The 115,343-nt window shown below is 39.8% G+C and carries 101 protein-coding genes, 2 tRNA genes, 3 rRNA genes and 1 pseudogene (1 of these 107 running past the window's edge); 45 read left to right on the top strand and 62 right to left on the bottom strand.

What is annotated here, in order from left to right:
* Positions 1 to 493, bottom strand: partial view of a YqiA/YcfP family alpha/beta fold hydrolase gene (locus tag H2677_RS00530; RefSeq protein ID WP_004951198.1) — the 5' portion only. Its footprint begins 95 nt before the window's first position; only the first 493 of its 588 coding nucleotides appear in the window; the start codon lies at positions 491 to 493; its stop codon lies off the left edge, out of view.
* 264 nt (positions 494 to 757) lie between these two features.
* Here H2677_RS00530 and H2677_RS00525 point away from each other — a divergent pair, with 264 nt between their 5' ends.
* On the top strand, positions 758 to 2,104 hold the full coding sequence (locus H2677_RS00525) for a PGAP1-like alpha/beta domain-containing protein (protein ID WP_004910011.1): 1,347 nt from the start codon (positions 758 to 760) through the stop codon (positions 2,102 to 2,104).
* A 137-nt stretch (positions 2,105 to 2,241) separates the two neighbouring features.
* Here H2677_RS00525 and H2677_RS00520 read toward each other — a convergent pair.
* The 8 genes and pseudogenes from H2677_RS00520 to gshA all read right to left on the bottom strand — a co-directional run bounded on the left by H2677_RS00520 (position 2,242) and on the right by gshA (position 12,607).
* Positions 2,242 to 2,980: pseudogene (locus H2677_RS00520) on the bottom strand (lysozyme inhibitor LprI family protein).
* A 48-nt stretch (positions 2,981 to 3,028) separates the two neighbouring features.
* Entirely contained in the window at positions 3,029 to 3,181 is a 153-nt protein-coding gene (locus H2677_RS16180) for a lysozyme family protein (RefSeq protein WP_407929289.1), read from the bottom strand.
* Between the two features lie 143 nt (positions 3,182 to 3,324).
* A complete protein-coding gene (locus H2677_RS00515; protein WP_212638934.1) occupies positions 3,325 to 3,771 on the bottom strand; it encodes a hypothetical protein in 447 nt (148 codons plus the stop codon).
* Positions 3,772 to 3,988: 217 nt separating this feature from the next.
* Complete coding sequence (locus H2677_RS00510; RefSeq protein ID WP_212638933.1) at positions 3,989 to 4,717, bottom strand: RND transporter; 729 nt, start codon at positions 4,715 to 4,717, stop codon at positions 3,989 to 3,991.
* An 8-nt stretch (positions 4,718 to 4,725) separates the two neighbouring features.
* Complete coding sequence (locus H2677_RS00505; protein WP_212638932.1) at positions 4,726 to 7,014, bottom strand: peptidoglycan DD-metalloendopeptidase family protein; 2,289 nt, start codon at positions 7,012 to 7,014, stop codon at positions 4,726 to 4,728.
* Between the two features lie 20 nt (positions 7,015 to 7,034).
* A complete protein-coding gene (locus H2677_RS00500) occupies positions 7,035 to 10,346 on the bottom strand; it encodes a type VI secretion system Vgr family protein (protein WP_212638931.1) in 3,312 nt (1,103 codons plus the stop codon).
* Positions 10,347 to 10,501: 155 nt separating this feature from the next.
* The gene (locus H2677_RS00495; RefSeq protein WP_004910048.1) at positions 10,502 to 11,008 is read right to left on the bottom strand and encodes a disulfide bond formation protein B; all 507 of its coding nucleotides are present in this window, start codon (positions 11,006 to 11,008) and stop codon (positions 10,502 to 10,504) included.
* Positions 11,009 to 11,029: 21 nt separating this feature from the next.
* Positions 11,030 to 12,607 (bottom strand): glutamate--cysteine ligase, encoded by a 1,578-nt coding sequence (gene gshA, locus H2677_RS00490; protein ID WP_212638930.1) that lies wholly within the window; start codon positions 12,605 to 12,607, stop codon positions 11,030 to 11,032.
* Between the two features lie 194 nt (positions 12,608 to 12,801).
* Between gshA and H2677_RS00485 the strand changes: the two genes are divergently transcribed.
* From H2677_RS00485 to H2677_RS00475, 3 genes are read left to right on the top strand one after another with little or no spacing between them, the layout of a single operon-like run.
* Positions 12,802 to 13,341, top strand: a complete 540-nt coding sequence (locus H2677_RS00485) for a DUF924 family protein (protein WP_130575877.1) — start codon at positions 12,802 to 12,804, stop codon at positions 13,339 to 13,341.
* A gap of 34 nt (positions 13,342 to 13,375) precedes the next feature.
* A complete protein-coding gene (locus H2677_RS00480) occupies positions 13,376 to 13,933 on the top strand; it encodes a CC0125/CC1285 family lipoprotein (RefSeq protein WP_212638929.1) in 558 nt (185 codons plus the stop codon).
* A 15-nt stretch (positions 13,934 to 13,948) separates the two neighbouring features.
* On the top strand, positions 13,949 to 15,256 hold the full coding sequence (locus H2677_RS00475) for a DUF445 domain-containing protein (RefSeq protein WP_212638928.1): 1,308 nt from the start codon (positions 13,949 to 13,951) through the stop codon (positions 15,254 to 15,256).
* Between the two features lie 128 nt (positions 15,257 to 15,384).
* Here H2677_RS00475 and H2677_RS00470 read toward each other — a convergent pair whose 3' ends face one another.
* Complete coding sequence (locus H2677_RS00470) at positions 15,385 to 15,825, bottom strand: hypothetical protein (protein ID WP_004910063.1); 441 nt, start codon at positions 15,823 to 15,825, stop codon at positions 15,385 to 15,387.
* A gap of 319 nt (positions 15,826 to 16,144) precedes the next feature.
* On the opposite strand from H2677_RS00470, the gene H2677_RS00465 reads away from it, so the two are divergent.
* Together H2677_RS00465 and H2677_RS00460 are read left to right on the top strand one after the other, a co-directional pair.
* Positions 16,145 to 17,299, top strand: a complete 1,155-nt coding sequence (locus H2677_RS00465) for a pyridoxal phosphate-dependent aminotransferase (RefSeq protein WP_199955439.1) — start codon at positions 16,145 to 16,147, stop codon at positions 17,297 to 17,299.
* A 97-nt stretch (positions 17,300 to 17,396) separates the two neighbouring features.
* Positions 17,397 to 18,764 (top strand): MATE family efflux transporter, encoded by a 1,368-nt coding sequence (locus H2677_RS00460; RefSeq protein WP_039047202.1) that lies wholly within the window; start codon positions 17,397 to 17,399, stop codon positions 18,762 to 18,764.
* A 53-nt stretch (positions 18,765 to 18,817) separates the two neighbouring features.
* Here H2677_RS00460 and H2677_RS00455 read toward each other — a convergent pair whose 3' ends face one another.
* On the bottom strand, positions 18,818 to 19,645 hold the full coding sequence (locus H2677_RS00455) for an SDR family NAD(P)-dependent oxidoreductase (protein ID WP_004951173.1): 828 nt from the start codon (positions 19,643 to 19,645) through the stop codon (positions 18,818 to 18,820).
* Between the two features lie 463 nt (positions 19,646 to 20,108).
* Between H2677_RS00455 and H2677_RS00450 the strand changes: the two genes are divergently transcribed.
* The 4 genes from H2677_RS00450 (at position 20,109) to H2677_RS00435 (ending at position 23,701) form a co-directional block, all read left to right on the top strand.
* Positions 20,109 to 20,786: a TetR/AcrR family transcriptional regulator gene (locus tag H2677_RS00450; protein ID WP_004910075.1), complete on the top strand. Its 678-nt coding sequence runs from the start codon at positions 20,109 to 20,111 to the stop codon at positions 20,784 to 20,786.
* A gap of 250 nt (positions 20,787 to 21,036) precedes the next feature.
* Entirely contained in the window at positions 21,037 to 21,747 is a 711-nt protein-coding gene (phoB, locus tag H2677_RS00445) for a phosphate regulon transcriptional regulator PhoB (RefSeq protein ID WP_004679100.1), read from the top strand.
* An 8-nt stretch (positions 21,748 to 21,755) separates the two neighbouring features.
* Positions 21,756 to 23,114, top strand: a complete 1,359-nt coding sequence (gene phoR, locus H2677_RS00440; RefSeq protein WP_004910079.1) for a phosphate regulon sensor histidine kinase PhoR — start codon at positions 21,756 to 21,758, stop codon at positions 23,112 to 23,114.
* A 122-nt stretch (positions 23,115 to 23,236) separates the two neighbouring features.
* Complete coding sequence (locus H2677_RS00435) at positions 23,237 to 23,701, top strand: DUF2147 domain-containing protein (protein WP_199955436.1); 465 nt, start codon at positions 23,237 to 23,239, stop codon at positions 23,699 to 23,701.
* Between the two features lie 100 nt (positions 23,702 to 23,801).
* Here the strand turns inward: H2677_RS00435 and H2677_RS00430 are convergent, their stop codons facing one another.
* Positions 23,802 to 24,254, bottom strand: coding sequence for a PACE efflux transporter (locus H2677_RS00430; protein WP_004965047.1), 453 nt, complete (start codon positions 24,252 to 24,254; stop codon positions 23,802 to 23,804).
* 95 nt (positions 24,255 to 24,349) lie between these two features.
* Between H2677_RS00430 and H2677_RS00425 the strand changes: the two genes are divergently transcribed.
* The 3 genes from H2677_RS00425 to H2677_RS00415 all read left to right on the top strand — a co-directional run bounded on the left by H2677_RS00425 (position 24,350) and on the right by H2677_RS00415 (position 27,293).
* Positions 24,350 to 25,237 (top strand): LysR family transcriptional regulator, encoded by an 888-nt coding sequence (locus tag H2677_RS00425; RefSeq protein WP_099947859.1) that lies wholly within the window; start codon positions 24,350 to 24,352, stop codon positions 25,235 to 25,237.
* 449 nt (positions 25,238 to 25,686) lie between these two features.
* Positions 25,687 to 26,097, top strand: a complete 411-nt coding sequence (locus tag H2677_RS00420) for a hypothetical protein (RefSeq protein WP_099947858.1) — start codon at positions 25,687 to 25,689, stop codon at positions 26,095 to 26,097.
* 254 nt (positions 26,098 to 26,351) lie between these two features.
* Positions 26,352 to 27,293, top strand: coding sequence for an ankyrin repeat domain-containing protein (locus H2677_RS00415; RefSeq protein WP_168154638.1), 942 nt, complete (start codon positions 26,352 to 26,354; stop codon positions 27,291 to 27,293).
* Between the two features lie 87 nt (positions 27,294 to 27,380).
* Here the strand turns inward: H2677_RS00415 and asd are convergent, their stop codons facing one another.
* From asd to pncB, 3 genes are all read right to left on the bottom strand, one after another.
* Positions 27,381 to 28,232 (bottom strand): archaetidylserine decarboxylase, encoded by an 852-nt coding sequence (asd, locus tag H2677_RS00410; RefSeq protein ID WP_168154639.1) that lies wholly within the window; start codon positions 28,230 to 28,232, stop codon positions 27,381 to 27,383.
* Positions 28,229 to 29,077, bottom strand: coding sequence for a sulfurtransferase (locus tag H2677_RS00405; RefSeq protein WP_005403448.1), 849 nt, complete (start codon positions 29,075 to 29,077; stop codon positions 28,229 to 28,231). Before H2677_RS00405 ends, asd begins: the two co-directional genes overlap by 4 nt.
* A gap of 400 nt (positions 29,078 to 29,477) precedes the next feature.
* Positions 29,478 to 30,680: a nicotinate phosphoribosyltransferase gene (gene pncB / locus H2677_RS00400; protein ID WP_004910097.1), complete on the bottom strand. Its 1,203-nt coding sequence runs from the start codon at positions 30,678 to 30,680 to the stop codon at positions 29,478 to 29,480.
* 149 nt (positions 30,681 to 30,829) lie between these two features.
* Between pncB and dtd the strand changes: the two genes are divergently transcribed.
* Positions 30,830 to 31,270 carry a D-aminoacyl-tRNA deacylase gene (dtd, locus tag H2677_RS00395; RefSeq protein ID WP_212638927.1) on the top strand — a complete coding sequence of 147 codons (441 nt, stop codon included), beginning with the start codon at positions 30,830 to 30,832 and terminating at the stop codon, positions 31,268 to 31,270.
* Between the two features lie 47 nt (positions 31,271 to 31,317).
* On the opposite strand, the gene H2677_RS00390 is transcribed toward dtd, so the two are convergent.
* The 3 genes from H2677_RS00390 to serB all read right to left on the bottom strand — a co-directional run bounded on the left by H2677_RS00390 (position 31,318) and on the right by serB (position 33,911).
* The gene (locus H2677_RS00390) at positions 31,318 to 31,797 is read right to left on the bottom strand and encodes an SCP-2 sterol transfer family protein (protein ID WP_212638926.1); all 480 of its coding nucleotides are present in this window, start codon (positions 31,795 to 31,797) and stop codon (positions 31,318 to 31,320) included.
* 150 nt (positions 31,798 to 31,947) lie between these two features.
* Entirely contained in the window at positions 31,948 to 32,283 is a 336-nt protein-coding gene (gene aciT / locus H2677_RS00385) for a ciprofloxacin tolerance protein AciT (RefSeq protein WP_212638925.1), read from the bottom strand.
* Positions 32,284 to 32,690: 407 nt separating this feature from the next.
* On the bottom strand, positions 32,691 to 33,911 hold the full coding sequence (serB, locus tag H2677_RS00380) for a phosphoserine phosphatase SerB (RefSeq protein ID WP_212638924.1): 1,221 nt from the start codon (positions 33,909 to 33,911) through the stop codon (positions 32,691 to 32,693).
* Positions 33,912 to 33,972: 61 nt separating this feature from the next.
* On the opposite strand from serB, the gene H2677_RS00375 reads away from it, so the two are divergent.
* The 8 genes from H2677_RS00375 (at position 33,973) to glmS (ending at position 42,374) form a co-directional block, all read left to right on the top strand.
* The gene (locus H2677_RS00375; protein WP_212638923.1) at positions 33,973 to 35,277 is read left to right on the top strand and encodes a hypothetical protein; all 1,305 of its coding nucleotides are present in this window, start codon (positions 33,973 to 33,975) and stop codon (positions 35,275 to 35,277) included.
* 370 nt (positions 35,278 to 35,647) lie between these two features.
* Positions 35,648 to 36,769 (top strand): bifunctional 3,4-dihydroxy-2-butanone-4-phosphate synthase/GTP cyclohydrolase II, encoded by a 1,122-nt coding sequence (gene ribBA / locus H2677_RS00370; protein ID WP_004951142.1) that lies wholly within the window; start codon positions 35,648 to 35,650, stop codon positions 36,767 to 36,769.
* An 11-nt stretch (positions 36,770 to 36,780) separates the two neighbouring features.
* Entirely contained in the window at positions 36,781 to 37,251 is a 471-nt protein-coding gene (gene ribH, locus H2677_RS00365) for a 6,7-dimethyl-8-ribityllumazine synthase (protein ID WP_004637206.1), read from the top strand.
* 3 nt (positions 37,252 to 37,254) lie between these two features.
* Positions 37,255 to 37,704: a transcription antitermination factor NusB gene (gene nusB, locus H2677_RS00360; RefSeq protein WP_004679125.1), complete on the top strand. Its 450-nt coding sequence runs from the start codon at positions 37,255 to 37,257 to the stop codon at positions 37,702 to 37,704.
* A gap of 15 nt (positions 37,705 to 37,719) precedes the next feature.
* Positions 37,720 to 38,637, top strand: a complete 918-nt coding sequence (gene thiL / locus H2677_RS00355) for a thiamine-phosphate kinase (protein WP_212638922.1) — start codon at positions 37,720 to 37,722, stop codon at positions 38,635 to 38,637.
* Positions 38,615 to 39,136: a phosphatidylglycerophosphatase A family protein gene (locus H2677_RS00350; protein ID WP_004910111.1), complete on the top strand. Its 522-nt coding sequence runs from the start codon at positions 38,615 to 38,617 to the stop codon at positions 39,134 to 39,136. The genes thiL and H2677_RS00350 overlap by 23 nt, the downstream gene beginning before the upstream one ends.
* A 22-nt stretch (positions 39,137 to 39,158) precedes the next feature.
* Complete coding sequence (gene glmU / locus H2677_RS00345; RefSeq protein WP_212638921.1) at positions 39,159 to 40,523, top strand: bifunctional UDP-N-acetylglucosamine diphosphorylase/glucosamine-1-phosphate N-acetyltransferase GlmU; 1,365 nt, start codon at positions 39,159 to 39,161, stop codon at positions 40,521 to 40,523.
* Positions 40,524 to 40,535: 12 nt separating this feature from the next.
* Positions 40,536 to 42,374, top strand: coding sequence for a glutamine--fructose-6-phosphate transaminase (isomerizing) (glmS, locus tag H2677_RS00340; protein ID WP_212638920.1), 1,839 nt, complete (start codon positions 40,536 to 40,538; stop codon positions 42,372 to 42,374).
* A 60-nt stretch (positions 42,375 to 42,434) separates the two neighbouring features.
* Here the strand turns inward: glmS and H2677_RS00335 are convergent, their stop codons facing one another.
* The 3 genes from H2677_RS00335 to pncA all read right to left on the bottom strand — a co-directional run bounded on the left by H2677_RS00335 (position 42,435) and on the right by pncA (position 44,462).
* Positions 42,435 to 43,073 carry a YitT family protein gene (locus H2677_RS00335; protein ID WP_004910249.1) on the bottom strand — a complete coding sequence of 213 codons (639 nt, stop codon included), beginning with the start codon at positions 43,071 to 43,073 and terminating at the stop codon, positions 42,435 to 42,437.
* A gap of 213 nt (positions 43,074 to 43,286) precedes the next feature.
* Positions 43,287 to 43,751 (bottom strand): Lrp/AsnC family transcriptional regulator, encoded by a 465-nt coding sequence (locus H2677_RS00330; protein ID WP_042892121.1) that lies wholly within the window; start codon positions 43,749 to 43,751, stop codon positions 43,287 to 43,289.
* Between the two features lie 78 nt (positions 43,752 to 43,829).
* A complete protein-coding gene (pncA, locus tag H2677_RS00325; RefSeq protein WP_212638919.1) occupies positions 43,830 to 44,462 on the bottom strand; it encodes a bifunctional nicotinamidase/pyrazinamidase in 633 nt (210 codons plus the stop codon).
* A 289-nt stretch (positions 44,463 to 44,751) separates the two neighbouring features.
* Between pncA and dapA the strand changes: the two genes are divergently transcribed.
* The 3 genes from dapA to purC are packed head-to-tail and all read left to right on the top strand — an operon-like array spanning position 44,752 to position 47,019.
* A complete protein-coding gene (gene dapA, locus H2677_RS00320) occupies positions 44,752 to 45,645 on the top strand; it encodes a 4-hydroxy-tetrahydrodipicolinate synthase (RefSeq protein ID WP_004951127.1) in 894 nt (297 codons plus the stop codon).
* 15 nt (positions 45,646 to 45,660) lie between these two features.
* A complete protein-coding gene (locus H2677_RS00315; RefSeq protein ID WP_130576323.1) occupies positions 45,661 to 46,263 on the top strand; it encodes a lipoprotein-34 precursor (NlpB) in 603 nt (200 codons plus the stop codon).
* Between the two features lie 36 nt (positions 46,264 to 46,299).
* On the top strand, positions 46,300 to 47,019 hold the full coding sequence (purC, locus tag H2677_RS00310; protein WP_005403468.1) for a phosphoribosylaminoimidazolesuccinocarboxamide synthase: 720 nt from the start codon (positions 46,300 to 46,302) through the stop codon (positions 47,017 to 47,019).
* Between the two features lie 70 nt (positions 47,020 to 47,089).
* On the opposite strand, the gene H2677_RS00305 is transcribed toward purC, so the two are convergent.
* The 6 genes from H2677_RS00305 to H2677_RS00280 form a co-directional block, all read right to left on the bottom strand.
* Entirely contained in the window at positions 47,090 to 48,820 is a 1,731-nt protein-coding gene (locus tag H2677_RS00305; protein ID WP_212638918.1) for an amidohydrolase, read from the bottom strand.
* Positions 48,821 to 48,996: 176 nt separating this feature from the next.
* Positions 48,997 to 49,881 carry an aromatic amino acid DMT transporter YddG gene (gene yddG, locus H2677_RS00300; RefSeq protein WP_212638917.1) on the bottom strand — a complete coding sequence of 295 codons (885 nt, stop codon included), beginning with the start codon at positions 49,879 to 49,881 and terminating at the stop codon, positions 48,997 to 48,999.
* A gap of 100 nt (positions 49,882 to 49,981) precedes the next feature.
* Entirely contained in the window at positions 49,982 to 51,256 is a 1,275-nt protein-coding gene (locus H2677_RS00295; RefSeq protein ID WP_017397391.1) for a replication-associated recombination protein A, read from the bottom strand.
* Positions 51,257 to 51,339: 83 nt separating this feature from the next.
* Positions 51,340 to 52,527 carry a class C beta-lactamase gene (gene ampC, locus H2677_RS00290; protein ID WP_212639559.1) on the bottom strand — a complete coding sequence of 396 codons (1,188 nt, stop codon included), beginning with the start codon at positions 52,525 to 52,527 and terminating at the stop codon, positions 51,340 to 51,342.
* A 25-nt stretch (positions 52,528 to 52,552) separates the two neighbouring features.
* Positions 52,553 to 53,710 (bottom strand): PQQ-dependent sugar dehydrogenase, encoded by a 1,158-nt coding sequence (locus H2677_RS00285; RefSeq protein ID WP_212638916.1) that lies wholly within the window; start codon positions 53,708 to 53,710, stop codon positions 52,553 to 52,555.
* Between the two features lie 110 nt (positions 53,711 to 53,820).
* Positions 53,821 to 54,273 (bottom strand): YcgN family cysteine cluster protein, encoded by a 453-nt coding sequence (locus H2677_RS00280; RefSeq protein ID WP_099947846.1) that lies wholly within the window; start codon positions 54,271 to 54,273, stop codon positions 53,821 to 53,823.
* A gap of 184 nt (positions 54,274 to 54,457) precedes the next feature.
* Here H2677_RS00280 and H2677_RS00275 point away from each other — a divergent pair, with 184 nt between their 5' ends.
* From H2677_RS00275 to ahr, 7 genes are all read left to right on the top strand, one after another.
* The gene (locus H2677_RS00275) at positions 54,458 to 54,616 is read left to right on the top strand and encodes a DUF1328 family protein (protein ID WP_004910276.1); all 159 of its coding nucleotides are present in this window, start codon (positions 54,458 to 54,460) and stop codon (positions 54,614 to 54,616) included.
* A 161-nt stretch (positions 54,617 to 54,777) separates the two neighbouring features.
* On the top strand, positions 54,778 to 55,515 hold the full coding sequence (locus H2677_RS00270) for a dienelactone hydrolase family protein (RefSeq protein ID WP_075695988.1): 738 nt from the start codon (positions 54,778 to 54,780) through the stop codon (positions 55,513 to 55,515).
* 221 nt (positions 55,516 to 55,736) lie between these two features.
* The gene (gene mutY / locus H2677_RS00265) at positions 55,737 to 56,774 is read left to right on the top strand and encodes an A/G-specific adenine glycosylase (protein WP_212638915.1); all 1,038 of its coding nucleotides are present in this window, start codon (positions 55,737 to 55,739) and stop codon (positions 56,772 to 56,774) included.
* Between the two features lie 15 nt (positions 56,775 to 56,789).
* Positions 56,790 to 57,350 (top strand): M23 family metallopeptidase, encoded by a 561-nt coding sequence (locus tag H2677_RS00260; RefSeq protein ID WP_371863837.1) that lies wholly within the window; start codon positions 56,790 to 56,792, stop codon positions 57,348 to 57,350.
* Between the two features lie 9 nt (positions 57,351 to 57,359).
* The gene (locus tag H2677_RS00255) at positions 57,360 to 57,605 is read left to right on the top strand and encodes a hypothetical protein (RefSeq protein WP_004910282.1); all 246 of its coding nucleotides are present in this window, start codon (positions 57,360 to 57,362) and stop codon (positions 57,603 to 57,605) included.
* Between the two features lie 35 nt (positions 57,606 to 57,640).
* Complete coding sequence (locus H2677_RS00250) at positions 57,641 to 58,195, top strand: DNA-3-methyladenine glycosylase I (RefSeq protein WP_004951102.1); 555 nt, start codon at positions 57,641 to 57,643, stop codon at positions 58,193 to 58,195.
* 29 nt (positions 58,196 to 58,224) lie between these two features.
* Positions 58,225 to 59,250 carry an NADPH-dependent aldehyde reductase Ahr gene (gene ahr / locus H2677_RS00245; RefSeq protein ID WP_151690545.1) on the top strand — a complete coding sequence of 342 codons (1,026 nt, stop codon included), beginning with the start codon at positions 58,225 to 58,227 and terminating at the stop codon, positions 59,248 to 59,250.
* Here ahr and H2677_RS00240 read toward each other — a convergent pair.
* Positions 59,247 to 60,674 carry an aminotransferase-like domain-containing protein gene (locus H2677_RS00240; protein WP_212638914.1) on the bottom strand — a complete coding sequence of 476 codons (1,428 nt, stop codon included), beginning with the start codon at positions 60,672 to 60,674 and terminating at the stop codon, positions 59,247 to 59,249. The genes ahr and H2677_RS00240 overlap by 4 nt on opposite strands.
* Positions 60,675 to 60,764: 90 nt before the next feature.
* On the opposite strand from H2677_RS00240, the gene H2677_RS00235 reads away from it, so the two are divergent.
* A complete protein-coding gene (locus H2677_RS00235; RefSeq protein ID WP_212638913.1) occupies positions 60,765 to 61,175 on the top strand; it encodes a hypothetical protein in 411 nt (136 codons plus the stop codon).
* Here H2677_RS00235 and H2677_RS00230 read toward each other — a convergent pair.
* Positions 61,123 to 62,025, bottom strand: coding sequence for a LysR family transcriptional regulator (locus H2677_RS00230; RefSeq protein WP_212638912.1), 903 nt, complete (start codon positions 62,023 to 62,025; stop codon positions 61,123 to 61,125). The two genes, H2677_RS00235 and H2677_RS00230, sit on opposite strands and share 53 nt — an antisense overlap.
* A 133-nt stretch (positions 62,026 to 62,158) precedes the next feature.
* Between H2677_RS00230 and dkgB the strand changes: the two genes are divergently transcribed.
* Both dkgB and H2677_RS00220 read left to right on the top strand, forming a co-directional pair.
* Complete coding sequence (gene dkgB / locus H2677_RS00225) at positions 62,159 to 62,965, top strand: 2,5-didehydrogluconate reductase DkgB (RefSeq protein ID WP_004951091.1); 807 nt, start codon at positions 62,159 to 62,161, stop codon at positions 62,963 to 62,965.
* Between the two features lie 2 nt (positions 62,966 to 62,967).
* Positions 62,968 to 64,149 (top strand): MFS transporter, encoded by a 1,182-nt coding sequence (locus tag H2677_RS00220; protein WP_151690547.1) that lies wholly within the window; start codon positions 62,968 to 62,970, stop codon positions 64,147 to 64,149.
* Between the two features lie 41 nt (positions 64,150 to 64,190).
* Here the strand turns inward: H2677_RS00220 and H2677_RS00215 are convergent, their stop codons facing one another.
* The 6 genes from H2677_RS00215 to H2677_RS00190 form a co-directional block, all read right to left on the bottom strand.
* Positions 64,191 to 64,838, bottom strand: coding sequence for an START domain-containing protein (locus tag H2677_RS00215; RefSeq protein WP_004951085.1), 648 nt, complete (start codon positions 64,836 to 64,838; stop codon positions 64,191 to 64,193).
* A gap of 100 nt (positions 64,839 to 64,938) precedes the next feature.
* Positions 64,939 to 65,760 carry a 4-hydroxy-tetrahydrodipicolinate reductase gene (gene dapB, locus H2677_RS00210; RefSeq protein ID WP_112986325.1) on the bottom strand — a complete coding sequence of 274 codons (822 nt, stop codon included), beginning with the start codon at positions 65,758 to 65,760 and terminating at the stop codon, positions 64,939 to 64,941.
* Positions 65,761 to 66,010: 250 nt separating this feature from the next.
* Entirely contained in the window at positions 66,011 to 67,123 is a 1,113-nt protein-coding gene (dnaJ, locus tag H2677_RS00205; RefSeq protein WP_004951083.1) for a molecular chaperone DnaJ, read from the bottom strand.
* Positions 67,124 to 67,264: 141 nt separating this feature from the next.
* Positions 67,265 to 67,642 carry a hypothetical protein gene (locus H2677_RS00200; RefSeq protein WP_004910303.1) on the bottom strand — a complete coding sequence of 126 codons (378 nt, stop codon included), beginning with the start codon at positions 67,640 to 67,642 and terminating at the stop codon, positions 67,265 to 67,267.
* Between the two features lie 132 nt (positions 67,643 to 67,774).
* Positions 67,775 to 70,903, bottom strand: a complete 3,129-nt coding sequence (locus tag H2677_RS00195; protein ID WP_212638911.1) for an efflux RND transporter permease subunit — start codon at positions 70,901 to 70,903, stop codon at positions 67,775 to 67,777.
* 2 nt (positions 70,904 to 70,905) lie between these two features.
* The gene (locus H2677_RS00190; RefSeq protein ID WP_212638910.1) at positions 70,906 to 72,006 is read right to left on the bottom strand and encodes an efflux RND transporter periplasmic adaptor subunit; all 1,101 of its coding nucleotides are present in this window, start codon (positions 72,004 to 72,006) and stop codon (positions 70,906 to 70,908) included.
* Positions 72,007 to 72,159: 153 nt separating this feature from the next.
* On the opposite strand from H2677_RS00190, the gene H2677_RS00185 reads away from it, so the two are divergent.
* The 3 genes from H2677_RS00185 to H2677_RS00175 all read left to right on the top strand — a co-directional run bounded on the left by H2677_RS00185 (position 72,160) and on the right by H2677_RS00175 (position 77,139).
* On the top strand, positions 72,160 to 72,783 hold the full coding sequence (locus H2677_RS00185; RefSeq protein ID WP_004910315.1) for a TetR/AcrR family transcriptional regulator: 624 nt from the start codon (positions 72,160 to 72,162) through the stop codon (positions 72,781 to 72,783).
* Between the two features lie 84 nt (positions 72,784 to 72,867).
* Entirely contained in the window at positions 72,868 to 75,549 is a 2,682-nt protein-coding gene (gene ppc / locus H2677_RS00180; protein WP_212638909.1) for a phosphoenolpyruvate carboxylase, read from the top strand.
* A gap of 300 nt (positions 75,550 to 75,849) precedes the next feature.
* Positions 75,850 to 77,139, top strand: a complete 1,290-nt coding sequence (locus H2677_RS00175) for a solute carrier family 23 protein (protein WP_004910321.1) — start codon at positions 75,850 to 75,852, stop codon at positions 77,137 to 77,139.
* A 54-nt stretch (positions 77,140 to 77,193) separates the two neighbouring features.
* On the opposite strand, the gene H2677_RS00170 is transcribed toward H2677_RS00175, so the two are convergent.
* Positions 77,194 to 77,949, bottom strand: a complete 756-nt coding sequence (locus tag H2677_RS00170; RefSeq protein ID WP_212638908.1) for an SDR family oxidoreductase — start codon at positions 77,947 to 77,949, stop codon at positions 77,194 to 77,196.
* A 122-nt stretch (positions 77,950 to 78,071) separates the two neighbouring features.
* On the opposite strand from H2677_RS00170, the gene H2677_RS00165 reads away from it, so the two are divergent.
* Complete coding sequence (locus H2677_RS00165) at positions 78,072 to 78,968, top strand: LysR family transcriptional regulator (RefSeq protein WP_212638907.1); 897 nt, start codon at positions 78,072 to 78,074, stop codon at positions 78,966 to 78,968.
* 41 nt (positions 78,969 to 79,009) lie between these two features.
* Here H2677_RS00165 and H2677_RS00160 read toward each other — a convergent pair whose 3' ends face one another.
* From H2677_RS00160 to ilvD, 3 genes are all read right to left on the bottom strand, one after another.
* Complete coding sequence (locus H2677_RS00160; RefSeq protein ID WP_004965172.1) at positions 79,010 to 79,417, bottom strand: DUF4259 domain-containing protein; 408 nt, start codon at positions 79,415 to 79,417, stop codon at positions 79,010 to 79,012.
* A 42-nt stretch (positions 79,418 to 79,459) separates the two neighbouring features.
* Positions 79,460 to 80,746, bottom strand: coding sequence for a hypothetical protein (locus H2677_RS00155; protein ID WP_129261245.1), 1,287 nt, complete (start codon positions 80,744 to 80,746; stop codon positions 79,460 to 79,462).
* 161 nt (positions 80,747 to 80,907) lie between these two features.
* Positions 80,908 to 82,737: a dihydroxy-acid dehydratase gene (ilvD, locus tag H2677_RS00150; RefSeq protein WP_004951068.1), complete on the bottom strand. Its 1,830-nt coding sequence runs from the start codon at positions 82,735 to 82,737 to the stop codon at positions 80,908 to 80,910.
* Between the two features lie 211 nt (positions 82,738 to 82,948).
* On the opposite strand from ilvD, the gene fmt reads away from it, so the two are divergent.
* The gene (gene fmt, locus H2677_RS00145) at positions 82,949 to 83,911 is read left to right on the top strand and encodes a methionyl-tRNA formyltransferase (RefSeq protein WP_212638906.1); all 963 of its coding nucleotides are present in this window, start codon (positions 82,949 to 82,951) and stop codon (positions 83,909 to 83,911) included.
* Positions 83,908 to 85,215 (top strand): 16S rRNA (cytosine(967)-C(5))-methyltransferase RsmB, encoded by a 1,308-nt coding sequence (gene rsmB, locus H2677_RS00140; RefSeq protein WP_130576320.1) that lies wholly within the window; start codon positions 83,908 to 83,910, stop codon positions 85,213 to 85,215. The genes fmt and rsmB overlap by 4 nt, the downstream gene beginning before the upstream one ends.
* A gap of 43 nt (positions 85,216 to 85,258) precedes the next feature.
* On the opposite strand, the gene H2677_RS00135 is transcribed toward rsmB, so the two are convergent.
* The 3 genes from H2677_RS00135 to H2677_RS00125 all read right to left on the bottom strand — a co-directional run bounded on the left by H2677_RS00135 (position 85,259) and on the right by H2677_RS00125 (position 88,707).
* On the bottom strand, positions 85,259 to 85,402 hold the full coding sequence (locus tag H2677_RS00135; protein WP_004910340.1) for a methionine/alanine import family NSS transporter small subunit: 144 nt from the start codon (positions 85,400 to 85,402) through the stop codon (positions 85,259 to 85,261).
* 12 nt (positions 85,403 to 85,414) lie between these two features.
* Positions 85,415 to 86,893, bottom strand: a complete 1,479-nt coding sequence (locus H2677_RS00130) for a sodium-dependent transporter (protein WP_004910343.1) — start codon at positions 86,891 to 86,893, stop codon at positions 85,415 to 85,417.
* 371 nt (positions 86,894 to 87,264) lie between these two features.
* A complete protein-coding gene (locus tag H2677_RS00125) occupies positions 87,265 to 88,707 on the bottom strand; it encodes an aldehyde dehydrogenase family protein (RefSeq protein WP_212638905.1) in 1,443 nt (480 codons plus the stop codon).
* 131 nt (positions 88,708 to 88,838) lie between these two features.
* Between H2677_RS00125 and H2677_RS00120 the strand changes: the two genes are divergently transcribed.
* The gene (locus H2677_RS00120) at positions 88,839 to 89,534 is read left to right on the top strand and encodes a TIGR04219 family outer membrane beta-barrel protein (protein ID WP_039908699.1); all 696 of its coding nucleotides are present in this window, start codon (positions 88,839 to 88,841) and stop codon (positions 89,532 to 89,534) included.
* A gap of 286 nt (positions 89,535 to 89,820) precedes the next feature.
* Here the strand turns inward: H2677_RS00120 and H2677_RS00115 are convergent, their stop codons facing one another.
* The 9 genes from H2677_RS00115 to tyrS all read right to left on the bottom strand — a co-directional run bounded on the left by H2677_RS00115 (position 89,821) and on the right by tyrS (position 98,083).
* Positions 89,821 to 90,132, bottom strand: a complete 312-nt coding sequence (locus H2677_RS00115) for an ankyrin repeat domain-containing protein (RefSeq protein ID WP_005403491.1) — start codon at positions 90,130 to 90,132, stop codon at positions 89,821 to 89,823.
* A gap of 18 nt (positions 90,133 to 90,150) precedes the next feature.
* Positions 90,151 to 90,546: a tetratricopeptide repeat protein gene (locus H2677_RS15980; protein WP_228301659.1), complete on the bottom strand. Its 396-nt coding sequence runs from the start codon at positions 90,544 to 90,546 to the stop codon at positions 90,151 to 90,153.
* Entirely contained in the window at positions 90,506 to 90,841 is a 336-nt protein-coding gene (locus H2677_RS15975) for a tetratricopeptide repeat protein (protein ID WP_228301658.1), read from the bottom strand. Before H2677_RS15975 ends, H2677_RS15980 begins: the two co-directional genes overlap by 41 nt.
* Before the next feature lie 115 nt (positions 90,842 to 90,956).
* Positions 90,957 to 91,071, bottom strand: a 5S ribosomal RNA gene (rrf, locus tag H2677_RS00105).
* 175 nt (positions 91,072 to 91,246) lie between these two features.
* Positions 91,247 to 94,140 (bottom strand): 23S ribosomal RNA (locus H2677_RS00100).
* A 381-nt stretch (positions 94,141 to 94,521) separates the two neighbouring features.
* A tRNA-Ala gene (locus H2677_RS00095) sits at positions 94,522 to 94,597 on the bottom strand.
* A gap of 70 nt (positions 94,598 to 94,667) precedes the next feature.
* A tRNA-Ile gene (locus H2677_RS00090) sits at positions 94,668 to 94,744 on the bottom strand.
* 59 nt (positions 94,745 to 94,803) lie between these two features.
* A 16S ribosomal RNA gene (locus H2677_RS00085) occupies positions 94,804 to 96,342 on the bottom strand.
* The 16S, 23S and 5S rRNA genes sit together here with 2 tRNA genes alongside, the layout of an rRNA operon.
* A gap of 508 nt (positions 96,343 to 96,850) precedes the next feature.
* On the bottom strand, positions 96,851 to 98,083 hold the full coding sequence (gene tyrS / locus H2677_RS00080) for a tyrosine--tRNA ligase (protein WP_212638904.1): 1,233 nt from the start codon (positions 98,081 to 98,083) through the stop codon (positions 96,851 to 96,853).
* Between the two features lie 61 nt (positions 98,084 to 98,144).
* Between tyrS and H2677_RS00075 the strand changes: the two genes are divergently transcribed.
* Positions 98,145 to 99,278 (top strand): anhydro-N-acetylmuramic acid kinase, encoded by a 1,134-nt coding sequence (locus H2677_RS00075; RefSeq protein ID WP_212638903.1) that lies wholly within the window; start codon positions 98,145 to 98,147, stop codon positions 99,276 to 99,278.
* Positions 99,279 to 99,328: 50 nt separating this feature from the next.
* Here the strand turns inward: H2677_RS00075 and erpA are convergent, their stop codons facing one another.
* The 6 genes from erpA to H2677_RS00045 all read right to left on the bottom strand — a co-directional run bounded on the left by erpA (position 99,329) and on the right by H2677_RS00045 (position 105,575).
* On the bottom strand, positions 99,329 to 99,664 hold the full coding sequence (gene erpA / locus H2677_RS00070; protein WP_004914604.1) for an iron-sulfur cluster insertion protein ErpA: 336 nt from the start codon (positions 99,662 to 99,664) through the stop codon (positions 99,329 to 99,331).
* A 123-nt stretch (positions 99,665 to 99,787) separates the two neighbouring features.
* On the bottom strand, positions 99,788 to 100,792 hold the full coding sequence (locus tag H2677_RS00065) for a putative solute-binding protein (RefSeq protein ID WP_004914600.1): 1,005 nt from the start codon (positions 100,790 to 100,792) through the stop codon (positions 99,788 to 99,790).
* Between the two features lie 277 nt (positions 100,793 to 101,069).
* Complete coding sequence (locus tag H2677_RS00060; protein ID WP_004950025.1) at positions 101,070 to 102,077, bottom strand: putative solute-binding protein; 1,008 nt, start codon at positions 102,075 to 102,077, stop codon at positions 101,070 to 101,072.
* A gap of 215 nt (positions 102,078 to 102,292) precedes the next feature.
* On the bottom strand, positions 102,293 to 103,294 hold the full coding sequence (locus H2677_RS00055) for a putative solute-binding protein (protein WP_005404003.1): 1,002 nt from the start codon (positions 103,292 to 103,294) through the stop codon (positions 102,293 to 102,295).
* A gap of 222 nt (positions 103,295 to 103,516) precedes the next feature.
* A complete protein-coding gene (locus tag H2677_RS00050; protein ID WP_004950022.1) occupies positions 103,517 to 104,524 on the bottom strand; it encodes a putative solute-binding protein in 1,008 nt (335 codons plus the stop codon).
* 46 nt (positions 104,525 to 104,570) lie between these two features.
* Entirely contained in the window at positions 104,571 to 105,575 is a 1,005-nt protein-coding gene (locus H2677_RS00045; RefSeq protein WP_168154965.1) for a putative solute-binding protein, read from the bottom strand.
* Between the two features lie 211 nt (positions 105,576 to 105,786).
* On the opposite strand from H2677_RS00045, the gene H2677_RS00040 reads away from it, so the two are divergent.
* Together H2677_RS00040 and H2677_RS00035 are read left to right on the top strand one after the other, a co-directional pair.
* Positions 105,787 to 107,715 (top strand): ATP-binding cassette domain-containing protein, encoded by a 1,929-nt coding sequence (locus H2677_RS00040; protein ID WP_212638902.1) that lies wholly within the window; start codon positions 105,787 to 105,789, stop codon positions 107,713 to 107,715.
* 310 nt (positions 107,716 to 108,025) lie between these two features.
* The gene (locus H2677_RS00035; protein ID WP_004950015.1) at positions 108,026 to 108,583 is read left to right on the top strand and encodes a VTT domain-containing protein; all 558 of its coding nucleotides are present in this window, start codon (positions 108,026 to 108,028) and stop codon (positions 108,581 to 108,583) included.
* Between the two features lie 87 nt (positions 108,584 to 108,670).
* Here the strand turns inward: H2677_RS00035 and cybC are convergent, their stop codons facing one another.
* The 5 genes from cybC to dnaA form a co-directional block, all read right to left on the bottom strand.
* On the bottom strand, positions 108,671 to 109,060 hold the full coding sequence (cybC, locus tag H2677_RS00030; protein WP_004914578.1) for a cytochrome b562: 390 nt from the start codon (positions 109,058 to 109,060) through the stop codon (positions 108,671 to 108,673).
* Between the two features lie 21 nt (positions 109,061 to 109,081).
* Positions 109,082 to 111,550: a DNA topoisomerase (ATP-hydrolyzing) subunit B gene (gene gyrB / locus H2677_RS00025; protein WP_004950013.1), complete on the bottom strand. Its 2,469-nt coding sequence runs from the start codon at positions 111,548 to 111,550 to the stop codon at positions 109,082 to 109,084.
* Between the two features lie 49 nt (positions 111,551 to 111,599).
* Positions 111,600 to 112,682: a DNA replication/repair protein RecF gene (gene recF, locus H2677_RS00020; protein ID WP_004914572.1), complete on the bottom strand. Its 1,083-nt coding sequence runs from the start codon at positions 112,680 to 112,682 to the stop codon at positions 111,600 to 111,602.
* A gap of 27 nt (positions 112,683 to 112,709) precedes the next feature.
* Positions 112,710 to 113,858, bottom strand: a complete 1,149-nt coding sequence (gene dnaN / locus H2677_RS00015; RefSeq protein WP_004914569.1) for a DNA polymerase III subunit beta — start codon at positions 113,856 to 113,858, stop codon at positions 112,710 to 112,712.
* A 90-nt stretch (positions 113,859 to 113,948) separates the two neighbouring features.
* Positions 113,949 to 115,343 (bottom strand): chromosomal replication initiator protein DnaA, encoded by a 1,395-nt coding sequence (gene dnaA / locus H2677_RS00005; RefSeq protein ID WP_004914566.1) that lies wholly within the window; start codon positions 115,341 to 115,343, stop codon positions 113,949 to 113,951.

Here is a 115,343-nt window from a genome sequence, read left to right as displayed (position 1 = left end):
CAGATGGATGTAGGGCACTATAATAGCGTTGTGCCTGACGATAATCCAAGACTTCATCATCTTGTTGCAACAGCACGAGAATTTTATCAGCCTGTTCTGGTTTCGTATCAGCAATTGATTGTAATTGCTGCAATTGATCGTGATCAAGCGTCCATGATTCAGTGACTTTGAGTGGGATTTGCTCAATACCAAACAATTCTTGAAAGAGTTGCCATGGTTGCATAGCAGGATTGATCAGTACAGCAGGACAATCATATTTGGCGACAAAATATGTCGCATAGAATCCACCCAAACTGCTACCGACCAAGACAACTTGATCGAGTGGTAAACTTTCGATTAAATTAGAAACGTATTTTAAGACCACTTCAGGTGGTTGATTCAAATCGGGCAAATGCACGTGAATATGATCGTGATTTGCACAATATTGATACAGCTCTTGCCCTTTTTTTGACAGTGGGCTGCTTCTAAAACCATGTAAATAGATAATTTGCATATGCACCAAATTAGACAAGCGCTTGACTTATTGTGAAATAAATCACATTATTTTGCGTAATGATTAAACATATAACAATATAAATTACATTTAAGCTCGATATTGTCTGACACAAAAAACGATACTGAATTCCATTCATCAGTATTCTAAAAAAATTAGTTCTGAAAGACATAAGATGTAAGAGTTTGTTGTAGTTTATCTAAACAATGTTAAGTTAATAACTTCAAACCTTCGGTATATATATCAAGGATAGGGAAAAATAATATGCCAAGTTTAACACCTCTGCATGAAACCTACTGCAAATGGGACAGTACGCCCCCAAGTCAGGCAGATGTTTTGGAAGGTTTGGCACAATTAGTGAGCACAAGTTTGAGTGGTGTTCATGAACTGGTGCAATTAATTCAAACTGAAGTGTTAAGGACTACGCTCGGTTTAAGTGCACAAAAAGCCAAAAAATTACAGAAACATCCACAATTACAGAAATTCTATCAATTTTCATATGATGCTATTCAAAAATATGGGAGTAGCTTTCTTGCTCCTAGTCTGCGTCATATCGTTGAAAAATTTCCAGTTCTACACGATAAACCATTAACGCCAAGCCTTCATTTTGTTGTAGGGGCATTGAATGGGATTTTTGGGGATTTCTTCCTAAAACAACATAACCCAATGGCATTACCGATGGTGTTATATGATCACTATGGATCATTACAGCAAGGTGAACTTACTGGGCGTATCGTAATACTCACACATGGTTTATGTATGAACCATTTGAGTTGGTCAAATCATCGTTATGGCGGAATCGGTGAGCGTTTACTTGCTCAGCGCGACAATAACACGATGCTGTATTTAAATTACAATACAGGTCGTCGAATCTCAGCAAATGGTCGAAGTTTTGCCAACGTATTAGAAGATTTGATCCAGAGAAACCCTCGTATTACCAGTATCGATTTGATCGGACATAGTATGGGTGGACTGGTTTCACGTAGTGCGCTTTTCTATGGCAAACAAAATCTACATCAATGGGTACATATGGTAGAAAATCTCGTATGTATCGGTTCCCCACATCACGGTGCCGTACTGGAACGATTTGGTTTTGTCTTACAAGACAAATTAGGGGCATTCCCTTTTATCAGCCTGATTGGTCAATTAGTAAATGTACGCAGTAATGGGATACTCGATCTACGTTATGGTAGTGTTCGTGATGATGACTGGGAACATAATGATGCGCGTATCGGCTTCGCGGACGACAATCGTAAACCTGCACCATTACCATCTCATATCAACACATTCCTGATTGCTGGAACATTAGAATTTGAGAAAGTTAAAAATAAAGCACTTAAAGTGATAGGTGATTATCTCGTCAGTGTTAAAAGTGCTCTTGGTGAACATCCGAACCCTCGTTTTCAGCTTAAATTACCAGATACACATAAAGCTGTTTTCTATGGTTTGAATCATTTTGAAATTCAATACCATTCGAGTGTTGCTGAGCAAATCACAAGATGGCTTTATCCAGAAGTTGGGGAAGTCGTTGAAGAAGGTGTTCAAACACATATGATTAATGTACCCAACAATTATACCTTTGATGATTTAGAAGGGATTGTTGAGACATAAAAGTAAAAAAAGCTCAGCTGTATAGCTGAGCTTTTTTTAGATTTTTGAGATTAAATATTCAGATTAATTTTGCTTAACTGTAATTCTAATCATAAAATTCACTGTATCTTAGGTAAAAAAAATCTAAATTTAGAGCATTACTCCTCATAATCGCTGCAATCAATTTTATTGTTTTTCAAATTTTCATCAGTTGTATAGCTAATTTTAAAATTTAAATTCAATAAATCTTCTTTTCTAAAAACCTTAGGAACAATATTCCAAACATTTTTTCCATTAGTGACAAAAACTAAATTAAATTCTGGTACTTTATTATTATTAGTATCAATTTGATACTCTACAGAAAATTCGTCTTTTTTCTTACCAACAATATTATATATACGTGGTTCATTTAATTTTTTATCACAAGCCTGATATATATATCTTGTTTTTCAAAATCTTAATTATACTTTCATCACAATAACAACCACCTACTTCTAACTCTTTTATAATACCATCTTGATACTTAAATGGTTTTATTAAGCTCCGTTCCAAGCTATCAAAATTTAAATATGACTTTCTTAAATCTTTAATTTTTGAATTATTAAAATCACTTAGACATTTATAGTTTTCATAATTTGCTTCTTTTCCATTAAAATCACATTTTAAATTTCTATTTTTCAACCAAGAGCGTTGAGTATCAACAAGATACTTAACTTCGTTTTTATTATCACCAATATAGCTTTTTATATCAAAATATGTACTATTCAGTTCATGCTCACTATTTTTATAAACTGTTTTCTCATCTAATCGTTGTGGCTTATACTCTGCAGCATTTGAGCAAGCACTCAAACCAAAGACTAATAGCACACTAAGAAAGTTAGAATTAATGCCTTGCATCGTACGTTCCTTTAACAAACAATTGATATTCACTATTACGTCTTTTAGTTAAACCGAGATCTGGAATTTTTTCCCATTTACGGTAATTTTATTTATATCTAACATTTCTTTAGGCCCATCTTTATAATTACTTTGATTAATTAACTTACATAGATTTAGGGCTTTACTAGCAATATTACCGATATTGAATGCTAACGACACTAAAGCATCAAACTCATATTGATACAGAGGAACTTTAGTTGCTTTTTAGACTTTATTTCACAAATATTCGAGCTATTGATTTTAATTAATTTATTTTAAATTATATGGTTGTGAAATATTTGTGCAACAAAGACATTTCAACCTTATGGTGCATTAGAGTTGCGTATTTCCAACACTTCATTACAAACTTTTTGATCAGAATAAATAAAAATTCGTTGGCTTCCATTTTCTAATAATACTGCATCTTCATCAGTACCAAAGGCATTTTTGGAGATGTCACATTTATAAGATGTAAGCTTAAAGCTCTGTACAGTTTTACATTTTGGTTCATCTGTAGTTTCATCAAAACCATACCATTCTGTAATATTCTTATCAGAACATGAGATTTTCGGACTATCATTACTCTCAAATTCTCTTTTAGTTACCTTTGACTCACTTATAGCTAATAGAGGTTTTTCTCTATCCTCTATGCGTATTACATTGTGTTCGCTATTTAAACCAACTTGTGATTTGTTCTGATTTTTATCACTACATGCAATTAAAGCACTGGTAAAGACCAAGCATGACAGGGAAATTATTTTGTTATTCATTATTTACCTCAAAAAACCAACAAGTTTAAAAAAATCAATCAATATCTTTCTTTAAAAAAATAAGAATACATTCCACCTCTATCATCATTTTAAATAATATTCTTACTACCCTTTTTCTTTTCATAGATAGCTTACACATAGTTTTGACTTCATATTTATTAAGCAAGTCTTCATTAAAATAGCATAATATAAAAACCAGAATAAGACATTAGCACATTCACTTTATTTTGTGAATCTGCATAAAACCCTCATTACATTCTAGAGTTGAACCTTTTAAATCTTCACATTTAATTTTATTATCTTTTGTCAACTTAAATTTAAAACCATTATTAATTTTATACCCAGGTTTAAATTCTTTAGATAACACACCCCAAATAGCAGGATTGTTTTGTTCATATATCGAATTTATAGTATACATATTTAAAAAATCATTCATAGTAATTTTTTTTATATAATTTTGATCTAAAAGATTATAATCATATTTTCCATTTTTATTGCTAGAAACACTTGTATTATTTAGCCTTACAATAGCAATTTCTTTTGTTTTTTTATTAAAAATATAAAACTTCTTTATAATATAAAAATCGCCTCTTAATACATTTTCCGTGTATTGAGAAAAACCAATAAAATTATTATCTGAAAAATATGGTGAAACAATATATCTATTCAAACCAGATATTTTATTTTTATCCAAAGTATATATATTTCTTCCTTCCTTCAGAAGAATACTATAAGAATGAGTATCTTTATCACTAGAATTCAAAGAGATTTCTTTAGTTTGAATTTCGTAATCTTTATCTATTTTTACAGATTGACCAAGTTCATTAATACTTTTATACTCTTGAGAAATAATACTATTTGAATCATCATATAAAATAATATTTTTTGCCTGAGAAAGGTTTGGTAGTAATAGGGCTAATGTTAAAAATATTTTACTTGAATTCATATTTAATCTCATCGCTTTTCTTTAGTTGGAGGTAATGGGTTGTTAAGCAAAGGGTATGGATCAAAACGACCAACTAATCCTCTACCATCTTGATCCTTTGTTGGTAATGATTTATTACCTTTACCATGGTCTTTCAAATACCAAACTTCAAAATGTAAATGGCTGCCTAATTCAACTGTGGGCATTATATGTGCGTTTCCACTACATCCAGTTTTTCCTAATGGAGTTCCAGCCTCAATCCATGCTTCATCACTCTCAAAACTATTAATTTGGCTCAAATGGGCATAAAAAAACCAAACAAATATTATATTTGGATAATGCTTTCGTATGTAAAGTTTTTGTTTCTCGGGTAAATCATCTACTTTTACTTGCAATGTAATAGTTGCCCCAAAACTACTATCTCCCTTAGCATTAAAATCTCTATTAATGGCATATAAAGTTCCTGAAGCAACAGCCCTTATCTCGTCTCCAACTTTTGCTTCCAAATCAATACCTTGATGTGCTCTTTTCCCACCATTTCGAACCATACCGAAAGTACAAGATTTCGCGACCGCGGCATATTTTCCAGCTGATCTCATTCTGTTTACTTTTAATGGATCAAACCAAACATTTGCACCACCAATCTTTGGTTCTTGTTTTGGTTCTTGTTTTGGTTCTTGTTTTGGTTCTTGTTTTGGTTCTTGTTTTGGTTCTTGTTTTGGTTCTTGTTTTGGTTCTTGTTTAGAGTTTAAAACTTTCTTTTCTATATCCACCATATTAGATTCATGTAATCCATTTGTATTCAACATAAATTCTAAAGTATGAACTTTTGTATCAATCAGATTTTCATACATCCAAATTTTATATGCTTGAATATAGTTATTATTACCTTGCTTTAAATATTTAGCTTGAACTTTTTTACTTACATTAGCTTCAAAGTTAGTCTTAGCAGTATCTTTATCAATACTGTTTCTCATGATCAAATATGCACTTCCAGGAGATTCATGATGACAAAAATATATAAGCTTACTCATTTCTAATGGATTTAGATTATCAACCCCACTAGTAGCTAAACCATTATTCTTTAATCTACGCTTTAATCCCTCTAAATTTTTTTTTGCAGATAAAGCTATCGTATCAATTGATAATCCAGCATCAGTTCTTAGCGAGTTTATCCAGCTGATATCTTTGCTATTCAGCTTAACTATAGGTTGTTGTAATTTTTTCTTTTTCTGTTCTTCAGTACGCTGATCATCAGAAAGTGTATAGCTTCTCCAACGACCGCTTCCAACAAGTACTTTATATCCTTTTTTCTTAATTATATATTGATTAAGTTTACCTATTTTATCTGTCGCTAGTTCCAACCAAGTGGGGGTAAAAAATTGGCCTAGACCAACTCCTGTTCCTTGTGGATTTACTGCATTTGGATCCCACTTATTTTCAATTTTTCCTCCACCCGTTTCGATACAAATAAGAGCTGCTATTGTTGCTGCACTTATGCCATATTTTTTTTCAGCATCAAGAATATCTTTTCTATAAATTTCATTTGCAACAACTAGTCTCAAGTTTCCTTCAATTCCAACCTTAGCAATAGCATGTGTTTTTTCTCCTCCTTCAGTTCTAACCGATTTATCAATTGTTTCAGGTAAATTAACTTGTGGTAGTTTTTGTTTTTGTGAATTCCCACTAACTGAAATATTCTCTCCCGTAGCAATTAAAACTCCTTTTTGATTTTTTAGCTCATTATTATCTTGACTTATTACAGACATTGGAGTCGATTTTTCATTTTTTTCCTTTAATAACTCTTTATTTTTATTTTTTAAATCAATTTTAACATCTTTTACTTTTTGATTCTCAGCACCCTCTTTATAACCATATACACCTGTTGATTTCATCATTCTAGAAGTTAAAACTAATTTCTTTTTTCCTAATGGCAATTTTTTATGATCAGCAATTAAATAAAAACCTTTTAAGTTACTTTTAAAATATACTTTTACTCCCTTTGTGTGATCTTTAATAGTAATCACAGGGGAATTTCCATTTAGTATTTTAACTTCTTTTTTTAAACCATCATATTCCAGATTTAATGTGGCAGTATTAATTGGATTAAATGCTAAATCCAATAATCGAATAGTTAGGAATGTATCAATCTCTTCTTGAGGTGGATATAGGTATATTTTTTGCCCAATACTTATATTATGGATTAATCGTCCAGTTAAGTTATTCCAATCGGCTAAATTCTTTAAAGGAATACCATAATGCTTTGATATACCCCAAAGTGTTTCCCCTTTTGCAACATTATGAACTTTCTTATTCATTTATTTATACCTATTAAAACTTAATCAAGCTGTGAACCATGTTCACCTGGCTCCAGAATCGTATCGTTACTATTCTCTTCATCGACTTCATCATCATAAAAAGAGCTAGACCATTGATCAAAACCTAAATATGTTGAATAATTTTTAGCATCTTCACTTTCTAATAATGGAGTTAAACCATTTTTATCAGTTACCCCTTCCCATAGCATATGTTTTTCTAAGTCATCAAACACTATAACCTTAGCTTCAGGAATTGCTTCTCCAAATATTGAAGTAAATAAAAATTTAATTGCAGATGGCCCAATTTTTGGCAGTTCAGGAACCTCATAAGAAACCTTAGCCCCACTAGCAAACAAATGCTGCCCAGCCTTACTCTCAAACTTACCGCCTGTTGTTGAAAATACGCCATCCGCATTAATTTTGAGTTGTGACCCACCTGCTGTTAATACAATCTCTTTTGGGCTGGTAATTTCGATTTTTTCTTCAGTAGAAATGAGCTTGATGACCTTCTTCGCAATTGCTTCAATCGCATCATCTTGGGCTTGTAATTCTAGCTTTCCTTTTGCTGCGTAGGCTCTAAAACCTTTTTGTGCTGCAAACAAACTAATCTTGTCCTGTGCATGCCCGATAATATTTTTTTGCGCACTCAGGTTAATTGAACCGCTGGCACTCTCAGCTATATCCTGAGAAGCCTGCAAAATAATATTTTCAGGTGTGGTTAACGCAATTCCATTAGGGGATGCCAACAACATTAGCGCTTGTCTGAAAATCTTGCCTTGCTCTTGTTGTTTAGTATCGGAACTGCTTTCTAAGCCTTGTGTATAACCTTCCATGAAACCTTGTAAAGAGTTCAATGCTTTAGATGGCGTTATTTCTAACTTACTGCCTTTACTAAATGTTCCGCAGCTACTCATCAGCTCAAAATCGTTAATGTCGACATTGGCTAAGACTTTTCCAACTTCTTTAATGCCATCAAACGGGTTCTGCTCTATCCGATCTTTAATACTAGCAAGTTTGCCTTTGACAATATCAGCGCCATGCTCTTCTACGTTTTCGATGAATTCTTTTAAATTCTCAATCGCATCTTTGCTATCGCTGAAAAATGCATTAAATTCTTCTACTGCAGTTTTAGCATCACCACCTAAAGCACCAATATCTTCAATAAATCCACCGCAATCCTTTAAGGCATGGATTGGATCAAGACTCACTCCTTCCTTAAACAGATTTAATGTATTCTCAAGTGCTTGTCCTTTTGTTTTTAGTTCTAAAGACTGGATAAATTTGGGTAAGCGATTAATCACGTTCAAAGCATCAGTTTGTTGCTTGGCTGCAACTTCACTGAGCATTTTCATGCTTTCATAACCTTGTGACAGCAAAGATTGTGCTTGAGCAGCTTCTAGATGATCTGCAATCGCCTGTTCTTGAGCATAAGTACTAATCAACATGCCTTTACCAGCACGTACAGCCCCCCAAGCATCAGTTCTCAGTTCGAAACCTTCACCGCGACCACTGCTGGTTTCCTGAATTTTAGGATGACTTAAATTACCTAAGTTCAGTTGAGTTGCTGCATGGCTACTTTGCAACTGTGTACTGATTTGTCCTTTTGTATCATCGAAACGTAACTGATTAAAACCACTACCATTGACTTCTTGACTACGGATACCACTGAGTTTTTTAGTATCTGGAAGCTGCCCTTTGACATCAAATTTGGTTGGAGAACGTTGCGCTTCATGGATTCGTCCTGTCACAAAGGGACGATCAATATTGCCATCAAAAAAATCAATAACGACAACTTCACCGATACGAGGTAAGAAGCGAGCTCCATACCCCTCTCCCGCCCAAGGTGTTAACACATCGATCCATGCTGAATCGGTATCATTGTTATTACTGCCCGCACCGCCATCATGTCCATGATCATCACTACGGGTAAACAGAAAGCGAACCTTAATACGCCCCCATTCATCTACATATATAGTTTCCCCTTCTGGTCCAACAACTTTAGCGCGTTGTGGATAGGCGATTGGGCGATGCTGTAGAGGATCATATTCTGGTGTAATTTTGATTTGACGGCGAATTAATGTCAGTTCATTTGCCTGCCGCTCAGCCTCTTCATCTTCCAGTGCATGCCAACGACTTTGTTTTAATAATTGGCGTACCTGTTGCTGTAAATCTTTCGGTAAATTATTTTGGTTGTAGAACGTTTTAGCAATAATCAAGAACTCTTGATCTACGACGTCATGCTGATTAATTTCTGGATGATCAATAAGGTTGAACCAATATCCTACTTGGCTGTCACGCACAGAACTATAAGCTTTAAAAAACTTGGCCTGAAAAGCATACATATCATTTAATATTTGATTTTGCTTTTCTAATTGGCTGTTACCTGAAGCTGTAGCTTGATCTTCACCTTTTAAATCCTGCATCCATGCTGGACTTACATGCCATGCTTGTTCAAGACCTAAACTGACTGAGTCAAAACTTGTGGAATGACTATGTGTGGTGATGACTGAACCAGCGCCTTCGTCTTGTGCTAAAGCATCAGGCTGCCAACGTTGCAAATGAACAGCAGTGGGTTGCAAACTTCGCACCGCGACAAAACCTGTAATACTGTCTTGGTATTCGGTTGCACTACTTCGATGATAGCGAATACTGCGTCGAGCTAAGGCTTGATATTGACTATTATCATCAATCAATCGTAACTTTTGTGATTGAATCGGTATGGAAAAATGCGGAACAAAAAGCTCTGCTTCATCAATGAGCCAACTAATCCCTTCACTACGCCATAGGCGTGTAAGAAAATCATAATCAGATTCATTATGCTGCATCACAAATGGACGCACATCATAACTTTGCTTTAGTCCATTCAGATCAAGACTCAAACTTGCAGCAAATAATGGGCTTTTTTCTTGCCATTCTTTGAATAAAACTTCTGTAACTTCAACGATTGTTTTATTCATAAAAACACGACTATTACGGCGTTTATGCCATAAGTTTGTCGCATCATTCAGAGTCAGTTTATATAGAGTTAAGGCACCATCACTTTGTCCATAGCACGCTTCAGTTACTATGCCAGTCATACGGAACAACTGTCCTGAATCTGTGACTTGATCCACAGCCAGTTGAACACCGATAAATTGTTTTAATGCAATATGAGCATTGGTAGAGAGGCAAATTAATTCCGCATGTAAGCCATCATTCAGTTGATGCTTTCCCTCGATACGCTGTAAAAAAACTTGGTTATTTAATTCTTCATTAGAAAATTGTACGTGTATTGCACGTTTTTGTGCATTTAGCCCTATTTTTTCTAATACATTAGATATATTAAAAAGCATTTTTTTATAATCATAGGATAAAGAAACGGCTGCACTTTATAAAAAACAGACCTATCTGTCTATAATTATGTTTTATTTTTAGCAAATCTTTACATTTCGCTTATCAATAAAAAAAGAGCCTATAAATTTCGGCTCTTTTTATTCAGAATGGTAGTTTAAGCTTTAGTAGAATCATATTTTCTAAACAACTGCCACAAACAAATCAGCAGAATAAAACTAAAATATACCAAAGACCAAACAGGTAACGACTGACCTAAAAAAGTCCAATCGATCAAGGCGCATTCACCAGAACCTGTTAGCACTTGCTGTAAAACCGTTTTCATCGGCAAAGCTTCTACCAAATAATCCAAACCAGGGCCACAACTTGGCACTTGATCAGGTGGTAGATTCTGCAACCAAACATGTCGTGCAGCAACACCCGCAGACCAACCAATTGATAAGGTCGCTAATAATGCATAAAAACGCTTGAATCCATTCGAAATCGGATTATGAATAAACGCAATCAATGCGATAAATCCCATACCGATCAAACCAATACGTTGGAAAACACAAAGTGGACATGGCTCTAATCCTTGTACGTGTTCTAAATACAAGGCAAATGAGATACCAATAATACTGGTCAGAACAAGTAAAGCACTGACCAAACGGTAATTCCAACGCATGGGAAATCCTCTAAAAAATTTTTAACGGTATTTTGCAAGATATTGGCTAAAACTCATGTCGTTATCTTGTTCAAGTTCAGCCTGTTTTTGCAACGAAGTTTGTGCTAGCTCATCAAAATACTGTTTTCTTTCTTGGTTTAATACATGCTGATCATAATATTGCACATGTTGCTGGGCCATAACGCTACCAAAACTCCATGTACCACCATACTTCAAGGTATCTTCAATGACATGTGCTGAAAGCGTATTTTCAACATGTGCTAAGCGTTGTTGCATCACAACAATTGCGTCTTGATACAACTGTGTTTGATTCGCTTGATCGAGTAAAGTCGCACATTGCTGAATAGTTGCCAAATGCTGCTGTGCCCAAGCTTGAAAATTCATTGTGTTCTCATCAAGCTCAATCTTTACATCAGCTGCACGACCTCGATTCACAACCTCTGTTTGATTGCGATCAATCTGTTCTTGTTCATCTGCAAACAACTCTGGACTATCACTCAGTAAACAATATAAAGCTAGACTTTCAAGAAAACCTGCAGCGATCTCATCAATACCGATTGAACTATACGGATTCACGTCAACAGCACGAAGTTCGACATAACCAACACCACGATTTTTCAACGCTTGTGATGGCGTTTCACCGGCCTGAGGAACTTGTTTTGGACGGACCAAACTATAGTATTCATTTTCGATCTGAAGCACATGATCATTAATTTGGATAGGTTCACCAGACTCATCGTCTAAGCCCAACGCACTAAACTCTGGATAAGGTGTATGAACTGCTTTCTGCAATCCATCCAAATAGTCATGCAGATCGTTATAATGAATGCCTAATTCTTTCTGTGCTGAGTTTTGGTATCCCAAACGCCCCATACGTAAAGCCGTAGCCTCTGGTAAATACAAAGTGCCTTTAACCAAAGGTTGTAAATGATGTTCACGACCTGTCAGGAAACAACGACAAACGGATGGACTCGCTCCTAATAAATACATCACCAAAGGAGTTAAACGAATAAAATTACGAATTAAGCCAAAATAACGATGGCTACGATAATCTTGAGCACTGAGTTGTTTTAATTCTTGATCGCTCTCTTGCTGTTGTAACTCAGCAAACAATTGATCAGGGAAAGATAAATTATAATGCACCCCTGAAATCGTCTGCATACGGCGACCATAACGCACACCTAAACCACGGCGATAAAGCGTTTTAAAACGACCAATATTCGAGGTTCCGTACTGTGCTAATTGGATATTCTCTTCATTATCATCCAACATACATGGCATCGACAGTGGCCATAAGCGCTCACCTTCTTCTAGGTGTTGATGCACCACGGTGTGAATATCTCGCAACTCATCTAATGCCGCTGTAATAGTAGATTGAGGAGTGGTAATAAACTCCATCAATGCTTCTGAATAATCCGTTGTAATATGAGGGTGCGTGAGTGCAGACCCTAAAGCTTTTGGATGATTTTTTTGTGATAAAAATCCATTGCTTTGCATTCTTAAACTTTCACGTTCTATGCCGCGTAACATCCCCTTCAATAGCGAAGCATCTACCCATGTTGGAATCACAGAGGAAGAAAATGTGTTGGGTTGATTCATAATTTATATGCTCGCTTATTCAAGATCGGCCAACAAGATAAGTGTTAGCGACTTCGTTATTCTGCCAATTATAACGACAATTGTGATCTAGTCATCTGATTTAATTTGGCAATTTTTATCACAATCTTGTTACATAAGACACGCTGAATTTGTGATTTTATTAAAATAATCGATCTTTCATTTGGCACTTCTTCATGCAAGCACAAGACATTCTCGACTTTTGGTTTGATCCGAATCATCGTTCACTTTGGTTCGCGAAAAGTGATGCTTTTGACGATAAAATTCGCGAGCAATTTCAAATAATTCACCAGCAAGCAATCCAAGCAGAACTTTGGTCTTGGCGCAAAATACCAGAAGGTCGTTTGGCTGAAATCATTGTACTCGATCAATTCTCTCGTAATATCTACCGTGACCAAGCACAAGCATTTGCTTATGACAGTTTGGCATTGGCACTGGCACAGGAAGCGATTAGCTTACAACTTGATGCGCAATTGAGTCCTGAACAACGTTCTTTCTTATATATGCCATTTATGCACAGTGAATCTAAATTGATGCATGAATATGCGCTCAAACTTTTTCAACGCTTGGGTAATGAAATCAATCTGAGTTTTGAAAAGAAACATAAGATCATTATTGATCGTTTTGGCCGCTATCCACATCGAAATGAAATTTTAGGTAGAACATCAACGGCAGAAGAGTTGGAATTTTTAACCCAACCCAACAGTAGCTTTTAAGTCAGTTTTACAGACATTGAAATAGGAATTGCATATGAAAACTGTATTGAAATGCACCCCTCTCCTTGTCGCATTGGCATTTACAGGGTGCGCGACCATTCCACAACAACCCAAAACCTTTGACCAACTTGGTCAATTCACCGCTTATCCATTAAATAGCAAAACGTATCGTATTGGTTTTCAAGCAGGTCCAAATCTAAGTTATGGTACAGCTGAAGAAATTACCTTATTAAAAGCTGCTCAAACAACACTCAAAAATGGATACCGTTATTTTACGGTTGTGGATGACCCAAGTAATGCACGGAATAAAGCACCGCGTCAGGCTGTGATTTATCCATCGCCTAGCTATTATCCTTATGGCTACTATCGTCGCCATCCAGGCTTTTGGCCCGATCCATTCTATGATATGCCACAAGTGGTCAATATTGATCCAATCCAAGTGTCGTATACTATCGAGTGTTTCAAGACTCAAGATCAATCTCCAAATGCTTTTGACGCGCAAATGATTTTGCAATCATTAGGATCAAAGTACGGATTGAGTCCATCAGGAGATGTGTTACAGCCCGCTGTGCCCACTCAAAACAAAAAGTGAATAAAGGATGACTAAATGAATTCAGTCGAAGAAATCCACGTACCTAGCCTCCAGAGAAGTAAATACTTCGCCACGATGGCACTGATTATTGCGGTAGTGTCATGGATTGGCTTAATGGTCGCGGCGCATTTTTTTCCTGAATACAAATGGATCATCCATATATTTATGCTTGGTGCAGAAGCAGGTGTGGTTGGTGGTTTAGCAGACTGGTATGCGGTTACAGTATTATTTCGTAATCCTTTCGGCAAAATGCCTTTACCGAAATTACTCCGTGACCACACGGAAATTATTCCACGTAATAAAGCCCGTATTGCCGAATCGATGGGTCGCTTCGTCCAAGAAAACTTTTTATCACCGCAAATCGTAGAACGTAGTCTCAAAAATGCAGACATGAGTTTGGCAATTGGTGAATGGTTAGCGAGTCCTAAAAATAATACGCAAGTGGTGCAGATGATTCAGCACACAGTGCCTAGAATTTTTGAATTTGTCAGCCAAGATCAAATTGCTCACTTTGTACAGAACAATAGTGTGCAATGGGTTCGTAGCACCAAAATCAACAAACTTGCCAGTGAAATGTTACGTGCTGTTTTAGATAATGATTTCCACCAAGATGTATTGCAACGTGGGCTTGATCTAGCACATGAATGGATGGTGTCTCATCCTGAAGAAGCACGAGACCTATCTCGTAAATTATTCCAAGAATTAGGCGTATGGAAACTAGCAAAAGGTGCGAGCTGGATTGGGATTGATGTACAACAACGGACGATTGATTCACTGATCGAAAAAGTTGAATCGATGTTAGCTAACCCTGATCACCCATGGCGCCAAGATATTGAAGCCACAACACATACACTAATGTTACAACTTGCTGATAACGATAGCGAAGCCAGTCTACGTCTAAATAGTGGCAAGGATGCTTTGCTCGATAGTCCTCAGGTGCTCAATTTTATTAGTGGTGCCATCGCGATCCTGTGTGATGCAATTAAAACGGATTTAATGCAAGAAGATTCAGGTATCGCGACGAATTTAAGAACTGCGATTCAACAGCTTGGTATAAGCTTGATTCAAAATGAAAAAGTTCGTGAAGTTTTGAATGAAAAAATGGTCGGCTTAGCAACCAACTTCAGTGAGCAATATAGCGATAAAATTATTCGTTATATCAGTGAGCGCATCCATGAGTGGGATTCTCGAGAAATGATCGCCAAAATCGAAAGCGAAGTGGGCGGCGATTTACATATGATCCGTGTGAATGGTGTGATTGTCGGCGCATTTATTGGTTTAGCGCTTGGTGTCATTCGTGCAATTGTTGAAAACGTTTTATAAACGATAGAGCCATATACGGTAGAGTCTTTCGACTTTGCCGTCTTTTGCCCTAAGCACCCTGTGATTAGGGCTCATCCATCTTCCCAACAAAAACACATAAAGAGAAGGGTCTCTTTTCCTGTCATTCATCAGCAAACCAACTGCTTACTTTCTTGATAATAGCGTGCCAAAGCTTCGGTATCTTGTTTTAAAAAGGCAGTTAAGTACGCTTTTACTTGAACCAATGACAGATGGCTAAAATGAATTCGCTCTTTTGCCTGAAACTGCACTAAACCAAAGATTTGTTTTTTAGCAACGACCACCGGAATATCTGTTTTTACCGTGAAGCTCAACTCTTGAGATGAGGCATAGGGATTTAAAACGATTTCGATGGTGTGTTCTGTATTACCATCTGTAATGGTAAAAGTCGGGCTTGCACCGTCGAGCTGCAACCAACGATTGAGTTGTTGTTTCCAACCCATTCTGTCAAATCGAGTTAATACCCCAATGGTATTTAATGCTCCACATTGTTCTACATCATTTAAATCAAGATGATGCGGATAGCGTATTTTTAGATCGAAATTGTCCATTGCTTAATGTCCTATTTCACAATTATTCGTATTTATTTTAATCTCTCGATATAAATTATATCGCTTAAATAATTAAATTAAAACACCATATGTAATTGAAAAATAATAATTTATTAGACAAATTTAACTAAAAAATGACCAATTCTGTCACTATTGTTTTTATTAAGACACTATTCCACTATTTCTCTTGATATTTAGCACATTATTGAAGCAAGGAAGCGACGCAAATCTCTATTCGCACCAGTTGCGACGATTTGGATATCTCATCCTTTTACCGATACAATCAACTCAAAACAAAACGTAAATTAGGTTAATCACCATGCTGCAACTTCAGTCAAAACTTCCAAGTCAAGGTGTGACCATTTTTAGTGTAATGACTGAACTCGCTCACAGGCTCAATGCCTTGAACCTATCACAAGGTTTTCCTGATTTTCCTGCCCCACACGCTCTGTTAGAAGCACTTAGCCAAGCAACATTAAATGGCTATAACCAATACCCAGCAGGAGATGGTGTATTGGCTCTGCGCGAACAGTTAGCACAACAATTTCTGCAACGTGATCAATTAAATTGCGACCCCATCACCGAAGTTACCATTACACCTGGTGCAACCATTGCCATTTTCTGTGCAATCCAAGCCTGTATCCACGCAGGTGATGAAGTTATTATTTTTGATCCAAGCTATGACAGTTATGCACCTGCGGTACAACTCGCAGGTGGTAAGTCGATTCATATTCATTTGGAAGCACCTTCATTTCAGGTAGATTGGCAAAGGGTTCAAGACAGCATCACTGCCAAAACTCGCATGATTATTGTCAATACACCACATAATCCTACAGGAGCAATTTGGTCAGAGCAGGACTGGCAACAACTGATTCAACTTATTGAAGATAAAAATATTGTTGTATTGTCTGATGAAGTTTATGAACATCTGGTCTTTGATGGGCAAAAACATTTTAGTGCTCTAAGTTTTCCCGAACTGCGTGAACGTAGTTATGTCATTGGTTCTTTCGGAAAGACCTATCATGTCACGGGTTGGAAAACAGGATATTGTGTTGCTGCACCAGAATTAATGCGTCTATTTCGACAGATTTATCAGTACGCAAATTTTTGTGGTACTACACCATGCCAAATCGCACTGGCTAATTATATGCAGCAGCATCCTGAGCATATTCAAGAACTTCCTCATTTCTACCAAGCAAAACGTGATCGTTTTAATGCTCAAATCCGAGACTCACGTTTTAAATTTCTACCATCTCAGGGAACCTATTTCCAAAACCTCGACTATAGTGAGATTCGACCTGATCTGAATGATGTGGAGATGTGCCAATTCCTTGCAGAGCAACACAAAATTGTCGCTATCCCAATTTCTGTCTTTTATCAGCAAGCCCCTGAATCGCTCAGACTCATTCGATTTTGTTTTGCTAAAACAGATATAACCTTGCAACGTGCGGGAGAAATCCTCGTACAGTGTTGATCAACAAAACATAAACCGAACTCAACCCAAGCTCGTGCTGCATATGTTATTTTGAAGAGATGATTTGCGTTTCCAATAGACGCGTAAAGGAGTTTAAATGACGCCACGCCAAACGTTGGTGATGCAACCCAATCTCTGGAAAACCTTTTTTGTTTTTCTTGTCCCGCTAATCGCCACAAATATTTTGCAGAATCTTTCGGGTACGATTAATACGATTTTTGTCGGTCAGATGATGGGCGTGGATGCAATTGCAGCCGTTTCTGTGTTTTTCCCTATCCTGTTTTTCCTCTTGGCGTTTGTGATTGGAATTTCAGCAGGCACTACCGTATTAGTTGGGCAAGCATGGGGAGCACAAAATCTTGAAAAGGTGCGCTGTGTTATCGGCTCAACATTATTTATTACCCTGATCGGTGGCACCTTGATTGCCATTTTAGGGCTGGTATTTGCTGAGCAGATTTTAAATGTGTTGGGCACCGATCCTAAAGTCATGCATCTATCATTACCCTACGTTCAATGGATGCTAGTGGGTAGTCCGTTATTATTTGTTTATATTATTTATACCTCGATTTTACGGGGTGTTGGCGATAGCGTGACACCGCTAATTGCCTTGAGTTTAACCAGTTTAATTGGCTTGGTGGTTACACCTGTTTTATTAAAAGGCTATTTTGGTTTTCCTGAATTAGGCATTATCGCACCTGCAGTTGCCACCATCATGGGTTATGCGGCTGTACTCATTTTTCTAGCTTTCTACTTAAATTATAAAAATCATCCTCTTAAAATTGATCGACAACTGATTCGAAGTATTCGTCACGATCCAAATTTAAGTAAATTAATTTTAAAACTGGGTATTCCGACAGGCGTACAAATGGTCACGACGTCTTTGGCTGGCTTAGTGATTATTGGCTTAGTTAATCGTTATGGCGCACACGCAACTGCCGCATATGGCGCAGTCAATCAAGTTCTGAATTACATTCAATTTCCAGCTATGTCGATCTCCATAGCAGCATCAATCTTTGCAGCGCAAGCAATTGGGGCTGGAAAGTCCGACTTATTGGCTAAAGTGACACGGACTGCCTTAGGCATGAATATCTTGTTTACAGGAACACTCATCACTTTGGCTTATCTATTTTCTAAGTATTTAATGGCGCTTTTTATCACCGATCACAGTGTGGTGGTATTAGGGCAACAGCTATTATTTATTGTGCTATGGTCAATTTTGTTTTTTGGTGCAAGTGCTATCTTTGCTTCAATCATGCGTGCCAGTGGTACAGTCAATGTCCCAATGATGATCAATATTTTGACCATCCTTCTGATCGAAGTGCCTTGTGCTTATTGGTTTAGTTCTATGTGGGGCTTAAATGGTATTTGGACGGCTTACGCGCTCGCCTTTGTATGTCTATGTATTTTTCAAGCAAGTTATTATCAATTTGTCTGGAAAAAACGTGATATTAAACGACTCATCTAATAAATAAAAAAGCCATTCAAATCTGAATGGCTTTTTGATCAAGCATATAAAGCTTAAAGCATCTTAGTTGCAAAAGCTGCAATACGTTGATAGCCCGTAGGGAATAGACGTTGGAAAGAATCTACAATTCGAGCATCTGTTCCAATCAACAAACGGCGTTTATCTTTTAATACCGCATTTAAAATTTGACGTGCAGCTTCTTCTGGTGGTGTACGCAAGAATTTATCAAACTGCTTGATTGATTTGCCTGGATCCATACCTAGGCTCTTTAAGCTGTCGTTCATCTTTGCAGCTTTGGCAATATTGGTACGAATACCACCTGGGTGTACGCAAAGTGAACTTACACCACTCTTTTCAATATCAAGTTCTTGGCGTAATGACTCTGTGAAACCGCGTACCGCAAATTTTGTTGCGTTATAAGCAGATTGAGTTGGTTGTGATGTTAAACCAAAAATACTTGAGATATTGATGATGTGACCATCTTTAGTTTGTTTGATGAATGGAAGGAATTCTTTAGTTCCATAGACCACACCCCAGAAGTTAATTCCGACGATCCACTCTAAATCTTCGTAGCTTGCACCTTCAACGGTAGAACCCAATGCAACTCCTGCATTGTTAAAGATCATATTGACACAACCATGATCTTGAACTGTTTCTTGTGCCCATTGTTTTACCGCTTCGCGATCAGAAACATCAAGCACTTTGGTTGTAACTGTAATTGGATTATCTTTCACAAGCTCAACAGTTTGTGCCAAGCCTTTTTCATTGATATCGCTCAATGACAAGTGACATCCTTGTTTAGCCAATAAAACTGCCAGTTGTTGTCCAATCCCAGAACCTGCACCTGTGATCGCTGCGACTTTATTTTTAAAATTTTTCATTGCCTATCCTTTGTATTGCGAATGAATTGCACACATTTGAGTAGATCATGTGCAGTTTGAGTTATAACCAATATAATTTTGACAATACATATTGTCAATATAGTACAATATCACTTTAAGACAAATGGCAAGAATCAACATATTGCTTGTCATATTAGGTCTATTTACATTTCATGACCTAAGATCTTGGAACGAGACAAAGCATATTGTGTGGAATTTAGTTATGCTAGAGCCGCATAAAGAATCGACAATTGGTAAAAAATGTTATTGTCGAGAGTGTTAGGGCTAAGATGTTTCCACAAACTTCGTTATAAAATTTAACAAGGGGAATAATTTTGTCTACCTTTTGCAAGTTGTGGTATGGATGGTCATCTTCATGATTTTTGATCTGAAATGACAGTAATTCAATGCAAACTCGTCCGAGCCACACGATTTAAAGATTTTTTAGGGAACGGTTTTTCTAATGACGACTCAAGATCAGGCGACACGTAAAAAAAAGAATGTTGACGCGAAAGAACGCCAATTTAAAGGGCTGTCTTTGAGTGAGCGTAAAGAAGCGCGCCGAGAGAAACTGATTGAGGCGGGTATCGCCACTTACGGGACACAAGGTTTTTTCTCTGTCACTGTGAAAGATGTCTGTAATGAGGCAAAACTTACTGAACGCTATTTCTATGAATCTTTTAAGAAAAGTGAAGAATTATTCCAAACCGTTTTCTTAAAAATGATTGGAAAAATGCAAACTTGCTTGACCCAAGCGGTCATCATGGCTGCCCCTGAACCTAAAAACATGGTGACTGCGGGTTTATCTGCATTGCTCACTGCAATTAAAGATGATCCGCGTATGGCACGTATCATCTATATTGATGCCATGCTCGTTCAAGACTTACATAATCAAGCCACTATTCAAGAAACATTGACGCAATTTGACCGTATTATTCAGGCTTTCGTCATGATCACGATGCCGAATGCCCCTCAAGGCAATGATGAAGTGTCGTTAATGGCTACAGGGCTGAATGGATACGTGACTCATATTATTATTCGTTGGGTCTCTGAAGGCTTCAAACAACCACTTGATGAAGTTCTTGCAGCCTGCTGTGCCGTGTTTTTATCCTTTATCGAAACCACATCACAAAAAAATTAAAATCCTTTTACAGTTTTGTTACAAAGCATATACTTAAATGATGATCCGATTAAACGAATGAATTCATTTGATTTATTAATCAGCAACCTGTCATCATTTGGTCATTGCTCTGCCCCACAATTGTCACAATTTATTGCTAAATTCGACTTTATTAACTCTTTTGCAATGATATTGTCATAATTAATCTTTGTAATAAGCCTGTCATAACAACAAAACGGTTCACCGTTACAGATATTAAGGGTATTGCGCTGTGAAAGATGACTATATTTTAATTGTCGATGATGAACTACCGATCCGCGAAATGATCCATACATCTTTGGATATGGCAGGCTTCCAATGTTTGCAAGCGGAAGATGCTAAACAAGCGCATCAGATTATTGTTGACCAGCGTCCTGCTCTTATTTTGCTGGATTGGATGCTACCGGGTGGTGTGAGTGGTGTCGATTTGTGCCGTCGCCTAAAACGCGATGAAAACTTAGCAGAAATTCCTGTGATCATGTTGACTGCACGCGGTGAAGAAGACCATAAAGTTCAAGGTCTTGATGCTGGTGCTGATGACTACATGACCAAACCATTTTCGACGCGTGAACTGGTTTCACGTATTAAAGCCGTGTTACGTCGTGCCAATGCGCTAAGCGGTGAAAAAGTTATTGATGCCAATGGCTTAATGCTTGATCCTGTCAGCCAGCGTGTGAGTTTTGGAAACAGTATCCTCGAGATGGGGCCGACTGAATATCGTTTGCTTGCTTTCTTTATGACTCACCCTGAACGTGCATATACACGTGCTCAATTACTTGACCAAGTTTGGGGCGGCAATGTATATATCGAAGACCGTACTATTGATGTACATATTCGTCGTTTGCGCAAAGTGTTAGAACCCTTTGGTGTTGATCGTTTTGTTCAAACGGTACGTGGCACTGGTTATCGTTTTTCTACACGAGCTGACTTAGCAGCAGGTTAAAACCCTTTATGTATGAACCTTATCCCGTCCCTGAACTGGCACGTGAGCACCAACAATTTCGTTACAGCAGTTTGTGGACGTTTGCAAAACAAGATTTAAGACTATTGATGTTTTTCTTATTGATTGCAAGCTTAATTGGATTTGGGGTTGGATACTTTTGGAGCTGTATCTTTGTTGCCTTTGTTGTTTTCTTCCTTTTGCAGCTCCGCTCGCTTTATCTAGTCAATGATTGGATTTCAAATCGTCCCTACGATATGCCACCTAATTTAAATGGCATTTGGGGCGCACTATTATTTAATGTCTACCGCGCACAACGCCAAGAACGAATCGTACAAGCTGAGATGGTGGGATTAATAGATCGTGCTCAGTCATCATTAGTTGCATTAGCTGAAGCGGTGGTTTTAATCGATGATCAGCATCAGATTGAATGGTGGAATCCTGCTGCTGAAAAGTTATTGGGAATTAATCCTTTAGATCGTGGTCGCAATTTACTCTCTATTTTGCGTCAACCCAATTTCATTGAATATTTCAAAAATAGTGATCAAGCGCCAGATGGAATTCGTCTTCAAGCACAGATGGACGAAGAGCGTTATGTACAAGTTAAAATCACACGTTTTGGTGGGGAAAGCCGTCTCTTGGTTGCACATGACATTACTCGTATGCATAACCTTGAACAGATGCGTAAAGATTTCGTGGATAATATTTCCCACGAGCTACGCACGCCACTGACGGTATTGAGCGGATACCTTGAAACCTTTACCGATCAAGATGATATTACCCCACGTTGGAAACGTGCATTTACCCAGATGCAGTCGCAAACCAAGCGTATGAATGCTTTGGTCAATGATTTATTACTATTATCCAATTTAGAGAATAATAAAAAAGTCGCTAAAAATCAGATTATTGATATGGCAAATCTGATGAATCAATTATTTGATGATGCACGTGCCTACAATCTCGACTATGGTCATACACTCAACTTAGATATTGATAGCCACTGTGATCTGATTGGTTCAGACATGGAAATTGCTAGTGCTTTCAGCAACTTAATTACCAATGCCATTAAATACACACCCAAAGGTGGAATTATTACCATTGGTTGGCACGAAGATGGTGATCATGCCTATTTTTCTGTTCAAGACAATGGTATTGGGATCAACCCTAAACACCTCCCTCGTCTCACGGAGCGTTTTTATCGGGTTGATAGCGCTCGCAGTCGTCAAACTGGCGGCACAGGTCTAGGTCTAGCGATCGTTAAGCATGTGCTGATGCAGCATGGTGCGCATCTCGAAATCACCTCTAAAGAAAATGAAGGCTCTACATTTACAGCCGTGTTCCCGAAAGAACGCCTTTACCATATGATCTAAAATAATTACAGGGAACTGCCAAGTTCCCTGATTTATGATGTTTTTCTATACTTTTAAATAATATAATAAGTTGTTGTTTCATTTCGCTATTTCTACACTTCATCTCGATGTAAAAACGACTTATGATTATTTCTTTAATTCGCAGCTTTGCGTTACTCCTCGGACTCAGTACTGCTTTTCATATTCAAGCAAGCCCTTTTGATCCTTTAATTGGTACATGGAAAGTTGTCGATGAACGCACTGGTTCTTATGTGTCAGATATTGTGATTCGACGCAATTCTAAAACAGAACAATACAGTGCTGTCATCGTCAAAATGTATCCCTCCGCTAAAGAGGTCGCTCCGACTACTTGCACAAAATGTACAGGTGCGTTGAAAGATCAACCTATCGTCGGTATGGAAGTATTAACTAAGCTCAAAAAACTCAATCAAGATGAGGAATTTGGTCAAGGTGTCTGGATCAACCCTTATGATGGTCATAAATACAGTATTCAAGGACGTTTAAGCAAAACTGGTAAAATGCTAAATATCAGTGCCAAACATCCAAATAATAATAGCTTTCGTGCTATGACATGGATTCGCTTATAAAAATATACATCGCTTAATATCATAGATAAAAACATGGGGGCTTTTATAAGTCCCCATTTTTATATGCAATCATGATTGCGTGAATTGGCTTTGATTTAAATTAAAGCTTAGTCGTTGAAGGCAATGGTTTAGTTTCAAGCAAGTGACTGGGTAAACCAAATAAATGATCAAAAAAGTAGTTATAAACAAAGGTATAGCATGGAATGATGATCATCAAACTAAAATCTAATAAGAAAGCTTTAACTAAACTGATTTGCATCCACCAAGCAATCAATGGAATCAAAATAGTGACTAAGACCACTTGAAAACCGATAGCATGGGCGATACGTCTAAAAATGGTTCGTGTCTTAGAATGCTGTCGTTTTTCCCACCATTCAAAGGCATAGTTGTAAAAGAAATTTACGCTGACAGCGATCACCGCAATTAATAATGACAAAGGTCCAGTGTGGCTGATCGTTGAGCCTGAAAGTACAGCCAAAATCATCGCACAAATCAAAAAACTGAGCACTTCATAGAAAAATACATAGGTCACTCTTCTTTTCATTCCTTGCATGACAGCACCTCAAAATCAACAAAAGGTGGATTTTACGTGCTCTTTCTGATAAAAAAAGTTAATCGTGATCAGTTTTTCTGACAAGCAAGGCAGAGATAAATATGAATAGTGAACAGCTGGAATTAATTCTTGAAGTGATTGATCGAGGCAATTTCTCTGCTGCAGCACGTGCTTTAAATCGAGTTCCTTCGGCTGTGAGTATGGCCATTGCGAATTTAGAAGCAGAATTGAATTTAAAATTATTTGAACGTAGCAAAAATTATTTAGAGCCTACCGAGATTGCCCTATCTATTGAACCGCATGCACGATTAATTGTGACCAAATTGCGTCAACTTGAAATGCATCTCACCGAGCTTTCTATGGGATTGGAAACAAATCTTAAAATTGGCGTTGCGGCTGATATTAATCAAAAAATTGTATTGGCAGGCATCGAAGATTTAACGCATCGCTATCCGCTGTTAAATATCGAAATGCACTGCGCAGCACAGCAAGAACTCAAAGCACGCCTTAGAAATAATGAAATCGATCTGTATGTTGCTTATAGTTCATCTACGATTGATACCAATGAACGCTTCCGCTTATTGAGTGTTGAAAAATTTGTTGCTGCGATTTCCCCTAAAGAAGCACAACAGCTTCGGGCACAACATAAAAATGAACTGACGATGTTATCTGAGCTTCGACAAATTATTGTGGCAAGTAAAAATTATCCTCTCCCCGACCCTCGTATTTTGGTCTCAGATGCCTACTGGCATACGGATAATTTATCGATGGCAATTGGGATGGTGGAGCAAGGACTCGGCTGGGGTAATTTTCCGTTGTCTATCGTCCATGAGCATTTTGCTAAACAAAGTTTGGTTCGTTTGGAGTTTAGTGATACCACCAACGGACTAGATATGCCAATCCATGCGATTTGGCCTAGTTATAAACCTCTCACTAAAATACTTCAATTGCTGATAGAACTTTGGGCAAAACAACAGCTTTAAAGAAAAAGAAAAAAGCCCGACATCCTGTCGGGCTTTTTCGTATTCCTTTCACTAGATACAACTCCTGTCATATCTCACATCCTGATGCTCAAACTTATTATTATTGTTTTATGTTTTGGAACTTCCTGTTCCTGATGAATTCATATTAGGGAATTTAACTTAGGCTGAAAATGGGACATTGACGTTAATCGGTGTAGGAAATGGCTTACAGAATTAGTTTTATACTTGGCAAGAAATATCAAACATGCTTAAAAAGCAGCTAACTCTTGTCTAAGTCGGCTGCTTTTTTAGGAACACGAAAAATACACAAGCATTTGATTTAATATATTTTTCGCATAACAACCATTATATTAAGTGGGTTGAGATTTAAAGAAAGATTCCATCATTATTAATTAAAAATAAAAGATATTGATATAAAATCAATAATCTTTTATTTATATCAACTACATATGCGAACATTTAACATAAAAGACTTAGTTGCCAAACATGCAATAATTTTTAGTTCTTCAGATTCTGAAATATCTATCCATATTTTTATGGAACCATTTATCTACCAAGATGATCTTGTAAGTCCAATAATTCGTTTAGATGATATTGACTTACCATCAACAAAACTTTGCAATTTAGTTAATAAATCTTTGACTTTTACTCAAGGTGATTTAAGTGGTTCTATATATTTAGGTGGGGCGCATCACCCTGTAGATGTAACAGGTTTGAGTTTTTTTCTAAGCAGGCAAAATAAGTTAACTGTTCTAGTTAAAGGTCTTTACGACTTTGAGTATGAGGGGTTAAATGGTGTAGCTAATGAGGCATTTGTATTGAATACATTGCTTAGTAGTTGTGATGTTAATGAAGGCTAGCGAAATAAATGGAAATTTTGAACGTTTTTTAACCCATCTTATCGGCTAAAAGTGACAAAAGTGCTTAAAAAGCAGCCGACATGTTTCTGTGTCGGCTTTTTGTTGTTTTTAGGGTGGTAGAAAATTTTTAAGTTTTTGATTTTAAATAAATAATAAAGATTGATTTCGCATAAGCGCCATTATGTTAAATGGACTCAATATTTTAAAAGTTTTCTTTTATACTAAATGAAAATTTATGATATTTAACTCAATTTATGAATCCAACAATAGATACAATTTTAAGAAAAGTAGATAGCTTAAAGCTTACTCAAGATTTTTTCTTTATGATGAATAAAACTATTCACTTAAGGTATGCGACGGTTTATGAAACAGATAAGAAAGAATTCAAAAATCTAGGAAATGCTGAAGATATATTTCAAGAAATACATAATCTTATGGATAATTATGAATTAGATAATGGTATTTACAGTTATTATTCTATTGATAAAAAAGTAATACTTCATACTGGCTACAATCCTGAATTATTTTGGGATGATGCAATGGAATTGATCTTATATCAAACTTATGATGTGATTCCATCTGAGGAAGACCGTAAAATTCAATTACAGAAAAGCCTTCAAAAAGAAAAAATAAAGCAGACCCTAGTATATGCTTGCCATCTTAATTTAGTAGATCAGATAGATTTTTTACTCTCAAAGAAAATAAGTAAAAGTGAATTAAATAGAAATCTTAAAGGTGTAGGAACACCTTTAGGATTAAGTATTGAAGCGAATAATATTAAATTAGCAAAGAAGCTATTAGAGTTAGGTGCAGACCCAAAGAAAAAATCATTTGTATACACACCACTTGAATTGGCGTTTATATATTCAGATGAAATGGTTTTTTATTTTTTCGATCATTTTAAAGAATATTTTATTAAGACAGTAACACAACAGGGCTTAGCTATTGCTGGACTCAATCAGAATGCTGAAATTTATAAATTACTGATAGATTTAGGTTGTGACCCATTAGGTAAAGATCCAATTTTCCAAATGCCACATGTTTTCGTAGATTATAATAATTTATACGGATTGCAGTTCTTAGCTGAATATGGAATAGATATGAAACATAAAAATAAATACAAGGAAACAGCATTTGAAAGAGCACAGAAACAAGGGAAAACTGAACTAATAAAGTACCTAGAAGCTTTTAATTAGTTTCCCTAAAATTAACATAATACGCCTTATGCGAAATACGTAAAACAAAAAGCCCCTATCGATAGGGGCTTTTTATAATTATATAGATTAAATCGAATGTCCTAAACGCTCACCCATCACCACAGTCGAGTTCGCTTTAAACTGCTCTTCCCATACCATTTTATCTTTTTCAAATAAAACCACCGCAGTAGAACCTAAGTAGAAACGACCTAACTCAGCACCTTTATCTAACTGCATTTGATGATGCTGTAATTCAACTTTACCTGAAGGTTTTACCTTACCTGTCGCAACAGTTTCAATCCCAGCCACAATCATCGCACCAACTAAAACCACCGCCATACGACCAAGTTCTGTATCAAACAAACATACCATACGCTCATTACGCGCAAACAAACCTGGTACATTTTCAGCAGTCGTTTGATTAACTGAGAACAACTCACCTGGAATGTATAAAGTTTCAGTCAATGTACCTGCAAATGGCATATGTACACGGTGATAATCTTTTGGTGATAAATAAACTGTTGCAAACTGACCATCTACAAATGGCTTTGCAAGTTGCGGATCACCAATCAATTTCTCTACAGAAAAACTTTGACCTTTGGCTTGGAAAATATCACCTGCCTCAATCTTACCCAGCTGAGAAATTGCACCATCCGCAGGACAAACAATACTATCTGCACGCTCGTCCACACCGCGTACACCTTCCTTCAATGCACGAGTGAAGAACTCATTAAATGATTTATATTGATTCGGATTAGTCTGCTCAGCAATGCTCATGTCAATGCCGTATTTCGCTTTGAATGCCTGAATCACAGCAGTTTTTACCAAAACATTTTCACTGGCTGCCACTTTGCCGATAACACGGCTCAGTTGATGTTGAGGTACTAAGTTTTGTGCTTTGATAAAAAGTTGTTTTTTTAGTTCTGCTGAAAAACTCAAGATGGTGACTCCCCTGAAATAATAGGACTATCGAGGCGATTGCCCCATTCACTCCACGCACCATCGTAGGCTCTCACTTGCCAATTGAGTAATTTTGCCAAGATATACGCCAAGCCCGAACGGTGATGTGACTGACAATACACCACCACAGGTTGTTGTAAATTAAAGCCTAATTGTTCCAAACGTTGTTGAGTGCGTTCAAGTGGGTGTAATTTTAGATGATTTTCACGGTTTAGGGCAGTACTCCATTCAAAATGCAACGCATTTGGGATGTGACCACCGCGTCGCGCAGCAAGACGTAAACCCGTATATTCATCTATGGTACGGCAGTCCCAAAGTTGAATATTCTTATGATTGACTGCATTGAGGAGTTCATCATATTCAATACGATGCTGTTGTACCGCCTGCTCATCAATAGCAACTAACTCTGCAACAGGTTTGTATGGTTCAACTTCAGACGTGGTTGGTAAACCTGCACCTAACCAGCCGTGAATACCACCATTAATCAAACTGGTACGTGTGAAACCTAAGCAGTGTAAATTCCAAATCAAACGCCCTGCCCAAGCACCACCCTCGTCGTCATAAACCACTACATGATGTTGCGGTGAAATATTTAATTTCTCAATCAAGGTTTTTAAACCATCGACATCTGGCAATACACCATTCGCTTGTTCATTCTGCGCAACTAAATATTTAGGTTGCAAATGAATGGCATGTGGAATGTGCAGTTGCTCATAAACCGAAGCTCGGCTTAGATCGATCACTCGAATCAACTCATGACCCAAGTATGGTACAAGTTGTTCAGGTTCAATCAATAAACCTAATTTAAAATCTGTGTCAGTCATTGTTATGGTGTCTTGTAATTACAGCATTGCATCAAATTTTAGCATAGCTCACTTTTTATCTTTGTCTGATTTTTCATATTCATTTAGCAGAAAACAAGATATAGGAAAAAACCCAACGATTTTAGATTTAAAGCATAAAATTTGCTGACAATTGCGAAAGTTAAGCCATATAAACCTGTCGAAAAAATTTACTGGTGCAGAGGCGGCATCCATGCCGTCTCTGTGACTGCCTTGCGCTGCTTCCAAAGCGTTGCTTTGAAATTGCTGAGGATGTGCCGTCAGTTCAACAAAAGATTTTTGCTACTTTGGATCTTTCAAAAGTAAAGAGTACCTATTACAGATCTCTCATAACATTTGAGCGATTCCACAGCCGTACCAAATTTTGAGTATGAAAGAATAACTAGGCCTCTTCAATCTCAAACACCTGACGCAAATACGCCAAAAACGTTTCATTATCACTCATGGTCTTGCCTGAGCTATCAGAAATTTTTGCTACCGATTGCCCATTACATTCCACCAGTTTTAAAACAATATTAAGCGGTGTCTGTCCCATGTCATTGGTGAGATTAGTTCCAATACCAAAACTAACCTGAAAGCGATCTTTAAAATATTGATGCAATAACCATGCTTTCTCTAAATTTAAACCATCACTAAAAGTTAACATTTTGGTCTTGGTATCTATTTTTAATTTGCGATAGTGCGCATAGGCTTTATCACCCCATTCATAAGGATCACCACTATCATGGCGCAAACCATCAAATAATTTGGCAAAATACAGATCAAAATCTCGCAGGAAAGCATCCATCCCAACCACATCGGTCAAAGCGATACCCAAATCCCCTCGATACTCTTGTACCCACGCTTCTAAAGCCGCTTTTTGGAAATTACGTAACCGAACATCCAATGCCTGAAAAGCCTGTAAAAACTCATGTGCCATGGTTCCGATCGGGCTAATGCCTAATTCTTTCGCTAACAGCACATTGCTGGTGCCACGAAAAACTTTGGGTGCAGCTGAGTGAAAGGCTTGAACTACATGTTTTTGCCATTCAAAACTGTAACGTCGTCGTGTTCCAAAATCTGAGACCAAGAATGGAGGATCATTTTCTTGCTGTTGCTGAGCATAATCTTGTAGTTGAACTAGCTTCTGCTGTAAACGGCGCTCGCCTTCTACAAAAACGTCATCATTACGGATGCGTTGGAAATACAGCTCATTGACGATAGCTAAAACGAAAATCTCAAACATCATGGCTTGTACCATTGGACCTTCGATTCGAATATCGAGCCGACCTGCCTCATCCATACTGGCTTGGATAAAACGACGTTTAAGTTGAAATAACTCTAAGTAATCAACAAAATCACTTTTAATAAAACGCAAGGAACGTAAATACTGTAACTCATCATCGGTGAAGCGCAGCTCACACAACAAATCAAGTTGATGGTTCAAATCATCCAAAATCTCAACTAGCGGATAAACCGTGTCATCTAAATTGCGGCAACGAAATAAATAAACACTGTGAGTTTGCGGAAACTGATGTAGCACGACTTGCAACATCGTGAATTTATACAAGTCCGTGTCGAGTAAAGATCGAATAATGGCAGGCATAAAGGATGGTTTTAACCAATTTTTATTAGATATCTGTTGTTATACAACCAAACGCTGAAGATTGAATAGTAGACTTTTGCTGCACGACTCATTTTTATCCTTTTGCTCTGCTAAAATTGCGCATCTCCTATCATCCAATTTTTAAAGTTATGCGTGCATTAATTCAGCGAGTTCTTGAAGCAAAAGTGGTTGTGGACGGACAAACCACGGGCGAGATTGAAAAAGGCTTATTGGTTTTTCTAGGCTTAGGGAAAGACGATACTTTAGAAAAGGGTCAGAAACTGATCGATAAGATTCTCAAATATCGAATCTTTGACGATGAAAATGGCAAGATGGGGTGGAATGTGAGTCAGGCCAGTGGCGGTATTTTATTGGTATCTCAATTTACGCTCATGGCACAAACTCAAAAAGGGTTACGACCAGACTTTGGACCTGCGATGCCACCTTCAGATGCCAAAGCACTCTATGAGCAATTGGTTGAATACGCACAACTGCAATTTGAAAATGTACAAACAGGTATTTTTGCTGCGGATATGAAAGTACATTTGGTGAATGATGGACCTGTGACTTTTAACCTTGAGATTGAATAACTTTAAGCAATAAAAAACTCCCATCTAGGGAGTTTTTCTCAGGCTTGTTATTTACCTGTTTTTTCTTTAATAAACGCACGTGCTTGGCGAATTTTTTCTTTTACAGGTTTTGGTACTTTAGGTGGAAGCAATTTCGCTGCTTGGTTGAACCAAACCAATAAGCTAAAGTCACCTTCCATTTTAATGCTACCGTCTTGCATACCTGTCATGAATGCTGTTGGGTCGCCTTTTACTAAAGTTTTTACGCCTTGCTCACTTGAAGCAAATTGCAAAATAAAATCCGCTTTTTCAGGATTGCCCGCAACTGTATCGATCTTACCGTGATTGACAATAATCTGACGTGCCATACCCAAGTCTGTACCAATTTGAATACGAAATTCACGATCATGAACTAACTCAATAAACTTAGGGCTAGTACGTGCCAATTGCTTCATACGCAACGCCAAACCTGCCACCAACAAATCCAGTGGATCTGTACTTACATCAACGATAGGTAACTTAACCACAGGTAGAGAAGAAAGCTTCATGACAATTATGCCCACAGTATAATGATGAAAATTAAGACAACCCGTATCCTAGCACAATTGTGAAGAACTCTGTAAAAGCTTTGTTTCAGAAAGTGAATGTAAAAAAGGCGTGCTGAGCACGCCTTTGATGTGATTAGAATTATTATGTATTTATCGACTAGAACATTGTTGTTGGTCATCCTTATAAACAGGCGTGTGTTCAATATACTGGCGATTTGCCAGTTGTTTTTGTGCTTGTTTGTCTTCACGTAAAAGAATAAATGTCACCGTCACCATCGCAAGGCTGAGCGCTGTCAGATAACTATAAGCGACAGACATTTCGAACATGGTTTGCACACCAAAGCGTACCACTTCGAGCAGTCCCCAACTAATCATACCCGCCAACATAAAACCTAACCAACGACGATAAGGAGAGAAGAAAACAGCAATAATTGCGACAGCGATCAAGCCAAATCCAACCCACATGGTGAAATTCGCTGCTTCCATAGAAACCTCCGTCTTTAAAAGGATGTCTGAATCAACGTTCAGACCTTATATTGTTCTGTAATCTCTAACAGTACTTCGTGTTGCATTAACGTCTTTATGCATTATGGAGCGTTTTTTTTAGAAAAAAAGAGCTTAAAATTAACGATACGACACAAGATGTCGCAACATGCTTTTGTAATTACATTTTTTAAAAATCAAAATTCTGAAATTTCTATATAGCATCAATTACTGAGTGTCATTACAAAAAAATACGCTTAATTTTGACCTCAAAAAAACTTTTTTCTGAATTTTTTAATTGTAGGTTTTCTATACATTTAGACATAAATATGACGAAGTGATGACAGCCAATAAAATCAATAAAGCCACATGATCTGTGGCTTTATTTGATGGCTCAGATCTACATTTATCTATGCTCGATTGAGGTCTTTATCATGCATACCTAAAAGATAAAGCACGCCATCTAAACCCACACTCGAAATTGCCTGATTGGCATTTTGACGAACTAGAGGTTTCGCACGGAATGCCACACCTAGCCCAGCGATTGACAGCATTGGTAAATCATTTGCACCATCACCAACAGCCATCGCCTGCTCTAGTGAGATACCCATTTTATCAGCCAACTGGCGTAACAGCTCTGCCTTACGCGCACCATCAACAATCGCACCTTTCACTTCACCAGTGACAAGCCCATCTTGCACATCCAAAATATTGGCATGCACTTCATCAATGCCAAGTTTAACTTGTAAATACTCTGCAAAATATTGGAAGCCACCTGAAAGAATTGCTGTCTTATAACCCAAGGCTTTCAACGTTGAAATTAAGCGCTCTGCACCTTCTGTCACAGTTAGACGCTCAGCAATTTTAGGCAGAACAGATGCATCTAAGCCTTTTAACAACGCAACACGCGCACGGAAACTTTGTTGGAAATCAAGCTCACCTTGCATTGCACGTTCTGTAATTTCAGCAACTTGCTCACCTACACCCGCTTCTAAAGCAAGCTCATCAATTACTTCTTGCTCAATCAATGTAGAGTCCATATCAAAGCAAACCAAGCGACGATTACGGCGATAAGCATTATCTTCTTGTACGGCAACGTCGATGTTTAATTCACCTGATAAACTCAAACAAGCAGCACGCATTGCTTGTGCATCCAGCATTTGTCCACTTAATCCGAACTGAACGCAAGCGCGTCGTGGGAACTGACTTTGTTCTTCTAGTTCTAAACGTCCTGATAAACGTGTTACCGTTTCTATGTTAAACCCTTGACCCGAAACAATTTGAGTCACAGCTTGCAAATGTGCAGCGGTCAGTTCAGGTGCAAGAGCTGTCACGATATAGCGTGTACGTCCGCCCTCACTCACCCATTGGTCATATTCTGCGTTGCTGATTGGTTTAAATCGCACAGTTAAGCCAATATCATGTGCTAAAATCAGAATCTCTTTCATTGCTAATGCTGTTGCAGTCTCGTTATCTGATGCAACAACGATCCCAAGGGTCAGTTGATTGTGAATAACCGCCTGACCGACATCGAGTATTTGCAAAGAATGTACGGAGAGTACCTGCATTAATCGAGTAAACTGATTCGGTTGATCTGGTCCTAAAAAGGATATAAGAATGATTTCTCGCATGAATTGACTCGTGTTAGAGCGACAACTATTGTAAGAATCATAACATAACCCATGAATCTATTTGCCTTGGAAGTTTAACTTGAATGCGCCTCGCCAAGGGCTATTTGCTAGCCTACTGATCGTTAGTTTTGCCTTGCATACCTTTTTATTGGTGATTGCAACGACTCATCAACTCAATGAAAACCGCGCCAGCCAAGGACAACTGATGACCAGTCAGTTAGTGGCAGATACTCTTTCTGAAATGGAACCCGCCAATACTGTTTCTTTAGCATTGGTTGCTAATCGCTATGCGACCAATCCAAGTGTTGCTTCAATCCGCATTTTGGATGCTAACAAACAAGTGTTAGCAACTAGCGGTATGGCTAAAACTCGTCAAGGCGAAGTATTTGTCCGTGATGCCTTACAGAATGAGAAGAAGGTGGGAACAGTCGAAATAACGCTGATACAACCAAGTATTGGTGAAATTTTGCGCACACAGTGGTTGGCGATTCTATTGTCTCTCTTGATTCATGGATTAATTTGGTTAGGCTACCGTGCTATTGCACGCCCAACGCGAACCGAATATCTTGCTCGTATCAATCAAGAAAATCATCTCAAGCATGAAATTCAACGTTTAACTCAAGCTTTGGCATTAGAAAAACAAAATACCGTTACTTTGGTCGCTCAAGCACAACAACAAGCAAAAGTACAACCCAAAACGCGAGTTGAGAAGGTCAGCACTGAAACACCTCAAGTTGATCAGCATACATTGGCGCTTAACATCCAGTTTTATGATCCAAAACAACTTTTAAATAGTGTTAACCAATCCGTTTCATTGCCTTACTTTAAGCTATGTCAGTTATTTTTGGATAAAAGTATTGATCTATGTGCTAAACATTATCAAATTGATCCATTTAAAATTTGTGTTGAACAAGAGTTTAATGCTGAAGGGGCAACCTTAAGTACTCAGTCAGATCAAACACATGCTTTAGAATGTCTTATGATGATTGGTGCTGTTTTCCAACTGCTCGCAGAAGTACTGTATAAACGTTATCGCGAAGACAAACGCTTTGCCTTGCAAACGCGTGGTTCTGTTGCTAGCCCTGTAGATGCCATGCAGCTCGACGCAATTGAAGCTTCAAAACGCCTAACTCAACATTTACATGCAAAAGAAGCTGCCTTGCATTTGAATCACGAGCAATTGAAAATGATTCAACATAGCTATGAATTAGTTGCAATGCCAAACCCAAGTAACATCATGACACGTCATGCATTTATGATTAATGGTATGAATGAGGAGTGTGCAACTTTAGCTCAAAATCTGCGCACTGAAATTTTAATGGGTAAAAAAGCAAAAGTCTCATCTGAATCATCCAGCCTTTCGTAATACACCTCATAAAATAGCCCCATTTTTTAAGTATAAAATGGGGCTATTATTTGAATAACGATAAAGTTCATTCCATCAAAAAGTGCTTGATTTGCATAAAACATCAACACACTCAAACTATATTCTTAAATCGATTCAACGCAGCTTGAGTTAAAAATTATTGCAAAACAATGAAATTTTTAGAAAAAACAAAATATTATATTCTGAATCAAAACCAAATATTTAGATGAACAAAAGCATTTACTCAGCATGATGTATAAATTCGTCACGTGCGATAAGAAGCACAGGCGAAAAGTTTTAAAATGCGGTAAACTATGCCAAATTTATCGAATACTAATGCCTTAAAAGGCTGCTTAAAAGGTGAAAGCGAATGCCGCTGAGTCGTGTTGAAGAACTTGTCGCAGATATTCGTGCAGGCAAAATGGTTATCCTTATGGATGACGAAGATCGAGAAAATGAAGGTGACTTAGTCATCGCCGCTACCCATGTTCGTCCTGAAGACATTAACTTCATGATTACACATGCACGTGGTTTGGTCTGTCTGACATTAAGCCGCGAACGTTGTAAGCAACTCAACCTTCCGCTTATGGTTGATCAAAACGGCGCTCAACATGCCACGAACTTCACCCTTTCAATCGAAGCAGCCGAAGGCATCAGCACAGGCATCTCAGCAGCAGAACGTGCTCATACCATTCGCACAGCTGTAGCTGCCCACGCTAAACCAAGCGATATTGTTCAACCTGGTCATATTTTTCCATTAATGGCTCAACCAGGTGGTGTCTTACACCGCGCAGGTCATACCGAAGCTGGATGTGACTTAACACGCTTAGCAGGTTTAGAGCCTGCTTCAGTCATCTGTGAAATTATCAATGAAGATGGCACTATGGCGCGCCGTCCTGATTTAGAAGTATTTGCAGAAAAGCATGGTCTCAAGATCGGTACGATTGCGGATTTAATTCACTACCGCATGACCAACGAGCAAACTGTTGAACGCTTATCTCAAGAAACCATTCAAACTGAATACGGGACTTTTGATCTTTATAAATACCGTGAAATCGGTAACCCAGATATTCATTTAGCTTTGGTAAAAGGTGAGCCGAAAGAAGGCGTAACCACTGTTCGTGTTCATGGATTCAATCCTGTTCGTGATCTTTTAAAGCTCAATAAAGCTGATGGTTCTCCAGCATGGAATCTTGATCTTGCAATGAAAACGATTGCTGCAAGTGACCGTGGTGTATTGGTTTGGATTGGACAAGATCACTTGGAAGATTTAGGTCATGCCATTCATCATTTGAACCAACCAAAACCACTGAAATCAAATGCAGCACTATCGCAGCAATATCAAACAATTGGTGTCGGTGCACAAATTTTACGTGATCTTGGTGTTGAGAAAATGAAGTTGTTGAGTTCTCCGCTTCGTTTCAATGCTTTATCAGGATTTCATTTAGAGGTGGTGGAATACATCACTGCCGATCAAATCACAGCAAAATAATCGAGGTTGCTATGGCAATTCGCCGAATTGAAGGTTTATTACATCTCGCAAGCGAAGGTCGTTATGCGATCTTAGTTGGTCGTTTCAATAGCTTCGTTGTAGAACATTTACTTGAAGGTGCGATCGACACATTAAAACGTCACGGCGTTGCAGAAGATGCGATCACCGTGATTCATGCACCAGGTGCATGGGAACTGCCGATCGTTGCGAAGAAATTAGCGGCTTCAAACAAATTTGATGCCATCATCGCTTTAGGTGCAGTAATTCGTGGTAGCACACCTCACTTTGACTTCGTTGCTGGTGAATGTGCTAAAGGTCTAGGTGTTGTAGCACTTGAAAGCACAATGCCTGTGATCAACGGTGTTTTAACTACCGATAGCATCGAACAAGCGATTGAACGTTCAGGTACGAAAGCAGGTAATAAAGGTAGCGAAGCTGCACTTACTGCTATCGAAATGGTTAACTTATTAAAGGCAATTTAAAGCATGTCGCAAACACTTCAGGCCGCTTATGCAGCGAAACGCAAAGCACGTCGTTTTGCTGTACAAGGGATTTATGAATGGCAAATGAGTCAAAATCCTGTTCATGAAATTGAAGCACGTACACGTGTTGAAAATGCCATGCACAAGGTTGACCTCAACTACTACCATGAATTACTCACTCAAGTGGTTGCTCAACATGAAGCTTTAGATGAGTTACTCATTCCTGTACTTGACCGTGAGCTATCTGCACTTGATGGTGTAGAACTTGCAACCTTACGATTGGGCGCTTATGAATTACGAGATCATCTCGAAGTTCCTTATCGCGTTGTACTTGATGAAGCAATTGAGCTAGCAAAACACTTTGGTGGTGCAGACAGTCATAAATACATCAATGGTGTATTAGATCGTCTTTCTTCAAAGCTTCGTGAAGCTGAAAAACAACAAGCGAAATAATAGGCTTGATGTTTCATGGCTGAGTTTTCAATTATTGACCGTTACTTTAAACGAGCATCTCATCAGGATGTCAGTTTAGGTATTGGTGATGACTCAGCCATCCTCACCCCTCCTTCCTCGCAACAACTCGTTATTTGCACAGACACTCTAGTCGCTGGTCGCCATTTCCCTTTAGACACCTCAGCACATGCTGTGGGTTGGAAAAGTGTAGCCGTGAATTTATCAGATATCGCGGCAATGGGAGCTCAACCACACAGTATCTTGCTTGCACTCAGTTTACCAAGTGTAGATGAGGCATGGTTGGCTGAATTCAGTCGAGGACTCTTTGAATGTTGTGACCAATTCAATGTTGCATTAATCGGTGGAGATACAACGCAAAGCTCCCAATTAACGATTACAGTGACAGCGCTAGGTTGGATCGAACAAGGGCAAGCAATTACGCGAGCTGGTGCGCAAGTCGGTGACTATATATGCGTGAGTGGGCAAGTTGGTGATGCTGCGTATGGACTGCACCATTTAGGTCATACACTACAACAACGTTTAGATTATCCAACACCGCGTTGTCAGTTAGGTCAGCGACTGAAAGGTCGAGCGACCAGTATGATAGATGTCTCGGATGGTTTAGCACAAGACTTAGGACATATTCTCAAAGCCTCTGGCGTGGGTGCTACTTTATTTTTAGATCGTTTGCCAATAGATTCAGCACTAAAAGCATTAGACCAACAACAAGCTTGGCAATATGCGCTCGCTGGTGGGGATGACTACGAATTATGCTTTACAATATCACCGCAAAAATTCGAAGAACTATCGCGACATCAATCTGATGTACCGTTTACAATAATCGGCGAAATTACCCAACAAACTGGATTGTTATTTAAGTATATGGGCGAAGTTTACCCATTACATGTTCATGGATATCAACACTTTGCATAAACCCCCTATTCACTTTAGCCAAATGACTTGGTTTGACCGCTTTATTGTGTTCTGCGGTGTAGGATTTGGCTCTGGTCTCAGTCCCAAAGCCCCTGGTACTTTTGGGTCAGCGTTTGCTCTTCTTTTCGTCCCCCTGTGGCTAATACTTGGCTTCAATGCCAGTGTTTTTGCAATCCTACTCATGTCGATTGCAGGCATTTATATTTGTGGTCACACTGCCAAAGTGATTAATGTTCATGATGATGGTCGTATCGTTTGGGATGAATTTGCTGGACAATCAATTACCTTTTTACCTCTGCTTTACTTACAGCAAATGAATTGGTTATGGGTCATTGCAGGTTTTGTCTTATTCCGTATATTCGACATCTGGAAACCATTTCCAATTAATTGGGCTGACCAAAAAGTTTCTGGCGGCTTTGGTATTATGCTTGATGACCTGATTGCAGGACTTTGGGCTGCATTATGTATTTTTCTTATTCAATTTTATTTTTTGACCTAACACATTAATATTAGGGTTAATTATGTCAACAACCGTCATTATTCTGGCTGCAGGGAAAGGAACGCGAATGCGTTCAAAGCTTCCTAAAGTATTACAACCACTTGCAGGTCGTCCACTTTTGGGACACGTCATTGAAACCGCAAAAAAACTCAACGCCCAAAATATTATTACCATTTATGGGCATGGCGGTGAACTTGTTAAACAAAGGTTTGCACAAGAACAGATTGAATGGGTTGAACAAGCTGAGCAATTAGGTACTGGTCATGCTGTACAGATGACATTACCAGTTTTACCGCAAGATGGTATCTCACTCATTTTATATGGTGATGTGCCTTTAGTTCGACTCAGTACTCTTGAACAATTACTAGAAGCATCTAGCCAGTCTGGTATTGGGATGATCACACTCGATGTCGAAAATCCAACGGGCTATGGTCGTATCGTTCGTCAGGCAGGAAAAGTTCAAGCCATTGTTGAGCATAAAGATGCCAATGAAGAACAACGTCAGATCCAAGAGATCAATACGGGTATCTACTGCGTTAGCAATGCAAAATTACACCAATGGCTACCAAAGCTGTCGAATAACAACGCACAAGGTGAATATTATCTTACCGATATCGTAGCGATGGCGGTTGCAGATGGTCTAGAAATCGCTTCCATTCAACCTGAACTGGCATTTGAAGTTGAAGGCGTAAATGATCGTCTACAACTCGCTACGTTGGAACGTCAATTTCAACAGCAACAAGCCAAAGAATTAATGCAACAAGGCGTTCACTTAATTGATCCAAATCGTTTTGATCTACGTGGCACATTAAAATATGGACAAGATGTTCAAATCGATGTGAATGTTATTATTGAAGGTCACTGTGAGCTCGGTGATAACGTACAACTTGGTGCAGGCTGTATCTTAAAGAACACGCGTATCGCAGCAGGCACTAAAGTTCAGGCTTATAGTATTTTTGAAAATGCCGTAGTAGGCGAAAATACTCAAATTGGTCCTTTTGCTCGTTTACGTCCAGGCGCAAATCTTGCAAATGATGTGCATATCGGTAACTTCGTAGAAGTTAAAAATTCTAATATTGGTGTAGGTTCTAAAGCCAATCATTTTACTTATCTTGGTGATGCTGATATTGGTGCGGATTGTAATATCGGTGCAGGTACGATTACTTGTAACTATGATGGCGCAAATAAGCATAGAACTATTATTGAAGATCATGTATTTATTGGCACCAATAATTCACTGGTTGCTCCGATCAAAATCGGTACTGGTGCTACAACTGGCGCTGGTTCAACCTTAACACGAGATGTGGCTGACTATAGTTTGGCTGTCGAACGATCTAAACAGTTTGAAAAAGCAAATTATCAACGTCCCCAAAAGCTGAAAAAATAAGAGGATAAAATTATGTGTGGTATTGTTGGAGGCGTTGCTGAACGTTGCGTAACTGATATTTTGATCGAAGGACTTAAGCGTCTTGAGTATCGTGGTTACGACTCTGCTGGTTTAGCATTACTCAATAATCAAAAAATTCTACGTGAGCGTCGCGTAGGGAAAGTTGCCAATCTTGCCGAAGCTGTTTCAGAACAACATTTAACGGGTCATATCGGAATTGCACACACACGTTGGGCAACTCATGGTAAACCAACTGAAAATAATGCACATCCACACGTTTCTGGAAATGTCGCTGTCGTACATAACGGTATTATTGAAAATTACCAAGAATTAAAAGACGATCTACAAGCCTTAGGTTATGTATTTACCTCTCAAACAGATACCGAGGTTGTTGCTCATCTCGTACATGATGCATTAAAACATACTGATAGCTTACTTGAAGCCGTACAAAAAGTTATTCCTCAACTGAAAGGTGCTTACGCGCTTGGGATTATTCATACTGAACATCCAGATGAATTAATCACTGTCCGTGAAGGTTCTCCTCTCGTGATTGGTGTGGGTATCGGTGAAAACTTTATCAGTTCAGATCAATTGGCTCTACTTCCAGTCACGAATCGCTTTGTTTATCTAGAAGAAGGCGATATTGCTCGCTTAACTCGTACGAGCATTGAAGTTTTTGCGCAAGGTGAAGTTGTTCAACGCCCAGTGAAAGAACTGGATGCTACGGTTAGCAACGCATCTAAAGGTGAATATAAGCACTTCATGCTCAAAGAAATTTATGAGCAACCAGAAGCGATCCAGCAAACCATTTCTCAAGCTCTAAATGGCAATTATTTGCGTGAAGATTTTCTTCAATATGCTAATGCTGATTTTGCTAAAATCCAACAGGTACAAATTATTGCCTGTGGAACCAGTTATCATGCAGGCATGATTGCAAAATATTGGTTTGAACAATTAATCGGCGTACCTTGCCAAGTCGAAATTGCCAGCGAATTCCGCTATCGTACGCCTGTGATTGTGGCAAATACGCTGTACATCTGTATTTCTCAATCTGGTGAAACGGCAGATACCCTAGCAGCCTTACGTGAAACCCAAAAACGCGCTAAAGCCAACACGATTGACATTAGCACGATGACGATTTGTAACGTTGCGACATCATCGATGGTTCGCGAAACAGATCATCATTTACTCACTCTTGCTGGCCCTGAAATTGGTGTTGCTTCAACTAAAGCATTTACCACGCAACTTGCTGCATTAATGTTACTGATTCTAAAAATCGGTCAAGTGAAGCAACGTCTCTCTGATGCCCAGTTAACAGAAATTACTGAAGCTTTATGGCATTGCCCGAAAGTAATTCTAGATACTTTACAGCACAATACTTCGATTCTTCGTTTGTCTGCGTTATTTGTAGAAAAGAACCACTGTTTATTCCTTGGTCGTGGAACACACTTCCCAATCGCACTAGAAGGTGCTTTGAAGCTCAAAGAAATTTCATATATTCATGCTGAAGGTTATGCGGCAGGTGAACTCAAACATGGTCCATTGGCATTAGTTGACAATGAAATGCCTGTGGTGATTTTGGCACCAAATGATGACATGCTCGATAAATTAAAATCGAATATGGAAGAAGTACAAGCGCGTGGCGGCGAGCTTTTTGTTTTTGCTGATGAAAATAGCGGAATCCAAGAAAAAGATCGCCAACACGTGGTTCATATCCCAGCAGTCAATCAATGGTTAGCACCTATTGTTTACAGTATCCCTGTACAGCTTCTGTCATATCATGTCGCTGTATTGCGTGGTACTGATGTGGATCAGCCACGTAACCTTGCAAAAAGCGTAACGGTCGAATAATAAAAAATGGAAGAAAGGTTCGCCTTTCTTCCATTTCCTTTTTAGAAACTTTTAATCGTATTAAGCAATATAACGACTGGTTTTATGATTCAATAAAATAATTAAATTTAAAATTACCGCACCCAAAATTGAAAATAGAATTAACTTCCAATCCACATAAAATAACGATGCAAGTAAAATTGCAACATCGATGCCCATCTGTACTTTTCCAGCAGGAATTTTAAATCGCTCTTGCAGATATAAAACCAACAAGTTAATTCCACCTAAACTCGAACGATGTCGAAATAAGATCAAAAAACTGACTCCCATCAACACATTTGCAAAGATAGTTGCATAAATCGGATTGACATCAGACAACTGAAAAAAATGTGGAATGGTCTCTGTAAAGCTAGCCAGCAAAGCAACAGCAATGAAGGTTTTGACCACCAATCCCATACCCATCTTTTTATAAGCAAAATAATAAAATGGAATATTAATCAGGAAAAAGAGTACCCCGAATTTAATATCGGTCACATAGTGGATGAGTAACGATAGACCTGCTGTACCACCTGTCATAATGCCCGCTTGCTGCAATAGCGTCATCGCAAAAGATAAAATGAAGGTACCGATTAACATGGCCAAGGCATCCTCAATCTTAGAATGCTGATCTATTGCAGACATGACTGGACTTACCAAAGATACATTTTGATCGGTATTCATAATGGTATAACTCAATAGGAGAACAACAGAAGGGAGAGATCTTTAAAAAAAGATATGACATATTTGATCATTTTTATTTAATTTTCGCAATTTTTTCTTATATTTTTATCATAAATGCAATTTATATTCACAATAACGGATTTCGAATAATCAATCAGATATGAATATCCAGCAATTTGACTAATCAGCTTTTAGCGTCATAGATCAAATGTTTTATTTCATCGCGATGCCATTTTCTTTTAATTTTTCTAAAACAATTGAGGTATTTAAGTTACTTACACCAAAATCACTTGAGGACAAGATCCCAATCAGTTTTACCATTTCATCTAAGCTTTTAACAGCGACTTTAAGTGCAAAGTCATAACTGCCTGTAAGTTTATGAATATCTTTAACCGCAGGTTCTCTTAAGAGAAAGTCGACAAAGCGATCATGCGTCGCATCATTATAATTCTGCAATTTAACTTCAATAATTCCCATAATTGGTGTGGGATCTGCGCTCAGAGCCACCTGAGCATAATATCCTGTAATCACTTTGGTCTGTTCTAAATAGATTCGTCGACGAGAACATTGCGAGGTTGAAAGCCCCACCAGCTCAGCCAATTCTTGATTAGCTAAACGACCATTGAGTTGTAAATGATGAATAATTTTTTTATCAAAATCATCTAATTCGTCAATCATACAACTCTCAAATAAATCTGGGTAATTACAAAGCATCACTCGATAAAGTGTAGCTTTTTTGGGATATAAACCACAAGTTTAAAGCAAAATACTGGAGGCTTCGATGCGATGCACGCCCTTTTGTGACATATCTTGCCATGCTTGTTGCAAAGAGCCGTTTAAATCAATTGCCTTGCAGGCATCTTCTATCACATAAGTATCAAAACCCAGTTCAGCAGCATCAATCGCAGTCCAAGCGACACAAAAATCTGTAGCAATCCCAACGATATACACAGTATTTACCTGATGTTCTCTCAAATATCCATTCAATCCAGTTGGTGTCTTACGATCTGCTTCCATAAAAGCTGAATAACTATCAATATTTTGATGGCAACCTTTTCGAATAATCAGTTGGGCTGTCGGGATATTTAAATGGGGATGAAATTCAGCATCATGCGTCCCTTGAACACAATGTTTAGGCCATAATACTTGGCGACCATAATCCAATTCGATGGTCTCAAAGGGATTTTTATTGGGATGATTATCTGCAAAAGAAATATGTTGGTCAGGGTGCCAGTCCTGCGTTAGCACAATATGCTCAAACTTTTGTGCAAGTTGATTAATCTTCGGAATAATTTCATCGGCGTTTGCCACCGCTAAATTTCCTCCTGGCGTGAAACCATTTTGCACATCCACTACAATTAAAACGCTTTGTTTTACTTGCTTAAGCATTTGATCACCCTATTTAAATTCCATCATTTTAAAATACGCTGCTGCTTGTTCTATGACTAGTCATGTTTAACTTTTTCAGCAAATGAAAAGAATTCAATACAAAGATCAATTAAAGTTTTCCACAGTTTAACTAAAGCATATTGTTCTTATGTCGCTGATCAGTCATAATTTGCATAATTGTCATTCAACTCACCATATTGATTGAGTGACGAATCAAAATACTGCAACCATCCAATATTTCGTTTCAAATACTTCAATCTCGGATGGGAAAATAGGATATTTTTTCAAAATGACTCAGCTAGCACAGAATATTCAAGGCTCAATTGTCGCAATCGTCACCCCTATGTATGAAGATGGCAGCGTAGATTGGAAGAGTCTTGAGAAGCTTGTTGAGTGGCACATCCAACAAGGTACTCACAGTATCGTTGCGGTCGGCACAACAGGCGAAGCATCGACCCTTAGTATGGAAGAACATACTCAGGTCATTAAAGAGGTGATTCGTGTTGCAAACAAACGCATTCCGATTATTGCGGGTACAGGTGCAAACTCAACACGCGAAGCGATTGAGCTGACCAAAGCTGCGAAAGAATTAGGCGCAGATGCAGCATTACTTGTAACGCCATATTATAATAAACCAACTCAGGAAGGCTTATACCAACACTACAAAGCTATCGCTGAGGCCGTTGATATTCCACAAATTCTTTATAATGTTCCAGGTCGTACAGGCGTGGATATGCAAAATGAAACTGTTATTCGTCTTGCAGATGTGAAAAACATTATTGGTATCAAAGATGCAACAGGCGATGTTCCACGCGGACAAGCTCTCATCGAAGGTTTAGCTGGTAAAATGGCTGTTTACTCAGGCGATGATGAAACTGCTTGGGAACTGATGCTACTAGGTGCTAAAGGCAACATCTCTGTAACTGCGAATGTTGCACCAAAGCAAATGAGTGACGTCTGTGAAGCTGCTTTAGCTGGCGACAAAGAAAAAGCTCAACGTTTAAATCAACAAATTGCAAATCTACACAATATTTTGTTTTGCGAATCAAACCCAATTCCTGTGAAATGGGCTTTGCATGAGATGGGTTATATCAGCACTGGTCTTCGTTTACCGCTAACCCCTCTCGCTGAACAATATCGTGAACCTATCCGTAACAGTCTAAAAGCTGCGGGAATAATTTAATACGAGCAATTTATGATGCAATTACGTCTTGGTGTTGTCCTTGTTATTTCAGCTTTAAGTTTGGCTGGTTGTGGTCGCTTTGCCCTCAATAATCATTCATTAGATTATAAAAATGCGAAAACACTGGAACCTCTCAAATTCCCTGAGAATGCAACGGTAAGACCATTTACACCATTGTATCCAGCTCCAACGGTTGATCCACTTGCGATTCAACATGCACCTACATTCGAAAATAAAAGTGGCAACCGTTACGCTTTACCTCGCCCTGATCCGATGCAGGCAACAGCGAATACCAGTGAAGCGACTACAGCAACTTTAGGTCGCCCTCAACTTGTAATGGATGGCAATAAAAACCCGTTACTTAAAGTTGAAGGTCCAACTGCTGCAGCTTGGCAATACACTTTCGCAACATTGAGTAGTCTCAACTATAAGATCGTCTCTCAAGCAGACAATGGTTATGAGGCGACGATTACTGTAGGCGATCAAAATTACCTACTCAAACTCTCTGCTGTGGGCTCAAGTAATACTGTTGCTCTGTTTAAGCTAGATACAACTTTTGCTGACCCTACTGTCGCAACTGAAGTATTAGCCCAGATTTATCAAAATTGGCCAGCCTAGTCGTTTACTAGGCATATTTTTCAAAAAGGTTCCCCCATGTTAAAACAAACCTTGCTCTATACTGGTAAAGCAAAATCTGTGTATGAAACAGATAATGCTGACCACCTGATTTTAGTCTTTCGTGATGATGCCTCTGCGTTCAATGGCGAAAAAATCGAACAACTAGATCGTAAAGGCAAGGTCAACAACCGTTTTAACGCCTTCATCATGGAGAAGTTGGCTGAAGCAGGTATCGAAACTCATTTTGAAAAGTTACTTTCTCCAACGGAAGTACTTGTTAAAAAGCTTCAAATGATTCCTGTAGAGTGTGTCATCCGCAACTATGCTGCTGGTTCACTTTGCCGTCGTTTGGGTGTTGAAGAAGGCAAAGAGTTAACGCCTCCTACATTTGAATTATTCTTCAAAGATGATGCTCTTGGCGATCCAATGGTAAATGAATCGCAAGCAATCGCTTTAGGTTGGGCAACTGCTGATCAACTTGAAAAAATGAAAGAACTTACTTACCAAGTGAATGATGTACTTAAAGCATTATTCGATGCAGGTAATATGATTCTTGTTGATTTCAAACTTGAGTTTGGTGTGTTCCATGACCGCATCGTATTGGGTGATGAATTCTCTCCAGACGGTTGCCGTTTATGGGATAAAGATACCAAGAAAAAATTAGATAAAGACCGCTTCCGTCAAGGTTTAGGTGGTGTGGTTGAAGCTTATGAAGAAGTTGCTGCACGTTTAGGCATTAACTTAGATGATATCTAATCATTTTAAGCATTCATGATTTATAAAAAACCAGCTCCTTTGAGCTGGTTTTTTTATGTCTTCATTTTGACTACTGCTGATAAATAAGTTTACCTTCTTTATAGGTCGCCAAAACTTTAATTTTTTTGATTTCTCGGCTTGGTACAGTCAGTGGGTTCTTATCTAAAATCACTAAATCAGCGAGCTTTCCTTGCTTTAAGGTACCCTTATATTGATCTTCAAAATATTGATAAGCAGCCCAATCTGTCATGGATTTTAAGGCAAGATAAGGACTTATACGCTCATCGGCACCAAGAACATAATCACTACGCGTCACGCGATTGACTGTAGCATCGAGCATCATCATGCTATGTGGTGGAACAACGGGGGCATCATGGTGTTCGGTAAAAATTAAATTTTTCTTTAGTGCAGTTGCTGTCGGGGAAATATGTGCTGCTCGCATCTCGCCTAGTGTTTGTTGGCGATGCCAATCCCCCCAATAATAGGTGTGTAATGAGAAGAACGAAGGAATAATATCTAAAGCCTTCAATTGGTCTAGTTGATCATCTCGAATCGTTTGCGAGTGAATCAATACACTTCTGCGGTCTGCTTTACCTTGTTTTGCCGTAGCATCTTTGACAGCACCGATAAACTGATCTATTGCCGCATCACCATTGGCATGTGCAAGTACTTGCCAGCCATGTTTGAAGGCTACATTAATATATTGATCGACTTGTTGATCGTCTTTGATCGCTGGATAGCCTTTATAATTTTTATCTTTACCTTCAGGTGGAATCTTATAGGCTTGAGTTAACCATGCCGTCTTACCTTGAGGTGAACCATCTAAACTGATTTTAACGCCACCTATACGGAAGTGATGATCATATTGTCGGCTACTTCCTTGCTTAAGCATATATTCTTGGCTAGTGGTGATATCAGGATAAGACACGACATCTATCGGAAGTTGATTTTGCTTGGCAAGAGCCTGCCACATCTCCGTCGTACCTTGATCTGCTCGTCCCTCTTGTACTGTAGTGAAACCATTTTTGACATAAGCATCAAGACCTTTACGAGCAATTTCAAACATCACTTGCGGTGGCACATCTTTGAATATTGAACCAATCGCAGTAAATAATGCGGACTCTTCCAGCACCCCATTAGGAACATTCGAATTTGCTTCTCGACGAATAATCCCTCCTGCTGGATTTTCAGTATTTTGATTGATATTTAACAAGGTTAGTGCTTTGTGATTCACTGAAGCGAGATGCCCTGATTGATGTAAAATCATCACGGGCTGATCTTTGGAGACTCGATCTAAATCGGTTGCTGTCGGATGACGCTGTTCACTTAATTGCGCATCATCATAGCCATTTCCCAAAATCCATCCCCCCATCGTTTGAATGACTTGAGGATTTTGCTTTTTCCATTGAGATAATACTTGAACCAAAGAATCAATATCAGAAACTTGACCATCTGGCGCAGGATAAAGATTTGCAACCATCTGATGGAATCCAACCATATTTACATGGCTGTGTGCATCAATAAAACTTGGCAAAAGTGTTTTATTTTTTAAATCAATGGATTGAACATTCGAGTTTGCTAAATGCTCTGCCTGTTTTTTTGAACCAACAAAAATGATCTTTCCATCTTTAACCAGCAAGGCTTCTGCATATGTTGGCGTCATACCTTCCATCGTTATGATCGGACCACCAAAAAACAATTGTTCTGACCGATCTTGATCAAGTGGAGTACTTGCACAGCCTGATAAGGTAAAGGCGATGATTGTTGCTGTCGTCAGTTTATTCAAATATTTAAAAGTCATAGATTAAAACCATATTTTTATTATGCCTTTTTAGATTAAAGCGCATTCTTTCTGATATAAAAAGGCATAACTTGTTATTTTTGTAATGCTTGATAAATTTTTGAATCAATAAACAGTTTAAACCATTGATCAATATCTATTTCACCAAGCTGATTTGAATAAAAATCACTGTTTGTTTATGACTTCGCCTTTGTCGCCAACCAACACAGTATAGAACCGACACACACCATCAGCGCACCATACCAAAAAGAAAGACCTAATGGCGTACTCAGTACCAATGCAGCAAAAAAAGCGGAAAGCACAGGAATAAAATAAGATGCTCCTGCCAGTAATGTCACATTACCATGCAAAATTCCAACATTCCAAGCTGCATAGCCGAAGCCCATCGCAGCAGCAGCAAAAACCAAGGAAATAGAGGATGACCAATGAAAAATAAAGCTATTACCCCCCATCACAAGATATTTAATCCAAAGCACGATCGAAACCAAAATAAAGAATAAAGTAATTCCATTTGCTCCCTGAGCGATTCGTGCTGTAAGGGTACAATAAGCCGCCCACAACAATGTCCCTAGAAATGCCAATCCATAACTCAGTGGGTTCTGTTGAATATTGTTAGCCATGCCAATCAAATCAAATCCTTGCTCTCCTCCCAAAACCCAACAAATACCGAGTAGAGAAACAACGAAGCCAGGAATGATCAGAAAATTTGCTTTTTGTTTATTAAATAAAATCGCCGCAACCATCGTGAAAGTTGGCCATAAATAATTGACCATTCCAACTTCAATTGCTTGTCTATTTGTTTGGCTATATCCAATTGAAAGTGAAAGACAAATTTCATAGGCGACAAATAAAAAAGCACCCCAAATCAAATAAGTTTTTGGAAAACTTTTGAGAGGCGTCCAACCAACAGAAAGTAATAAGAATATTGAAGCAAGTGTATAGATTAATGCCGCACCACCAACTGCACCAAACTGAGTACTTACTTCTTTAATGAGCGCAACAATTAAACTCCAAAGCAAAATGGCAAGCAGTCCAATCAGTGTTGCTGTTTTTGAGTTCATATTGATATCAATTGAATCTTGGAACCAAAGCAACATGCCATCAATCGGGACTAAAATGCTGCTTTGGTAAATTTAAAATGAGGCATGCGCCCAGAAAGAATTATTGCTGTTGCTGTTCTTGCTGCCAGCGGCGCTGTTGCAAACGTTCAGCTTCAACTTCACGTTTATTTAAGGCTCGTTCATACAGCTTCGTACCACGCAATTCAGGTGGTAAATAGTCTTGTAATACAAAATGTTCAGGATAATTATGTGGATACAAATAATCCACCCCATATCCTTGTTGCTTCATCAGTTTGGTTGGCGCATTGCGCAAGTGCAATGGTACAGGCAAATTTGCCGTTTTCTCTGCCAACTCTAAGGCACGATTGATCGCTAAATAGGTACTATTACTTTTCGGGCTGGTTGCCAAATAAACTGCGCATTGTCCTAAAATAATACGTGCCTCAGGCATACCCACCGCTTGAACTGAACGGAAGCACTCCCCTGCAAGTAACAAGGCATTTGGATTAGAATTTCCAATATCTTCTGATGCCGCAATCAACATGCGACGAGCAATAAATACTGGGTCTTCTCCACCTTTCAGCATTCTTGCCATCCAATACAAAGTAGCATCTGGATCACTTCCCCGAATCGATTTAATAAATGCTGAAACCAAATCGTAGTGCTGCTCACCTGACTTGTCATAACGCGCGATATTCTGCTGTGCAACTTTGACTACAATCGCGTTGGTCACGACATTTTCAACATCAGCTTCAAAGGTACTGGCGATTAAATCAATCAGATTAAGCGCCTTACGCGCATCACCTGCAGCAAATTGAATCAGTGCATCATATTCTTCAACTTGAATAAAACGCTCTTTGAGAAACTTATCACTTTGAATCGCTTTATTGATGAGTGTTTGAATGGCATCAGCATCCAAACTATTCAGCGTGTAGACCTGACAACGCGATAGTAAAGCGCTATTAACTTCAAAAGATGGGTTCTCTGTGGTTGCGCCGATCAGCGTAATTTTGCCTTTTTCGACTGCATTTAGTAACGCATCTTGCTGCGATTTATTAAAGCGATGGATCTCATCAATAAACACCACTGGAGTCAGCAGATCACCACTTTCCGCAATCACTTCTCGCAGCTCTTTTACACCAGTATTCAGCGCAGATAAGCTAATAAATGGGCGATCAACTGCTTGCGCCAGCAATAATGCGATCGTAGTTTTACCTACCCCTGGCGGTCCCCAAAAGATAATCGAAGGTAAATGCCCTTGATCAATCATTTGGCGCAAAGGTGCATTTTCACCTAACAAATGATCTTGTCCGATAATTTCGGATAAATCACGAGGACGTAAACGTTCAGGTAAAGGAATATGCGTATCTGACATCATCACTGGCTTTATGCTGTTTTATCCTAGTCTATTGTGTCTGAATCAAATCTACAATTTGAATCTACCAACAACTGAATAAGTTAACGGGTCGCTTTCTCTTTAAGAATCTGCTGCATCGCTTGATAGGTCGCTTTGATACGCGCTTCATTTGGGAAATTGGTATTGGCGAGCATTACCATACCGATTTTATGCTGAGGAACAAATGCGGCATAAGCTCCAAAGCCATTGGTAGATCCTGTTTTATTAAAATAAGTGGATTGTGAGGCAATTTTGGGTTGTTTGATCAGCGTTACTGCATGGCTTTCTAAAGCCATTTTACTTGAGTTGCCTTGTAAAAGTGTTTCAAGCTTAACGGGATAAGCATATTGCTCCCATCCCAAACCCTGCGTCATTGCACCGACTTTATAATAACCGATATGGGTATTTTCAACGGCTTGACGAATTGGCTGATTTAATTGAGCTGAATTGATCTGTGCATCTAAAAATTTCAGCATATCCGAACTACTGCTTTTGACACCATAGGCTTCAGCATCAAACATCCCCGCTGATACACGGATTGCTTGATTATTCTTATAGCCCCAAGCATATTGTGACATCTTTTGTTCAGGGACATGAATATAACTCTGCGTCATTCCTAATTGAGGAAGTAAGGTTTTCTCTATCAATTCCGCATATGGCTTTTTCATCGCCAAAGCTGTGACATAACCCATTAAACCAATACTCGGATTTGAGTATTGACGAGCCTCCCCGATTTTGGTTTTTGTTTTCCAGTTTTGAAAATATTGAATCATATCCTGCTGAGTAACAACTTCATCTGGAAATTGCAATGGAAAGCCACCTGCACTATAAGTTCCCAAATTCAGCAATGTAGCCTGATTCACGGATGTATTTTTAAGTTCAGGGAAGTATTTGGCAGGATGATCCGATAATGACAACCACCCTTGTGCTTGCGCATACCCCGCTAAAGTCGCATTGAACGTTTTACTGACTGAACCAAGTTCAAACAAGGTACTATTAGTCATAGCTTGTTTGCTTTGTAGCGAAGCAACACCATAATTTACAAAGTAATGTTGACCATCTAAAGTCACGGCAACGGCTAAACCAGGAATTTTATATTCCTCTAAAAGTGGTTTAAATTGCTGATCGACAATCTTTTTTATTTGTAGCTCAGTTAAAGGCTGTGCCCACAAACTCGAGCTACAGGACAACAGCCCAATCAACATCAATGTTTTATTTGAAAATAAATTTTGGTATTTCGACTGCATCATTAATCTTTTCACTTTGAGTTCATATTTAGTTTGCATTGAGCTTTAGCAATTTTGCTTGTGGACCATCTTCAATCACCCAAATCGAACCGTCTTGTGCTTGTTGTAAACCACGAATTCGTTGCTTCATATCCAAACGTTGCACTTCTTTAACGGGTTGCGACTTTAAATCAACCACAACAATCGACTTGGAAGACAAACCGCCAATCAAAGCTTTCTGCTGCCATAACGGGAATTTATCACCCGTGTAAATAATCATGCTTGAAGGTGAAATCACTGGTGTCCAATCGATTGCAGGCGCTTTAAATTCTGGGCGAGTTTTATGATCTGGAATTGGTAATCCTGAGTAATGATCGCCATTCGATACGATTGGATAACCATAGTTCGTGCCTTTAAGAATCTGATTAAGTTCATCACCTCCTTTCGGCCCCATTTCCACTACCCACAATTGTTTTTGGTCATCAAAAGCCATGCCTAGTGGATTACGATGACCCAATGACCAAATTTCAGCAGTCACGCCACCTTGTTGGCTAAAAGGGTTATCTGATACAGAAGTTCCGTCTTCATTTAAACGTAGAATCTTACCTAGATTGCTTCTCATATCTTGGGCAGGATCGAATTTTTGTCGCTCACCTGAACTTACCCAAAGTTTTCCATCAGCACCAAATAACATACGATGAGCATAATGTCCTTGCCCTGACACTTTAGGTACTTGCTGCCAAATTCGTGTTAAATCCGTTAATTTCGGTTGCTCAGGATTAGATAAATCAAGTTTGGCACGAGAAATTTCAGCACCATAACCACCACTGCCTTGCACAGCATAGCTGAGATAAATCCAATGATTATTTTTAAAATCAGGATGCAAGACTACATCACCTAAGCCACCTTGCCCCCCATAACTTACAGTTGGGATGCCCTGAACATTAAGATTCTTCTTAGTTTTAGGATCAAATAATTTTAACTGTCCTTTACGCTCAGTGATCAGTAAACGCTGATCAGGTAATACAACAACAGCCCAAGGTTCATCAAACTGGGCAAAAGTATCAATTTGAAAAGTTTGGTTGAGCGTATTTTGAGTATGTTGAACAGAGTTTTCTGGTGCCTTAGAGTTAGTGTTATTGGGACCACAAGCGAGTAGCAAAAGTGCACTGCTACAAATTAAAGGTGCTACAAATAATTTTGACATGACTGATCTCCCTTCGCATTTATTCATATTACGGAGATCAGCACATAGAAATACTGTAAAATTGTTGTTTTTGATCAAGATCCATTTAACCAAACGATATGATTAAAAGATCAACGCACCCACCGTACGACATAATCTTCAATGTCATCTTCATTAATTTCAGTTTCTGAAATACAACGTCCTGCCGCAGATTTTTTTGCTTTTAGAACACTCTGACGAGAGCCAGTATTCAAATAATGCCATGACGGAAGATTTTTCCCCTCATTCAGACGTCTGTAAGCACAGCTTGGGGGCAACCATGTAATCGTTTGCAAACGTTCAGGAGTTAATTGTAGACAATCTGCAACATGCTCTTGGCGGTGTGCATAGTCTGAACAGCGTGCCGTTTTACAGTCTAGAAGCTTACATGCCACTTTGGTATATACGACTTCTGCCGTGTCTTCATCTTCAAGCTTGACCAAACAGCACAAACCACAGCCATCACATAAGGCTTCCCACTCAGCAGGGTTTAGCTGATCAAGTGAGTAGTTTTTCCAAAAGTTCGGACGCAGTTCTAAAGACATGGTTTTAAGCTAAAGAGGAGAATGCGCATAGTATAGCATTCCAATTCAAAAAACTGAGTTACTGAAATCATTCGCTTTTTAACACTTCTTTCTATAGTGAACATTTCAACCACAGAAACACCACATTTTGCTCAAAAAATACACGTTATAGTAAAAACATAATAAAATTAGGAGGGTAACTCATATGTTCCGTTGGGCTATTATATTTGCAATCATCGCATTAATTGCTAGTTTACTTGGCTTTGGTGGTGTAGCAGGTTTATCCAAAGATTTTGCCGTTATTTTACTTGTTGTCGCTGTTATTCTCGCTGTCGTGGGCTTCTTGTCACGTGGCAAAGTATAGAAAATTAACATCTCAATTTATAAAAAGAAGAATCTTTGTATTCTTCTTTTTTATTGCCATTATTTAACAAAAGCAACAGTTTATTAGTTTTCTCAGCGTATCAACTTTTGCTTTTTATGTTTTAATCAATGCATTCTAAAAATACAGATTAGGATTTGAAAATGAGCTTCCCGATTACAACTCGTGAAATTGAATATACAGCACCAGATGGTCAACGTTTGGTAGGTTATTTTGCTGCACCTGCAATCGATATGCCGACAGCAGGCGTAATCGTTGCACCTGAATGGTGGGGACGTAATGAATATACAGAACAACGTGCACGTGAACTGGCTGAACACGGCTTTGCTGCTCTCGCAATTGATATGTATGGTGATAAGAAAGTAACAACAGCTTCAGCACAAGCATACGAATGGATGATGCAAACGTTTGAGCATGTGGATACTGTAGTTGATCGTGCACAAGCAGGTCTAAATACTTTGGCAAATCAGCCTGAGGTAAATGCCGAAAAACTTGCAGCGATTGGCTTCTGCTATGGCGGCAAAGTGGTATTGGATCTAGCTCGCTCAGGTGCTAACTTAAAAGCGGTAACAACGTTCCATGCAAATCTCAGTCCCAAAGCTCCTGCTGAAAAAGGTAAGCTAAAAGCAGAAATCTTAGTGTTACATGGTGAACTAGATAGCATGGTGACTTTGGACGATGTTGCAAGTTTCCGTGAAGAAATGCACGCTGCTGAAGTGAACCATGAAGTAATTATTTTCGAAGATGCTAAACATGGTTTTAGTAACCCACAAGCCGATGAGCGTGCTAAAGCCAATAACGTAGATTTGGGCTATAACGCAGAAGCAGAGCGTCAAGGTCTTGAAGCGATGTATGAATTGTTAGATAAGCATTTAAAGTAATTCTAAAATTCGTATTTATACCAACACTTGCCAAGATTGACTTGTGAAACGGCGACATGGATGTCGCCAACAGACTGCAATTTTTTGCGAGAGTTTTTAGAAATTTCAGATAATCCTCTCATCCTCCTAGATAGAAATCGTAAAGCTCATGAGCTCTTCGCACAAACCCTCTAGTGCATATTTCCGCTATACTATAATTCTACTTTTCAATGTTCTGATTCATGTCTGATTTCTCATTTTCTGATGCTTTACTTACATGGTTTGATCAACATGGTCGCCATGACCTACCTTGGCAAGTTGCCGATGACCCGTATAAAGTTTGGGTGTCAGAAATTATGTTGCAACAGACTCAAGTCAAAACAGTGTTGCAATATTTCGATCGTTTTATTCAACGCTTTCCTACCGTAAATGATCTAGGTCAGGCAAGCTGGGATGATGTTGCTCCTTATTGGGCGGGTCTTGGATATTATGCAAGAGCAAGAAATTTGCACAAAGCCGCAGCGATTGTTCATCAGCAAGGTAAATTCCCTGCAACCTTAGAACAATGGATTGAACTTCCTGGGATCGGACGCTCAACCGCAGGGGCGCTCATGTCGCTCGGTTTACGTCAATACGGTGTAATCATGGATGGCAATGTGAAACGTGTTTTGGCTCGTTTCTTTGCGATTGAAGATGATTTATCCAAGCCACAACATGAACGTGCTTTATGGAAAATTGCTGAAGATTTATGTCCAGAACAGCGAAATCATGACTATACCCAAGCCATTATGGATTTGGGTGCAACAGTATGTACTCCGAAAAAACCTCTCTGTTTATATTGCCCTATGCAGCAACACTGTCAGGCATATCAACAAAGCCTAGAACAAGAGTTGCCATTTAAAAAGGCAAAGAAACCTGTTCCTGTTAAAGCAGCAAGTGTCGTTGTGATTCAGTCAGGTAAAGAATGGTTTTGGCAACAGCGTGAAGCTCATGGTCTTTGGGGTGGATTGTATTGTCTTCCTATCATTGAAAGTGCAACTGAATTACAACAGATCGAACAGCACTTTAAGTTACAAGCTCAAGTATCATCCTTACAGATCAGTCATAGTTTTACACACTTCACATGGTTGCTCGATGAAAAAATGTTCCACGTGGAACATGATCAGAAAGAACAACTGAGCATAGAATTAAATGGGATATGGCTCACACCAGAATCTGCGATTGCTAAAGGTATTCCAACCGCGATGAAGAAACTGATCACTGCAAAACAAAAAACTTAAACACTTTAAAATGCGATGGATCAAAACATAGGAGTTTATGTGCGACATTCAATTTCGTATACGGTGATTGGACTGCTCATTATTTTTCTATCTGCGTGTACCACTACACCCCAAAAACCATCTCCTTTACCCAGCGCACAAGTCAGTAAATTAAAAAATATGCGCTTAGACACTCGCCTCCCCATACCTGTAAAAGGTGTTCGCAAAAACGAGTTACGCGATACTTGGGGAGCTGCACGTAGCCAAGGGCGAAGCCATGAAGGGATTGATATCATGGCAGAGCGTGGCACGAAAGTGTATAGTGCAACCGAAGGACTCATCGCAGATTTACGCAATAATAATTTGGGTGGCAAGGTCATTTGGATCTTAGGACCATCAGGTTCTTGGCACTACTATGCACATCTGGATGACCACAAACGCGGACTTAAAGTTGGGGATTATATTCGCAAGGGTGATGTGATTGGGTATGTCGGCAATACAGGTAATGCACGTCATACTGCTCCGCATTTACATTACGGTATTTATTTAAATGGCAAAGGGCGTGGAGCAGTCAATCCATACCCATATTTACGTTAGGAACACACAATGTCAGAAGCATTGATAGAACGTCTGGTTACATTTGCAGAATCAGGAAATCAGCAAAAAATTATTCTGAATGGCACCAGCTATCAAGGTTGGATTATGGAAATCACCGAAGATGCTTTGCTTATCAGCACAGGTTTCGCAGATAAATCTGGTAAAGACTTTTGGTTGAAATTCACTGATTTGAGTTCTGCTGAGTTGTATTATTGGGATACTCGCCCAAATGAATGGGTTGCATTCAAACTTTAATTTTCTCGATATTTATAACGATAAGGAGCATCAAAATGACAATTCAACGCTGTGGTTGGTGCTCTGATGATCCCCTGTATATCGCTTACCATGATGAAGAATGGGGTAAGCCTGTATACGATGAAGCGCGTTTATTTGAAATGCTTTGCCTAGAGGGTCAACAAGCTGGTCTCTCTTGGATTACTGTACTCAAGAAAAGAGAACATTACCGTGCTCATTTCTTTCAACATCCTGTAGCAAAAATTGCCGAGCTTACAGATGATCAACTGGAACATAAACTGACTGATACAGGTCTGATTCGCCACTTAGGTAAACTAAAAGCAATTCGAGATAATGCGATTGCTTGGCAACAATTAAAGCAGGATGTTGACGATGTCTCTGCATGGCTGTGGGCTTTTGTCAGTCACGATGTATTGAACAATGATGTGATCAATTATCGAGAAGCCCCTGCACAAACAGAGATCAGCCAAACCCTCTCTAAAACCTTAAAAAAGCGTGGATTTAAGTTTGTGGGTCCAACGACTTGTTATGCATTCATGCAAGCTGTGGGCATGGTCAACGATCACGAAAATCATTGTCCCTTTAAATAAAATACAATCCTATCCAAAGGAGTCCTTCCATGAGCAACAATCAAATACGTGCTTATGCTGCGATGCAAGCAGGTGAACAACTGGTTCCTTATCAATTTGACGCAGGCGATTTACAAGCCCATCAAGTCGAAGTCAAAGTTGAATATTGTGGTTTATGTCATTCAGATATTTCAGTGATTAATAATGATTGGCGATCATCTACTTATCCTGTGGTTGCTGGTCATGAAATTATTGGAACCATCACTGCTCTTGGTTCTGAAGCAAAAGGACTCAAAGTAGGTCAACGTGTAGGTATCGGATGGACAGCAGAAAGTTGTCAAGCTTGTGATCCCTGCATCGGTGGTAATCAAGTGTTATGTACTGGCGGCAGTGTTGCAACGATCGTAGGACATGCTGGTGGATTTGCAGATAAGGTTCGAGCTGGCTGGCAATGGGTGATTCCCCTACCCGATGATTTAGATCCAGAAAGTGCAGGTCCTTTGTTATGTGGCGGGATTACAGTTTTCGATCCTCTACTTAAACATAAAATCCAAGCCACGCATCATGTCGGTGTAATTGGTATCGGTGGCTTAGGTCACATGGCGATTAAACTGCTCAAAGCATGGGGTTGTGAAATTACGGCATTTAGCTCAAATCCTGAGAAAACTGATGAGCTGAAAGCCATGGGTGCAGATCACGTTGTGAATAGCCGTGATGCGCAGGCCATCAAAGCTCAACGAGGAAAATTTGATTTATTGTTGAGTACAGTCAATGTGACGTTAAACTGGCAAGCCTTTCTCAGCACTTTAGCACCGAATGGCTCATTGCATTTTCTAGGTCTGACTTTAGAACCTATTCCAGTTTCAGTCGGTGCTTTGATTGATGGTGCCAAATCAGTAACAGGTTCACCGACGGGTTCTCCTTTAGCACTTCGTCAACTTCTTCAATTTGCAGCACGTAAAAATATCGCCCCGCAAATTGAACTCTATCCTATGTCACACCTCAACGATGCCATTGAGCGACTTCATTCAGGTCAAGCACGTTATCGCATCGTATTGAAAGCAGACTTCGACTAACTCAATTTCGACGTGAGACTTTCTCTGACCCAATCCGCCAACTGCTGAATAGCTTGGCGGATTTCATCTGTCAAAGCATGGCCAGCGTTTAATCGTAGAAAATGCTGATAGCGCTGATCTTCACCAAATACCTCACCTGGAACGATATTGATTCCATATTGCTGCGCGCGATAATACAACTCTAAACCTGTAATGGTGTTTGGTAGTTGCATCCACAGCGCATATCCACCACTCGATTGGCTAAGTGCGATCGGAATCCCCTGAAACTGCTCCAAAATACATGCACGATATTGTTCGACTTGCTGCATGAGAGCAGGTCTTAAACGTTCCAAATGTTCTCGATAGGCACGACTATAGATAAAGTCGGCTAAACCAAGCTGTAAGGGGGTATTAACCCCAACATTATTTGCTAACAGAGCTGGTCTTAAGTGCTGTAATTGTTGACCTAAACAAAACCACCCCACACGATAAGCACTCGATAAAGATTTAGAAACAGAACCACACCAAATTACATAGCCCTGTTGATCCCAATAACGAATCGGTAAAGGGCGTTCTTTTTGAAAACTACATTCAGCATAAATATCATCTTCCAAAACAAAGCATTGATACTTTTGTGCCAACTCGGCAATTTTTTGTTTTTGCTGATTGCTTAGACAATAGCCCAAAGGATTTTGAAAATTCGCAGTCAGTAAGCATAACTTTGCACTACCCTGCTGCATAAAATATTCTAACCGCTCTAGGTCTATGCCTTGATGATCCGCAGGTATTTCAATAATTTTACGTTTCAATCCTGCAAGGAGCTGAAGCTGACCGTTAAAGGTTGGTGTTGGAACGATAATACTATCGCCCTCTCGACTCATTTGCTGAATCAACAGTGACAGTGCAGGCATACATCCATTACTAATAAAAATATCGTCTGGGGCGATGTAGATACCATCCTCACGCCAATGATCAGAAAGTGCTTGTCGGAGCTGTAGATGTCCTTGTTTATTACAGTACAAAAAATCTTCAGGTTGGCAATGCTTCAAAGCTCGCTGCAAAGAACGGCGTAATCCATCCACAGGTATTAAATGAGGAGATAACTGAATCGCACCTAAAGGCGTTAAATGACTTTGTATGGATGCAGTTTGGATTTGATTTTGCAACTCTAAATTTGAAACTCGTCTTGGCATCGATTCAAATTTTGGGCTTTCAGGTACCGGACTTTGGTATTGTCTCGAGTTAACAAAGTAACCTGATTTGGGTTTGACATAGATCAAGCCTTTGGCTTCTAACAATTCATAACATTGCTGCGCTGTGCTTAAACTGATTTTTTGTTGGCGTGCAAATTCTCTTAATGAACTTAACTTCTGTTGCGGTTGCAGTTCATGTTGGTAAATCTTTTGTGACAGCTGTTCCGCCAAGCGTTGATATTGAAATGTCATGTCTGTACTGGTTTTTTAAAAATTTCTGTATCTGTATTGGTTTATACAACACCTTTAAGCTATAAAAATCAACAGCAGAGGAGTAAAACAATGAAAATTAATAACTTATTTTTAGTGAGTATATTGCTACTTACAGGTTGTCAGTTGCCTGATCAGAAAACACATCAGCAGCAAGAAATTTGCAAATCTCTCGCTGAAGGTTATTTGAAAATTCAAAACCGACAAGGTTATGAGCTATGGAAACTAAAAAATCATAACCCTCAAACCAAAACAGATACGGTAGAGTTGACCTATAAAAAACCCAATGAAAATGGTGTGGTCGTAAGCGCATCATTATTACCAACAGTTGTTTTGGAGTGTACGCGCAAAGAGCACCAGATTGTCATGTCTATCCCTCAAACAACAGGAGAATCTATTCCTGTTCTCGAAGTTCAAGTTCCACCCATATCTACTGACACACAGAAAAACCTTGGCTTAGTTGCTCAGACAAAAATTCAATAAAGAGACGAACACGTTTGGGTAAATGCTCTTGTTGGTAATAAACAGCATGGATGCTTTGATAAGAGTGCTCAATTTGGTCTTCAAATAATGCGACCAAACGTCCTTCGTTTAAATCTTGCCAGATTTCAAACTCAGATAATCGTGCAATACCCTGTCCTCGTAGACACAATTGCCGTACTGTCTCCCCACTAGATGCTTTGATTTTGGCTTGTGCAAAGAAGTATTCATCATCTACTTTAATCGGCCACTGATTAATATGAATCGGGCGTGTGAAGCCAATTAAATCATGCTGTAACAATTGTTTTGCTTGCGTCGGTGTCCCCATCCGTTTTAAGTAATGTGGACTTGCCACAATATACAAGCGACTTTTACATACCAATTTTGCATGAAGACTTGAATCATGTAATTCACCAAAGCGAAATGCGACATCAGTTTTATGCTCTAGTAAATCAATCACTTGATCCTTACTGTTTAATTCAATTTCAATATTCGGATAGCGCTGCCGAAATACACGCATCAAAGGAGCAATCACATGCAAGATAAATGGCGCAGCCGAATCAACACGAATCAAACCAGATGTATCTTGATCTGAACGCTGCAAAGCTTCTTCGGCCGCACTCAAATCATTTAAAATCTTTCGGGCATGCGCTAAGAACTGCTGACCTTCTTGAGTGAGTTTTAATTTTCGTGTGGTGCGTTCCAGCAAAGTCACTTCAAGCTTAGACTCTAAACGACTCAAAGAACGACTCAAGCCAGATGCTGTTTGACCTAATCGCTCAGCAGCTGCAATAAATGAACCTGTATCAACAATCGTTATAAAGGCGAGCAATTCCTCAATACTTGATTTCATTATCACCCCCTATTGTTGATATTCAGTCAACTATATTTTGCAAATTCATCTATTTTTTAGCAACAATAATCATCGCAAAATTGCCTTCATCAACAAATTAGACTCTTTTGAGTTAAAAAATTAGGTGAAGAATATGCAAATCCCTCAATTTGGTTTAGGTACTTATCGTTTAAATGATCAAATCCTGATTGATTCAGTCAAAACTGCCTTAGATGTCGGCTATCGCGCTATTGATACAGCACAAATTTATGAGAATGAAGCAGCAGTAGGACAGGCTATCCGTGAAAGCGGGATTGCTCGCCAAGATTTATTCTTAACTACAAAAATATGGGTCAATAACTTTTCTGAACAACGCCTGATCCCAAGCCTAAAAGAAAGTTTGCAAAAAATAGGCACTGAAGCAGTTGATCTGACCTTAATCCATTGGCCAGCACCATCGCAAGGGACAGATATCACAGAAGTGATGCAATTATTATTAGAAGCCAAACAACAAGGCTTAACCAAACTCATTGGGATTTCAAATTTCAATATTGCACTTACTCAACAAGCAATTGATAGCATTGGCGCAGAACATATTGCCACCAATCAAATCGAACTAAGCCCTTATTTGCAAAATCAAAACTTGGCAAATTACCTTACACAACAACAGATTGATGTGACCTCTTATATGACTCTTGCTTACGGGAAAGTGCTCAAAGACCCAACTTTGCTTGAGATTGCAGCACAACATCAGGCTACTTCAGCACAAGTTGCTTTAGCTTGGGCATTACAAAAGGGTTATGCGGTTATTCCATCATCAACCAAACGTGAGAACCTGATCAGCAACTTGAAAGCACAAGAATTAAAACTAAGCGAACAAGAAATGCAGCTGATTGCGGAACTGGATCGTAATGGTCGTGAAATTGACCCACCTGAACTTGCACCAGTATGGGATAAATAAACATGAAGCAGCGCATCAATCTTCCTTTGCTCGCATTAGCTATTGGTGCGTTTGCCATTGGAACCACTGAATTCTCGCCTATGGGCTTATTGCCGAACATTGCCCATGATCTTGGTGTTTCGATTCCAAGTGCAGGTATGTTGATCACAGGTTATGCCTTGGGGGTGATGCTAGGTGCCCCAATCGTCACTTTATGGTTCGGTGGTTTTGCTCGTCGCAATGCTTTAATTCTTCTGATGGCCATTTTTACCATAGGCAACTTAATTGCGGCATTTGCACCAAATTATATGAGCCTGATGGGCGCACGCTTGATTACCAGTCTCAATCACGGTGCTTTCTTCGGGATTGGCTCAGTTGTCGCTGCGAGTGTCGTACCTGCACATAAACAAGCCAGTGCTGTAGCTACCATGTTCATGGGACTAACAATTGCCAATATTGGTGGCGTTCCTTTAGCGACATGGGTAGGACAAACCATTGGCTGGCGGATGTCTTTTCTTGCGATTGCGGTATTGGGTGTAGTAACGATGTTTTCTCTATGGAAAGCACTGCCTGTGGGTGGTGTTGGAAAAAAACCCGACGTTAAAATGGAATTAAAAGTTCTCTCTCGGCTCCCTGTGATTTTGGCACTTCTTACCACAGTGTTCGGTGCTTCAGCAATGTTTACCCTTTACACCTATATCGCCCCGAGTTTAGTTGCTTTCAATCACGCCTCACCGATGTTTATCACCATGATGTTAGTTTTAATTGGGGTTGGTTTTTCGATTGGAAACCATCTAGGTGGCAAGCTTGCAGATCGATCTATTGATAAGACGTTAATTGGCTTCTTCATCGCCTTGATTGTATTGATGGCAGTTTTCCCTCTGCTGGCCCAAACCCAAGTCGGAGCAGCTGTTGGGCTGGTTCTATGGGGCGCGGCAGCATTTGCAATTGTGCCATCACTGCAAATGCGCGTTATGTCGGTAGCACATGAAGCATCTGGTCTCGCTTCCTCTGTAAATATCGGAGCATTTAACTTAGGCAATGCAGTTGGCGCAGCGGCTGGAGGAGCTGTTTTAAGTCTAGGTCTGAGCTATGCCTCAGTATCAATGATCGGAGCAGCTCTTGCAGCGATTGGATTACTTTTGGTGTTTATCCAAATCTTTCTCGCATCTCGATCTAAGCTTAGCTATCAGCACTGCACCTAAACCTAGAACATAAAAAAGCCTGATTGAATCAGGCTTTTTTATTACTTCAGTACATCTGGTAATTTCGGTTGTGCATACAAAGGATTATTCACTTCCTTTTTCATTTTCATCAGCATTTGATAGGGTTGTTGCTGTACAAACATATTCACAAAACTAAGCGGAATTGCACCAGCTGGATCTGCATAACCTGTTGTAGATACTTTGACTTTATTATTTGCTAACTTTTGAAAAGTCCAATCACCCTCATAGCGGGTTAAACGAATCACATCAGGCTGTTCAGGATAGTTATTTTTAATGGCATTGTTTTTAATACTAATACTGCCATCCGCATTTTTACTCATTTTCCCTTTAATCACCACATCGCGATCTTTTAATGGAAAAGGAAAATCAAGCACCATATATAATGTGAACTCGCCCTTCTTCTCATCTCGAGATAATAGTTGAGCCTTACCCACATAAGGAACCCATTGTGGGGTGCGTTCAACATCTAGAACTACGGCTACAGCCCGTTCTAATGGCACATCAAAAGTTGTTTCTGCTTTATATTGGAATACTGGATTATTTTCAGTTTGATATGTCCAAACTTTAATATTATTTCGGTGCAAACTGAGTTTCGGAGCTTCTGCGGCACTGACGACCAAACTCGTCGCACTTAGCAGCGTAGCAAGAACAATATGTTTTTTATTCATGTCATGCTCAATTGTTGTAATGAGGTTTGGAGCTTATCGTGCTTTTTGGGATTTATTGAAAGCGCAATAAGCTCTTTTTATAGTGCAAAAAGGGAACTTTTTATACTTGAATATCGTTAAAGCCTAAGACATCTTTCATGTCATATTTGCGAGCTTCACGCCCTACAACCCATGCTGCTGCACGTACTGCACCCGAAGCGAAGTTCATACGGTTTGTCGCTTTGTGCGTCACTTCAACACGTTCACCTTCACCGATAAACATAACGGTATGCTCACCCACAATATCGCCACCACGAATGGTTTCAAAACCGATAGTTTGACGATCACGTGGACCCGTATAGCCTTCACGACCATAGACTGCAACTTCTTTTAAGTTGCGCCCTAAGGTATCAGCGATTGCTTCACCCATCATAAATGCTGTGCCAGACGGTGCATCTACTTTATGACGGTGATGTGCTTCAATGATTTCGATATCGACCGTATCACCAAATACTTTTGCTGCAAGTTCCAAAAGTTTGATTGATACATTTACACCTACAGAATAGTTTGCAGCATAAACAACTGGGGTTTGAGTTGCTGATTCATCTAAGAATACTTTTTGTTCCTCGGACATGCCCGTCGTTCCAATCACCATCGCTACACCAGCTTCACGACAAAGCTTTAAGTGTTGTTCTGTTGCGGCTGGTGCAGTGAAATCAATCACCACGTCACAATCTTTTAATACTTCAGCTAAACTGCCAACGATCTTTACGCCCAAACTTCCAACGCCTGCAAGCTCACCTGCATCTGCGCCGACTAAACTGCTTTCAGGGCGTTCTACTGCTGCTGCAAGTTGATAGCCTGCTTCTTGTACAGCCTGAATCAGAATACGGCCCATGCGTCCGCCAGCACCTAAGATCCCAATGCGTGGAGAAGTTGACATAATGTTTCCCAGTCTTTTATTTAAACAATTTCGCTACTATAGCAAATGAATGGCATCTATACATCTATAAAGTATTACTTATCATAGACTTAAATCCCCCTAACACCTCTTTAAAAATAGAGGGTAAATTTCTGCTAATTCAGTATGTTATAGGATAGACAATGCTCCCTCATTTGAAAAATGAAGGTTGCTGAGGATTTAAAATTTCCCATAAAAAAACCTGCCGAAGCAGGTTTTTTATTGATGTCTATTAATCAAAGAGGCGATCAAAGAATGATTTTTTCTTTGGAGACGATGCATGACCATCACCATCTAAAGAGGCTTGTAATTCTTTAAGTAACTCGCGTTGACGGCTGGTTAAATTTACTGGGGTTTCTACAACGATGCGGCAAAGTAAATCACCCACCATACTACTACGTACAGGGCGAACACCTTTGCCACGTAAGCGGAATAATTTACCCGTTTGAGTCCCCTCAGGAATCTTCAAACTCACACGACCGTCCAAGGTTGGGATTTCAATTTCTTTACCCAAAGCGGCATCCGCGATACTAACTGGCACATCCATATATAGATCAGCGCCATCACGTTGGAAAATTTCATGCTCGCGCACAACCACTTCAACGTATAAATCACCTGATTGACCATCACGAATCGCTTCGCCTTTACCTGTTAAGCGAACACGATCACCGTTGTCCACACCCGCAGGGATGGTAACTTCAAGTGTTTGTTGACGATCTGCAACACCAGAGCCATGACAAGTATTACAAGGATTTTTAATAATTTTGCCTTGACCACGACAGGTGCTACAAGTTTGCTGCACAGAGAAGAAGCCCTGTTGCATACGAACTTGACCTGAACCATGACAAGTACGGCATGTTTCGACATCGTTTGGATTTTTAGATCCTTTACCATCACAAGTTTCACATGGCGCAGGAGCCGTAAAAGTAATGGTTTTTTTAACGCCTTTAACTGCTTCTTCTAAGGTCAATTCCATCACATAGCGGAGGTCTGAACCACGGCGTTGGCGTTGCTGCTGGCGACCGCCACCAAATGCACCACCAAAAATATCACCAAATTGGCTGAAAATATCTTCGGCACTAAAACCGCCACCGAAGCCACCGCCACCACCAAAACCGCCTTCAAATGCACTATGTCCAGCACGGTCATACATACTGCGCTTTTCACTGTCAGACAGGATTTCATAAGCTTCTGATGCTTCTTTGAATTTTTCTTCAGCTTCAGCGTTGTCAGGGTTACGGTCAGGGTGATACTTCATCGCCAACTTACGATAGGCTTTTTTGATCTCATCATCACCTGCGGTTTTCGAAACGCCTAAAACCTCATAATAATCACGTTTAGCCATGGTTGGCGATGCTCCTCACGGAATTTATTAAATCTCTACGAATAAATAGGCTCTGTTGATCTTATTTTTGAGATCAACAGAGCCTAGATAGGGGCTATATTACAAATTTACAAGGTCTAAGTTAATAAAAAAGCAGCTTAATTAGAAAACTGCTTTATTTTTTAAATACTTAGAAAGTCCTTTCAGCCAAGCATTCAACAAGAATAACCAAGCAATTGAACTAAATACGACACCTGCGACTGTTGTAGCAGTCACCCAAATTGCACTGTCCCATGCAAAAAAGAACAATGGGATAAACCACAAAGAGGCAAAAAAAGCCATCATAATAAATAACAGCACATTACGCATGATCCATAGGGCATGCGCATGAATCCAAACTTCGGCATTATCCACAATCGCAACTTTTCGTGCAAACATGTATGCAAACGCAGCAAACAAAATTGTAAATAATGCAAGAAACATGAACACGTAAGAAATCGCTACATAGCGACGATGCTGCTCAATATTGTCTTGCCCCATGCTCTATTTCACCTCAATCCATGCATTTTGCCAAATCAATCATGCAATGAAATTCAATTATTTTTTGGTCTTAAAATATAGGTGCTACTATATTGAAATTTTCAATATTTCGCACCTTTATTCACAAAATAATTACGTTAGATATGTTGCTTTTTTGACCTTAAACCACGTTGCATAGAGTGCAGGCAGGAAAAATAGGGTCAATAAGGTCGCAACAATCAATCCACCCATAATTGCAACAGCCATTGGACCAAAGAAAATACTGCGTGAAAGTGGGATCATTGCAAGAACTGCAGCAAGTGCTGTCAGTACAATCGGACGGAATCGTCGCATCGTCGCATCAATCACCGCATCCCATGCTGCTTGTCCAGCCTGAATATCTTGCTCAATCTGATCAATCAAGATCAATGAGTTACGCATGATCATACCAGACAAGGCGATTGTCCCAAGCATAGCCACAAAACCAAAAGGCTTATTAAACAATAGCAAGAATGCAACAACGCCTATTAACCCTAATGGTGCGGTTAACAATACAATCGTCGCACGCGACATACTGCGTAATTGAATCATGAGCAAAGTCATCACTACAGCTAGGAATAATGGCATTCCTGCATTGACTGAACTTTGACCCTTAGCAGATTCTTCAACGGTTCCCCCAACTTCGAGCAAATAACCATTTGGCAGATCATCACGCAAGTCCTGCATCTGATCAGCTAACTGCTGAACTACCGTGGCAGGTTGTAGATGGCTACGAATATCTGCTCTTACAGTAATGGTTGGTAAACGGTTACGATGCCAAATCAAGCCTTCTTCAAATCGTGATTCGATTTTTGCAATCTGTGCCAATGGGACTGTTGTGCCCTGTGTTGTAGGAACAGCTAAAGATGCCAAAGATGCCACTTCTGCACGCTCAGCCTGATCTCCTCGCAAGCGAATTTCAATTAACTCCCGTTTTTCGCGATACTGATTCATCACTGTACCAGTCACAGAAGCATTCAAAAAATTGGCTAAATCAAAACTCGTAACACCCATTTGACGCGCACGGTCTTGATCGATTTCGATAGCAATAATCTTACTTGGCTCACCCCAATCTAAATGCACATTGGTGGTATTCGGATCTTCACTCATCACTTTTGCCACTTTTTGTGCCCATAGACGCACGGTGCTCAGATCTTCTCCTGAAACACGATATTGCAATGGGTATCCCACTGGTGGACCATTTTCGAGCAACGAAACACGAGTACGCACTTGAGGCAATAACTGCTTGATTTGCGTTTCTAAAGAACGGCGAATTTCATCACGATCATCTAAAGACGATGCGAGTACGACAAACTGCGCAAAACTGGCTTGCGGTAGTTGTTGGTCTAAAGGTAAGTAAAAGCGAGGAGAACCTGTTCCAACATAGGCAACATAATTATCGATCCCTTTTTGTTTAGATAAGAATGACTCCACCTTTTTAACAGCCTGTTCAGTCGCTGTCAGTGACGCACCTTCTTCAAGCTTTAAATCCACTAAGATTTCTGCACGGTTAGATGGTGGAAAGAATTGTTGAGGAACGAATTTAAACATCGCAACTGATAAAACAAAGATTGCCACCGTGACTCCGATTACTGTTTTACGGTACGTAATACAGAGCTCCACCATACGACGGAAAGACTGATAAAACTTGGTTTGATAGGGATCATGGTGCTGTCCATGTGCCTGTACAACAGGTTCAGGCTGTTTCCGCAATCTCGCCCAAAGCCTCAAATACCATGCTGCTTTCTGTTGTTGCTTGGTGAAGTCAGGGAGTAATTTTTCACCCAAATATGGAACAAAGAGTACGGCTGCTATCCATGACACAATTAACGCAATGGTTACGACTTGGAAAATAGAACGTGTATATTCGCCAGTGCCTGATTGTGCCGTTGCAATCGGTAAGAAACCTGCTGCGGTAATCAATGTTCCTGTCAGCATTGGAAATGCCGTGGTTTGCCACGCAAATCCTGCTGCTTTGAGTCTGCTATAGCCCTGCTCCATTTTAATTGCCATCATTTCAACAGCAATAATGGCATCATCGACCAACAAACCGAGTGCAAGAATCAAGGCACCGAGGGAAATCTTATGCAGACCGACATCAAATAGATTCATCCCTGCAAAGGTCATTGCCAAAACGAGTGGAATAGACAAAGCCACCACCAGTCCTGTGCGAAACCCTAAGGAAAAGAAGCTGACCAATAAAACGATAATGACCGCTTCAGCCAATACCTTTAAAAATTCCTGAATACTGCGTTGTACTGCGACTGGTTGATCTGAAACTTTTTGAAGTTTCATGCCCACAGGCAATGATTTCTGCAAATGATTAAATTCGGTTTCTAAGTTTTTGCCCAAAGCGATGATGTCACCGCCTTTGCGCATCGAAACCGCGATGCCAATTCCATTTTCCCCCATAAAACGCATACGAGGTTGAGCAGGTTCACTGAAGCCCCGATAAACATCAGCAACATCCCCCAATTGAATGGTTTTATCACCGACCAATAGCGGCATTTTTTTCAGATCATCTACACTGTGCAAATGTCCACTGACGCGAAGTTGAATACGATCTGTGCCAGTTTCAAAGAATCCTGCACTTGCCATATCATTTTGCTTTTGTATCGCTTCTTGAATGGCTGTCACAGGTACACCGAGCTGCACCGCTTTGGTATTGGATAATTCAATCCATATTTTTTGATCTTGTAATCCGACTAAATTGACCTTGCTCACATCTTTGACTCGTTGCAATTGCAGTTGCAAACGATCGGCATATTCTTTCATTACCGCGTAGTCAAAGTCGTTCCCTGTAAGGACATAGATGTTGCCAAAAGTATCGCCGAACTCATCATTGAAAAATGGTCCTTGTACACCACTGGGTAACTGATGGCGAATATCATTGACCTTTTTTCTGACGTTGTACCAAACATCAGGTATCGCACTCGAAGGTAAACTGTCTTTAGCAACAAAAGTCACCAAAGATTCACCAGGACGTGAATAAGCCATGATGCGGTCATACTGACCAGTGGTCATTAATTCTTTTTCAATTCGATCGGTCACGAGTGTCGAGACTTCTTTAGCCGTTGCACCAGGCCAGTAAGTCTGTACCACCATCACTTTAAAGGTAAAAGGTGGATCCTCACTTTGCGACAGCTTGGAATAAGACATAATCCCGACGATGCCGAGTAGCAGCATAAAATAAAGCACAATGCCTTTATTTTTCAGTGCCCATTCTGAGAGGTTAAATTTCATGATTAACCTCCAGTTTTGATCGTGACTTCACGATTCTCTCGGTCTACAGAATGAATCTTTTGTTGCTCACGTAACAAATGCACACCACCAACCACAACCCAGTCTGTTGCTTTTAAACCAGACAGGACAGGAACACTATCTCGACCATAGGCACCCAAGCGAACTGGAACTTTACGTAAGGTCTTATTTGTCGTCACGACCCATACAAATGCCTGCTGATCATTAGCCGTCACACTAGAGAGTGGGACGCTGAGGACATTTGTTTGATTTGCAACAAAGAATACACGCGCACTTTGTCCCAACTGAATGCTAGATTGACCTTCCAATAAGGAAACCTTGACCGTAAATGTTCGAGATTGATCAGCAGCAGGAGAAACCTCTCGTACTTTAGCTGCAAAGCGAAGGTCTGGCTGAGACCACAGTGTGACCCAAGCAGGCTGCCCCACTTTAATCGTTGCGACTGCTTGTTCAGGGACTCCAAATACAACTTCACGCTCTCCATCAATCGCGAGCAGATAGGCAGCCTGTCCTGCTGCAACCACCTGACCCACTTCAATTTGACGTTCGGTAATCACGCCATTTTTATTGGAGATCAGCTGGTTATATCCCGTTTGATTCGAAGAAACTTCATAGTTTGAGCGTGCTTGTTGCAAACTTGCTTGCGCCGCTTCGTATTGATTTTTGATTGCATCAAATTGTGAGCGACTGACTGCATTTACTGGCAATAATTGCTGATAACGCTGATATTCTTGCGCTGCAATTTTTGCTGCTGCTTGTGCACTGTCTAGCTGTGCTTTAGCTGCATTAAGTTGTAACTGAGCATCTTTAACATCTAACTTCGCTAATACTTGCCCAACTCTGACTCGATCACCAACATCGACAAAGCGTTCGGTAATTTGTCCTCCAACACGAAATGCCAATGCCGTTTGCTGTCTCGCCTGTACATCACCTGCATAGCTTTTTTGATCAATATGATTACTACTCGGTTGCGCGACCATGACATAAGGAATTTCTTCCGTCTTTGGAACCTCTTTTTGACATGCTGTTAAAGTGACACTGCTGAGTACGAGCAATCCCACAATTACATGATTTAGCAGATTCATCTCTTTTTCGCTCTTATTCAAATTGATTTTTTAAGGCACAATATGAATATCATGATAAATTGTTTATTTTTTAATTAATATACCCATGAGTACACTAATTAAAAATTAAAGTTATTTATTTGATTTTTAATTTAATTAAAAGAGAACGATAACGTGCAAAACAGTAGTGGTCGCCCTAAAGATTTGGAAAAAAGAGCTAAAATTTTACAGGCTGCGAAATCTCTTTTCCTAAAAATGGGTTATCACGCTGCCAACATGAATCAAATTGCCAAAGAAGCAGGCGTCACGAAACTGACCGTGTATAACCACTTTCAAGACAAAGCCAATTTATTTATCTGTGCAATTGAAGAAACCTGTGAAGAATCTATTTGTGCTAAAGAAATCATTCTCACGGCAGAAACCAATTTTACACAAGCACTCTATCTGATGTGCCATCGTGCTTTAACTATTATTTATCTTCCTGAGGCATTAAAACTTGATCGTTTATTGTTCGAACTCGCAGCAGAACAAAGCCCTTTAACACAGCAGTTTTTCGATGCTTCACATACACGTATGAGCAATGTTTGGTGTAATTTTTTTGAGCAGGCAATTGCACTTAAATTTATTCGTGCTGACGATCCTTTAAAACAAACTGAATTAATCGTGTCTTTAATGTTGGGCTTACGTCATTACCGAGTTCTACTCGGATTGGATGAAGTGCCGACCGCGAATGAAATCGATCAGATGATTCAACAAGCGATTGAGCTTTTTTTGCTTAAATATCAACCCAAAAATTAAATAAAATTCACATTTTTTTACGTTCTGCTCTTGGATTGTCTCTCAATCGCGTTATAGTCGAATGAGAACATCAGGAGAAATAGAATGATTCAACAAATCACAGCTCCATTACGAGAAGACGTCCGTTTATTGGGCAACTTACTCGGCGAAACATTAAAACTACATGCTGGGCAAGATTTGTTTAATCAAATTGAGCAAATTCGCGCTTTAGCTAAAGGCGCACGTGACGGTCAAATAGAAGCAGAGAAGCAGTTAGAACAGCTTTTTCTTGGGCTAAAAGATGAGGAGATTTTGCCCTTAACACGAGCATTCTCACATTTTCTTAACTTCGCTAATATCGCTGAACAATATCACGTGGTACGTAGCCGACGTTATGCAGAGTTTGACGAGCATGCGCCTAGCCCAAATCCACTCACTCATCTATTTGAGAAATTTAAAAATCAGCAAATTTCTGAACAGCAATTATTTCAACAAATTTGCGATCTAAAAATTGAACTAGTACTCACAGCGCATCCAACAGAAGTTAGTCGTCGTACCCTGATCCAAAAATATGATGATATTACGGATTGTCTATCACAGCTTGATCAAAAGAAATTAACACCTCGTGAACGTCAACAGACCATCGCCACACTCAAACAGCTAGTCACCTCTGCATGGCAAACCGATGAAATCCGTCAACACCGCCCGACACCTGTAGATGAAGCAAAATGGGGTTTTGCAACGATTGAACAAACGTTATGGAATGCTGTACCTAAATTTATTCGTGAATTAAATGAATTAACACAACAGCATTGCCTGCAAGCTTTGCCTCTCAGCATAGCGCCGATCCGTTTTGCTTCATGGATGGGTGGCGACCGCGATGGTAATCCGAATGTCACTCATCAAGTGACACAGGAAGTTCTGTGGTTATCGCGTTGGCAGGCTGCAGATTTATACCTCCGAGATATTGAAAATCTACGTTGGGAACTTTCTATCCAAAATTGTTCTAAAGAACTTAGTGAAGCTTTAGGTTATGAACATCCTGAGCCATACCGTGAATATCTACGCATTACCCGTGAACGACTTAAAGCAACACGTTATTGTTTAGGTCAACGTTTACAAGGTTTGGATGCCGACGATAGCAATATCATTCGGAATAAAGATGAATTATTGGCCCCTCTTCTGCTTTGCTATCGCTCCCTTGTGGATAGTAACCTTGCTGAAATCGCCAATGGGCAACTGCTCGATTTTATCTATCGTGTGAATTGTTTTGGAATTGAACTACTCAAACTCGATATTCGCCAAGAATCGGGTCGTCATCGTCAAGCCATTTCTGCGATTACGGAATATTTAGGTTTGGGTAATTTCGAATCGTGGACAGAACAAGCGCGTCAAAACTTCTTGATTCAGGAATTACAAAGTAAACGTCCATTATTACCTAAGTATTTGAATGAGCCAGAAGGTAGTCTCATTCAACATCCAGATGTGCTCGAAGTGTTTGCCACTATGCGTACTCTAGCTGAGCAACCAGCAGAGAGTTTAGGGGCTTATATCATTTCAATGGCTGAATATCCTAGTGATGTGTTGGCTGTATTGCTGTTACAAAAAGAAGCAGGCATTCAACATCCTCTGCGTGTCGTGCCATTGTTCGAAACCTTGAAAGATTTGGACGGCGCTGCCAAGACCATGGATACCTTGTTTAATATGCATTGGTACAAGCAGCATATCCATGGCAAACATGAAGTGATGATTGGTTATTCTGACTCTGCCAAAGATGCAGGCTTTATGTCAGCAAATTGGGCTCAATATCGTGCACAAGAAGAACTCACCGCGGTTGCAAAAAAACATGATGTGCAATTAACCCTATTCCATGGTCGTGGTGGTTCAATCAGTCGTGGCGGTGCTCCGACCCAACAAGCTCTCTTTTCTCAACCACCAGGCTCAATCTCGGGTGCTATTCGTGTCACTGAGCAAGGTGAAATGATCCGCTTTAAATTTGGTTTAGAAGGGATTGCCTTACAAAACTTGGAAATCTATACCGCTGCGACCTTAGAAGCGACTTTATTACCACCGCCAGAACCTAAGAAAGAATGGCGTGATTTGATGAATCAGATGACGGATCTCTCCGTTAAGGTATATCGCCAAACGGTTCGTGAGAATCCAAATTTTGTGAGTTATTTGCGTACCGTTACACCAGAATTAGAGCTGCAAATGTTGCCATTGGGATCACGCCCAGCAAAACGAAAAGTCAGTGGGGGCATCGAATCTTTACGTGCAATTCCATGGGTATTTGCTTGGACACAAATTCGTTTGATGTTGCCCGCTTGGCTGGGAACTGGCACCGCAATTAATCAAGTGCATGAACAACATAAAAATACGCTCAATGACATGCTAGATCAGTGGCCGTATTTCCAAACCTTAATTGATATGTTGGAAATGGTACTGTCTAAATCAGATGCAGACATTGCGTTGTATTACGAATCTCATTTGACCGATGATCAGGACCTCAAAGCACTCGGGATAGAGTTAAGACAACGATTACAAAATGCGGTTGATACACTTTTGAATCTGAAAGGTGAGTCCAAACTTCTGAGCAATAATGAAGTCTTAGATCAGTCGATGCAGGTCAGAAAACCTTATCTACTACCACTTCATTTGTTGCAAGCTGAGTTGATGAAACGTCGTCGTTTATATTTAGCTGAGCATCAAACAGAACATACACCTGTTGATCATGCCTTAATGGTGAGTATTGCTGGTATTGCCGCAGGGCTTCGCAATACAGGTTAATCATTGTCTATGTCTAACCCTCATCAAATAATTCAGTTTGATGAGGGCTAAATTGGCAAAATATGCCAACTGGACAAAATTTTTTTAAATTTATTTTAAAAATTAAATTGAGCTATTTTGCAAATACAACAATCAAAATCAACAATGAATTCTAAAGTTTATTTACATATTTATTTTACCAAAAGGTAAAAATATGAAATTTATGACCATTTGCGTTCATTCAGATCAATGACCAATAGATGAAAGCATAATTTAAGACAGGGTATCATACGCGTTGATATCACATAATGAGTCTACTTTATGTCAAATTGGTTTCCAAAATGGCAGCCGTATCAGGGGAAGATTGATCATCGCCCTGTTGCGACAAACGAATATTTACCGCCCTTACAAAGCGCGGTACTCGGGGTACAACACGCATTTGCAATGTTTGGAGCAACTGTTCTTGCGCCATTACTGATGGGTTTTAATCCAAATCTCGCGATTTTAATGTCAGGGATTTGTACGATTATCTTCTTCTTGATCACAGGTGGACGTGTACCGAGTTATCTCGGTTCAAGTTTTGCGTTTATTGGTGTGGTTGCAGCCGCTACAGGTCACATCACCGGCTCTGGTGCAAACCCGAATCTATCAGTTGCACTTGGAGGTATCGTTGCTTGCGGTATCTTGTATGCTTTAATTGGCTTTGCCGTCATGTTGACAGGCACACGCTGGATTGAAAAATTAATGCCACCTGTTGTAACAGGTGCGATCGTAATGATCATTGGTTTAAACCTTGCCCCAGTAACAATCAAAGGCGTTGCAGGTCAGCCTTTTGAAATGTGGATGGCGCTCATCACTGTGCTGAGCATGGGTGTTATCGCGGTATTTACCAAAGGATTATTACAGCGTTTATTACTGTTGGTAGGTTTACTGATTGCCTATGCCATTTACGTCATCGCGACGAATGTGCTTGGCTTTGGAAAACCAATCGATTTTTCACAAATTGCAGCAGCACCATGGTTTGGTATTCCAAGCTTTTCTCATCCTACTTTTGATATGAATGCCATGTTAATTATTGCACCTGTTGCATTAATTTTAGTTGCAGAAAACTTAGGTCATATCAAAGCAGTAGGTGCAATGACAGGCGAAGACCTGACTCCTCAACTAGGTAAAGCATTTGTTGCCGATGGTTTAGCAACCACGTTATCAGGTGGTGTGGGTGCACCAGGGATGACGACTTACGGTGAAAATATCGGTGTCATGGCTGTTACCCGTGTTTATTCAACCATCGTCTTTGTAATCGCTGGTGTCTTTGCAATCTTTTTAGGTCTATCACCAAAATTTGGTGCGGTGATCAGCACAATCCCTACCGCGGTACTTACGGGTGCATCAATTGTGGTCTTTGGTTTAATTACCATTGCTGGCGCAAAAATCTGGATCGAAAACAAGGTCGACTTCTCTAATAATAAAAATCTGATCGTTGCATCTGTGACAATTATCTTGGGTGCGGGTAATTTCGAGTTATTATTCGGAAGCTTTAACTTAGGCGGAATTGGTACAGCAACCTTTGCCGCTATCTTTCTGAATGTTCTGTTTAGCCTAAAAAAATAAAAATTTAATTATCAAAGGCAGCATGAGCTGCCTTTTTTCACCCTGTTCAATTGGTTATACGATTCCACCATTTACTCGAATAGTCTGAGCATTAATCCAGTTACCATCATCACTAACTAGAAAATTAAGTACCGCCGCGATGTCTTCAACTGTGCCCAAACGCTCAAGTGGGGATGCTTTTGCCAATTGAGCAATCAACTCATCACTTTTTCCTTCAAAAAATAATTCCGTTGCAGTTGGACCTGGTGCGACTGCATTCACAGTAATATTTTTAGCTCTAAGTTCCTTGGCTAGAATGGCGGTCAAAGACTCAATCGCAGCTTTAGAGGCGGTATATATTCCATATCCTTCTAGTTTCATACCAATCACACTACTCGATAAATTAATAATTTTCCCGCCTTGCTCAAGTCGTTTCGCTGCTTCTCGCATGGCATACAACGAGCCTTTTAGATTAATCGCAATCACTTTATCGATTGTTGCATCATCCAATAGCGCAATTTTTTTGAAATTCATAATGCCCGCATTATTGATCAGAACATCTATTTTTCCATACGTATTAATCACGTAATCAAACAATAATTCCACCTGATTTGATTGGCTGACATCCGCTTTAAATCGGCTCGCAGTACCTCCAGCCGCTTTAATATTTTCTACGATTTGAGTGGCTTGTTGATCATTATTGGCATAGTTAATCACCACCTTATGTCCTTGTTGCGCTAACAAAGTTGCGGTAAAAGCACCAATTCCGCGTGATGCACCTGTAATCAGAACAACTTTTTTATCATCACGATCATTTGAAGATGTATTCATTATAGACCTCACATAAGTCAACTTATCATTGAATACCAATCATGATAATGTTCTGTTAGAGGCAAATAATCCTGATAAATTCGGCATCATTATCCGAAGAATACGAACAAAAGAAGGGTGCTATGGATAAACTCAATGCGATGTCAGCATTTATACAGGTGGTTGAGCATAAAAGTTTTACTAAAGCAGCGCAGTTCCTTAATTTACCTCGCTCGACCCTTACTGATGCTGTCCAGCAATTGGAGGCTCAACTCAATACACGTCTACTTTTTCGCACAACTCGTCAAGTGAGCCTGACTGATGAAGGTGCGACCTATTATCAACATTGCAAATATATTCTGGCTTATATTGATGAATCCGAAAATGACTTCATTCATGCTAAGCCTAAAGGCACATTAAAAATCGAAGTGCATGGAATCTTCGCATCCCATTTCATCATTCCACATTTACATTTATTTTTAGCAGAGTATCCAGACATACAACTTCATTTGACTGAAAGTGACCGATATGTCGATCTCATAAAAGAAGGAATTGATTGTGTTATTCGAATCGGACAACTGAATGACAGTGAACTTGTCGTTAGAGCACTAGGACAGGTTGAACAAATCACACTTGCGAGCCATAAATACTTAGAAAAATATGGTGTACCAAAAACATTAGCGGATTTAAAACAGCATTTTATGGTCGGGTTTTATTCTTCAGCTCGACAAAAACCACTACCTTTAGAATTTGTAGTGCGTAATGAGTTAAAGCTATATGAGCTAAATTCAATGCTTCAAGTCAACGGCGCTCACTCATTCTCAGCCGCAGCAATTCAAGGTTTTGGAATTATCCAAGCACCTCGTTATGGTCATTTAGAAGAAATTGAAAATGGACTACTTTGCCCATTATTAACAGAATATATCGTCCCCTCTTTACCAGTCTCTTTGCTTTATCCATCTAAAACATTGGTCTCGCCTAGACAACGTGTGTTTATCGATTGGGTTGTCCAGCATTTTAAAGATCATCCTTTAAGATAGTACTCAAAAATAAAGAGCCACAAATGCGGCTCTTTTTTCTTTTAATTTAAAGCATCTTTTAACTGCTGAATGTTCCCCAACCATAACTCATATTCATCGGACTCTAGCCACAACTCCTTCAGTTCAGAATCATCAGCAACTATTCGTTCCAAAACACGCTTCGCCAATGACAACAGATCATCACTTGGTTGCTCCGAAATGGTTTCTAACCATTGATCTACTTTCTCAGTGTAAACATCGGATTGAGTCCCTTTGCCAAGACGCTTTGCAATGACTTCAACCGCAGCAATGGCTTCCATCGCTAAATCAGCATCTAAATACTCATCGCCCTCATCAAGTGCCACCTGTAAAGCAGCCTCAATCACTGAAAAGTCTGTCGCATCCTCTAGTTCGTATGCCCAGTCATTTGCAGTGTCATTTCCAAACGATTCATGTGACCATGTTCCCATCATTTTTTCCTTTTTTATTGTTCAGTATTAAAATGCTCAAAGTTACTCTTGGCTTTGTTGTTTATACTTTTCTTCTAAAACATTACTAATAATGCTTTCAATCATCCACACTCGATACAAACTATTAAACACATAAGTTTGTCCGTCTATACGAAATTCTAAGACTGGAAAATCAGGTTGATGCTTTTCCTGACACAGAACATCATTTTGCTTTAAGCATTGTTCAACATCTTGTTCAGTCAGTTGGTCAATATCCAAACGCTTTTGCATTTTTTGAAAATGCGCCTTAAAGGATAAATCTTTTCCACGTGTCCAAACCGCTTCTAAAATCTCATGCATGCAGTCGACTTGTTGCTCAATAGGGACGCTATAAAACAATTTTGCCATTTCATAGGTTGCCTCTTTGGTTGGTCGACAAAAAGGTGTAAATGCAACTTGTGTCCGCTTAGACACTCGTGTTGCCAAACTCCAATCAAACCAATCACGTCCGTGATAACTTAATGGATGCACGCTTAATTGGATGTTGTAATAATTTGCCAGTTCTTCTTTGATGTAGGCGAGTAATAACCAGCTCATTGGATCTTCAAGAGCGATATATAAATCCAGCTCTGGATGCAAACCTTGAACTTCAGTTATAGACTCACCGTCATTGATTAAATGCTCTCGCCACTCAATATGATTAATCAAAAAGATGGGATTACCCGTAAGTAGTTTTTGTTGTTTTAAACGGCGGGTCAAACGTAATAAATCATCAACAGCTTGATACTTACGCTCACCAAATTCGAAATAGCTAGCAATCACTGGCACATCTTTAAAAATGCGTTCTGGGTAATTTTGTGGAGTTTGATGCTTGCTGGCCATGGCATGCAAAGTACGTAATTTTCCATATTGCTGCTGCCAAAGCATATGAAAGACATCTTCTAGTAAATGTAAAAAATTTTGTTCTCTTAATGGCGTATTTCTTAGAATTGTTTCTGCTTGTTGTAAGGCTTCTGCTGTTGGTATTTCAGGTGTATCGTCAAATCCAAAACGATGCTGTTTTGCTAGAATCTTGGCATCATTTAGACAATATTGAAGCCAATCTTCGGCTGTCATTCCATTTGGGGGTTCTGCACCCTGTCTAGATATAATCACCTTTAATGGTTTGAGTTCGTCACTCAAAATCTCATTCAACTGATCCAGTTGTTGTACCGCAAGATAACTATAAACATCGTCTAAACGAAGATAAATGCTTAAACCCTGTTCCGTGGGTAATTCCGCCTGACGAGAAGGTTTTTGGTAAAACCAACGCGATCGGATGGGATCAAACCAACGACGTAACAAAGACATGTCGATAGCCTCTAATGGTCATAAAATCTGTAAGTGAATGAAATTGTACTCACGTATCAATTTATACGTCAGCAAAAATTATCTTCAGTATCTAATAAAATCAAAAAAAAATCCCCCTTTTATTGTAAGAGGGATCTCGCCGCTTTAAGCGGCGATCAGAATTACAGAACGCGAACAGCGCCTTTTGCTGCGCTCGTAGAGTGCATTGCATAAATCTTAAGTGATTTAGAAACTTTACGCTTGCGCTCTTCAGCTGGATGCCAGCCTTTTGCTTCTTGAACCGTACGACGATGAGCCATCGTTGCATCATCTACATTCAAGTGAATCGTACGATTTGGAATATCGATTTCAATGGTATCACCATCTTCAACCAAACCAATCGCACCGCCTTCAGCAGCTTCAGGAGACACGTGACCAATTGATAAGCCTGAAGAACCACCAGAGAAACGACCATCCGTAATCAAAGCGCAGTCTTTACCTAAACCTTTAGATTTCAAGTAGCTTGTTGGATACAACATTTCTTGCATACCTGGACCACCGCGTGGACCTTCGTAGCGAATCACAACAATGTCACCTGCAACGATCTTATGATCTAAGATTGCTTCAACCGCTGAATCTTGGCTTTCAAAAACACGTGCTGTGCCGGTGAATTTCAGAATCGATTCATCTACACCCGCTGTTTTAACGATACAACCATCTAATGCGATGTTACCGTAAAGTACAGCCAAACCACCGTCTTTAGAGAAAGCATGTTCCGCATTACGGATTACGCCTTTCTCACGGTCACCATCAAGCGTTGAATAATAACGGTTTTGTGAGAATGCGACTTGCGTAGGAACACCGCCTGGTGAAGAGCGATAGAACTCATAAACATCAGGATCTTCAGTGCGAATAATATCCCACTTATCTAAAGCATCTTTCAGTGTTTTTTCATGTACGGTTGGGCAAGAAGTATTCAGTAGATTGGCACGATCAAGCTCACCTAAGATCGCCATAATACCGCCCGCACGATGCACATCTTCCATATGCACATCAGATTTTGCAGGTGCAACTTTAGACAACACTGGTACTTGACGAGACAAGCGATCAATATCATCCATTGTAAAATCAACTTCAGCTTCATGTGCAGCTGCAAGTAAATGTAATACAGTGTTGGTTGAACCACCCATTGCAATATCAAGCGTCATTGCATTTTCAAACGCAGCTTTAGTTGCAATTGAACGTGGCAAAATGCTGTCATCATTCTGTTCGTAATAACGTTTCGCAAGTTCAACAACTAAACGACCCGCTTTTAGGAATAATTTTTCACGATTGGCATGAGTTGCAACAATTGAACCATTGCCTGGTAATGATAAACCTAATGCTTCTGTTAAACAGTTCATCGAGTTTGCAGTAAACATACCTGAACATGAACCACAAGTAGGACACGCAGAGCGTTCGAAAGCAGCAACCTCTTCATCGGTATAGCTTTCATCAGCAGCAACAACCATCGCATCAACAAGGTCAATCGCTTTTTCATCGCCACGGAATTTAACTTTACCCGCTTCCATTGGGCCGCCAGAAACGAAAACCACTGGAATATTAAGGCGCATAGCCGCCATGAGCATTCCTGGTGTGATCTTGTCACAGTTCGAGATACAGACCATCGCATCTGCACAGTGTGCATTGACCATGTATTCAACTGAGTCAGCAATCAAATCACGTGATGGCAATGAATACAACATGCCGTCATGCCCCATCGCAATACCATCATCTACCGCGATGGTATTAAATTCTTTCGCTACACCACCAGCAGCTTCAATTTCTCGTGCAACCAGTTGCCCTAAATCTTTAAGATGCACGTGACCTGGAACGAATTGGGTAAATGAGTTGACGACCGCAATAATTGGTTTGCCAAAATCTTCATCTTTCATACCTGTCGCACGCCATAAACCGCGCGCGCCAGCCATATTTCTTCCATGTGTTGATGTTTTCGAACGATAATCAGGCATTTTTTATTCCCAACAAGTTTGTGCTCGAGATGAATAGGACATTCTCTCTGGCGAAATGATACTGAGCTTTTCCCATCATACTACAAGTTATCGTTTAACTGATGACCAGCGAACCTATCTTTTTTTGTTCAAAGACAATTCCTTTCACCTAATTAGGGACTAGTGGCTTTTTGGCTTATAATTTGGGGTAAATTTTCTGTGGATTATCTTTGTGAAGATCATTTTTGCTGGTACGCCTGAATTTGCGGCAACCGCATTGGCGGCATTATTAAAAACACCACACCAGATTATTGCGGTTTACACTCAACCTGATCGTAAATCAGGACGCGGACAAAAGCTTACGCCATCTCCTGTAAAGCAACTTGCACTTGAACATGGTTTACCTATTTTTCAACCACTGCATTTTAAAGCGTCGACTGAAGAAGGTTTTGCTGCTCAACAAGAGTTAGCAGCTTTGGGTGCTGATGTCATGGTAGTCGCCGCTTATGGTCTGATCTTGCCACAAACCGTATTAGATATGCCTAAATATGGTTGTTTAAACATTCACGGTTCTCTATTACCTCGTTGGCGTGGAGCAGCTCCGATTCAACGTGCAATCGCAACAGGAGATGCTGAAACAGGTATCACCATCATGCAAATGGCAGCAGGTTTGGACACAGGCGATATGATGTACAAAACCTATTGCCCAATTACTGCAGAAGATACCTCTGCAACCTTGCATGACAAGTTGGCAACTCAAGGTGCTGAAGCCATTTGTACCGTGCTTGAATCTGAGCAAAGTTTGCAATCATTTATTGCCAAACGTGAAGTTCAAGATGAATCCCTGACGGTTTATGCACATAAATTAGTAAAATCAGAAGCACGTATTGATTGGACACAAACTGCAATCCAAATCGACCGCAATATTCGTGCGTTCAACCCTTGGCCTGTGGCTTTTATTCAATTGGATGAAAATAACGCCTTACGTGTTTGGAGTTCAATGCGCTCCGAGATCAGTAAAGCAAATGCTCAATTAGGTGAAATTCTTGCAATTGATAAGCAAGGCGTACATGTCGCTTGTGGTGAAAACAGTGTCGTGTGCTTAACCAGTTTACAGTGGTCAGGTGGTAAAGCGCTCAATGCTGTCCAAATTGCCCAAACTCAAAAATTACATCTTGGACAAATTCTCCCATGAGCCAATCGAATCAATCATCTACAAAAAATCTGAATCTACGTGCGCAAGTGATCAAAACACTTTTGGCTGTTCAAAATGGGCAATCTTTGACTTCCGTATTGAATCAACATATCAATATGGTCTCTGAACGTGATCGTGGTTTATATCACGAACTGACTTTAGGTTGTTTACGCCAGTGGTTTTCATTAAAAGCCATTACCTTACCATTGCTTACCAAACCGTTAGACAATGAAGCATTAGAAAGTTGTTTATATCTTGGTTTATATCAAATTTTATGTACCCGTATTCCTGTACATGCTGCAATCTCGGAAACTGTAAATGCTGCTAAGCAATTAGGTTTCGAGCCAATGAGTGGTTTGGTCAATGCGATTCTGCGTCGTGTTTCACGTGAAACAGATGAATTTCAAATAGCTTTGAATAATACACATGGTTTACCAAGTTGGTTATTCAAACGAATCAAAAAAGATTGGCCTGAGCAAGCAGAGCATCTGTGCCAAGCCTTAAAACAAGTCGCGCCACTCACCCTGCGCGTCAATGAACGCCAAGTTAGTCGTGATGAATATTTAGAGATTTTGGACGAAGAACAGATTGATGCTCGTCCTTGCATGCTTTCCGACGTTGGTATTGTTTTGGAACAAACGGGCAATATTACCCATTTACCAGGTTTCGAAGAAGGTGGCTTTTCTGTTCAGGATGAACATGCACAATTGTGCGCCACGCTTTTACCGAACCTAGATGGCAAAGTGGTGGTTGATGCTTGTGCTGCACCAGGTGGAAAAACAGCACATATCCTTGAGCGCTTTAATCCTAAAAAGCTAATCGCATTAGATCATGATGCAAAACGTTTATTGCGTGTTTCTGAAAATATCGAACGTCTTGGCTTAGATCAAACTGAGGTGGAGATTATCGCAGCCGATGCCACCACATGGCAGGCACCAGAACCCGTCGATTGTATCGTGCTGGATGCACCTTGTTCTGCAACAGGTGTTATTCGTCGTCATCCGGATATTCGCTTGCTCAGACAATCCACAGACATCGCACAAACCGTGGCTTTACAGCAACAGATTTTGAGACAGATGTGGCAACAGCTTAAAGTTGGCGGTACGCTGCTTTATATCACCTGCTCAATATTAAAAGTCGAGAATGAGCAGCAGATGGTCGATTTTTTTGCAGACCATCCCGATGCAAAAGAAATTAAAATCTCTGCAGATTGGGGTATAGAACAGATTCATGGTCGTCAGCTGTTGCCTTCAAATCAATCAGGTGATGGTTTCTATTATTGTCATATCCAAAAACAAGCGTAATAAAAAAGCAGGCTTAAAAGCCTGCTTTTTTTTTAAGAATCAATCACAGCGTATGCTGATCTTTAACTTCTTCAAGAACATCATCTAAATCTTCTGGATTCTTCATTAGGTGGCGAATCGACAAAGCGAGTCCACCCCATAAAAACACCATTGAAATAATCATCATTACGATTGCTGAAGTATTCATAATTTTATTCTCCTAGCGATCTTTCATTCTGCTTAAAACTAGCGCAACGACAGCACAGAAAATGACACTGCCCCATCCAAACACGCCTTGTAAGCTCATACTGTAAGTATCGTAACCGTTCTTAATCAAGTTAATCACTGTCATGCTCAAAGTCGTTAACAGGATCAATGATGTGATCACAGTAAGCGTAAACGCCCAACCTTTACCTAACTGAATCGTAGAAATACGGTTCACATGATCACGAAGTTCAATCAAAGCAGAGCGTTTAAACCAAGCAATACTAATGATAGAAACCAATGCTCCGCCAATAATACCGATGTTATTGATGAAGTGATCCACAATATCCACCAGCTTAATGGCATTAACGCTTGAGAATAAAATCACTGAAACTAGCGCACTACCACCACCGATGATCGTTACTGCCTTCTTGCGTCCCCATTTCAATTTATCCTGCATTGCTGCGATTGGCACTTCAAGAATACTCACCATCGATGAAATACCAGCAACAAACAACGATGAGAAGAACAACAGACCAAATACGTCTGCGCCTGCACCTAAGCTTGAAATAATTTTAGGGAATGCAATAAATGCCAGACCAATACCACCACTTACGACATCTTTAACTTCTGTACCCGCAGCATGTGCCATAAAGCCAAGTGCAGCAAAAATACCAATACCAGCAAGGATTTCAGTCGATGCATTGGCAAAACCAACGATCAAACCAGAGCCTGTTAAGTTAGTTTTAGGCTTCAAGTAAGATGCATAGGTCACCATGATCCCGAAACCTACAGAAAGTGAGAAGAACGTATGACCATAAGCTGCTAACCAAACTTTATAGTCCATCATCGCTGCCCAGTTTGGCGTAAAGAAAGCATTTAAGCCTTGAACCGCACCAGGTAAACGTAAAGATTGAACAACAAGGATAGTGAACAATACGAACAGTAAAGGCATGAAAATCTTGTTCGATAATTCAACACCTTTTTTAACCCCACCATAAAGAATGATGAGTGTTAATGCCCAAATTCCCACAATTGGCCAAAATAGATGACTAACAAACTGAAAATCAAAACCTGAAGCTTTTGAAGTTTGTAGGTAAGTATTAAAGAAAAAGCTTTCAGGATCACTACCCCACGCTTGCCCGATAGAGAAATAAATATAACTTCCCGCCCAAGTCAAAACACTAGCGTAATATAAACCGATGATAATACAGACACAGACTTGCCACCAACCTAATGTTTCACCGCCTTTAAACAAAGAACGATAAGCTTTCGGTGGAGAATTACGTGCACGATGACCTGTGGCATAATCTAAAAATAAAAGTGGTAAACCCGCAGTGATAAGTGCCAATAAATACGGGATAAGAAAGGCACCACCACCATTTTCATAGGCAACATATGGAAAGCGCCAGATATTACCTAAACCTACAGCTGAACCTACAGCTGCAATAATAAAACCAGATCGTGATGTCCAGTTTTCACGAGAATCTGCCATAGAACACCTAATATATTCATGTGGCACTTTTCAAACTGCGTTCACTTGTTATTATCCAACAGAGAGAAAAGTACCGTAAAAATCTTGTTTTGCTTGCATGAAAGTTCAACCTTGTGGGTCTCTTATTTCCATGTACAAACAAGCAAAAACCAAACCATCTTCCTTAAAGATTGGATTTTGTTTTTCTGCTTTTAATAGCTGAACAATACCTGTTTTTATTTCTTTTTACTGTAAATTCCTGACGAAAAAATCACACTTTTCGAGCGTTTGATTATTTTTCAACTCAGTCAATAGTTGACCTTACAGTCAAATGATAAATTTAAGATACAGAAAACTATTAGGTGCAGAATCACAAGGTCTACCTGAATAATCTATTGCTTGATCGCCAGCAACCGTTCTTCCTGCATATCTCGAATCGCGGATTGAATTCCCTCTCGACCTAAGCCTGAGTCTTTCACACCGCCATACGGCATATTATCGACACGGAAGGTTGGCACATCATTGATAATTACACCTCCTACATGTAAATGGTCCCATGCATACAACATTTTATTGAGATTTTGTGTATAAACTCCTGCTTGTAATCCAAAACGACTTTGATTAATTGTTGCAATTCCTTGCTCGAAATCCTTATATTTTTCTAAAATGGCAACAGGGCCAAATGCTTCATCTTTATAAATTTCTAACTTTGAATCAACATTTTCCAATAAGGTAGGTTCAAAACAAACACCATCTAAAACACCACCAACAAGTATTTTTGCACCTTTCTTCTCGGCTTTATCAATCCATTTTTTCAGTCGAATCGCTTCAGCTTCTTTAATCATTGGACCGACCAACGTCGTTGCTAAGCTTGGATCATCAACTTTAATTTTTTTTAATTTCGTGATTAATCTCTTTTTTAGATCCGCATAAATATCAGCATGCACTAAAATCCGCTGCACGCTGATACAAATCTGACCTGCATGACCATATGCTGCACCAATTAAACGGTCAATCAAAGCATCATCAATGATTGCATCCGCCTCAATCATCACCGCAGCATTACCCCCCAATTCAAGCGTAACCTTTTTACGACCTGCTCTCGCTTTCATATCCCAGCCGACTTGATCAGAACCCGTAAAGCTGAGCAACTTAAAACGATCATCGGTAACTAAAATATCCGCCGCTTGGCGATCACAAGGCAATACTGACCATGAACCTTTAGGCAAATCTGTTTCAGCCAATACCTCTGCAATTTTAAGCGCACTAATTGGCGTTAAACTTGCTGGTTTCAGTACAAAAGGACAACCCGCTGCGATTGCAGGTGCGATCTTATGCGCTACTAAATTCAAAGGAAAATTAAATGGACTAATTAAGGAAACTGCACCCATCGGCACCTGTTTAACCATCCCACGATAACGAGAAGCTGCTGGTGTCACAGCTAAAGGTATTATTCGGCCATCATCCATTTGAGTCACTGCATCCGCAGCCAATTGGAAGGTATTAATCAGCCGTTCAACCTCAGCACTTGCTGCACCACGAGGCTTGCCACCTTCCGCAATCAAAATCTCAGTCAATTCACCACGCAATTCATTGAACCGTTTAACGCAATGCAACAATATTTTTTGTTTTTCAAAAGGTTTTAAAGCAGCCATTTCAGCTTCGGCTTTAACAGCTGATGCAATTGCCTTTTCTAGAGTTTTAGCATCAGCCAAAGCAACTCGTGCGAAAACATGAGCCTGATATTTATGATGTACATCTAACCACGCTGCTGTTTTTACCGCTTTACCAGCCAAATATAATGGATATTCAACAACGTTTTCTTGCTCTTTCATTTCTTATTCTCTTTTCAAAAAACTAAAATTAGACTACTGCATAATTTTACAGATCACTATATGATTCGCCCAATCTATGATGAATTCACAACAATTCATTACGGTTTACGCTCATAAATTAGGACTATACGATGAAAATTTTAAAAATATCGATGCTTGCTTTAGGAACAAGCCTTTGTGGTTTAGCACAAGCAGATGTTATTGGTGTCAAAGGTGATGTGAGTTACTGGGCATACGACGGTAAAGCAAATATGGCAACCCAAACTTCTGCTCAAGATCAAGACCTTGACCGTAAAGGGGCTGCACAAATTTCTCTTGCTGTTGAACACCCTGTTCCATTAATTCCAAATGCAAAAATCCGTTATGTGAATTTAAAAACACAAACTGAAAATGAAGTTTTAGGTCAACCTGTTTATGACTTAGATATCGATCATACCGATTTCATTCTATATTATGAAATTCTCGATAACGTTGTGAATGCAGATGTTGGTTTTGGTGCAAGCAATTTGAATGGCGATGTCAAAACGTTGAATTTAACAAAAACTGATATCGATAAAACAATTCCAGTGATCTACGGTTCAGCTGGGGTCAAACTACCGTTTACAGGTTTGAGTGCTAAAGGCGAGTTACTCTACAGCAACTTTAATGATGCTAAAATCACAGATGCCCAAGCAGAATTACAATATAACTTTATTGATAATTTATTAGTCGATGTAGGATTGAAAGCAGGCTACCGTATCTTAAACATCGAATTAGATGATTATGAAAAAAATGATCTTAAATTTGATTTTAAAGGGCCATATGTTGGTTTAGACATTCATTTCTAAATCAAATTAATGAAAAAGCGGAGTCGGATGATTCCGCTTTTTTTTATTATGAAGTATATATTTGCCATGTAAGCTTAAGCCTACAACCATCGTCGTCATTAGCGAATAGTTCAATTGAAAACTTTGCCCTATCATATAAAACATAAAGAGACAGGAAGTCTCATTGAAAATAACAAGATACGCAGGAAGCGGTCGTTGATAAGGAATATAAACGACAAGAAACTGAATACTAAGAAGCCCCGTCAGGATGATGGGGCTTCTTTTTATTTATCATTTTATGCGTGATTTAAAGACTTTTAAGATAAGCAATTACTTCATCATGCTCTGCCATTTCTGCAAGCTGCAGCGCAGTATATTCGCCTTTATAAGCCACATTTGCCCCTTTACTCACTAGTAGCTTCACCACCGCCAAATGATCATTCTCAGCAGCAGCCTGTAACGCGCTATACCCTTCATCATCAGTCTGGTTTGGATCTATACCGTCAGCCAATAATTGTTCGACTTGTTCCATATCACCAAGAGAAGCCCAATAGACCAGTTCAGGAAGATGAAGTTCATCATCGTTTTCAGGGAGTGGAGAGAATGAATTGAGTTTCATCAGAAATACCTAATTTTTTTATTTAAGATAAAGTGTTTTATACTGATCAGCTAGCTCCTTAGCCTTTTTCATTTCTTGGATATTAAAAATTTGAGTAAAATTCTTCAAATTTTTAATTGCCTGATCATTTCCTGTTTCAGCTGAAACACTAATCCATGCGTAAGCTTTATAATAATCTTGTTCAACACCTAAACCTTGAGCAAATAATAAACCATACTCATTTTGAGAAAAAGAATAACCAGCTTTTGCTGATTTTTCATACCAAAAAGCAGCTTTAGTATAATCTTGTTTAACAAAGTTCCCTTTGCGAAAAGCATTACCTAAATTAAATTGAGATTGCAAATCTCCTGCATTCGCAGCCTTTTTAGTATATTCAAAACTTTTCAGGATTTTTTTGTACTCCAATACCTTCATAATACATAATCGAAAGATTTGCTAAGGAGGGAGCATAACCTTTTTGAGCAGATTGATTAAATAAGTTAAAAGCCTTTTCTACATTCTTTGGGACACCTAAACCTTGAAAATACAAACTTGCTAAATAGTGTATTGCCTGAACGTTTCCCATTTTTGCTGATTTTTCAAAACTGTCAAAAGCAACTTTATAATTTTTTTGATAATAAGCTTTTAGACCTGTATCCAAGTCATTGATTGCAAAAGCCATACTTGGAACTAATAAGCTAACAACCAATACCAACAAGCCTTTTTTCATATCTACTCCATGTCCCTATACAAATATAGAGGGATATTAGCACAAGCCAATTTATTTATTCTTCACGCAATAAAAAACACCCCTAACCGTCAGGTTAGGGGTATTTAGATTTAAAAGCTGGCGATGACTTACTCTCACATGGCAAACGCCACACTACCATCAGCGCGAAGAGGTTTCACTTCTGAGTTCGGGAAGGGATCAGGTGGTTCACTCTTGCTATTGTCGCCAGCAAACTGTTGTGGTGTTTTCGGGTCTTATTCACATTAATTAATAATGTTTGCCTTACTTACGATCCAAAGAGTTATTAACGGATTAGATTATTGGGTCTGTATTGTAACTAGTTTGTACACTAAATCAAGTTGTGTATTGAATTTATCTTGAATACAACAACTGTTTGGGTGTTGTATAGTCAAGCCTCACGAGCAATTAGTATTGGTCAGCTTCACACGTCACCGTGCTTCCACACCCAACCTATCAACGTCCTAGTCTCGAACGGCTCTTTAGAGGAATAAATTCCTAGGGAAATCTTATCTTGAGGTAGGCTTCCCGCTTAGATGCTTTCAGCGGTTATCCCTTCCGAACATAGCTACCCGGCGATGCCACTGGCGTGACAACCGGTACACCAGAGGTTCGTCCACTCTGGTCCTCTCGTACTAGGAGCAGATCCTCTCAAATTTCCAGCGCCCACGGTAGATAGGGGACCGAACTGTCTCACGACGTTCTAAACCCAGCTCGCGTACCTCTTTAAATGGCGAACAGCCATACCCTTGGGACCTGCTTCAGCCCCAGGATGAGATGAGCCGACATCGAGGTGCCAAACACCGCCGTCGATATGAACTCTTGGGCGGTATCAGCCTGTTATCCCCAGAGTACCTTTTATCCGTTGAGCGATGGCCCTTCCATACAGAACCACCGGATCACTAAGACCTACTTTCGTACCTGCTCGACTTGTGGGTCTCGCAGTTAAGCGCGCTTTTGCCTTTATACTCTACGCGTGATTTCCGACCACGCTGAGCGCACCTTCGTACTCCTCCGTTACTCTTTAGGAGGAGACCGCCCCAGTCAAACTACCCACCAGACATGGTCCTCGTCCCGGATTACGGGACAGAGTTAGAACCTCAACATTACCAGGGTGGTATTTCAAGGACGGCTCCATTGGAACTAGCGTTCCAACTTCAAAGCCTCCCACCTATCCTACACAAGTAAGGTCAAAGTTCAATGTCAAGCTGCAGTAAAGGTTCACGGGGTCTTTCCGTCTAGCCGCGGGTACACTGCATCTTCACAGCGATTTCGATTTCACTGAGCCTCTGCTGGAGACAGCGCCGCCATCATTATGCCATTCGTGCAGGTCGGAACTTACCCGACAAGGAATTTCGCTACCTTAGGACCGTTATAGTTACGGCCGCCGTTTACTGGGGCTTCGATCAAGAGCTTCGCTTACGCTAACCCCATCAATTAACCTTCCAGCACCGGGCAGGCATCACACCCTATACGTCCACTTTCGTGTTTGCAGAGTGCTATGTTTTTAATAAACAGTTGCAGCGGCCTGGTTTCTGCGGCTGCCAACCGCTCAGGGAGCAAGTCCCATCACCGTCAGCAGCGTACCTTCTCCCGAAGTTACGGTACCATTTTGCCTAGTTCCTTCAGCAGAGTTCTCTCAAGCGCTTTGGTCTACTCGACCTGACCACCTGTGTCGGTTTCGGGTACGATTCCTGTGTAACTGAAGCTTAGAGACTTTTCCTGGAAGCATGGTATCAGCCACTTCACTGTACAAGTACAGCTTGCTATCGACTCTCAGCATAGAGCACCCCGGATTTGCCTAAGATGCATGCCTACGGTCTTCCACCTGGACAACCAACGCCAGGCTGACTTAACCTTCTCCGTCCTCTCATCGCATTACACAGAAGTATTGGAATATTAACCAATTTCCCATCGACTACGCCTCTCGGCCTCGCCTTAGGGGTCGACTCACCCAGCCCCGATTAACGTTGGACTGGAACCCTTGGTCTTTCAGCGAACGGGTTTTTCACCCGTTTTGTCGTTACTCACGTCAGCATTCGCACTTCTGATACCTCCAGCATACTTCTCAATACACCTTCATCGGCTTACAGAACGCTCCCCTACCACTTGACTAATGTCAAATCCGCAGCTTCGGCACATAGTTTTAGCCCCGTTACATCTTCCGCGCAGGCCGACTCGACTAGTGAGCTATTACGCTTTCTTTAAAGGGTGGCTGCTTCTAAGCCAACCTCCTAGCTGTCTATGCCTTCCCACATCGTTTCCCACTTAACTATGATTTTGGGGCCTTAGCTGGCGGTCTGGATTGTTTTCCTCTTGACTACGGACGTTAGCACCCGCAGTCTGTCTCCCGGATAGTACTCATTGGTATTCGGAGTTTGCATCGGTTTGGTAAGTCGGGATGACCCCCTAGCCGAAACAGTGCTCTACCCCCCAATGGTATTCGTCCGAGGCGCTACCTAAATAGCTTTCGGGGAGAACCAGCTATCACCAGGCTTGATTAGCCTTTCACCCCTATCCACAAGTCATCCCCTGGCTTTTCAACGACAGTGGGTTCGGTCCTCCAGTTAGTGTTACCCAACCTTCAACCTGCTCATGGATAGATCGCCTGGTTTCGGGTCTATACCCAGCAACTAAACGCCCTATTAAGACTCGATTTCTCTACGGCTCCCCTATTCGGTTAACCTCGCTACTGAATATAAGTCGCTGACCCATTATACAAAAGGTACGCAGTCACCGAACAAGTCGGCTCCCACTGCTTGTATGCATGCGGTTTCAGGATCTATTTCACTCCCCTCACAGGGGTTCTTTTCGCCTTTCCCTCACGGTACTGGTTCACTATCGGTCAGTCAGGAGTATTTAGCCTTGGAGGATGGTCCCCCATATTCAGACAAGGTTTCACGTGCCTCGCCCTACTCGTCATCATTATGTGTGCCCTTTCGTGTACGGGAATATCACCCTCTACGTTCGCACTTCCCAGAGCGTTCCACTAAAACACACATAACTTAATGGGCTGCTCCCCGTTCGCTCGCCGCTACTAAGGGAATCTCAATTGATTTCTTTTTCCCTAAGGGTACTGAGATGTTTCACTTCCCCTCGTTCGCTTCATAAACCTATGTATTCAGTTTATGATACCCGCCTTATAGCGGGTGGGTTCCCCCATTCAGAAATCTCCGGATCAAAGGATATTTGCCGCCTCCCCGGAGCTTTTCGCAGGCTATCACGTCTTTCATCGCCTCTGACTGCCAAGGCATCCACCACATGCACTTAATTACTTGACTATACAACCCCAAACAGTCGTTAACACATACAAGTGAGTGTTATCGTTGCAAACTTAATTGCTACTGGTTTGTTGTCTGTGAATTTAATCACCATACAGCTTCAATCTAAATTCATATACCAAAACGCTTGATTCAGTGTTTTTGCTAGTTCTCAATATGTTTAAATCAATCGAATTACTTCGATCAACTTAAATTCTTGAGTGAACAATTTATTTCAGACTCAATTTTCTAATCTGTTAATGATTAACTACCACCTCGTCGGTGCGTAGTAAACTGTGATAAATCACAGAGATTAATAAACCAAGAACAATTACTTGATCTTTTTTATTCATTAAACTCTATAATCTATTTAGCTCAGAATTAAATATTTCATTTAATTCATGGTGGAGACTAGGAGAGTCGAACTCCTGACCTCCTGCGTGCAAAGCAGGCGCTCTACCAACTAAGCTAAGTCCCCAGCTTTAATCATAATGAACGACATATCTTTTCATCTAGCAGCTTGTGATTATTCATCACTTCGTCAGTAGTGGTGGGTCTGACAAGACTTGAACTTGTGACCCCACGCTTATCAAGCGTGTGCTCTAACCAACTGAGCTACAGACCCTCAGATACATCTTCGAAGAACAACTTGTTGTGGATTCTTACCGGTCACCAATCTTTCGTTAAGGAGGTGATCCAGCCGCAGGTTCCCCCTACGGCTACCTTGTTACGACTTCACCCCAGTCATCGGCCACACCGTGGTAAGCGTCCTCCTTGCGGTTAGACTACCTACTTCTGGTGCAACAAACTCCCATGGTGTGACGGGCGGTGTGTACAAGGCCCGGGAACGTATTCACCGCGGCATTCTGATCCGCGATTACTAGCGATTCCGACTTCATGGAGTCGAGTTGCAGACTCCAATCCGGACTACGATCGGCTTTTTGAGATTAGCATCACATCGCTGTGTAGCAACCCTTTGTACCGACCATTGTAGCACGTGTGTAGCCCTGGCCGTAAGGGCCATGATGACTTGACGTCGTCCCCGCCTTCCTCCAGTTTGTCACTGGCAGTATCCTTAAAGTTCCCATCCGAAATGCTGGCAAGTAAGGAAAAGGGTTGCGCTCGTTGCGGGACTTAACCCAACATCTCACGACACGAGCTGACGACAGCCATGCAGCACCTGTATCTAGATTCCCGAAGGCACCAATCCATCTCTGGAAAGTTTCTAGTATGTCAAGGCCAGGTAAGGTTCTTCGCGTTGCATCGAATTAAACCACATGCTCCACCGCTTGTGCGGGCCCCCGTCAATTCATTTGAGTTTTAGTCTTGCGACCGTACTCCCCAGGCGGTCTACTTATCGCGTTAGCTGCGCCACTAAAGCCTCAAAGGCCCCAACGGCTAGTAGACATCGTTTACGGCATGGACTACCAGGGTATCTAATCCTGTTTGCTCCCCATGCTTTCGTACCTCAGCGTCAGTATTAGGCCAGATGGCTGCCTTCGCCATCGGTATTCCTCCAGATCTCTACGCATTTCACCGCTACACCTGGAATTCTACCATCCTCTCCCATACTCTAGCTTCCCAGTATCGAATGCAATTCCCAAGTTAAGCTCGGGGATTTCACATCCGACTTAAAAAGCCGCCTACGCACGCTTTACGCCCAGTAAATCCGATTAACGCTCGCACCCTCTGTATTACCGCGGCTGCTGGCACAGAGTTAGCCGGTGCTTATTCTGCGAGTAACGTCCACTATCCAAGAGTATTAGTCTCAGTAGCCTCCTCCTCGCTTAAAGTGCTTTACAACCATAAGGCCTTCTTCACACACGCGGCATGGCTGGATCAGGGTTCCCCCCCATTGTCCAATATTCCCCACTGCTGCCTCCCGTAGGAGTCTGGGCCGTGTCTCAGTCCCAGTGTGGCGGATCATCCTCTCAGACCCGCTACAGATCGTCGCCTTGGTAGGCCTTTACCCCACCAACTAGCTAATCCGACTTAGGCTCATCTATTAGCGCAAGGTCCGAAGATCCCCTGCTTTCTCCCGTAGGACGTATGCGGTATTAGCATTCCTTTCGGAATGTTGTCCCCCACTAATAGGCAGATTCCTAAGCATTACTCACCCGTCCGCCGCTAAGATAAGGTGCAAGCACCTCATCTCCGCTCGACTTGCATGTGTTAAGCCTGCCGCCAGCGTTCAATCTGAGCCATGATCAAACTCTTCAGTTAAAATCATTTTGCACCTTAGTTAAGACAAGGTGCTAATTCTGGCTCATCAATTTTCTGACTAAAAATTCGCTCAAATAAACTTCGAGAAATTTCTACCATTCAATCAATGAAAATTATTTCGATCGATCAACCAGTAAAAATCCACACAAGTTGTTCTTCTATTCTCTTAATGATCTTCTCGATGATTCGTCATCATCAAGCTAGGTCGGCTATATTACTCTAAATTTCTTTAAAGTCAACAGGTAATTTAGATATTTTTAAAACTTATCAAACAACCCAAGAATCTAACCACTTTAGCCAAATCCTTGTTTCTCAACAAGTTTTTATCCGCATCACCGCCGATGGATGTGCATTCTACAGCATTTCTAAACGCTTGCAACCCTGTTTTTTATTATTTTCTTTTGCATGTTTCTTTTTTCTACAAATCTGATGTTTTCGTTGTTTTTATCATCTATTTATGTACAAAAAGCAGGCTCATGGCCTGCTTTTTATTTTTTCCATTGCCGTATTAGTCAGTAAACGTCACACGGGCGATGGCTTTTTTACCAGACTGAATAATATAAGTTCCATTCTCTTTTACAGAGAAACTCATATCCACAACATTCCAATCGACTTTAACTGCACCACGTCCAACAGCATCTTTAGCTGATGCTGCATTCGGATTTAAACCCGCCACACGTAAAATAGTTGCAATAAATAATTCACCACCAAATTCAGCACGAGAAATGGTTACTTCAGGCGTATCTTCAGGAACTTCACCTTCAGTGATTCGATTCCCTGCACTCTTATGTGCATTTTCTGCTGCTTCTGCATCATGGAAACGTTCAACAAGCTCAAGTGCTAAGATGCGTTTAATTTCTTGTGGATTACGACCTGCAGCCATTTCCTCAAGTAGAACTTTAATTTCATCTAATGACTTAAAGCTAAGTAGATCAAAGTAACGTTCAATTAAACTATCTGGCATCGACAAGATTTTTTGATACATTGCACCTGGTGTGTCGAACACGCCAATGTAGTTGCCTAAAGATTTAGACATCTTATTTACGCCATCTAAACCTTCAAGAATAGGTACTGTAATACACACTTGTGATTCTTGACCATAACGACCTTGCAAGGTACGCCCCATTAACAAGTTAAAGGTTTGGTCTGTACCACCCAACTCAACATCTGATTCAAGCGCAATTGAGTCATAGCCCTGTACTAATGGATATAAGAACTCATGAATGGCAATAGGCTGATGATTGTTATAGCGCTTAGTAAAGTCATCACGTTCTAACATACGTGATACGGTTTGTTGGCTCGCCAATTGGATCAAATCAGCAGCAGACTTCTGATTGAACCATTCTGAGTTAAAACGGACTTTAGTTTTATTTGGATCTAAGATCTTAAAGACTTGTTCTTGGTATGTTTTTGCATTGGCAAGGACTTGTTCTTTTGACAACGGCGGACGTGTTGCACTTTTACCCGTTGGGTCACCAATCATCGCAGTATAGTCACCGATTAAGAATGTGACTTCATGCCCTAAATCTTGGAAGGTTTTTAACTTATTGATGAGAACAGTATGTCCTAAATGTAAATCAGGAGCCGTAGGGTCAAAGCCTGCTTTTACACGTAGTGGACGATTCTCTTTGAGTTTTTTCAATAAATCTTCTTCAGAAATAATCTCGTGCGTGCCTCGTTGGATGAGAGCAAGCTGTTCTTCGGCGGGCAAGAAATTTGACATCACAAAACCTAAACACATCAGTTATTCAATTTGTGCGATATACTAACATTTTTTCAGCGTCTTGCAGGGGAAGTTGTATATGAGCGCAATCTATATTGGTGTAATGACTGGCACAAGCATGGATGGTGTTGATATTGTTGCAGCTTCTTTTAATCCTTTAACTTTGCACGCAACCCTGACTGTTCCTTTTGATCCAGCGTTACGTGACGAATTGATGGCGCTCACTTTGCCTGATGATAACGAAATCGATCGTATGGGCAAAGCTGATGTGGCTCTGGCGCAGATGATTGGACATGGTATCAATGAACTGATCAAACAAAATAATTTAGATCGAAATCAAATTAAAGCAATTGGTTCACATGGGCAGACCATTCGTCATCGTCCTGAACATGGCTTTACCTTTCAAATCGGTGATCCCAATATTATTACTGAAATCACTCAAATCCCTGTTATTTCGGATTTTAGACGTCGGGATATGGCTGCTGGTGGTCAGGGTGCACCTTTAGTTCCTGCTTTCCATCAGGCCTTGTTTCAGCATGACAGTATTCATCGCGTCATCTTAAATTTGGGCGGAATTGCAAATGTCAGTATGCTACCTGCAAACAATGCGGACGGCGTATATGGATTTGATACAGGTCCAGCCAATATTTTGATGGATGCATGGTGTCATCGTCATACAGGTCATCCATATGACGAGAATGGTGACTGGGCTGCATATGGCAATCCCATTCGCTCATTGCTAGATCGTTTACAAACACACGAATTTTTTGCCAAAGAACCTCCGAAGAGTACGGGTCGTGAAGACTTTAATTTAGAGTGGTTGGATGAGCAGCTCAGCGATTGGCGAAGTGATTTAGAGTACGATGAACTTGAAGATACGCCAGAGAATGTTCAAGCAACCTTAATGAAACTGACAACTCGTGCAATTAAGAAAGCAATTTATCGCAGTAAAGATGCTATGCCGACAGGTGAAATTTATGTCTGTGGTGGTGGCGCATATAATTCATATTTACTTGAACAACTACGCTGGCGTTTGCGCAAGCATAATTGGTCTGTGCAAACCACAGATGCGCTGGGTCTTGCTCCAACGTGGGTTGAAGCCACAGCTTTTGCTTGGTTAGCGATGCGTTTTATGGAACAACTCAGTGGTAATTTACCAGCTGTCACGGGTGCATCAGGAAATCGTATCTTGGGTACAATTACTGCAGTGTAAATAGCAAAAAGCTTCTCGTATCGAGAAGCTTTTTTATATCTTTTTTAAACTTAAATCGAGAAAGAAGATCCACAACCACACGTCGTTGTTGCATTTGGGTTTTGTACAACAAAACGTGAACCTTCCAAACCTTCTAGATAATCAACGACTGAACCGACTAAATATTGATAACTTAATGAGTCAACCAACATTTTAACATCACCATTGGTAAATTCAGCATCGTCTTCATTAGCACTTTCTGCAAAGTTAAAACCATAAGAAAAGCCAGAACAACCTCCACCTGTTACATAGACACGTAACATAAGATCATTATTCCCTTCACTTTCGCGTAATTGGCGAACTTTTTTGGCAGCATTATCTGACAATTCAAGAGCTTGTGCGTTCATGATGGATATTCCTCGACTTTTCTTTGTCTTTCATACATAAAAGACCCGATATTCAGTATAGCATACTCAATATCGGGTCTGTATTTGAAGTTTTAAAGGGCTATTCAAAATACTTTTACAAGATTATTTGTAGTTTTCGTCTTGTAAGCCACATTCAAAATTCTTTGGATTTTCTTTACAACGGAATTGCCACAAAAGCTTCATCATGCGTTTATCGTAAATCCCTTTAGCTGTCAGGTTAATACGTGATTCACGCATAAGTTTTTGATAGCCTGGCTTATCAGACTCAGGAACTTCCATCCAATATTTTTGCGGAATATCCGCCTTCATTTTACCAAGGATACCAAATGCACGTGGTAGTTGGCTTTTAACCCACTCGCGTGACTTTTGACCAAATCCTGCTGGGAATTTATCTGGATGAATAATCAAATTACCTGTCACTTGTAAGATCGGATAATTCACAATTGCGCCTTTTGTACCCAAACCTTTATGCAATTCCAAAGGTTTAAATGCAGCTGCTGGCGCACCAATAATATCAACCTGACCGTTATTAAATTTTGCACCAAAGTTTGTAATATCTGAACTTACAGCCTGTGCACCGACTTGTGAAGCCATAATTTTTTGTGCTTCATCATAGTCTAATACCGCGATTTTCTTACCTGCAGCTTTTGCCACCGTATTAATATTACGATCATTAACAAGTAAATAAGCATCACCTACTGGGATCACACCGACAACTTCATATTTACCATTGACCATCGATTTTCCAAACACTGGGCTTGCAAGACCTTGCATCACTTTAACTGCAAGTTTTAAGTCAGTGATTGCACCAATTGCATCGAGAGAACCTGTAAATTTATTGAATTGGCGACCACGCATTCCTGTGATACTCACACCATCACATTTTCCAGCTTTAAAGTCTTCAGCAATTACAGCCTCATTGGTGCCAACTTTTAATTCGATATCAGCGCCCCAAGTCTTTGCAGCGAGCTGATAATCTTTCATAAGTGCGTAAACATCGCCACTTTTACCAACAATATCAAATACACAGATTGTTTGCTTTGCTTGAGCGCCTGCGGATACGACTGCAACACCTGTTGCGAGCATTAATGTTTTAAACCATTGCATGTTCTTTTTTCCTTTGCATTTTGGTGATTGTTGTGACATCACACCCAAAATCGTAGAACCACGTTTAATTCCCTAATGGTATATAAACGAAATCCCTCATCATCAATCGTAAATCTTCCTGATCAAAATATATTTTAATCTTCACGATTTCATTTGATTTTTATCTCATTATGATTACGAGATTTTAAAGTAAAGGCTATGACTTAAATGACGATCACAAAAAAACAAAAAGCCTAGATAAATCTAGGCTTTAAGTGTCATTTTTGGCAATTACTGATTATTCACCAGGTAATGCACATTCAAAGTTTGATTTGTTCACTGAACAACGAGATTTTTTCAATACAGACATCATACCTGCATCGTAAATACCACGCTTAGTCAAATCCATACGACCATCACGTAATAATTTTTGATACTTCAATGTATCTTCTGCGCTTAAGTTCATTTTGTACTTCGCTGGAATTTCAGCTTCGTAACGTTTGATCATTGCGAATGCTTTTGGAAGTTGCTTCACAAAGTAATCACGAGATTTTTGACCAAAACCAGCAGGGAATTTTTCTGGACGAATAACAAGATCCGCAGTTACTTGTAAAACTGGGAAGTTGAAGATACCACCATTAGTACCTAAACCCTTGCTCAATTCTAATGGTTTGTATGCATAAGCAGGCGCACCTACCATATCAACTTGACCATTGTTAAATTTAGCAGCGAAGTTAGAAATGTCAGAAAGTACTGCTTGAGCGCCTACGCGTTGTACCATGATTTTTTGAGCATCATCGTAACCCAATACAGCGAATTTCTTACCAGCAGCTTTTTCAATTGAGTTAATGTTCTTGTCACGTACGAAGATATACGCAGCACCCAATGGAGAGATACCCGCTACTTCATATTTGTTACCACCAAGATTAGTCGTCATCTTCGCAGCATTACGAGCGTCTAGAACGTAAGTAATCGCACGTTGAGCAATTTCATTGCTCGGCGCACCACCTAGAGAATCAATAGAACCCGCGAATTTGTTGTATGGACGAGCACGCATTGCTGTCATTGCTACAGCAGCACATTTACCAGCCTTGAAATTGTTGTCAGCAACTTGCTCATCAGTGATTGCTAGAAGGTTAACGTCAGCACCCCAACCTTTTGCAGCAAGTGCCCAGTCTTGCATCATTTTGTATGATTCACCTGACTTCCCTAATAAGTCGAATACACACACATCGATTTTTGCTTGAGCAGATGCTGACATGCCCATCATCGCAGTTGTTGCAATAGCTAATGCAATTTTTTTCATATTTTTCATCCTTTCACAAACTTTATGTTTGTCTCCTTGTTCGAAGCAAATATTAATCATGTTTTCTGAAAAAAAATAGAGCTTGTACTCTATTTTTATGTCAGGATTGTTTAATATTTGTCCTTTTTTATATCATCCACTTCTTTTATTAGACATTTTTGTGATAAGTCAAAAGTTATACGCTAAGGTTCACGATTTGAAATAACGTAAAACTTCTATTCTCCACTCAATGTACATTCAAAGTTTGTACGTTCAACAGTACAACGTGCACGTTTGAGTACGTTCATCATAGTAGCATCGTAAACGCCTTGTTTTGTTAGATTCATACGCCCTTCTCGTAACATTTTTTGATAGCGTACTTTGTCTTCATTCGATAGGTTAATTTTTCGGGCATTCATGCCTGATTCTAAACGTTGCACCATGGCAAAGTTACTTGGAAGTTTATTGATGAACCATTGTCTCGATTGAGTACCAAAATTTGCAGGAAATTTACCTGGACGAATAATCAGATCACCTGTGATATTCACAACAGGGAAATTAAACAAAGCACCATTTGCCAATCCTTTGCTAATTTCTAACGGTTTATAGGCATATGCTGGTGCAGCAATCACATCGACCTGACCGCTGTTAAATTTTTTCACAAAATCAGAAATATCGGATGGCACAGCAATCAGATCTAAGCTTTCAACAATTGTTTTTTGTGCCTGATCGTAATGCAAATAAGCGAATTTTTTTCCTTTCGCTTTTTCTATCGTATCAATTCGTTTATCCCGCACAAAAATATAAGCAAGACCGACTTCAATAATTCCAGCAACTTCGTATTTTTCTCCATTGACTGTTGCAGTCAGACGGCTTTTATTACGTTTGTCGAGCACATAACTAATTGCTTTTTGCGCAATTGCATTACTCGTTACTGCACCCACAGCATCAATCGAACCAGCGAATTTGTTATATTTACGCGCACGCATTGAGGTCATGTAAACCCCATCACACTTACCAGCATCAAAGTCTTGTTCAGCCTTTTGTTCATCTTGATAAGCAATTAACTCAACGTCACCCTGCCAAGTTTTTGATGCAAGCTTCCACTCTTCAATCAGTTTATAAGACTCCCCAGCCTTTCCTAACAAATCGAATACACAAATTTCTTGTTTTGCCTGCACAGAAGTGGTCATGGCAAAAAGCGTTGCAGCGCTCAGTGCCCAAAGTCCTTTTTTCATCTTGTTTTCCCTTAATTGCTGTTTTTGCATATTTTTCCACCAGCTAAGGACAAATATAGTCAGGTTTTATTTAAAAGCCTAGTCCTTTTGTCTACATATGTCGGGTTTTTCAGATATTTAACTATCCTGATCACACTTTCTAAAGAGTCAATTGACGATGTCTCATAGCAAAGCATTTGATTGAAATATTTGGACTAATCAGAACTAGGATCAGGATATTTACTATTCACCACCTAAGGAGCATTCAAAGTTTGTACGTTCTACAGTACAACGTGCGCGTTTCAGAACACTCATCATAATCGGATCGTATACACCTTGTTTCGTCAGATTAATACGTTCGTCTCTTAGTATTCGTTGATAGCGAACCTCATTTTCTTTGCCTAAACTCAATTTATATTTCGCGGGTATAGAGTCTTCTAGGCGTTTAACCATCGTAAAGCTTTTCGGTAGCTGTTTAACAAACCATTCCCGTGACTTTAATCCAAAATTAACAGGAAACTTTTCAGGACGAATAATTAAATCTCCTGTGATATTTACAACTGGGAAGGTAAACATGGCACCCGACTTTGCAATCCCTTTTTCAATCTCGAGTGGCTTATAGGCATATGCAGGTGCAGCAATCACATCAACCTGCTTGCTATTGAATTTTTTTACAAAATCAGAGATTTCTGAAGGTACTGAAATCATTTGTAAACTATCTACTACTGCTTTTTGAGCTATATCGTAGTGAAGATAGGCAAACTTTTTTCCTTTGGCTTTTTCGATCGTATTTAAATTTTTATCTTGTACAAAAACATAAGCCAAACCAAATTGTAAAATGCCAGCAACTTCGTAGTTTTGATCATCAACTTTTGCCAGTAATCGGTGCTTATTGCGTTTATCTAAAGCAAAACTAATCGCCTTTTGTGCTACATCATTACTGGTCACACCACCAATCGCATCAATCGAACCTGCAAAACGATTGTATTTGCGAGCCCGCATAGAGGTCATATACACACCATCACAGATTCCTGACTCGAAGTCTTTTTGTGCCTTCGCCTCATCCTGATATGGGATCAATTGAATTTCAGCTTGCCAATTTTTAGCCGTGACAGCCCATTCTTGCGTCACTCCAAATGTTTCACCTGCTTTTCCTAATAAATCAAATACACATACTTTTTGTTTTGCTTGAACAGTCGTTGCAAACCCCATCAATGTTAAGATTGATAAAGCAAATAGCCCCTTTTTCATTTTTCCCCCTATAAAAAAATAAAAACACACTTAAAAAAACAAAAAATTATTCACCACCAAGACTGCATTCAAAGTTTGTGCGTTCAACCGTGCAACGTGCACGTTTTAAAACACTCATCATGGTTGAATCATAAATATCACGCTTGGTTAAACTGATTCGTGCTTCACGTAGAATTTGTTGATAACGGGTTTTATCTTCCTGACTTAAATTAATTTTGTATTTTGCAGGTAAATCCGCTTCCATGCGTTGTATCAAGGTGAAATTACTTTTTAAGCGTCCAAGAAACCAATCTCGTGAGTTTTGTCCAAAATTACTCGAAAATTTTTCAGGACGAATAATCAGATCCATTGTCATATTTACAGCTGGAAAGGTAATGATTGCTCCATCCTCTCCAAGCCCTTTATATAGCTCTAGTGGCTTATATGCGTAGGCTGGTGCTGCCATGATGTCAGCTTGACCACTATTAAATTTCTTGGCGATATCCGAAATATCTGACAATACTGCTTGCCCACCTAGACTTCGAACAACAATTTTTTGTGCTTCGTCATATCCTAGCACCGCAAATTTTTTCCCTTTGATTTTCTCAATGGTGTTGATCTTTTTATCTCGGACGAAGATATATGCCAAACCAATTTCTGATATACCTGCGACTTCATAGCTCTGATTTCCGTCCCTACTTACCAAACGGCGCTGATTACGTTTATCTAAGGCAAAGCTGATTGCTTTTTGGGCTATTGCGTAGGTTGGAACTGCACCAATTGCATCAACAGACCCAGCAAATTTATTGTAAGTTCGCGCGCGCATAGAAGTCATATACACGCCATCACATTTCCCTTGTTGAAAATCCTTTTCAGCCTGAGCTTCATTTTGGTAACTGATCAGATCAATATCACCACGCCAAACTTTTGCAGCTAACGCCCACTCTTCAATCATTTTGTAAGCCTCTCCTGACTTACCTAATAGATCAAATACACAAACTTTTGCCGCATTTGATGATGTATTTACCCCCAAAATTAACATTGCCCCCAATGCCAAAATTCCCTTATTCATCCTGAATTCCTGTCGTATAGTTTTGGTCTTGTTACTTATTTTTTCATCTAAACTAAATAATAATCTGATTTTAAACACAGAAGTAGAGTTTTTACTCTATTTTTATCATCTAAATGCATTTGATTTCAGCTTTGCATAAATTCATATAAAAATTTGCAATCGCTTGGGATCACCTTAAAATGCGGCTATCTATTCGCTATTTTGCATACTCATGATCCAATTTGACCAAGTTTCTTTACGCCGTGGTGGGCGCGTTCTCTTCCAAAAAGCATCTATGCAACTTCATCCAGGCTGGAAAATTGGTCTCACGGGCGTAAATGGCGCAGGAAAATCTACGTTATTTGCAGCACTTTTAGGTGATTTAGTCGCTGATGAGGGAAATCTAAGTCGTCCATCTGTTTGGACAGTGGCTCATATGGCACAAGAAATTAAAGCCTTAGATATTCCTGCCATCGACTTCGTACTTTCAGGTGACGAAGAGTATTGGACGATTCAAGAAAAGCTCGCGCATCCTGATCAATTAAGTAATGAAGATTTGGCACAGCTTCATGGTCGTTTTGATGAAATTCATGGCTATGCTGCCCCTGCTAAAGCAGCACAACTGATGGCTGGACTAGGCTTTTTAGATCATCAAATTCGATTAAATGTAGCCAGCTTTTCAGGTGGATGGCGCATGCGACTTAATCTTGCCAGAACACTAATGAGTCGTTCAGATTTATTATTATTAGATGAACCAACCAACCATTTAGATTTAGATGCAATTTTATGGCTTGAGGACTGGCTAAAAGCTTATGAGGGTACTCTGGTTTTAATCTCACACGATCGTGATTTCTTGGATGCAGTGACTGATCATATTCTGCATATCGAAAATCAAGAATTAACCTTGTATACAGGAAATTACTCAATATTTGAGACCACACGAAGCGAACGTTTAGCACAACAACAACAAGCTTTTGAGAAGCAACAAGAAACACGTGCTCATTTACAGAAATTTATTGATCGTTTCAAAGCAAAAGCCACCAAAGCTCGCCAAGCCCAAAGTCGGATTAAACAATTAGAACGTATGCAGCAATTAGCACCTGCACATGTGGATACACCTTTCACCTTTAGCTTCCGTGAACCTACCAAAATGAGTTCACCATTACTTAGTCTTGATGGTGCAACCATTGGTTACGGTGACAAAGTCATCGCTGAAAAAATTCGTTTGCAGATTACGCCAAGCTCTCGAATAGGCTTACTCGGAATGAATGGCGCAGGTAAATCCACTCTAATCAAAACTTTGGTTGGTGACTTACCACTATTAGCTGGTGAGCGTAAAGCTTCTGAACTTCTTAATATCGGTTATTTTGCTCAGCATCAAATGGATGCTTTAGACGCGCATGCAAGCCCAATGCTTCAACTGGCACGTATCGCAGATAAACAAATCAGTGAAGCGTATTTACGCTCTTTCTTGGGTGGCTTTGGCTTCAGTGGCGAACGCATGGACACACCATGTGAGAGCTTCTCTGGTGGAGAACGTGCTCGTCTGGCTTTAGCCTTAATTGTTTGGCAACGTCCTAATGTACTGATTCTAGATGAACCGACTAACCATTTAGATTTAGATATGCGCCACGCTTTGACCATGGCATTGCAAGATTTTGAGGGTGCGGTGGTTTTGGTTTCGCATGAACGTCAATTGATTGCAAGTGTGTGCGATGATTTGTTACTTGTTCATGCAGGAAAATGCACAGAGTTTGAAGGTGATCTTCAGGACTATGCAAAATGGTTACGTGAAGCGCGCCAACAACAAATAAATGCACAGAGTGCTTCACAACAAGAGAGCAATTCATCTCAAGCTGCTGCTCCTAAAGTTGATAAAGAAGCTCAACGTAAAGAAGCTGCTCGCCGTCGTGAACTCACTCGACCTATCCGAAAAGACATGGAAAAAGTCGAAGCACAGATTGGTAAAATTCAACCACGACTCATTGAGATCGAAGAACTTCTAGGTGACACAACGCTTTATGAAGCAAATCGCAAAAACGATCTTATGAAGCTCATGAATGAACAAAATGAACTCAAAGCCAAATTGGAAAATTTTGAAGAGCAATTATTAGAATTTATGATGAGTTTAGAGGAACTTGAAGGCTCATTTGAAAACTAAGTAACATCCCCTCCCTAACCATACCTAATGTGTAGTTAGGGTTTTTCAATTTAATCAATACAAGAAAAATAGAAACTCAAACTCAATTACATCGATAATCCACATTTAAATACCATGTCTTTTTCTATCTACTCAGTTAAATTAAAAAATGGAATTTTCCTCAAAAATTGAGCTTTGTGTTTAGGCTCGATATACTCAGCTCCCATCATTCTAAAGTTGTGACTTTCGATTGACGTTTAAAACGTCTACTTTCTTAATATTTTTTGTACTTCAATTTGGTAAGTACCCGATTTGGACTCATACAAACTGAATGAATTCTTTAGATTTTATTTTTAATTTTGAACATTTTCTTCCAATCTTGATCCAAGAATATGGCGTTTGGATCTACGCTATTCTTTTTTTAATTATATTTGCAGAAACCGCTTTTGTTTTTATGTTCTTCCTCCCTGGTGATAGTTTATTACTCACTGTTGGTGCACTCTGCTCAGTCATTGAAATGATGCATCTTGGCTATATGATTAGTTTATTGTTTGTGGCCGCAACATTGGGCTATATGGTGAATTATCATATTGGTCGTCATTTTGGTGATCGTATTTTTAAAATGGATTCACGCTTTATCAAACAAGAATATTTAAGAAAGACTAATACATTCTTCCTAACTCATGGTGGTAAAACGATTCTTCTCGCACGTTTTATTCCTTTTGCGCGCTCTTTTGCCCCTTTAGCAGCGGGCTCTGGCAACATGAATTATATGCGTTTCGTAGTCTATAACGTTTTAGGCGCATTGTTATGGATCAGTGTTTTAGTCACCGCTGGATATTTATTTGGTCATGCCTTAATTCAGGTGAATGATTTGGTTGACCAATAGCAAAGGTTCCACGTGGAACAAAAAAGAGCTTAAAACCAGTTTAGTTTTAAGCTCTTTTTTATAATGATCTTAAAGTTAATCTAAGTATCATTTAAATTGTTGGTGATACTCATTGCGCAATTTAACCAACTCTAGTGCCTGTACTTTGGCTTGTTCGAGCTGCCCCTTTTCAACCAAAGCATTGACTGAATCAATTTGAGCTAACAATAGATCTAAGCCATGTTGATATGCTTTAAGCTGTTCATCATCTTTAGACACACCTTCAAGCTTATGCGGTGAAGAAGCCTTTGATGCAACAGCTGCTTTGCGCATAAGCATCAATTGTTTCTTCGCTTCTGCTAAATCCTGAGTTTGAGCAAAAGCCGTCATACTTTTAGCCAATACTCGCATATCTGTTTCAAGTTGATGAGCAGATACACCTTGATTGAACATCAACACACTTGCAAATAAAGTAGCTAAGCAAAATCCTTTTTTCATTAAAAATATCCTTTTTAGCGCTTAAGCATCAATATCTGCATTCAAGGCATTCTCTTCAATAAATGCACGACGTGGTTCAACATCATCCCCCATTAAACAAGAGAACATACGATCAGCTTCAATGGCATCATCAATCGTCACTTGGAGCATATGACGGTTTTCAGGATCCATCGTGGTTTCCCAAAGCTGCTCAGCATTCATCTCACCCAAACCTTTATAGCGTTGGATCATCATGCCGCGACGAGAATCTTGCAAAATATGCTGCCATACTTGATGGAAACTATTCACCTGAATACGACGATCGCCCTTCTGCAAATAAGCGCCCGTTTCGAGCAACGTAAACCAGCTCTTCGCATTCTTCAGTAAGCGTGCATACTCAGCAGAGTTTAACAATCCTGCGTCAAGCAAATATGAATGTGGCAAGTTATGTACATACACGGTGACACGTGGCCAATAATGAGCTGATTTCTCGCCGTGTGAGTTCTCACGTTCAAATGATTCTAAAGAAATCTCTGGACGTAAACTTGGTTGGAGTTTCTCAATTGCAGCACGTAATTGTTCTGCCCAAGACTCCACATAATCACGCTCGTGATTGTGATCCGCTTTAAAAGCTTCTAGTTCAAGCAGACCATCTAACAAACTCGCAGGATAACGTAGTGTTAAACGCTGCAAGCTTTTTTGCGACACTTGATAATCTGCAATAACTTTAGCTAAAGCTTCACCCGTAATCGCAGGTGAATCTGCACTTATATGCAAAGCAAGTTCATCAATCGCATTCGAAATAAGGTAGGTTTCTAATGCATCATTATCTTTGATGTATTGCTCTTGCTTACCTTTCTTTAATTTATACAAAGGTGGCTGAGCAATATAAATATGACCACGCTCTACCAATTCTGGCATTTGACGGAAGAAGAAAGTCAACAACAAGGTACGAATGTGTGAACCATCAACGTCCGCATCAGTCATGATAATTATTTTGTGATAACGTAATTTATCAGGGTTGTATTCTTCACGACCGATACCACAGCCTAAAGCTGTGATCAGCGTTCCGACTTCCTGACTTGAAATCATCTTGTCAAAACGTGCTCGTTCAACGTTCAGGATTTTACCTTTCAACGGCAAAATAGCCTGCATCTTACGGTTACGACCTTGCTTGGCACTACCGCCCGCAGAGTCACCCTCGACTAGATACAGTTCAGACAATGCTGGATCTTTTTCCTGACAGTCGGCTAATTTCCCTGGCAAACCTGCAATATCTAAAGCGCTCTTACGACGTGTCATTTCACGCGCTCGACGAGCTGCATCACGAGCTCGAGCCGCATCAATAATTTTGCCCGCGATTGATTTTGCTGCTTGAGGGTTTTCAAGCAAATAAGCTGAAAACTCTTTATTCATTGCTTGTTCAACAGCAGGTTTAACCTCACTCGAAACTAACTTCTCTTTGGTTTGAGAAGAGAATTTTGGATCAGGAACCTTTACTGAAATAATTGCAGTCAAGCCTTCACGAGCATCATCACCTGAAACAGCCACTTTCTCTTTTTTGAGTAAGTTTTCATTTTCCATGTAGCTATTTAAACCACGGGTCAAAGCCGCACGGAAACCTGCTAAGTGAGTACCACCATCTTTCTGTGGAATATTGTTGGTAAAGCAACGAACATTCTCTTGATAGCTATCATTCCACTGCAATGCCACTTCTACACCAATGCCATTGTCAGCATCAGTCGTGAAGTGAAAAATTTCATTGAGATGTGTTTTGCCTTCGTTAATGTATTTAACGAATTCTGATAAACCACCTTCGTAATCATAAACATTTTCGAGATTAACGCGTTCATCACGCAATACGATACGCACACCCGCATTCAAGAAAGAAAGCTCTCTTAAACGACGTGCGAGGATATCCACACTAAAAATGGTCTGACTAAAAGTAAGCTCACTTGGCCAGAAACGAACAGTTGTTCCTGTTTTATCTGTCTCACCCACAACCTTCAATGGATATTGAGGATCGCCATGGCAATATTCTTGCTCATGAATTTGACCTGCACGTTGAATGGTCAAATGCAATTTTTTAGACAGGGCATTTACAACTGAAACACCGACACCGTGTAAACCACCAGAAACTTTATAACTGTTGTCATCAAATTTACCACCTGCATGCAGGATAGTCAGAATCACTTCTGCCGCAGATACACCTTCTTCAGGGTGAATATCTGTCGGAATACCACGACCATTATCAGATACGCTAACAGATTCATCTTCATGAATCGTCACTAGAATTTCATCACAGTGACCTGCTAGTGCTTCATCAATCGCGTTATCCACCACCTCAAATACCATATGGTGCAAACCTGTACCATCATCGGTATCCCCAATGTACATACCAGGACGTTTACGAACCGCGTCTAATCCACGTAATACTTTAATGCTAGAGGAATCATAAGCCTTTTCATTTGTTTGTTCTGTTTGAGAGACTGATTGAGACTCTGAACTCATGGTTACTCCCTAGTTAATATCGAATCTATCCAAAAATGAGGAAATAAAATTATGGTGCAGCAAGACTGACTTGACCGTGTACAACATGGAACAATTGAAAGGAAATCGACAAATCATGTAAGTGTTTTAATACCGACGCATGGTCTAAGGTGGTCAGAAAAACCTGACTTCCTAACTGACTCAGTCGCTCAATTAAACGTTGTTGTGCAGCTACATCTAACTCTGCTGTCAGATCATCTAATAATACCACAGTTTCCTTATTACTCGCATGTAGCATTGCAATTTGTGACAGTTTTAATGCCATGATTAACAACTTTTTTTGCCCTCGAGACAACACATCATCAGCGTTACCTTGTGGGGTTTTTAGACGTAAATCAGCCCGATGCGGACCGTATTCAGTATATCGACGCTCAAGGTCTTTTTGATGTTGTTGAATAAGGTCTTGAAACAAGCCTTGCTCAGTATGAAATCCTGAATAGTATTCGAGTTCAATATCAATATCTGGCAAAAGCTGCTGTAAATCTTCACGAAAATATTGATTCCATTGCTCAACGATACTGATCCGTTGTGAATGTAAAATTTCACCATATTCACTAAGCATTTTGTTCCACGGCTCAAGTTCAGACAAACTGAGATTTCGACGTGTTTTTAATAGACTGTTTCGTTGTTTCAGAGCACGCGAATAATACTGCCAAGCAAAATAAAACTCAGGTTCCACGTGGAACATCAACCAATCCAAGAGCTGACGACGAGGTTTAGCACCATGATCGATAATATCGGTACTTTGCGGATCAATATGCTGCAAAGGGAGCAACTTTGCTAGCTGCCCTTGCGTTGCAATCGTATCGCCATTGACCTTAATTAATTGCTCACCAGAAATGAGTTTTTTCATGCCGACACGTTCAGTTGCGGACTGAGCAAATACGATCGCATCATTACACTGATGCTGAATATAATGTTTTGGAATATGCGTGCGAAAGGAGCGTCCAGTTGCTAACAAATGAATAGACTCTAGAATTGATGTTTTTCCAGAACCATTCGCACCATAGAAAATATTAAACGGCTGCAACTCAGTGAGTGCAACCGTCTTCAAATTTCGTACACGTTCTATATTTAAACGCGTGATTTGCATGATTTAAACCTAATACAACAATGCAAATTAAACTCGCATAGGCATAACAACATAAGTTTGATCAGGATGCGCAGGATCTTGTACCAATACCGACTGATTCGCCTCTGTCATACTCATTCGCACATCATCACCATCAAGAACACTCAACACATCAAGGATATATTGAGCATTAAAAGACATTTCAAGAGGTGCATCTTGATATTGGATTACTAAATCTTCACTCGCCTCGTCCTGTTCAGGGTTATTGGCGCGTAATTGCAATGTATCTTGGCTAAAATTCAAGAAAACACCACGTAATTTCTCATTACTTAAAATTGCAACGCGTTGTAGCGATTGCTTAAACACATCATGTGCAATCAACACATGTTTGTCACCACCACGAGGAATCACACGGCGATAGTCAGGGAATTTACCATCAATCAACTTAGTCGTAAAACGAACTGTAATATCACCCTGTTCCTTATCTCGACTTGGCGTATTGATAGTTACATTCAACAACTCACGACCGATTAATAAAGTGAGTTGTTCATCTTCAATACTGAGCAAACGTTGTAACTCCCCTACTGCCTTGCGAGGAACGATAGCTTGAATTGAAGATGTCGCTGTTGATGAAGCTAACACCTCACACAATGCTAAACGATGACCATCAGTTGTCACTGTACGCAACTGATTTTGATCAATTTCTAGTAATGTTCCTGTTAAATAAAAGCGAACATCCTGAACTGCCATAGCAAATGCAGTCTTTTCAAATAAACGTTTGAGTTCACGCTGAGTGACTTGAACTTGCGTGCCTAAACTATTCTCAGTAGAAAGTAGCGGATAGTCTTCAGCTGGAAGAGTACCCAATACAAAACGACTGTTACCTGATTTCAAGATACAACGTTGATCTTCCGTGATTTGTAAATCAATCAAAGCTGCACTAGGGAGTGATTTACAAATTTCGACTAATTTACGCGCAGGAACCGTCGTTTCACCTGCTTCTATACAAGCACCATCAGCTAAGGTCGTACTTGCCACCAACTCAACTTCCAAATCAGAACCTGTGATCGTCAAGGCCTGCTGTGTGGTTTGAATTTTAACGTTTGAAAGAATATTCAACGTATGACGGCGCTCCACCGCACCCACAACGTGTGACAAAACATTGAGTAAACTTTCTTTAGCGATTTTCAAACGCACGATTTTATTCCTCTTACAACGGAAGCCGATAAAAATGTTAGCAGTGTACTATGCTGCACTTAAAACGAGTTTGCAACTCTGAAAATGAGTTTAACTTTGTAACAGACGAAGTAGATTTTTATAATCTTCATTAAAAATCGGATCTTCTTCGCGAAGACTTACAACCTTTTCACAAGCATGCATCACCGTACTGTGATCTCGACCACCAAAGGCCATTCCAATCTCAGGGAAACTATCCCCTGTCAATTCACGTGCTAGACCCATTGCTAACTGACGAGGGCGAGCATAAATACGGGTACGCTTCGGTCCAACCAATTCTTTTAAGGGAATACGGAAATACTCACTCACGACACGTTGAATATTCTCGACACTAATCGTTCTCGCTCGAATCGCTAAAACATCTTTCAATGATTCACGTACCACATCAAGATCAATAGAGGTACCTTTAAAGCGAGAAATAGCGACAACCTTATTCAACGCGCCTTCAAGTTCACGAACGTTTGCCACTACTTGTTGAGCGATAAATAAAGCACAATTGCGAGGTAAATCAACACCACTATTTTCAGCTTTTTTAAGCAAAATCTCGATACGAGTTTCAATATCTGGTGGTTCTACACCCACCGATAAACCCCATGAAAAACGAGAAACCAAACGAGGATCCAATTCAGTTAATTCTTTTGGATAACGATCTGAAGTTAAAATAATTTGCTTGGATTCATCTAACAGAGCGTTAAACGTATAGAAGAACTCAACAAGACTTGCTTCTTTACCTGCAAGTAAATGAATATCATCGACCAATAATAAATCTAGAGAACGACAGTTTTTCTTAAATTCTTCAACTTTGCCTTTTTGCAAAGAGCTTACAAAGTCTTGTACAAAACTTTCAGAAGTCATGTACATCACACGTGCATTCGGTTTTGCTTGTAACAGCGCATTTCCGACAGCTTGCATCAAGTGTGTTTTACCCAAACCTGTAGGGCCATAGAGAAACAATGGATTATGTTGCGATGCACCAAGCTGCGTTAAAACTTTTCGACAAGTTTCAGCTGCCATCTGGTTTGAACGACCTTCGACAAATAAAGAAAAAGTGAATAAAGGGTTTAATTGTCTTTTCTTAGGAATTTTAGAAACTGGGGGATTCGCTTGAACCAATTCAGCTTCTTTTTTTACTTTCATTGGGGAAGGTACTGCTGTGCTCAAAGCAGCTGTCGTTGTTGCAGGCTGTTCACTCGAAGATAAAATCGTTCCAGGTCTTGAATCTACCAATATCTCTACTTGACGCACTCGCCCTTCAGACAGTTGTTCAGCCAATATAGAAATCAACTCGAGATGATTATCTTGAATATAACGAGTCCAATAAGGGTTGGGTGCATATAAACGCATCACACCATCCACTTCTTCTGCAACTAACGGGCGAATCCACATCGCAAAGACGTTATCAGATAGCTCTTGTCGCAAGCGAGTTAAGCAGTCTGTCCAGAGCAT

The organism is Acinetobacter junii (assembly GCF_018336855.1).
GTDB lineage: Bacteria > Pseudomonadota > Gammaproteobacteria > Pseudomonadales > Moraxellaceae > Acinetobacter > Acinetobacter junii.
This window is presented reverse-complemented; position numbering and strand designations above follow the sequence as displayed.

Coding starts and splice junctions, on each gene's coding strand:
- H2677_RS00525 (WP_004910011.1), top strand. CDS start 758: ATGCCAAGTTTAACACCTCTGCATGAAACCTACTGCAAATGGGACAGT.
- H2677_RS00515 (WP_212638934.1), bottom strand. CDS start 3,771: ATGAATAACAAAATAATTTCCCTGTCATGCTTGGTCTTTACCAGTGCT.
- H2677_RS00510 (WP_212638933.1), bottom strand. CDS start 4,717: ATGAATTCAAGTAAAATATTTTTAACATTAGCCCTATTACTACCAAAC.
- H2677_RS00505 (WP_212638932.1), bottom strand. CDS start 7,014: ATGAATAAGAAAGTTCATAATGTTGCAAAAGGGGAAACACTTTGGGGT.
- H2677_RS00500 (WP_212638931.1), bottom strand. CDS start 10,346: ATGCTTTTTAATATATCTAATGTATTAGAAAAAATAGGGCTAAATGCA.
- H2677_RS00495 (WP_004910048.1), bottom strand. CDS start 11,008: ATGCGTTGGAATTACCGTTTGGTCAGTGCTTTACTTGTTCTGACCAGT.
- gshA (WP_212638930.1), bottom strand. CDS start 12,607: ATGAATCAACCCAACACATTTTCTTCCTCTGTGATTCCAACATGGGTA.
- H2677_RS00485 (WP_130575877.1), top strand. CDS start 12,802: ATGCAAGCACAAGACATTCTCGACTTTTGGTTTGATCCGAATCATCGT.
- H2677_RS00480 (WP_212638929.1), top strand. CDS start 13,376: ATGAAAACTGTATTGAAATGCACCCCTCTCCTTGTCGCATTGGCATTT.
- H2677_RS00475 (WP_212638928.1), top strand. CDS start 13,949: ATGAATTCAGTCGAAGAAATCCACGTACCTAGCCTCCAGAGAAGTAAA.
- H2677_RS00470 (WP_004910063.1), bottom strand. CDS start 15,825: ATGGACAATTTCGATCTAAAAATACGCTATCCGCATCATCTTGATTTA.
- H2677_RS00465 (WP_199955439.1), top strand. CDS start 16,145: ATGCTGCAACTTCAGTCAAAACTTCCAAGTCAAGGTGTGACCATTTTT.
- H2677_RS00460 (WP_039047202.1), top strand. CDS start 17,397: ATGACGCCACGCCAAACGTTGGTGATGCAACCCAATCTCTGGAAAACC.
- H2677_RS00455 (WP_004951173.1), bottom strand. CDS start 19,645: ATGAAAAATTTTAAAAATAAAGTCGCAGCGATCACAGGTGCAGGTTCT.
- H2677_RS00450 (WP_004910075.1), top strand. CDS start 20,109: ATGACGACTCAAGATCAGGCGACACGTAAAAAAAAGAATGTTGACGCG.
- phoR (WP_004910079.1), top strand. CDS start 21,756: ATGTATGAACCTTATCCCGTCCCTGAACTGGCACGTGAGCACCAACAA.
- H2677_RS00435 (WP_199955436.1), top strand. CDS start 23,237: ATGATTATTTCTTTAATTCGCAGCTTTGCGTTACTCCTCGGACTCAGT.
- H2677_RS00430 (WP_004965047.1), bottom strand. CDS start 24,254: ATGCAAGGAATGAAAAGAAGAGTGACCTATGTATTTTTCTATGAAGTG.
- H2677_RS00420 (WP_099947858.1), top strand. CDS start 25,687: ATGCGAACATTTAACATAAAAGACTTAGTTGCCAAACATGCAATAATT.
- H2677_RS00415 (WP_168154638.1), top strand. CDS start 26,352: ATGAATCCAACAATAGATACAATTTTAAGAAAAGTAGATAGCTTAAAG.
- H2677_RS00405 (WP_005403448.1), bottom strand. CDS start 29,077: ATGACTGACACAGATTTTAAATTAGGTTTATTGATTGAACCTGAACAA.
- pncB (WP_004910097.1), bottom strand. CDS start 30,680: ATGCCTGCCATTATTCGATCTTTACTCGACACGGACTTGTATAAATTC.
- dtd (WP_212638927.1), top strand. CDS start 30,830: ATGCGTGCATTAATTCAGCGAGTTCTTGAAGCAAAAGTGGTTGTGGAC.
- H2677_RS00390 (WP_212638926.1), bottom strand. CDS start 31,797: ATGAAGCTTTCTTCTCTACCTGTGGTTAAGTTACCTATCGTTGATGTA.
- aciT (WP_212638925.1), bottom strand. CDS start 32,283: ATGGAAGCAGCGAATTTCACCATGTGGGTTGGATTTGGCTTGATCGCT.
- serB (WP_212638924.1), bottom strand. CDS start 33,911: ATGCGAGAAATCATTCTTATATCCTTTTTAGGACCAGATCAACCGAAT.
- ribBA (WP_004951142.1), top strand. CDS start 35,648: ATGCCGCTGAGTCGTGTTGAAGAACTTGTCGCAGATATTCGTGCAGGC.
- ribH (WP_004637206.1), top strand. CDS start 36,781: ATGGCAATTCGCCGAATTGAAGGTTTATTACATCTCGCAAGCGAAGGT.
- nusB (WP_004679125.1), top strand. CDS start 37,255: ATGTCGCAAACACTTCAGGCCGCTTATGCAGCGAAACGCAAAGCACGT.
- thiL (WP_212638922.1), top strand. CDS start 37,720: ATGGCTGAGTTTTCAATTATTGACCGTTACTTTAAACGAGCATCTCAT.
- H2677_RS00350 (WP_004910111.1), top strand. CDS start 38,615: ATGGATATCAACACTTTGCATAAACCCCCTATTCACTTTAGCCAAATG.
- glmU (WP_212638921.1), top strand. CDS start 39,159: ATGTCAACAACCGTCATTATTCTGGCTGCAGGGAAAGGAACGCGAATG.
- glmS (WP_212638920.1), top strand. CDS start 40,536: ATGTGTGGTATTGTTGGAGGCGTTGCTGAACGTTGCGTAACTGATATT.
- H2677_RS00335 (WP_004910249.1), bottom strand. CDS start 43,073: ATGAATACCGATCAAAATGTATCTTTGGTAAGTCCAGTCATGTCTGCA.
- H2677_RS00330 (WP_042892121.1), bottom strand. CDS start 43,751: ATGATTGACGAATTAGATGATTTTGATAAAAAAATTATTCATCATTTA.
- pncA (WP_212638919.1), bottom strand. CDS start 44,462: ATGCTTAAGCAAGTAAAACAAAGCGTTTTAATTGTAGTGGATGTGCAA.
- dapA (WP_004951127.1), top strand. CDS start 44,752: ATGACTCAGCTAGCACAGAATATTCAAGGCTCAATTGTCGCAATCGTC.
- H2677_RS00315 (WP_130576323.1), top strand. CDS start 45,661: ATGCAATTACGTCTTGGTGTTGTCCTTGTTATTTCAGCTTTAAGTTTG.
- purC (WP_005403468.1), top strand. CDS start 46,300: ATGTTAAAACAAACCTTGCTCTATACTGGTAAAGCAAAATCTGTGTAT.
- H2677_RS00305 (WP_212638918.1), bottom strand. CDS start 48,820: ATGACTTTTAAATATTTGAATAAACTGACGACAGCAACAATCATCGCC.
- yddG (WP_212638917.1), bottom strand. CDS start 49,881: ATGAACTCAAAAACAGCAACACTGATTGGACTGCTTGCCATTTTGCTT.
- H2677_RS00295 (WP_017397391.1), bottom strand. CDS start 51,256: ATGTCAGATACGCATATTCCTTTACCTGAACGTTTACGTCCTCGTGAT.
- ampC (WP_212639559.1), bottom strand. CDS start 52,527: ATGATGCAGTCGAAATACCAAAATTTATTTTCAAATAAAACATTGATG.
- H2677_RS00285 (WP_212638916.1), bottom strand. CDS start 53,710: ATGTCAAAATTATTTGTAGCACCTTTAATTTGTAGCAGTGCACTTTTG.
- H2677_RS00280 (WP_099947846.1), bottom strand. CDS start 54,273: ATGTCTTTAGAACTGCGTCCGAACTTTTGGAAAAACTACTCACTTGAT.
- H2677_RS00275 (WP_004910276.1), top strand. CDS start 54,458: ATGTTCCGTTGGGCTATTATATTTGCAATCATCGCATTAATTGCTAGT.
- H2677_RS00270 (WP_075695988.1), top strand. CDS start 54,778: ATGAGCTTCCCGATTACAACTCGTGAAATTGAATATACAGCACCAGAT.
- mutY (WP_212638915.1), top strand. CDS start 55,737: ATGTCTGATTTCTCATTTTCTGATGCTTTACTTACATGGTTTGATCAA.
- H2677_RS00260 (WP_371863837.1), top strand. CDS start 56,790: ATGGATCAAAACATAGGAGTTTATGTGCGACATTCAATTTCGTATACG.
- H2677_RS00255 (WP_004910282.1), top strand. CDS start 57,360: ATGTCAGAAGCATTGATAGAACGTCTGGTTACATTTGCAGAATCAGGA.
- H2677_RS00250 (WP_004951102.1), top strand. CDS start 57,641: ATGACAATTCAACGCTGTGGTTGGTGCTCTGATGATCCCCTGTATATC.
- ahr (WP_151690545.1), top strand. CDS start 58,225: ATGAGCAACAATCAAATACGTGCTTATGCTGCGATGCAAGCAGGTGAA.
- H2677_RS00240 (WP_212638914.1), bottom strand. CDS start 60,674: ATGACATTTCAATATCAACGCTTGGCGGAACAGCTGTCACAAAAGATT.
- H2677_RS00235 (WP_212638913.1), top strand. CDS start 60,765: ATGAAAATTAATAACTTATTTTTAGTGAGTATATTGCTACTTACAGGT.
- H2677_RS00230 (WP_212638912.1), bottom strand. CDS start 62,025: ATGAAATCAAGTATTGAGGAATTGCTCGCCTTTATAACGATTGTTGAT.
- dkgB (WP_004951091.1), top strand. CDS start 62,159: ATGCAAATCCCTCAATTTGGTTTAGGTACTTATCGTTTAAATGATCAA.
- H2677_RS00220 (WP_151690547.1), top strand. CDS start 62,968: ATGAAGCAGCGCATCAATCTTCCTTTGCTCGCATTAGCTATTGGTGCG.
- H2677_RS00215 (WP_004951085.1), bottom strand. CDS start 64,838: ATGAATAAAAAACATATTGTTCTTGCTACGCTGCTAAGTGCGACGAGT.
- dapB (WP_112986325.1), bottom strand. CDS start 65,760: ATGTCAACTTCTCCACGCATTGGGATCTTAGGTGCTGGCGGACGCATG.
- dnaJ (WP_004951083.1), bottom strand. CDS start 67,123: ATGGCTAAACGTGATTATTATGAGGTTTTAGGCGTTTCGAAAACCGCA.
- H2677_RS00200 (WP_004910303.1), bottom strand. CDS start 67,642: ATGGGGCAAGACAATATTGAGCAGCATCGTCGCTATGTAGCGATTTCT.
- H2677_RS00195 (WP_212638911.1), bottom strand. CDS start 70,903: ATGAAATTTAACCTCTCAGAATGGGCACTGAAAAATAAAGGCATTGTG.
- H2677_RS00190 (WP_212638910.1), bottom strand. CDS start 72,006: ATGAATCTGCTAAATCATGTAATTGTGGGATTGCTCGTACTCAGCAGT.
- ppc (WP_212638909.1), top strand. CDS start 72,868: ATGATTCAACAAATCACAGCTCCATTACGAGAAGACGTCCGTTTATTG.
- H2677_RS00175 (WP_004910321.1), top strand. CDS start 75,850: ATGTCAAATTGGTTTCCAAAATGGCAGCCGTATCAGGGGAAGATTGAT.
- H2677_RS00170 (WP_212638908.1), bottom strand. CDS start 77,949: ATGAATACATCTTCAAATGATCGTGATGATAAAAAAGTTGTTCTGATT.
- H2677_RS00165 (WP_212638907.1), top strand. CDS start 78,072: ATGGATAAACTCAATGCGATGTCAGCATTTATACAGGTGGTTGAGCAT.
- H2677_RS00160 (WP_004965172.1), bottom strand. CDS start 79,417: ATGGGAACATGGTCACATGAATCGTTTGGAAATGACACTGCAAATGAC.
- H2677_RS00155 (WP_129261245.1), bottom strand. CDS start 80,746: ATGTCTTTGTTACGTCGTTGGTTTGATCCCATCCGATCGCGTTGGTTT.
- ilvD (WP_004951068.1), bottom strand. CDS start 82,737: ATGCCTGATTATCGTTCGAAAACATCAACACATGGAAGAAATATGGCT.
- rsmB (WP_130576320.1), top strand. CDS start 83,908: ATGAGCCAATCGAATCAATCATCTACAAAAAATCTGAATCTACGTGCG.
- H2677_RS00135 (WP_004910340.1), bottom strand. CDS start 85,402: ATGAATACTTCAGCAATCGTAATGATGATTATTTCAATGGTGTTTTTA.
- H2677_RS00130 (WP_004910343.1), bottom strand. CDS start 86,893: ATGGCAGATTCTCGTGAAAACTGGACATCACGATCTGGTTTTATTATT.
- H2677_RS00125 (WP_212638905.1), bottom strand. CDS start 88,707: ATGAAAGAGCAAGAAAACGTTGTTGAATATCCATTATATTTGGCTGGT.
- H2677_RS00120 (WP_039908699.1), top strand. CDS start 88,839: ATGAAAATTTTAAAAATATCGATGCTTGCTTTAGGAACAAGCCTTTGT.
- H2677_RS00115 (WP_005403491.1), bottom strand. CDS start 90,132: ATGAAACTCAATTCATTCTCTCCACTCCCTGAAAACGATGATGAACTT.
- H2677_RS15980 (WP_228301659.1), bottom strand. CDS start 90,546: ATGAAGGTATTGGAGTACAAAAAAATCCTGAAAAGTTTTGAATATACT.
- H2677_RS15975 (WP_228301658.1), bottom strand. CDS start 90,841: ATGAAAAAAGGCTTGTTGGTATTGGTTGTTAGCTTATTAGTTCCAAGT.
- tyrS (WP_212638904.1), bottom strand. CDS start 98,083: ATGTGTTTAGGTTTTGTGATGTCAAATTTCTTGCCCGCCGAAGAACAG.
- H2677_RS00075 (WP_212638903.1), top strand. CDS start 98,145: ATGAGCGCAATCTATATTGGTGTAATGACTGGCACAAGCATGGATGGT.
- erpA (WP_004914604.1), bottom strand. CDS start 99,664: ATGAACGCACAAGCTCTTGAATTGTCAGATAATGCTGCCAAAAAAGTT.
- H2677_RS00065 (WP_004914600.1), bottom strand. CDS start 100,792: ATGCAATGGTTTAAAACATTAATGCTCGCAACAGGTGTTGCAGTCGTA.
- H2677_RS00060 (WP_004950025.1), bottom strand. CDS start 102,077: ATGAAAAAAATTGCATTAGCTATTGCAACAACTGCGATGATGGGCATG.
- H2677_RS00055 (WP_005404003.1), bottom strand. CDS start 103,294: ATGAAAAAAGGACTTTGGGCACTGAGCGCTGCAACGCTTTTTGCCATG.
- H2677_RS00050 (WP_004950022.1), bottom strand. CDS start 104,524: ATGAAAAAGGGGCTATTTGCTTTATCAATCTTAACATTGATGGGGTTT.
- H2677_RS00045 (WP_168154965.1), bottom strand. CDS start 105,575: ATGAATAAGGGAATTTTGGCATTGGGGGCAATGTTAATTTTGGGGGTA.
- H2677_RS00040 (WP_212638902.1), top strand. CDS start 105,787: ATGATCCAATTTGACCAAGTTTCTTTACGCCGTGGTGGGCGCGTTCTC.
- H2677_RS00035 (WP_004950015.1), top strand. CDS start 108,026: ATGAATTCTTTAGATTTTATTTTTAATTTTGAACATTTTCTTCCAATC.
- cybC (WP_004914578.1), bottom strand. CDS start 109,060: ATGAAAAAAGGATTTTGCTTAGCTACTTTATTTGCAAGTGTGTTGATG.
- gyrB (WP_004950013.1), bottom strand. CDS start 111,550: ATGAGTTCAGAGTCTCAATCAGTCTCTCAAACAGAACAAACAAATGAA.
- recF (WP_004914572.1), bottom strand. CDS start 112,682: ATGCAAATCACGCGTTTAAATATAGAACGTGTACGAAATTTGAAGACG.
- dnaA (WP_004914566.1), bottom strand. CDS start 115,343: ATGCTCTGGACAGACTGCTTAACTCGCTTGCGACAAGAGCTATCTGAT.